Source organism: Fluviirhizobium alvei (assembly GCF_030551875.1).
Lineage (GTDB): Bacteria > Pseudomonadota > Alphaproteobacteria > Rhizobiales > Rhizobiaceae > Rhizobium_E > Rhizobium_E alvei.
The window spans coordinates 1-114,420 of sequence record NZ_JAUOZU010000002.1; the positions used below are offsets into that span (position 1 = coordinate 1).

General features: G+C 60.3%; 109 protein-coding genes and 1 riboswitch (1 of these 110 only partly in view). Of the genes, 63 read left to right on the forward strand and 46 right to left on the reverse strand.

From position 1 onward, the window contains the following. From Q4481_RS02840 to arsH, 6 genes are all read left to right on the forward strand, one after another. Positions 1-2,693: Ig-like domain-containing protein (locus Q4481_RS02840; RefSeq protein ID WP_304374770.1), on the forward strand; the 2,693-nt coding region annotated here is incomplete at its 5' end. A gap of 114 nt (positions 2,694-2,807) precedes the next feature. Next, positions 2,808-3,170, forward strand: coding sequence for an ArsR/SmtB family transcription factor (locus Q4481_RS02845; protein WP_304374771.1), 363 nt, complete (start codon positions 2,808-2,810; stop codon positions 3,168-3,170). A gap of 9 nt (positions 3,171-3,179) precedes the next feature. Next, positions 3,180-3,704: an arsenate reductase ArsC gene (locus Q4481_RS02850; protein WP_304374772.1), complete on the forward strand. Its 525-nt coding sequence runs from the start codon at positions 3,180-3,182 to the stop codon at positions 3,702-3,704. A gap of 1 nt (position 3,705) precedes the next feature. Continuing rightward, positions 3,706-4,773 (forward strand): ACR3 family arsenite efflux transporter, encoded by a 1,068-nt coding sequence (gene arsB / locus Q4481_RS02855; RefSeq protein ID WP_304374773.1) that lies wholly within the window; start codon positions 3,706-3,708, stop codon positions 4,771-4,773. A 2-nt stretch (positions 4,774-4,775) separates the two neighbouring features. Then, on the forward strand, positions 4,776-5,201 hold the full coding sequence (gene arsC / locus Q4481_RS02860) for an arsenate reductase (glutaredoxin) (RefSeq protein ID WP_304374774.1): 426 nt from the start codon (positions 4,776-4,778) through the stop codon (positions 5,199-5,201). Further along, entirely contained in the window at positions 5,176-5,901 is a 726-nt protein-coding gene (gene arsH / locus Q4481_RS02865; RefSeq protein ID WP_304374775.1) for an arsenical resistance protein ArsH, read from the forward strand. The genes arsC and arsH overlap by 26 nt, the downstream gene beginning before the upstream one ends. Before the next feature lie 16 nt (positions 5,902-5,917). On the opposite strand, the gene arsA is transcribed toward arsH, so the two are convergent. The 7 genes from arsA to Q4481_RS02900 all read right to left on the reverse strand — a co-directional run bounded on the left by arsA (position 5,918) and on the right by Q4481_RS02900 (position 12,758). Further along, positions 5,918-7,693: an arsenical pump-driving ATPase gene (arsA, locus tag Q4481_RS02870; protein WP_304374776.1), complete on the reverse strand. Its 1,776-nt coding sequence runs from the start codon at positions 7,691-7,693 to the stop codon at positions 5,918-5,920. 83 nt (positions 7,694-7,776) lie between these two features. Continuing rightward, on the reverse strand, positions 7,777-8,523 hold the full coding sequence (locus Q4481_RS02875; protein WP_304374777.1) for a sulfite exporter TauE/SafE family protein: 747 nt from the start codon (positions 8,521-8,523) through the stop codon (positions 7,777-7,779). A gap of 142 nt (positions 8,524-8,665) precedes the next feature. After that, positions 8,666-9,367: a GntR family transcriptional regulator gene (locus Q4481_RS02880; protein ID WP_304374778.1), complete on the reverse strand. Its 702-nt coding sequence runs from the start codon at positions 9,365-9,367 to the stop codon at positions 8,666-8,668. Positions 9,368-9,469: 102 nt separating this feature from the next. Beyond that, positions 9,470-10,444, reverse strand: coding sequence for a branched-chain amino acid ABC transporter permease (locus tag Q4481_RS02885; protein WP_304374779.1), 975 nt, complete (start codon positions 10,442-10,444; stop codon positions 9,470-9,472). A 2-nt stretch (positions 10,445-10,446) separates the two neighbouring features. Beyond that, a complete protein-coding gene (locus tag Q4481_RS02890) occupies positions 10,447-11,307 on the reverse strand; it encodes a branched-chain amino acid ABC transporter permease (protein ID WP_304374780.1) in 861 nt (286 codons plus the stop codon). A 4-nt stretch (positions 11,308-11,311) separates the two neighbouring features. Beyond that, complete coding sequence (locus tag Q4481_RS02895) at positions 11,312-12,016, reverse strand: ABC transporter ATP-binding protein (protein ID WP_304374781.1); 705 nt, start codon at positions 12,014-12,016, stop codon at positions 11,312-11,314. Beyond that, positions 12,009-12,758 (reverse strand): ABC transporter ATP-binding protein, encoded by a 750-nt coding sequence (locus Q4481_RS02900; RefSeq protein WP_304374782.1) that lies wholly within the window; start codon positions 12,756-12,758, stop codon positions 12,009-12,011. The genes Q4481_RS02895 and Q4481_RS02900 overlap by 8 nt, the downstream gene beginning before the upstream one ends. A gap of 131 nt (positions 12,759-12,889) precedes the next feature. Between Q4481_RS02900 and mhpA the strand changes: the two genes are divergently transcribed. The 11 genes from mhpA (at position 12,890) to Q4481_RS02955 (ending at position 24,099) form a co-directional block, all read left to right on the forward strand. Next, positions 12,890-14,518 (forward strand): bifunctional 3-(3-hydroxy-phenyl)propionate/3-hydroxycinnamic acid hydroxylase MhpA, encoded by a 1,629-nt coding sequence (mhpA, locus tag Q4481_RS02905; RefSeq protein WP_304374783.1) that lies wholly within the window; start codon positions 12,890-12,892, stop codon positions 14,516-14,518. 26 nt (positions 14,519-14,544) lie between these two features. Next, positions 14,545-15,825 (forward strand): ABC transporter substrate-binding protein, encoded by a 1,281-nt coding sequence (locus tag Q4481_RS02910; RefSeq protein ID WP_304374784.1) that lies wholly within the window; start codon positions 14,545-14,547, stop codon positions 15,823-15,825. Positions 15,826-15,997: 172 nt separating this feature from the next. Continuing rightward, positions 15,998-17,020, forward strand: coding sequence for an NADPH-dependent curcumin/dihydrocurcumin reductase (gene curA / locus Q4481_RS02915; protein ID WP_304374785.1), 1,023 nt, complete (start codon positions 15,998-16,000; stop codon positions 17,018-17,020). Between the two features lie 41 nt (positions 17,021-17,061). Next, positions 17,062-17,961, forward strand: a complete 900-nt coding sequence (locus tag Q4481_RS02920; protein ID WP_304374786.1) for a VOC family protein — start codon at positions 17,062-17,064, stop codon at positions 17,959-17,961. 38 nt (positions 17,962-17,999) lie between these two features. Continuing rightward, complete coding sequence (locus Q4481_RS02925; RefSeq protein ID WP_304374787.1) at positions 18,000-18,866, forward strand: fumarylacetoacetate hydrolase family protein; 867 nt, start codon at positions 18,000-18,002, stop codon at positions 18,864-18,866. Between the two features lie 31 nt (positions 18,867-18,897). Further along, a complete protein-coding gene (kce, locus tag Q4481_RS02930) occupies positions 18,898-19,824 on the forward strand; it encodes a 3,5-dioxohexanoate:acetyl-CoA acetone transferase (protein WP_304374788.1) in 927 nt (308 codons plus the stop codon). Positions 19,825-19,839: 15 nt separating this feature from the next. Then, the gene (locus Q4481_RS02935) at positions 19,840-20,451 is read left to right on the forward strand and encodes a glutathione S-transferase family protein (RefSeq protein ID WP_304374789.1); all 612 of its coding nucleotides are present in this window, start codon (positions 19,840-19,842) and stop codon (positions 20,449-20,451) included. Between the two features lie 86 nt (positions 20,452-20,537). Then, positions 20,538-21,053: a tRNA (N6-threonylcarbamoyladenosine(37)-N6)-methyltransferase TrmO gene (gene tsaA / locus Q4481_RS02940; RefSeq protein ID WP_304374790.1), complete on the forward strand. Its 516-nt coding sequence runs from the start codon at positions 20,538-20,540 to the stop codon at positions 21,051-21,053. Between the two features lie 119 nt (positions 21,054-21,172). Further along, positions 21,173-21,368, forward strand: a riboswitch (cobalamin riboswitch). 121 nt (positions 21,369-21,489) lie between these two features. Continuing rightward, a complete protein-coding gene (locus Q4481_RS02945; RefSeq protein WP_304374791.1) occupies positions 21,490-22,731 on the forward strand; it encodes an aromatic ring-hydroxylating oxygenase subunit alpha in 1,242 nt (413 codons plus the stop codon). A gap of 14 nt (positions 22,732-22,745) precedes the next feature. Beyond that, positions 22,746-23,861 carry an FAD-binding oxidoreductase gene (locus Q4481_RS02950; RefSeq protein WP_304374792.1) on the forward strand — a complete coding sequence of 372 codons (1,116 nt, stop codon included), beginning with the start codon at positions 22,746-22,748 and terminating at the stop codon, positions 23,859-23,861. A 19-nt stretch (positions 23,862-23,880) separates the two neighbouring features. Further along, positions 23,881-24,099 carry a hypothetical protein gene (locus Q4481_RS02955; RefSeq protein ID WP_304374793.1) on the forward strand — a complete coding sequence of 73 codons (219 nt, stop codon included), beginning with the start codon at positions 23,881-23,883 and terminating at the stop codon, positions 24,097-24,099. 22 nt (positions 24,100-24,121) lie between these two features. Here the strand turns inward: Q4481_RS02955 and Q4481_RS02960 are convergent, their stop codons facing one another. Continuing rightward, the gene (locus Q4481_RS02960) at positions 24,122-24,589 is read right to left on the reverse strand and encodes an RrF2 family transcriptional regulator (RefSeq protein WP_304374794.1); all 468 of its coding nucleotides are present in this window, start codon (positions 24,587-24,589) and stop codon (positions 24,122-24,124) included. A 137-nt stretch (positions 24,590-24,726) separates the two neighbouring features. On the opposite strand from Q4481_RS02960, the gene cydD reads away from it, so the two are divergent. The 7 genes from cydD (at position 24,727) to Q4481_RS02995 (ending at position 32,807) form a co-directional block, all read left to right on the forward strand. Beyond that, positions 24,727-26,424 (forward strand): thiol reductant ABC exporter subunit CydD, encoded by a 1,698-nt coding sequence (cydD, locus tag Q4481_RS02965; RefSeq protein ID WP_304374795.1) that lies wholly within the window; start codon positions 24,727-24,729, stop codon positions 26,422-26,424. Then, positions 26,421-28,091 carry an amino acid ABC transporter ATP-binding/permease protein gene (locus tag Q4481_RS02970; protein ID WP_304374796.1) on the forward strand — a complete coding sequence of 557 codons (1,671 nt, stop codon included), beginning with the start codon at positions 26,421-26,423 and terminating at the stop codon, positions 28,089-28,091. The genes cydD and Q4481_RS02970 overlap by 4 nt, the downstream gene beginning before the upstream one ends. Positions 28,092-28,201: 110 nt before the next feature. After that, on the forward strand, positions 28,202-29,800 hold the full coding sequence (locus Q4481_RS02975) for a cytochrome ubiquinol oxidase subunit I (RefSeq protein WP_304374915.1): 1,599 nt from the start codon (positions 28,202-28,204) through the stop codon (positions 29,798-29,800). Between the two features lie 5 nt (positions 29,801-29,805). After that, on the forward strand, positions 29,806-30,957 hold the full coding sequence (gene cydB, locus Q4481_RS02980; RefSeq protein ID WP_304374797.1) for a cytochrome d ubiquinol oxidase subunit II: 1,152 nt from the start codon (positions 29,806-29,808) through the stop codon (positions 30,955-30,957). 14 nt (positions 30,958-30,971) lie between these two features. Next, entirely contained in the window at positions 30,972-31,103 is a 132-nt protein-coding gene (cydX, locus tag Q4481_RS02985) for a cytochrome bd-I oxidase subunit CydX (protein WP_304374798.1), read from the forward strand. Between the two features lie 70 nt (positions 31,104-31,173). Further along, a complete protein-coding gene (locus Q4481_RS02990; protein WP_304374799.1) occupies positions 31,174-32,148 on the forward strand; it encodes an SLAC1 anion channel family protein in 975 nt (324 codons plus the stop codon). A gap of 44 nt (positions 32,149-32,192) precedes the next feature. After that, the gene (locus tag Q4481_RS02995; protein WP_304374800.1) at positions 32,193-32,807 is read left to right on the forward strand and encodes a DsbA family protein; all 615 of its coding nucleotides are present in this window, start codon (positions 32,193-32,195) and stop codon (positions 32,805-32,807) included. A gap of 39 nt (positions 32,808-32,846) precedes the next feature. On the opposite strand, the gene trxC is transcribed toward Q4481_RS02995, so the two are convergent. After that, complete coding sequence (trxC, locus tag Q4481_RS03000; RefSeq protein WP_304374801.1) at positions 32,847-33,275, reverse strand: thioredoxin TrxC; 429 nt, start codon at positions 33,273-33,275, stop codon at positions 32,847-32,849. A 330-nt stretch (positions 33,276-33,605) separates the two neighbouring features. Here trxC and Q4481_RS03005 point away from each other — a divergent pair, with 330 nt between their 5' ends. From Q4481_RS03005 to Q4481_RS03015, 3 genes are all read left to right on the forward strand, one after another. Further along, positions 33,606-36,167 carry a GcvT family protein gene (locus tag Q4481_RS03005; RefSeq protein ID WP_304374802.1) on the forward strand — a complete coding sequence of 854 codons (2,562 nt, stop codon included), beginning with the start codon at positions 33,606-33,608 and terminating at the stop codon, positions 36,165-36,167. Positions 36,168-36,280: 113 nt separating this feature from the next. Continuing rightward, the gene (locus tag Q4481_RS03010; protein ID WP_304374916.1) at positions 36,281-36,565 is read left to right on the forward strand and encodes a BrnT family toxin; all 285 of its coding nucleotides are present in this window, start codon (positions 36,281-36,283) and stop codon (positions 36,563-36,565) included. Next, positions 36,541-36,858 carry a BrnA antitoxin family protein gene (locus Q4481_RS03015; protein WP_304374803.1) on the forward strand — a complete coding sequence of 106 codons (318 nt, stop codon included), beginning with the start codon at positions 36,541-36,543 and terminating at the stop codon, positions 36,856-36,858. The genes Q4481_RS03010 and Q4481_RS03015 overlap by 25 nt, the downstream gene beginning before the upstream one ends. Before the next feature lie 141 nt (positions 36,859-36,999). On the opposite strand, the gene Q4481_RS03020 is transcribed toward Q4481_RS03015, so the two are convergent. From Q4481_RS03020 to Q4481_RS03030, 3 genes are all read right to left on the reverse strand, one after another. After that, positions 37,000-37,494 (reverse strand): hypothetical protein, encoded by a 495-nt coding sequence (locus Q4481_RS03020; RefSeq protein WP_304374804.1) that lies wholly within the window; start codon positions 37,492-37,494, stop codon positions 37,000-37,002. A 268-nt stretch (positions 37,495-37,762) separates the two neighbouring features. Continuing rightward, a complete protein-coding gene (locus Q4481_RS03025) occupies positions 37,763-38,617 on the reverse strand; it encodes a 3-hydroxyacyl-CoA dehydrogenase (RefSeq protein ID WP_304374805.1) in 855 nt (284 codons plus the stop codon). 58 nt (positions 38,618-38,675) lie between these two features. Then, positions 38,676-39,290 (reverse strand): TetR/AcrR family transcriptional regulator, encoded by a 615-nt coding sequence (locus Q4481_RS03030; RefSeq protein WP_304374806.1) that lies wholly within the window; start codon positions 39,288-39,290, stop codon positions 38,676-38,678. A gap of 169 nt (positions 39,291-39,459) precedes the next feature. Here Q4481_RS03030 and Q4481_RS03035 point away from each other — a divergent pair, with 169 nt between their 5' ends. From Q4481_RS03035 to Q4481_RS03040, 3 genes are all read left to right on the forward strand, one after another. Continuing rightward, positions 39,460-40,905 carry a coniferyl aldehyde dehydrogenase gene (locus tag Q4481_RS03035; RefSeq protein ID WP_304374807.1) on the forward strand — a complete coding sequence of 482 codons (1,446 nt, stop codon included), beginning with the start codon at positions 39,460-39,462 and terminating at the stop codon, positions 40,903-40,905. A gap of 92 nt (positions 40,906-40,997) precedes the next feature. Next, positions 40,998-41,090, forward strand: a complete 93-nt coding sequence (locus Q4481_RS24660; protein WP_435532496.1) for an immunity protein TriTu family protein — start codon at positions 40,998-41,000, stop codon at positions 41,088-41,090. 247 nt (positions 41,091-41,337) lie between these two features. Then, the gene (locus tag Q4481_RS03040; protein WP_304374808.1) at positions 41,338-41,778 is read left to right on the forward strand and encodes a hypothetical protein; all 441 of its coding nucleotides are present in this window, start codon (positions 41,338-41,340) and stop codon (positions 41,776-41,778) included. Positions 41,779-41,806: 28 nt separating this feature from the next. On the opposite strand, the gene Q4481_RS03045 is transcribed toward Q4481_RS03040, so the two are convergent. Beyond that, positions 41,807-42,508, reverse strand: a complete 702-nt coding sequence (locus Q4481_RS03045; protein ID WP_304374809.1) for a hypothetical protein — start codon at positions 42,506-42,508, stop codon at positions 41,807-41,809. Between the two features lie 393 nt (positions 42,509-42,901). Between Q4481_RS03045 and Q4481_RS03050 the strand changes: the two genes are divergently transcribed. Beyond that, on the forward strand, positions 42,902-43,360 hold the full coding sequence (locus Q4481_RS03050; RefSeq protein WP_304374810.1) for a hypothetical protein: 459 nt from the start codon (positions 42,902-42,904) through the stop codon (positions 43,358-43,360). Positions 43,361-43,657: 297 nt separating this feature from the next. Here Q4481_RS03050 and Q4481_RS03055 read toward each other — a convergent pair whose 3' ends face one another. The 7 genes from Q4481_RS03055 to Q4481_RS03085 all read right to left on the reverse strand — a co-directional run bounded on the left by Q4481_RS03055 (position 43,658) and on the right by Q4481_RS03085 (position 48,644). Continuing rightward, entirely contained in the window at positions 43,658-43,933 is a 276-nt protein-coding gene (locus Q4481_RS03055) for a copper-binding protein (protein ID WP_304374811.1), read from the reverse strand. Between the two features lie 22 nt (positions 43,934-43,955). After that, positions 43,956-44,435: a cupredoxin domain-containing protein gene (locus Q4481_RS03060; RefSeq protein WP_304374812.1), complete on the reverse strand. Its 480-nt coding sequence runs from the start codon at positions 44,433-44,435 to the stop codon at positions 43,956-43,958. Positions 44,436-44,446: 11 nt separating this feature from the next. Then, the gene (locus Q4481_RS03065; protein ID WP_304374813.1) at positions 44,447-45,820 is read right to left on the reverse strand and encodes a multicopper oxidase family protein; all 1,374 of its coding nucleotides are present in this window, start codon (positions 45,818-45,820) and stop codon (positions 44,447-44,449) included. 12 nt (positions 45,821-45,832) lie between these two features. Continuing rightward, complete coding sequence (locus tag Q4481_RS03070; RefSeq protein WP_377352287.1) at positions 45,833-47,287, reverse strand: TolC family protein; 1,455 nt, start codon at positions 47,285-47,287, stop codon at positions 45,833-45,835. After that, on the reverse strand, positions 47,284-47,511 hold the full coding sequence (locus Q4481_RS03075) for a putative periplasmic lipoprotein (RefSeq protein ID WP_304374814.1): 228 nt from the start codon (positions 47,509-47,511) through the stop codon (positions 47,284-47,286). The genes Q4481_RS03070 and Q4481_RS03075 overlap by 4 nt, the downstream gene beginning before the upstream one ends. A gap of 70 nt (positions 47,512-47,581) precedes the next feature. After that, positions 47,582-47,992, reverse strand: coding sequence for a hypothetical protein (locus Q4481_RS03080; RefSeq protein WP_304374815.1), 411 nt, complete (start codon positions 47,990-47,992; stop codon positions 47,582-47,584). A 244-nt stretch (positions 47,993-48,236) separates the two neighbouring features. Continuing rightward, complete coding sequence (locus Q4481_RS03085) at positions 48,237-48,644, reverse strand: hypothetical protein (protein ID WP_304374816.1); 408 nt, start codon at positions 48,642-48,644, stop codon at positions 48,237-48,239. Here Q4481_RS03085 and Q4481_RS03090 point away from each other — a divergent pair. The 3 genes from Q4481_RS03090 (at position 48,612) to Q4481_RS03100 (ending at position 51,130) form a co-directional block, all read left to right on the forward strand. Next, positions 48,612-49,055: a calcium-binding protein gene (locus tag Q4481_RS03090; protein WP_304374817.1), complete on the forward strand. Its 444-nt coding sequence runs from the start codon at positions 48,612-48,614 to the stop codon at positions 49,053-49,055. The two genes, Q4481_RS03085 and Q4481_RS03090, sit on opposite strands and share 33 nt — an antisense overlap. 150 nt (positions 49,056-49,205) lie before the next feature. Beyond that, on the forward strand, positions 49,206-50,144 hold the full coding sequence (locus tag Q4481_RS03095) for an alpha/beta hydrolase (protein ID WP_304374818.1): 939 nt from the start codon (positions 49,206-49,208) through the stop codon (positions 50,142-50,144). 44 nt (positions 50,145-50,188) lie between these two features. After that, positions 50,189-51,130, forward strand: coding sequence for an alpha/beta hydrolase (locus tag Q4481_RS03100; protein WP_304374819.1), 942 nt, complete (start codon positions 50,189-50,191; stop codon positions 51,128-51,130). A gap of 35 nt (positions 51,131-51,165) precedes the next feature. Here Q4481_RS03100 and Q4481_RS03105 read toward each other — a convergent pair whose 3' ends face one another. From Q4481_RS03105 to Q4481_RS03125, 5 genes are read right to left on the reverse strand one after another with little or no spacing between them, the layout of a single operon-like run. Continuing rightward, the gene (locus tag Q4481_RS03105) at positions 51,166-51,999 is read right to left on the reverse strand and encodes an alkaline phosphatase family protein (protein WP_304374820.1); all 834 of its coding nucleotides are present in this window, start codon (positions 51,997-51,999) and stop codon (positions 51,166-51,168) included. 6 nt (positions 52,000-52,005) lie between these two features. Further along, a complete protein-coding gene (locus Q4481_RS03110; protein WP_304374821.1) occupies positions 52,006-53,673 on the reverse strand; it encodes an ABC transporter ATP-binding protein in 1,668 nt (555 codons plus the stop codon). Continuing rightward, positions 53,666-54,493, reverse strand: a complete 828-nt coding sequence (locus Q4481_RS03115; RefSeq protein WP_304374822.1) for an ABC transporter permease — start codon at positions 54,491-54,493, stop codon at positions 53,666-53,668. Before Q4481_RS03115 ends, Q4481_RS03110 begins: the two co-directional genes overlap by 8 nt. A gap of 10 nt (positions 54,494-54,503) precedes the next feature. After that, a complete protein-coding gene (locus Q4481_RS03120; RefSeq protein WP_304374823.1) occupies positions 54,504-55,463 on the reverse strand; it encodes an ABC transporter permease in 960 nt (319 codons plus the stop codon). 13 nt (positions 55,464-55,476) lie between these two features. Further along, the gene (locus Q4481_RS03125) at positions 55,477-57,063 is read right to left on the reverse strand and encodes an ABC transporter substrate-binding protein (RefSeq protein WP_304374824.1); all 1,587 of its coding nucleotides are present in this window, start codon (positions 57,061-57,063) and stop codon (positions 55,477-55,479) included. A gap of 290 nt (positions 57,064-57,353) precedes the next feature. On the opposite strand from Q4481_RS03125, the gene Q4481_RS03130 reads away from it, so the two are divergent. Further along, positions 57,354-58,442 carry a calcium:cation antiporter gene (locus Q4481_RS03130; protein WP_304374825.1) on the forward strand — a complete coding sequence of 363 codons (1,089 nt, stop codon included), beginning with the start codon at positions 57,354-57,356 and terminating at the stop codon, positions 58,440-58,442. Between the two features lie 93 nt (positions 58,443-58,535). Here Q4481_RS03130 and Q4481_RS03135 read toward each other — a convergent pair whose 3' ends face one another. Then, a complete protein-coding gene (locus Q4481_RS03135; protein WP_304374826.1) occupies positions 58,536-58,940 on the reverse strand; it encodes a hypothetical protein in 405 nt (134 codons plus the stop codon). A 294-nt stretch (positions 58,941-59,234) separates the two neighbouring features. Between Q4481_RS03135 and Q4481_RS03140 the strand changes: the two genes are divergently transcribed. The 5 genes from Q4481_RS03140 to Q4481_RS03160 are packed head-to-tail and all read left to right on the forward strand — an operon-like array spanning position 59,235 to position 64,748. Next, positions 59,235-60,827 carry an ABC transporter substrate-binding protein gene (locus Q4481_RS03140; RefSeq protein ID WP_304374827.1) on the forward strand — a complete coding sequence of 531 codons (1,593 nt, stop codon included), beginning with the start codon at positions 59,235-59,237 and terminating at the stop codon, positions 60,825-60,827. A 54-nt stretch (positions 60,828-60,881) separates the two neighbouring features. Then, on the forward strand, positions 60,882-61,889 hold the full coding sequence (locus Q4481_RS03145) for an ABC transporter permease subunit (protein WP_304374828.1): 1,008 nt from the start codon (positions 60,882-60,884) through the stop codon (positions 61,887-61,889). Between the two features lie 3 nt (positions 61,890-61,892). Then, complete coding sequence (locus tag Q4481_RS03150) at positions 61,893-62,801, forward strand: ABC transporter permease subunit (protein WP_304374829.1); 909 nt, start codon at positions 61,893-61,895, stop codon at positions 62,799-62,801. A gap of 1 nt (position 62,802) precedes the next feature. Next, complete coding sequence (locus tag Q4481_RS03155; RefSeq protein ID WP_304374830.1) at positions 62,803-63,804, forward strand: ABC transporter ATP-binding protein; 1,002 nt, start codon at positions 62,803-62,805, stop codon at positions 63,802-63,804. Beyond that, positions 63,801-64,748 (forward strand): dipeptide ABC transporter ATP-binding protein, encoded by a 948-nt coding sequence (locus tag Q4481_RS03160; RefSeq protein ID WP_304374831.1) that lies wholly within the window; start codon positions 63,801-63,803, stop codon positions 64,746-64,748. The genes Q4481_RS03155 and Q4481_RS03160 overlap by 4 nt, the downstream gene beginning before the upstream one ends. Here the strand turns inward: Q4481_RS03160 and Q4481_RS03165 are convergent. Further along, entirely contained in the window at positions 64,736-64,921 is a 186-nt protein-coding gene (locus Q4481_RS03165; protein ID WP_304374832.1) for a hypothetical protein, read from the reverse strand. The two genes, Q4481_RS03160 and Q4481_RS03165, sit on opposite strands and share 13 nt — an antisense overlap. Between Q4481_RS03165 and Q4481_RS03170 the strand changes: the two genes are divergently transcribed. Together Q4481_RS03170 and Q4481_RS03175 are read left to right on the forward strand one after the other, a co-directional pair. Beyond that, positions 64,916-65,542 carry a calcium-binding protein gene (locus Q4481_RS03170; protein WP_304374833.1) on the forward strand — a complete coding sequence of 209 codons (627 nt, stop codon included), beginning with the start codon at positions 64,916-64,918 and terminating at the stop codon, positions 65,540-65,542. The genes Q4481_RS03165 and Q4481_RS03170 overlap by 6 nt on opposite strands. 134 nt (positions 65,543-65,676) lie before the next feature. Then, complete coding sequence (locus Q4481_RS03175; protein WP_304374834.1) at positions 65,677-66,840, forward strand: cytochrome-c peroxidase; 1,164 nt, start codon at positions 65,677-65,679, stop codon at positions 66,838-66,840. Between the two features lie 8 nt (positions 66,841-66,848). Here the strand turns inward: Q4481_RS03175 and Q4481_RS03180 are convergent, their stop codons facing one another. After that, the gene (locus tag Q4481_RS03180) at positions 66,849-67,163 is read right to left on the reverse strand and encodes a DUF2834 domain-containing protein (RefSeq protein WP_304374835.1); all 315 of its coding nucleotides are present in this window, start codon (positions 67,161-67,163) and stop codon (positions 66,849-66,851) included. A 227-nt stretch (positions 67,164-67,390) separates the two neighbouring features. Between Q4481_RS03180 and Q4481_RS03185 the strand changes: the two genes are divergently transcribed. After that, positions 67,391-67,783: a hypothetical protein gene (locus Q4481_RS03185; RefSeq protein ID WP_304374836.1), complete on the forward strand. Its 393-nt coding sequence runs from the start codon at positions 67,391-67,393 to the stop codon at positions 67,781-67,783. Positions 67,784-67,799: 16 nt separating this feature from the next. On the opposite strand, the gene Q4481_RS03190 is transcribed toward Q4481_RS03185, so the two are convergent. Next, entirely contained in the window at positions 67,800-69,002 is a 1,203-nt protein-coding gene (locus Q4481_RS03190; RefSeq protein WP_304374837.1) for an MFS transporter, read from the reverse strand. Between the two features lie 347 nt (positions 69,003-69,349). Between Q4481_RS03190 and Q4481_RS03195 the strand changes: the two genes are divergently transcribed. Further along, on the forward strand, positions 69,350-70,576 hold the full coding sequence (locus Q4481_RS03195) for a calcium-binding protein (protein ID WP_304374838.1): 1,227 nt from the start codon (positions 69,350-69,352) through the stop codon (positions 70,574-70,576). Between the two features lie 159 nt (positions 70,577-70,735). Here the strand turns inward: Q4481_RS03195 and Q4481_RS03200 are convergent, their stop codons facing one another. The 3 genes from Q4481_RS03200 to Q4481_RS03210 all read right to left on the reverse strand — a co-directional run bounded on the left by Q4481_RS03200 (position 70,736) and on the right by Q4481_RS03210 (position 76,000). Beyond that, positions 70,736-74,032 (reverse strand): tetratricopeptide repeat protein, encoded by a 3,297-nt coding sequence (locus Q4481_RS03200; protein WP_304374839.1) that lies wholly within the window; start codon positions 74,030-74,032, stop codon positions 70,736-70,738. Further along, positions 74,029-75,165, reverse strand: coding sequence for a P-loop NTPase family protein (locus tag Q4481_RS03205; RefSeq protein ID WP_304374840.1), 1,137 nt, complete (start codon positions 75,163-75,165; stop codon positions 74,029-74,031). The genes Q4481_RS03200 and Q4481_RS03205 overlap by 4 nt, the downstream gene beginning before the upstream one ends. A 97-nt stretch (positions 75,166-75,262) precedes the next feature. Then, positions 75,263-76,000, reverse strand: a complete 738-nt coding sequence (locus tag Q4481_RS03210; protein ID WP_304374841.1) for a DUF3750 domain-containing protein — start codon at positions 75,998-76,000, stop codon at positions 75,263-75,265. An 86-nt stretch (positions 76,001-76,086) separates the two neighbouring features. Between Q4481_RS03210 and Q4481_RS03215 the strand changes: the two genes are divergently transcribed. The 5 genes from Q4481_RS03215 to Q4481_RS03235 all read left to right on the forward strand — a co-directional run bounded on the left by Q4481_RS03215 (position 76,087) and on the right by Q4481_RS03235 (position 81,261). Next, a complete protein-coding gene (locus Q4481_RS03215) occupies positions 76,087-77,094 on the forward strand; it encodes an asparaginase (RefSeq protein WP_304374842.1) in 1,008 nt (335 codons plus the stop codon). A gap of 144 nt (positions 77,095-77,238) precedes the next feature. After that, positions 77,239-77,964, forward strand: coding sequence for a hypothetical protein (locus Q4481_RS03220; RefSeq protein ID WP_304374843.1), 726 nt, complete (start codon positions 77,239-77,241; stop codon positions 77,962-77,964). 394 nt (positions 77,965-78,358) lie between these two features. After that, positions 78,359-79,390 carry a TRAP transporter substrate-binding protein gene (locus tag Q4481_RS03225; RefSeq protein WP_304374844.1) on the forward strand — a complete coding sequence of 344 codons (1,032 nt, stop codon included), beginning with the start codon at positions 78,359-78,361 and terminating at the stop codon, positions 79,388-79,390. Positions 79,391-79,417: 27 nt separating this feature from the next. Further along, on the forward strand, positions 79,418-79,951 hold the full coding sequence (locus tag Q4481_RS03230; RefSeq protein ID WP_304374845.1) for a TRAP transporter small permease: 534 nt from the start codon (positions 79,418-79,420) through the stop codon (positions 79,949-79,951). Further along, the gene (locus tag Q4481_RS03235) at positions 79,951-81,261 is read left to right on the forward strand and encodes a TRAP transporter large permease (protein WP_304374846.1); all 1,311 of its coding nucleotides are present in this window, start codon (positions 79,951-79,953) and stop codon (positions 81,259-81,261) included. The genes Q4481_RS03230 and Q4481_RS03235 overlap by 1 nt, the downstream gene beginning before the upstream one ends. A gap of 86 nt (positions 81,262-81,347) precedes the next feature. Here the strand turns inward: Q4481_RS03235 and Q4481_RS03240 are convergent, their stop codons facing one another. Further along, entirely contained in the window at positions 81,348-83,789 is a 2,442-nt protein-coding gene (locus tag Q4481_RS03240) for a S8 family serine peptidase (RefSeq protein ID WP_304374847.1), read from the reverse strand. Positions 83,790-84,050: 261 nt separating this feature from the next. Beyond that, positions 84,051-84,971, reverse strand: a complete 921-nt coding sequence (locus Q4481_RS03245) for a LysR family transcriptional regulator (RefSeq protein WP_304374848.1) — start codon at positions 84,969-84,971, stop codon at positions 84,051-84,053. A gap of 109 nt (positions 84,972-85,080) precedes the next feature. Here Q4481_RS03245 and Q4481_RS03250 point away from each other — a divergent pair, with 109 nt between their 5' ends. Further along, the gene (locus Q4481_RS03250; RefSeq protein WP_304374849.1) at positions 85,081-85,389 is read left to right on the forward strand and encodes a monooxygenase; all 309 of its coding nucleotides are present in this window, start codon (positions 85,081-85,083) and stop codon (positions 85,387-85,389) included. Between the two features lie 11 nt (positions 85,390-85,400). Continuing rightward, entirely contained in the window at positions 85,401-85,688 is a 288-nt protein-coding gene (locus Q4481_RS03255) for an antibiotic biosynthesis monooxygenase family protein (protein ID WP_304374850.1), read from the forward strand. 56 nt (positions 85,689-85,744) lie between these two features. Here Q4481_RS03255 and Q4481_RS03260 read toward each other — a convergent pair whose 3' ends face one another. The 6 genes from Q4481_RS03260 to Q4481_RS03285 form a co-directional block, all read right to left on the reverse strand. After that, complete coding sequence (locus Q4481_RS03260) at positions 85,745-86,779, reverse strand: sulfate/molybdate ABC transporter ATP-binding protein (RefSeq protein ID WP_304374851.1); 1,035 nt, start codon at positions 86,777-86,779, stop codon at positions 85,745-85,747. A 10-nt stretch (positions 86,780-86,789) separates the two neighbouring features. Continuing rightward, on the reverse strand, positions 86,790-87,674 hold the full coding sequence (cysW, locus tag Q4481_RS03265) for a sulfate ABC transporter permease subunit CysW (RefSeq protein WP_304374852.1): 885 nt from the start codon (positions 87,672-87,674) through the stop codon (positions 86,790-86,792). Continuing rightward, positions 87,664-88,521, reverse strand: coding sequence for a sulfate ABC transporter permease subunit CysT (gene cysT, locus Q4481_RS03270; RefSeq protein WP_304374853.1), 858 nt, complete (start codon positions 88,519-88,521; stop codon positions 87,664-87,666). Before cysT ends, cysW begins: the two co-directional genes overlap by 11 nt. 117 nt (positions 88,522-88,638) lie before the next feature. Then, complete coding sequence (locus tag Q4481_RS03275) at positions 88,639-89,667, reverse strand: sulfate ABC transporter substrate-binding protein (RefSeq protein WP_304374854.1); 1,029 nt, start codon at positions 89,665-89,667, stop codon at positions 88,639-88,641. A gap of 380 nt (positions 89,668-90,047) precedes the next feature. After that, positions 90,048-91,022, reverse strand: a complete 975-nt coding sequence (locus tag Q4481_RS03280; protein ID WP_304374855.1) for a hypothetical protein — start codon at positions 91,020-91,022, stop codon at positions 90,048-90,050. 83 nt (positions 91,023-91,105) lie between these two features. Further along, positions 91,106-91,549 (reverse strand): RrF2 family transcriptional regulator, encoded by a 444-nt coding sequence (locus tag Q4481_RS03285; RefSeq protein ID WP_304374856.1) that lies wholly within the window; start codon positions 91,547-91,549, stop codon positions 91,106-91,108. Positions 91,550-91,840: 291 nt separating this feature from the next. Between Q4481_RS03285 and Q4481_RS03290 the strand changes: the two genes are divergently transcribed. The 4 genes from Q4481_RS03290 to Q4481_RS03305 all read left to right on the forward strand — a co-directional run bounded on the left by Q4481_RS03290 (position 91,841) and on the right by Q4481_RS03305 (position 97,548). After that, complete coding sequence (locus tag Q4481_RS03290) at positions 91,841-92,590, forward strand: phosphoadenylyl-sulfate reductase (RefSeq protein WP_304374857.1); 750 nt, start codon at positions 91,841-91,843, stop codon at positions 92,588-92,590. Positions 92,591-92,804: 214 nt separating this feature from the next. Continuing rightward, positions 92,805-93,755, forward strand: coding sequence for a sulfate adenylyltransferase subunit CysD (cysD, locus tag Q4481_RS03295; protein WP_304374918.1), 951 nt, complete (start codon positions 92,805-92,807; stop codon positions 93,753-93,755). Position 93,756: 1 nt separating this feature from the next. Continuing rightward, positions 93,757-95,232 (forward strand): sulfate adenylyltransferase subunit CysN, encoded by a 1,476-nt coding sequence (gene cysN / locus Q4481_RS03300; RefSeq protein WP_304374858.1) that lies wholly within the window; start codon positions 93,757-93,759, stop codon positions 95,230-95,232. A 207-nt stretch (positions 95,233-95,439) separates the two neighbouring features. Beyond that, positions 95,440-97,548 carry a S8 family serine peptidase gene (locus tag Q4481_RS03305; RefSeq protein WP_304374859.1) on the forward strand — a complete coding sequence of 703 codons (2,109 nt, stop codon included), beginning with the start codon at positions 95,440-95,442 and terminating at the stop codon, positions 97,546-97,548. Between the two features lie 38 nt (positions 97,549-97,586). Here the strand turns inward: Q4481_RS03305 and Q4481_RS03310 are convergent, their stop codons facing one another. The 6 genes from Q4481_RS03310 to Q4481_RS03335 form a co-directional block, all read right to left on the reverse strand. Next, entirely contained in the window at positions 97,587-97,832 is a 246-nt protein-coding gene (locus Q4481_RS03310; protein WP_304374860.1) for an SDR family oxidoreductase, read from the reverse strand. A gap of 132 nt (positions 97,833-97,964) precedes the next feature. Beyond that, positions 97,965-98,600 (reverse strand): RES family NAD+ phosphorylase, encoded by a 636-nt coding sequence (locus tag Q4481_RS03315; RefSeq protein ID WP_304374861.1) that lies wholly within the window; start codon positions 98,598-98,600, stop codon positions 97,965-97,967. A 10-nt stretch (positions 98,601-98,610) separates the two neighbouring features. After that, positions 98,611-99,450, reverse strand: coding sequence for a hypothetical protein (locus Q4481_RS03320; protein WP_304374862.1), 840 nt, complete (start codon positions 99,448-99,450; stop codon positions 98,611-98,613). A gap of 4 nt (positions 99,451-99,454) precedes the next feature. Continuing rightward, positions 99,455-100,774 (reverse strand): sensor histidine kinase, encoded by a 1,320-nt coding sequence (locus Q4481_RS03325; protein ID WP_304374863.1) that lies wholly within the window; start codon positions 100,772-100,774, stop codon positions 99,455-99,457. 89 nt (positions 100,775-100,863) lie between these two features. After that, entirely contained in the window at positions 100,864-102,177 is a 1,314-nt protein-coding gene (locus Q4481_RS03330; RefSeq protein WP_304374864.1) for an HlyD family type I secretion periplasmic adaptor subunit, read from the reverse strand. Further along, on the reverse strand, positions 102,174-104,150 hold the full coding sequence (locus tag Q4481_RS03335; RefSeq protein WP_304374865.1) for a type I secretion system permease/ATPase: 1,977 nt from the start codon (positions 104,148-104,150) through the stop codon (positions 102,174-102,176). The genes Q4481_RS03330 and Q4481_RS03335 overlap by 4 nt, the downstream gene beginning before the upstream one ends. Before the next feature lie 337 nt (positions 104,151-104,487). On the opposite strand from Q4481_RS03335, the gene Q4481_RS03340 reads away from it, so the two are divergent. From Q4481_RS03340 to Q4481_RS03375, 8 genes are all read left to right on the forward strand, one after another. Continuing rightward, positions 104,488-105,195: an ABC transporter ATP-binding protein gene (locus tag Q4481_RS03340; RefSeq protein WP_304374866.1), complete on the forward strand. Its 708-nt coding sequence runs from the start codon at positions 104,488-104,490 to the stop codon at positions 105,193-105,195. After that, positions 105,195-107,558, forward strand: coding sequence for an ABC transporter permease (locus tag Q4481_RS03345; protein ID WP_304374867.1), 2,364 nt, complete (start codon positions 105,195-105,197; stop codon positions 107,556-107,558). Before Q4481_RS03340 ends, Q4481_RS03345 begins: the two co-directional genes overlap by 1 nt. 4 nt (positions 107,559-107,562) lie before the next feature. Continuing rightward, complete coding sequence (locus tag Q4481_RS03350) at positions 107,563-108,765, forward strand: efflux RND transporter periplasmic adaptor subunit (RefSeq protein ID WP_304374868.1); 1,203 nt, start codon at positions 107,563-107,565, stop codon at positions 108,763-108,765. Positions 108,766-108,795: 30 nt separating this feature from the next. Continuing rightward, complete coding sequence (locus Q4481_RS03355) at positions 108,796-110,331, forward strand: bifunctional aminoglycoside phosphotransferase/ATP-binding protein (RefSeq protein WP_304374869.1); 1,536 nt, start codon at positions 108,796-108,798, stop codon at positions 110,329-110,331. A gap of 83 nt (positions 110,332-110,414) precedes the next feature. Beyond that, a complete protein-coding gene (locus tag Q4481_RS03360; protein WP_304374870.1) occupies positions 110,415-110,861 on the forward strand; it encodes a host attachment protein in 447 nt (148 codons plus the stop codon). A 117-nt stretch (positions 110,862-110,978) separates the two neighbouring features. Then, on the forward strand, positions 110,979-112,802 hold the full coding sequence (gene ftsH, locus Q4481_RS03365) for an ATP-dependent zinc metalloprotease FtsH (protein WP_304374871.1): 1,824 nt from the start codon (positions 110,979-110,981) through the stop codon (positions 112,800-112,802). Positions 112,803-112,818: 16 nt separating this feature from the next. After that, positions 112,819-113,889, forward strand: a complete 1,071-nt coding sequence (locus tag Q4481_RS03370) for a lysylphosphatidylglycerol synthase transmembrane domain-containing protein (RefSeq protein ID WP_304374872.1) — start codon at positions 112,819-112,821, stop codon at positions 113,887-113,889. 2 nt (positions 113,890-113,891) lie between these two features. Beyond that, positions 113,892-114,420, forward strand: partial view of a zinc-dependent alcohol dehydrogenase family protein gene (locus Q4481_RS03375; RefSeq protein ID WP_304374919.1) — the 5' portion only. Its footprint extends 455 nt past the window's final position; only the first 529 of its 984 coding nucleotides appear in the window; the start codon lies at positions 113,892-113,894; its stop codon lies off the right edge, out of view.

The window sequence follows — 114,420 nt, forward strand, 5'->3', positions numbered from 1 at the left end:
AGTCAAATGCGCGCGTGACAGCGCTCGACGATGGCGGCTGGCTGGTGACCTGGCAAAGCAAGGGGCAGGATGGTTCGAGCAATGGCATCTATCAGCAACGCTTCAGCAAGAACGGCGACAAGATTTCAGACTTCGCACCCGAGGGTGCCAATGCCACCGTCAGCCTTGACGAAGATACATCCTACAGTTTCGAGAAGGCGGATTTCGGCTTTACCGATGCCGATGGCGACAAGCTGGAATCGATCACCATCACCAGCCTGCCATCGAGCGGCACGCTTGTGCTTGATGGCGTGGCGGTGGAAAAGAATGATGTGATCGCCGCCAGCGACATCCGCAAGCTGGTCTGGACGCCGGACGCCAATGCCAATGGCAAAGGCCTCGACAGCCTGAAATTCACCGTCACCGACAGCTACGGCACCACGTCGAAATCGGCCTATACCATCACCTTCGATGTCGATGCCGTCGATGATCTGACGGTCTATGCAGAAACCCGTGTCAACAGCGCAACGGCTGGCAACCAGACAGCCGCGCAGGTGACCACGCTTTCGGATGGAAGTTATGTCGTGACCTGGCAGAGCGCCGACCAGGATGGCGATGGCAACGGCATCTACCAGCAGCATTACAGTGCCAAGGGTGTGAAGATCGGCGGCGAGGTGCAGGTCAATTCCTATACCGTTTCCGAACAGCTCGCACCGTCGATCACAGCCCTCTCCGGCGGCGGCTGGGTCGTGACCTGGCAGAGCGCCGGTCCGGACGGATCCAGCTATGGCATTGTCCAGCAGCGCTACGACGCCGATGGTAACGCAGATGCCGCCGGCGAGATCCTGGTCAACACCACTGCCACATCCGCCCAGCGCAATCCGGTCGTGACTGCGCTCGACGATGGTGGCTGGGTCGTCGCCTGGGAAAGCCTTCATGGCGGCGACATGAATATCTACCAGCAACGGTTCACCAGTGGCGGTGTCGCGAGCGATGGCGAAACCCTGGTCAATGGCTGGGTGTCGGGCAACCAGGTGGCGTCGACCATAACCGCGCTTAAGGATGGCGGCTGGGTTGTGGCCTGGGAAGGCTCTGGCGGCAACGGCAGCGAGTATGGCATCTACCAGCAGCGCTACAACAGTGCCGGCACGGCAGTGGGTTCGGAAACGCTGGTGAACTCCACCACCGCAGGCGATCAGGGCACGCCATCGATCACCGGACTTGCCGATGGTGGCTGGGTCGTGACCTGGTATGATCCCAACAAGGATGGCGACGCCTTCGGCATTTTCCAGCAGCGCTACAACAGTTCGGGCGCCACCGTCGGTTCGGAAACCCAGGTGAACACATTCGTCACCGGCATTCAGTTCGAACCGAGTGTCACGGCACTGAAGAGCGGCGGCTGGGTGGTGACCTGGTCGAGTTCCGACCACGACGGCGGCCAGTACGGCGTCTATCAGCAGCTCTATAACAAGAATGGCGCTGCTGTCGGCGACGAAACCCGCATCAACACCACCACCGATGCCGATCAGGATACGCCCTCCGTTTCGGCCTTGAACGATGGCGGCTGGGTCGTGACCTGGAGCAGTTATGGCCAGGATGGTGATGGTGAGGGCGTTTACATGCAGCGCTTCAACAGCGCTGGCAAGACCTCTTTCAGCTCCGACCCGACCGGCAAGAACAAGACCGTGACGGCCAAGGAGGATACCGATTTTTCCTTTGCGAAATCGCTCATCACCTTCAGTGACAATGATGGCGACACGCTATCCTCCATCGTCATCACCAGCCTGCCGACCAAGGGCAAGCTCACCTTCGCCGGTCAGGCCGTTCAAAAGAATGATGTCATTGCCGCGGCCGATCTCGACGAACTCGTCTGGACCCCGCCCGCCAATGCCAATGGCAAGAATGTCGCCAGTATCGGCTTCAAGGTCGAGGATTCCTCGGGCAACATGTCGTCGTCGACCTACAAGCTGACCATGGATGTCACGGCGGTCAACGATGCGCCGACCGGGGCCGACAAGACCCTCACCATTAAGGAAGACAGCGGCTACAAGATGAACAAGTCCGCTTTTGGCTTTGCCGATATCGATGGCGACAGCCTCGGCGCCGTCAAGATCAGCACGCTCGATGGCGATGGCACGCTGACCTTCAAAGGCAAGGAAGTGGCGCTCGGGGCCAGTATCGCGGCCAAGGATCTCGGCCAGTTGGTCTGGAAGCCGCTCAAGGATGCCTTCGGCACCGGCGTCGGTGACATCGGCTTCAAGGTCGTGGATGACAATGGGCTTGCTTCCAGCAAGATCAATCACCTGATCTTCAATGTCACCGATGTTGTCGACACGATCACGGGCAAGAAGGGCGCCGATACGCTCATCGGAACCGCGGGCGCCGACACCATTTCCGGTCTCGCCGGCAATGACAAGCTCGATGGCCGGGCGGGCAACGACAGTCTTGCCGGCGGCACCGGCAAGGATACGTTCATCTTCACCGGCAAGCTCAACGACGCCGACAAAATCGTGGATTTCGATGTCAACGGCGGTGATGTCATCGATCTCTCGGCGAGCAAGATCAAGAACTTCAGCGACCTGATGACCACTTACGCCCATGACAGCGGCTCCGATGTCGTCATCAGCTTCGAGGCAGGAGGCAAGGTGGTGAGTTCGTTGACGATCGAGGGCGTCAGCGTTGCCGAGCTGAAGGTCGATGATTTCCTGATCTGATCATCCGGGGTGGGGGGGGGGGGGGGGGGGGGGGGGGGCCCCCCCCCCCACCCCGGTCCCGGGATTTCTCCGAACGTGCCTTGACTCGCTCAATATATCGGTTATTCTGGATATATGGATGAGAGCAAAACGATAGCGGCACTGGCCGCCCTTGCGCAGCCGACAAGGCTGCAGACCTTCCGGCTTCTGGTCGAGCGCGAACCCGAAGGCGTGCCAGCGGGCGAATTGGCCCGGCTGATCGGCGTGCCGCAGAACACCATGTCGACGCATCTTTCGATCATGGCCAATGCTGGCATGGTGATCGGCGAACGCCAGAGCCGATCGATCATTTACAGGGCCGATCTCGAAGGTTTCCGCTCGGTCATGCTCTATCTCCTGCAGAATTGCTGCGGCGGCAACGCCGCGCTTTGCGTGCCTCTGATTGCCGATCTTACCCCCTGTTGCCCTCCCAAAGAGGGTGCCACCGACCGAACCTGAAAGACCGCCATGACCAAGATTTACAACGTGCTGTTCCTCTGCACGGGCAATTCCGCTCGTTCCATTCTCGCCGAATCCATCCTGTCGAAGGAGGGGGAGGGGCGCTTCCGTGCCTATTCGGCCGGCAGCCATCCCAAGGGTGAGGTGCATCCGCTGGCGCTCAAGACGCTCGCAGCACTCGGCTATCCGGATAACGGGTTCCGCTCCAAGAGCTGGGACGAATTCGCTGTCGAAGGTGCGCCCGCCTTCGATTTCATCTTCACGGTCTGCGACAATGCCGCCGGCGAAACCTGTCCGGTCTGGATCGGCCATCCGATGACGGCCCATTGGGGTGTCGAAGATCCCGCCGCCGTCGATGGGCCGGAATTCGAGAAGGAGCGCGCCTTCTCGCAGGCCGCCCGTTTTCTCAAGAACCGCATCATGGCCTTCGTCAGCCTGCCGATCGCCTCGATCGACAAGCTGGCGCTCGAAAGCAAGCTCCGCCAGATCGGCGCCATGGAAGGCGCGACCGGTTCCAGCGGAAAGGGCGCCTGACATGTCGACCTTCGAACGCTATCTCACGATCTGGGTCGGCCTCTGTATCATCGTCGGCATCGCACTCGGCCATTTCCTGCCCGACCTGTTCCAGGCGGTGGGTGCCATGGAAGTCGCGCGCGTCAATCTGCCGGTCGCGATGCTGATCTGGCTGATGATCATCCCGATGCTGCTCAAGATCGATTTCGCGGCTCTCGGCCAGGTCGGCCGCCACTGGCGCGGCATCGGTGTAACGCTCATCGTCAACTGGGCGGTCAAGCCCTTCTCGATGGCGCTGCTCGGCTGGCTGTTCATCGGCTGGCTTTTCCGGCCGCTGCTGCCGGAAGCGCAGATCGACAGCTACATTGCCGGCCTCATCATTCTGGCCGCCGCCCCCTGTACCGCCATGGTGTTCGTCTGGTCGAACCTGACCAAGGGCGAACCGCATTTCACGCTCTCGCAGGTGGCGCTCAACGATGCGATCATGGTCGTGGCCTTTGCGCCGATCGTCGCCCTGCTGCTCGGCCTGTCGGCGATCACCGTTCCGTGGGATACGCTGATCCTGTCGGTGGTGCTCTATATCGTCATCCCGGTCATCGTCGCGCAGGTGCTGCGCCGGTTGCTGATGGCGGATGGAAGCACTTCACGGCTCGATGCGTTGCTGTCGCGCCTGCAGCCGCTGTCGCTCCTGTCGCTCCTTGCCACGCTGGTGCTGCTGTTCGGTTTCCAGGGAGAGGCCATCATCGCCCAACCCGGCGTGATCGCGCTGCTGGCAGTGCCGATCCTCATCCAGGTCTATTTCAATTCGGGCATCGCCTATCTGCTCAATCGCTGGTCGGGTGAGGAACATTGCGTGGCCGGACCCTCGGCGCTGATCGGGGCCTCGAACTTCTTCGAGCTGGCGGTCGCCGCCGCCATTTCGCTGTTCGGCTTCCATTCCGGTGCGGCTCTTGCCACCGTCGTCGGCGTACTGATCGAAGTGCCGGTCATGCTGTCGGTGGTCTGGATCGTCAACAATACCAAGGGCTGGTACGAAAGCGCGCCTGCCGTCCGCCGCAACCTCAACCACAATCCGAGCAGGGAACATTGACCATGGACGTGACGATCTACCACAATCCCGCCTGCGGCACTTCCCGCAACACGCTGGCGCTCATCCGCCATGCCGGCCTTGAGCCCACGGTGATCGAATATCTCAAGGACCCGCCGTCCCGGGAGCAGCTGGCCACCATGATCCGCGATGCCGGGCTTACGGTGCGCCAGGCGATCCGCGAAAAGGGTACGCCCTATGAAGCGCTCGGCCTCGGCGATCCTTCGCTCGGCGACGAGCAACTGCTTGATGCGATGCTGACGGAGCCGATCCTCATCAACCGGCCGTTCGTGATCACGCCGATGGGGACGCGGCTTTGCCGCCCCTCGGAAGCCGTGCTCGATATCCTCCCGGCCGACGCGTTTTCGGCTCCCTTCGTCAAGGAGGATGGCGAGGCAGTCCTCGGTGAAGGAGGCAAGCGCCTTGTCTGATCTCCCCGCCGCCGACCTCCGCCATCTCCGGCAGCCCGATCCCGCGGCCCTGCGCCCGGTTGCCTCCACCCATCCGCCGCGCATCCTCATCCTCTACGGTTCGGTGCGCCCGGTCTCCTACAGCCGGCTGCTCGCCGAAGAGGCAGGCCGCCTGCTGACCCATTTCGGCGCCGAGGTGCGTTTCTTCAATCCGTCCGGCCTGCCTTTGCCTGATGATGCGCCGGTCAACCATCCAAAGGTCGAGGAGTTGCGGGCACTGTCGGAATGGTCCGAGGGCCAGGTCTGGGTCAGTCCGGAACGGCATGGCGCTATCACCGGCATCATGAAGGCGCAGATCGACTGGATTCCGCTGTCGATCGGCGCCATCCGCCCGACCCAGGGCAAGACGCTCGCCGTCATGCAGGTTTCGGGCGGCTCGCAGAGCTTCAATGCGGTCAATACGCTGCGGCTTCTCGGCCGCTGGATGCGGATGATCACCATCCCCAACCAGTCCTCGGTCGCCAAGGCCTGGCAGGAGTTCGACGGCGATGGCCGTATGAAACCATCCTCCTATTACGAGCGCGTTGTCGATGTCTGCGAGGAACTGATCAAGTTCACCCTTCTGACCCGCGACTGCTCGTCCTATCTCACCGACCGTTATTCCGAACGCAAGGAAGACGCGGAAAAGCTCGAAGCGCGGATGAAACTGAAATCGATCTGAGGCCGGGGCGGGAGGATCAGTCCTTCCGGTCCGGAGCGCTCGAGAGCGCCTTCAGGGCCGCGATCCCGACCGGTGGCTCGGCCTTGAAGGGCAAGAGATAGGTGCGGCGCGCGAGCTTGTCGCGAACACGGTCGATCTGTGCCCTTTCGCCGGCAATGCGCGACAGAAGCAGCGGATCGCCCGTGCCACTGGCCGACATGGCGCGGTTGATCACCCAGCCATAGGGCTCGATCTTGGCGCGCCGGAGATCCTCCTGCAGGGCGGCGGCTTCTGAGACCGGCGTCGTCTCCGGCAAGGCCACCAGAACCACCTTGGTATAGTCCGGGTTCTGCAGCCGCATCAGCGGCGTGATCATGCGGCCGGCATGGGTCGGCTCCATCTGCGCCGTCATCTGGCGATGGTAGGCCCCCGTTGCATCGAGCAGCAGCAGCGTATGCCCGGTCGGCGCCGTGTCGATGATCACGAAGGCATCGCGCGCTTCCGCCACGATGCGGGAGAAGGCGTGGAAGACTGCGACTTCCTCGGTGCAGGGCGATTCGAGATCTTCCCGCAGCAAAGCCTTGCCATCCTCATCGAGATCGCGGCCACGCGAAGCCATGATCTTTTCAATGTAGCGCTTCGTTTCCGCCGCCGGATCGATCCGGTCCACCGTCAGGTTCTGGAGCGATCCGTCGACCACGAAGGTGAGATGGGCCGCGGGATCGGTGGTGGTGAGATGCACGGCATGGCCGCGTTCGACGAGACCGATCGCGATTGCTGCGGCGACGGTCGTCTTGCCGACGCCGCCCTTGCCCATCACCATCACCAGTCCCTTGCCGCCGGCGGCGATATCGTCGACGAGCGCTGCGAAGCCCGGCAGATCCGGCCAGACACTCTCCGGAATGACAGTAACGTCGCTGGCTGTCGCCGGTGGCGCAAAGAGCGCGCGCAGGGCTGCAAGCCCGACCATGTCGAAGCCGAGCAGCGGGAACTCGTCGCGGCTCAGCCGCGCAATCTCCGCCGGCATCTCCGCAAGCGCTGCGGCCTGGCTGCGCTCAAGACCTGTAGCGATCACATCTCCCGATCCGACCGGGTGAAAACGACCATTGATCGCGAGCATCTGGTTTTCAAGCCCGAGCGCTGTCAGTTCGCGCGATGTGCGCGCGGCCTCGCGCAAGGCTCCGCGATCCGGCCGCGTCACCAGCACGATTTTCGTGCGCTGTTCATCGCCGAGGCAGGTGAGGGCAGCGCGAAACCGGTCCTCCTGCATCTTGAGCCCTGAATGGGGCCCGAGGCAGGAGGCGCCTCGATCATTGCCTTCGAGAAACCCCGTCCAGGCCTTGGGCAGGCTCAGAAGCCGCAGCGTATGGCCGGTGGGGGCCGTATCGAAAATGATATGGTCGAATTCCGGCATCGCATCGGCCAGCAGTCCGACAAAGGCGTCGAAGGCGGCAATCTCGGTGGTGCAGGCGCCGGAGAGCTGTTCCCGCACTGTCTTCTTCTCGTCCTCGGTGGCGGCAGGACCCATCTGGTCGAGAACGCGGATCCGGTAATCCTCGGCAGCGGCTTCCGGGTCGATGTTCATGGCGAACAGGCCGGGCACATTCGCAACCGCCACGGGCTCGTCGGAGAGCGGCGTCGCCAGCATCTCGTCGAGATTGGAGGCCGGATCGGTGCTGACGAGCAGCACCCGCTTGCCCTGATCGCAAAGCGCAATCGCGCTCGCACAACTGAGCGAGGTCTTGCCGACGCCGCCCTTGCCGGTGAAGAACAGGTAGCGGGTCGGTTCGGTCAGCATCTGGGTCTTGATCATGTCGGTCTCCTGTCAGACAGACCTTAGGCGGATCGGAACCAGATTCCTTGATCGAACGCAATTCGGATGCTGTTTTCGGACAATCAGAGCGTGGCTTCGTATCCGCCCTGGATGACGAGCTGGATCGAGATCAGGAACAGGAGCACCATGATCACCCGCCGGTAAATCACATCCGGCAGCACGCGCGAAATGTAGCGGCCGAGAAAGGTGCCGCCGACCGCAATCGCGCAGAGCACGAGCGCCGTCGTCACATTGAGATCATCCATCAGGCCGAGCGTGTAATAGGCCGGCAGCTTCGACAGATTGACGATCGCAAAGGTGATGGTCGTCGTACCGGCAAATACCATCTTCGGCAGTTTCTGCGGCAGCACATAGGCCTGGAAGGGTGGCGCGCCCGAATGGGCGATGAAGCTGGTGATGCCGGTCAGAACACCCATGAAAAGGCCGAAGGCAAGGTTGGGCTGTCGCGGTTCGGCGGCCTCATGGCGACCGATCCAGGCCGTGAGGCAATAGGCGATACCGATGATGCCGGTCGCAATCACGATCACCCAGGAAGGAACATGTTCGGAAAGGAGGCTCGCCACCAGAACGCCGAACAGGGCCGATGGCGCCAGGATCGCGATGTTGCGGGCCGAAAACTCGCGCCGATAGACCCAGACCCCGACTGCATCCGAAATCAGGAACACCGGCAGAAGGAGCGAGGCCGCCGTCAGCGGATCATACCAGAAGGTCAGCATCGGCACGGCGAGCGTACCGGCTGTTGCAAGGCCGCCCTTGGCCAGTCCGACAATGAGGGCAGCGAGCGCGATGATAAGAAAATGCTCCGGCACGGGATCGATCTTTCGGCTTGGGGGACCGGCTTCACCGGTGCGGATCGTTGAGGGTCAGGGGCGTTCGGTCAGGTCAGCAAGATTGATGTGGACCGACCGTTTCATAACATGAGTTTGCCCGTTCGCCAGTATCTCTCGATTGTCATGCGTCGACCGGAATGGGCTTGTCCTCGAACGGTAGCGACGATTGCAGGAGAATCGTCGTCGTACGCCGCAGATGCTCTGCCATGGCAGTGCGCGCCGTGTCGATATCGCGGGCAATGGCTGCAGCCGCAATGGCATCATGTTCGGCTGTGACATCTCGGCCGGTTTCGTCGAGAGGGCCTGACAGTCGGCGATACCGTTCCGATTGAGTGAATAACTGGCGGCGCAGCCGCAGCCACCACATGTTGCCGCAGGATGCCGTCAGTTCGTCATGGAACAGCGTATGGGCCATGTGCCATTGATCGGAAAACAGGCCGCCATCTGCCATCGAGCGCCCGGCCAGCACTTTAAGACGATGCTGAAGCGCGATGATCCGCCCCTCCCATTCGAGATCGGCGCGCCGGATCGTATCCTCGAGACAGCGACATTCGATCTCGATGCGCACTTCCGTCATGTCGAGCAGATCCTGGCGCGAGATCGGCGCCACGACGAAGCCCTTCTGCGGTTCGGCCACCACCAGCCCTTCGGCCGTGAGGCGCGACAGGGCTTCGCGCACCGCGCCCAGGCTCGCCTCCATCGTCTTGGCGATATGGTCGATCCTGAGCTTTTCGCCTGGCGCATAATGGGCGTGCACGATTGCATCGCGCAGAAGGTTATAGGTTCGCTCGGTGCGGCTCTTGTGCATGGTATCCTCGGTCATGGCTTCACTATATCCTTCCATTCCTCAGATAAATATATTTTTTCGCTTCTTTGGTCGAATGTTCACGTTTATCGCATCCGGGCCGCAACTCGTATTTGCAAATCAGCTGCGCCTTCGTCTTGTCGGCATCAACGACCAGCCGAGCTTCTGCTCCACCAATCCCCACAGTCCCGTGCGGGAAAAGGTCATGACGAGAATCGCGACCAGGCCGAGCACGATGAGATAGATCGTGCCATAATCCGAAAGAAGCTCGCGCAGGAAGAAATAGACCAGCGTGCCGACGATCGCGCCTTCCAGTCGGCCGATGCCACCGATCACCACGATGAAGACGATGATGACGGTCCAGTCGGTCATCGAAAAGGCAGCATCGGGCGAAATCCGCACTTTCTGTAGAAATATGACGGCGCCGATCGCCCCTGTCGCGGCCGAAACCGCGATATAGGTCCAGAGCCGCGTCCGCCAGATATCGACGCCGACGGAGGCCGCCGCCAACCCGTTGTCGCGCAGCGCCATCAGCGCCAGGCCTGCCTTGGAGCGGATGAGCGCATAGGTGCCAGCCAGAATGCCGAGCCCGAGGAAGACGAGCAGCAGATAGACGACGATCTCGCGGCCATCGCGGCTTGCGGCAATGCTGCGGATTGCGCTGGTCGGCAGCGACATGCCAGCGCCTGCGCCCAACGACGGGATGGCGCCGAATACCAGCGACACGGTCTCTGCCGCCACCCAGGTGCCGATGGCGAAATAGGCGCCTTCGAGCCGGAAGAGCAGCGGTGCAAACAGCCAGCCCACCAGCCCGCCGGCAATGGCTGCAATGGCGATCGAGGCTATCGGCGGCAGGCCGAGCCAGATCACGCAGATGAAAAGCGTATAGCCACCGAGACCGACGAAGGCCTGCTGGCCGGTGGAAACCAGTCCGGCATAGCCGGCGAGCAGGTTCCAAAGCACGGCCAGGGCCAGATAGCTCATGATTTCGCCGATCAGCCGCAGATCGGACCGTCCGGCCCAGAGCGGGGCGGAGGCGAGAATGGCTGCGATGACGATCAGGCCAAGGGTAACGCGCAAAGCGGGTTTCGACATGTTCAGTCCATCCGGGGAAAGAGGCCGCGGGGGCGGAAAGCCAGCACCGCGAAAAAGACGAGATGACCAGCGAGGATCTGGAAGGCAGGTGAGATCTGGGCGCCGAATGTCTGCGCCACACCGAGAACGATGCCGCCGGCGAGCGTGCCCCAGAGATTGCCAAGCCCGCCGATGATGACGGCCTCGAAGCCGAAGATGAGGCGCGCCGGCCCGGCGAAGGGATCGAAGTTCGAGCGCGCGGCCAAGAGGATGCCGGCAACTGCGATCACCGCAAAGGAGAGCGCCATCGCTAAAGCCGCGACATGACGGGTGCTGACGCCGATAGAGCGCGCGGTTTCGGGGTCATCCGACGTCGCCCGGAAAGCGCGGCCGATCGCAGTGCGGAAGAAGACCAGTTCGAGCAGGCCGATCACCACCACCGCCACCGCAAAGGTCAAAAGCGGCAGCAGGCCGACCGCGAGGCTACCGGCCGAAACGCTCATGGTTTCGATCGCACCGGCACTCAGTCGACGGGCATCGTTGGAGAAAAGCCCGAGCAGGCTGTTCTGGATGATGACGGCAAAGCCGAACGTTACGAGAATGGGCGGCAACAGGTCCGGCCCGAGCGTGCGGTTGATGACGAACCTTTGCAGCAGGTAGCCGATGCCGGCCATCACCGGTGCGACGATGATAACAGCCGCGAACGGGTGCAGGCCGGTCGCCTGAACCACGACGAGCGCGACATAGGCGGCAAGCACGATGAAATCGCCATGCGCGATGTTGACCAGCCGCATGACGCCGAAGATCAGGCTCAAACCAGCCGCGAAGAGGGCGTAGAGACCGCCAAGCAGGATCCCCTGGATCGCCGCATCGATGAGATTCATGATTTCACTCCCCAAAATAGGCGGCAATGAGCTCGGCCTTGCTGAATGCATCGGCAGGACCTGACAGCACGACCCGTCCCTCGCGCATGCAGACGAGCGACCCCGCAAGCTTGCGCACCCGGTCGACATCCTGTTCGACGAGCACGGCGGAGATGCCGCTGTCGACGATGGCCGGAAGAGCCGCATAGACATCGTTGACCACCACCGGGGCGAGCCCGAGCGAAATCTCGTCGAACAGGATCACGGCAGGATTGGCGACGAGCGCGCGTCCGATCGCCACCATCTGCTGCTGGCCGCCGGAAAGCTGCGTTGCCGCCTGGTTACGGCGCTCGCCGAGAATCGGAAACAGCTCGAAAACCCGATCGATCGTCCATTCGCCGCGGCGTCCGTGATCGGCGGCAATGCGCAGATTTTCCTCCACCGACAGCGAGCGGAACAGGCGCCGGCCTTCCGGCACCATGACGATGCCGATCTTCGGTAGGCGTTCGGGCGTGAGATCGCCGATCGGCTGGCCCCGGAACATCACCATGTCGCGCTCGCGCGGCAACAATCCGAGAATGGCCTTGAAGAGAGTGGATTTGCCGGCGCCATTGGCGCCCACGAGGCCGAGAATGGATTTCTCCGGCACCGACAGGTTGACGCCGAAAAGCGCCTGGAAATCACCGTAGCCGGACGACATGTTGTTGATAGCAAGAAGCGGCTCAGCCATGGGCTTCCTCCGTCGTATCGAGACCGAGATAGATGGCGGCAACCTGCGGGTTCTTCATGATCATGTCCGGATCGCCCTGGGCGATCAGCTGACCGAAATCGAGCACCATCACGCTGTCGACCACCGAGAGCAGGGCATGCAGCACATGCTCGATCCAGATGATGGTGACGCCGGCGGCGCGTATCTCGCGGATGAGAGCCACGAGATCGCGGCATTCCGCTTCCGTGAGGCCGCCGGCAATCTCGTCGAGCAGCAGCAGGCGCGGGCCAGTGGCAAGCGCGCGGGCCAATTCCAGCCTTTTGCGGTCGAGCAGGGTCAGGCCGCCGGCAATCACGTCCGACTTCGGCCCCAGGCCGCAGCGGTCGATCGCTTCGGCTGCGTGCGGTCTGGCGGCATGTTCGCTGACCTGACGGCCGAAGGCGGCGGCGATCAACACATTTTCATAGGCTGTCAGGCCGGAAAAAGGTTGCGGCACCTGGAAACTGCGCGCCACCCCCATATGGCAGCGGCTGCGCGCATCGATGCTTGTGATGTCCTTGCCATAGAGGCTGATCGTGCCGCTGTCGGCTTTCAAGGTGCCGGTGATCAGGTTGAAGAGTGTGGTCTTGCCTGCGCCGTTCGGGCCGATGATTCCGAGCGCATCGCCGGTGGCCACGCGGAACGAAACGTCCTGCGCCACTTTGACGGCTCCGAATGATTTGCATAGCCCGTCGGCCGAAAGTGCATAAGCGCTGTCGGTCATTGGTTCCTCCCATATTTTCAAAGCCTAACCGAGAAAAAATACATACTCAAGGAAATAATACATTTTTTCTTGTGCGACTGAAAAACATGTGCCACAGTCCCGCTCGGTCAAGAGGTTGGGAGGAGGCTTCGATGCCGCAGAATTACGATTACGATATTATTCAGATTGGTTATGGTCCGGTCAGCAAGGTGGCCGCGCTTCTGTTTGCGCGCCAGGGATGGAAGGTCGGCATCTTCGAGCGTCACCATGAAGTCTATCCGCTGCCGCGTGCCGTCTGCATCGACCATGAGGTCTACCGTATGCTGGCGGCGATCGGTCTCGAGGATTTGACCCGCAAGGTCACCGAGCCTTCACCAATTTATCGCTGGTTCAATGCTGAGTGGAAGGAATTGCTGGCGATCGACTGGACCGGCGCTTCGGTCTCCGGCACCGAGGGCGTCAAGTTCGTCCACCAGCCGAGCTTCGAGCGCGCGCTCTGTGTTGCGGTGAAGCAGACGCCGAACATCGATCTGCATTTGCGGTCGGAAGCAATTGGTCTCGAACAGGATGACGACGGCGTCACCGTTGCCATTCGTGACAGCGGAACCGGCGAGACGAAGCGATATCGCAGTCGTTATCTGCTCGGCATCGATGGTGCCAACAGCTTCGTTCGCGAAAGTCTCGGCATCACCCGCACAGACAAGGGTTTCGAGGCCGATTGGCTGGTGGTGGATTTCGCGCTTAATGACGGATTAACCGCCCGCGATCTCGGCCTGGTCGAATGTGGCCAGTATTGCAATCCCAAGCGACCGACCACGATCGTACCGGGCGGCCATGACGATGAGGGGCGTGTCTGCCGGCGCTGGGAATTCATGCGGTTGCCGCATGAAACGCGCGAGGAAATGAACGATCGCGCCAAGGTCGAGGAACTCCTGGGCGACTGGATCAAGCCGGAACAGGGCGAACTGGTCCGCCATGCCGTCTATACGTTCCGCTCGCTGGTCGCCGACGAATGGCGCCGCGGTCGTGTGCTTCTCGCCGGCGATGCCGCCCATCTCATGCCGCCCTTCATGGGACAGGGCATGTGCGCCGGCATGCGCGATATCTGGAACCTCGCCTGGAAGCTCGATCCGGTGCTGCGTGGCACCGCCGACGACACGATCCTCGACACCTACCAGTTGGAACGGCGGCCGCATGTCTCCGATGTGATCGATGCCTCGATCTTCCTGGGATCGATCATCTGCATTCCCGATGAGGCGGCGGCTGCCCAGCGCGACGAGATGTTCCTGTCCGGCAATGCGCCGCCGCCTGCCGATTTCCCGTCGCTCGTCGGCGGCATGCTCGATAAGGCCGCGGATGGAAGCCTCAAGGCACCGGCCGGCGAACTGGCACCGCACGGCGTGGTTCGCCATCGCGGTCGCACCGGCAGGCTCGATGCCCTGGTGCCGGATGGTTTCATGCTTGTCATCGATGACACGATCGATCCGAAAACATTTTCGGCTGCGACCTGGGACGTGCTCGGCGCGCTCGGTGTGAATGTCGTCAATGTGGCGGCCAAGACCGCAGCCAGCGATGAGCACTATGCCGACGTTCAGGGGCAGCTTCTGCCCTGGATGCGAGCACGCAACGTCGCGGCAATGCTGGTCCGACCGGATTTCTATGTCTTCGGTGGAGCAGGCGACAAGTCGCGACTGGAGGAGGTCGTGGCCGAACTGGGTCGCCAGGCGAGGGAGTTGGGGTTGCTCCGGGAGGGAGCCCCGAAAAAAGCCGCGGCCCAATAGGTCCCGGCACCAGAGGAGGAGAAAGCATGACACGGATACTGAATTCCACCTGGACCCGGCGACGGGTTCTCGGGACGGGGGCGGCTGCGCTTGCAGCACCCGTGATCCTGCCGCGCCGGGGCTTTGCCGGAGAAAATGAAATCCGCATCGGCTGGATCAGTCCGACCAGCGGGCCGGTGGCCGCGTTCGGCTCTGCTGACGACTATATCATGCAGGGTGTCCAGAGCATCATCGACAAGGGTCTCGATATCAACGGCACCCATTATTCGATCAAGATCATCCGGCGCGATACACAGTCGAACCCCAATCGCGCCGCCGAAGTGGCCTCGCAGCTGATCCTGAAGGACAATGTGCATCTCATGCTGTCCTCCTCGACGGCCGACACTGTGCTGCCGGTGGCCGACCAGTGCGAGACCAATGAAGTGCCGAGCATTTCCACCGATACGCCCTGGGATGCCTTCTTCTTCGCCCGTGGTGGCGATCCTGCCGTCGGCTTCAACTGGACCTACCATTTCTTTTGGGGCGCGGCGCAGATCGTCGACAGCTATTCGTCGCTCTGGAGCCAGATCGAGACCAACAAGAAGGTCGGACTGCTGCTTTCCAACGACAGCGACGGCGTCGCCCAGTCCAATCCGGAAACCGGCATGGCCGCCATGCTGCGCAAGGCGGGTTACGAGGTGGTCGATGGTGGCCTGTTCGAGCCGCTCTCGGATGATTATTCGGCCCAGATCTCGAAGATGAAGGATGCCGGCGTCGATATCCTCACCGGCGTCTTCCTGCCGCCGGACTGGACCACCTTCTGGCTGCAGGCGGCCCAGCAGGGTTTCAAGCCGAAGGCGGCAACAATCGCCAAGGCGTTGCTGTTCTCCGATGCCGTTGCGGCCCTGGGCGATCACGGTGTCGGCCTGTCGTCGGAAGTCTGGTGGTCGCCCGATCACCCGTTCCCCTCGACGCTGACCGGCCAGAGTTCGGCCGATATTGCCGGTGGTTTCGAAAAGGCAACCGGCAAGCAGTGGATCCAGCCGATGGGCTACAAGCACGCGCTTCTCGAAGTGGCGTTCGATGTGCTCAAGCGCTCGGCCGATCCCACCGATCCCGGCGCGATCATGGATGCGGTCAAGGCAACCAACATCACGACGCTCGTCGGTCCGGTGAACTGGAAGACGGGGCCGGTGCCGAATGCCTCGCAGACGCCGGTCGTCGGCGGGCAGTGGGTCAAGGGCGAGAAATGGCCGTTCGAGATCAAGGTTGCCGAAAACAAATATGCGCCAGACATCAAGGTGCAGAAGCCGTTCGCAGCACTTTGATGCGCTGAGAGCAAGCGAAGGAAAGACCGGACGGGTCCGGTCTTTCTCCGGAAATAAAATATATTTTATCTAGACAAATGGATTTTATGTTCCTAGAAAAGAAGCATCGGAGAAGCCGAAGATCGGCTTTTCCCGGGCATCTGGGATCGAGGGAAGGGGAGGATTCGTTTTTATGCTGAACCGTCAGATCCAGCTCGTTTCCCGGCCGGTCAAGGGACCGGCAGTCGACAATTTCGCGCTAAGGACGGTCGAACTCCGTGCGCCTGTTGCCGGTGAAATCCTTTTGCGCACGCTCTATCTTTCGCTTGATCCCTATATGCGAGCCCGCATGTATGATGGTGGTAATTATGCCGCCAGCGCTGCGCTCGGCGAGCCGATGGTGGGTTCCACCGTCAGCATCGTGGCAATGTCGAACCATCCCGATTTCCGGGTTGGTGATTATGTCGAAAGCGGTCATGGCTGGCAGGAGTTCGCGCTCTCCGATGGAGCCGGCTTGCGGCGGATCGATCCCGATCTGGCGCCGGTGTCCACCGCGCTCGGTATTCTCGGCATGCCGGGCCAGACCGGCTATACGGCACTGATGCGCCACGGACAGCCGCGCGCCGGCGAAACGTTGGTCGTTTCCGCGGCGTCGGGGGCCGTCGGTTCCGTGGTCGGTCAGGTGGCGGAGATCCTGGGTTGCCGGGTGGTCGGTATCGCCGGCGGTCCCGAGAAATGCCGTTTTCTCACCGATGAACTCGGCTTTGATGCGGCGGTGGATCATCGTTCGCCACAGTTTTCGGACGAACTTGCCAAAGCCTGCCCGTCCGGCATCGATATCTATTACGACAATGTCGGCGGCCGGGTGTTCGAGACCGTGCTGCCGCTCGTCAATGCCCAGGCCCGCATCCTTGTCTGCGGCACCATCGCAGTGGATCGCAACCAGCCCGGCGCCGACGGTACCGGTTCGATGCAGGCGCTTCTGTCGACGGTGCTCGTCAAGCGGCTCAGCATCCGCGGTTTCATCTACAGCGATGACGATCTGATGGCGCTGGCGCCGGAATTCCGCACGCGGGTGGGGCAATGGCTGCGCGAGGGCAGGCTGCGCTATCGCGAGCAGATCGTGCATGGACTTGAGAATGCCCCGGAGGCCTTTCTCGGCCTCTTCCGGGGAGACAATTTCGGCAAGCTTGTCGTCAAGGTCTCGGAACCCTGACGGAAGCGCTGCGGATCATTTGACTGCAATGGGAGGAACATATGCAGAAGAAGTTTGAACCGAAAGTCTTTCAGCTCGGCTATATCGCGCTGGAATCGGCGGACATCGAAAAGACGCGCCACCACTATGCCGAAACCATCGGCATGACCCAGACCGATGTCGGCCATGATGGCGAACGCTATCTGTCGATCGGCTTTGACCATCACAATATTGTGCTGCGCAAGGCCGACAAGAAGGCGCTCGCCCATCTCGGTTTTCAGCTGAAGCCCGAATTCGACGTTACCGATATCCTGAAGGATGCCCAGGCGCGGGGTTTGACCGCAAGCATCAAGACCGACAGCCAGCCCGGCATTCATAAGCTGGTTGAAGTCGAGGCGCCCGGCCACAGCATCTTCCAGTTCTATAACGAGATCGCCGCACCCGCACCGGGCTTCAAGAAGACCGGCGTTTCGCCCTTGCGCCTCGGCCATATTGCCGTGGCCTCGTCGGATGGCGAAAAGCTGATGGATTTCTATCGCGATTTCCTCGGCTTTGCCTTTACCGACACGATCGCCGGCATCGCCAACTTCCTGACCTGCAATCGCGAGCATCATGTCGTCAATGTCATGAATATTCCCGACAACCGCGTCCACCACATCGCCTTCCAGCTCAAGGGCAATGCCTCGCACGCCATGGCCTGCGATACGCTGCGCGAACACGGCGTCCCGGTGAAATGGGGCCCGGGCCGCCATACGGCTGGCCACAATCTCGCCGGCTACCACTACGATCCGGATCAGGTTCTGATCGAACTCTATACCGACATGGACGTCTATATCCCCGAGCTCGACATGTGCGAGCCGCGTCCCTGGCACGAACATTTCCCCATGCGTCCGCGCGAATGGAAGCTGACCGAGCTGAGCGCCTGGGAAACCGATTACGCCTTCAACCTCGCCATGGGTTGAGCCCATCCTATCCAGACATTCCAGAGAAGGACTCCCAAATGCATGTAGTACGTTTCTCGGTCGGCGGCGCAGCCGGCCAGGTCGGCATCCTTGCCGGCGACAAGGTCATTCCGCTTTCGGCACTGGTGAAGGATGCGCCGCAGGATATGCGTTCCGTGATCGCCGACTGGGATCGTATCGCGCCTGAACTGGCGGGCGCGACCGCCTCGACGGCATCGATTCCGCTTGCTTCCGTCCAGCTCCTTGCGCCGGTCGAAAATCCGGAAAAGATCCTGGCGATCGGCCTCAACTATGCCGACCATGTCGAGGAGGCCCGCGGCAGCGGCCTGACGATCCCCACCGAACAGGTCTGGTTCTGCAAGCAGCCGAGTTCGGTCAATGCGCCGAACGGCGATATCCAGGTCCCGAAGGCTTCCGACAAGCTCGACTACGAAGTGGAAATGGTCGCGATCATCGGGAAGGGCGGTCGTCATATTTCCCGCGAAGATGCCGCCAAGCATGTGTTCGGCTATGCGGTCGGCAATGATGTCAGCGTGCGCGACTGGCAGATGAAGACCGCCCAGTGGATGCTCGGCAAGTCGTTCGACACCCATGCGCCGTTCGGCCCGGCCATCGTCACCGCCGACGAGATCGGCGATCCGCACCGTCTCGCCATCAAGTGCTACGTCAATGGCGAGCTTCGCCAGAACTCCAACACCAAGCATCTGATCTTCAAGGTCTGGGACCAGATCGCCGAACTGTCGACGGCCATGACGCTGAAGCCGGGCGATGTCATCTATACCGGCACGCCGGGCGGTGTCGGCCTCGCCTTCAAGCCGCCGCGCTTCCTCAAGGCGGGCGATGTGGTTCGCTGCGAAATCGAGGAAATCGGCGTCATCGAAAACCGGGTCGTCGCCGAAGCCTGATCCTGCCGTTTGGCTGAAGGGAAATCACTCCATGGCTGATAAAGTCATCATCACCTGTGCCATCACGGGTAGCATTCACACGCCCTCCATGTCGCCGCATCTGCCGGTGACGGCAGACCAGATCACGGCCGCTTCCATCGAAGCGGCCGAGGCCGGGGCGGCCGTCATCCACCTGCATGCGCGTCATCCCGACACCGGCAGACCGGACCAGTCTCCGGCCCGCTTCATGGAGTTTCTGCCGCGGATCAAGCAGCAGACCAACGCCATTCTCAACATCACCACCGGCGGCGGCATGGGCATGTCGATCGACGAGCGGCTGGCGCCGGCGCTCCAGCTCGAGCCCGAAGTGGCCTCGATGAACATGGGCTCCTTCAACTTCAACATTTCCGGTGCGGCCCGCGCTCTCAAGGAGCCCAGCCAGCCCTGGGAGCGGCAATATCTCGAAGCCTCGAAGGATCTCATTCTCTCCAACACCTTCACCCAGATCGAGAAGGGCATGCGCAGCCTCGGCGACAAGGGCACGCGCTTCGAATTCGAGTGTTACGATGTCGGTCATCTCTACAACCTGGCCCATTTTGCCGATCTTGGCCTCGTCAAGCCGCCCTTCTTCGTCCAGTGCATTTTCGGCATTCTCGGCGCTATCGGGCCGGATCCGGAAAACCTGATGTTCATGAAGTCGACCGCCGATCGCCTGTTTGGCAAGGATTACCGCCTGTCGGTGCTGGGCGCCGGGCGTCATCAGTTTCCGCTCATCACCATGGGCGCTATTCTCGGCGGGAATGTCCGCGTTGGGCTTGAGGACAATCTCTATCTCGGCAAGGGCCAGCTTGCGCCATCCAATGCCGATCAGGTATCCAAGATCCGCCGGATCCTGGAAGAGCTCAGCCTCGAGATCGCAACGCCCGACGAGGCCCGCGCGATGCTGGGCACCAAGGGGCCGGATCTCGTGAAGTTCTGAGCCGGGAGAGCGTTGATGATGGAATTCTACTTTGCCCGCGGCGCCTGCTCGCTCGGCATTCATGTCCTGCTCGAGGAAGCGGGTGCCGACTATCGCGGCGTGGCGATCGATCTTCGCGCCGCCGAGCAGTTCAGCGAGCGCTTTCGTGCGGTCAATCCCAAGAGCAAGGTGCCGGCCTTGGTGCGTGAGGAGGGTGGTCTCCTGACCGAGTTCCAGACGATCGCGCTCTGGATCGCCAGGACCTATCCCGAGGCAAACCTTCTGCCCGGCGGTTTCGAAGGCGAACTTCGCGCCCTCGAACTGCTCGACTACATGGTCGGGACCGTGCATATGCGCGGTTTCACCTTCATTCTGGTGCCCGGAAAATTTGTGAGCGGCGAAGCGGCCCAGACGGAACTTCGCGCGCATGGCCGCGACGTCGTCGAAAAGGGACTTGCCCAGCTTTCCGAACAGCTCTCCGACCGGGACTGGCTGCTTGGCGACTATTCGATCGCCGATGCCGGCCTGTTCTATATGACGATGTGGGCCGACAGGATCGGCCTTGAACTCCCGGCCAACATCGCCGCTTTCCGCGAGCGCATGCTTTCGCGCCCGGCCGTTCGGCGTGCACTTGAACTGGAAGCCTGACCGAAGACGGTTGCTGTCGCCATTGATCTTGTCCTTTCCTTAAGCCGTGATATCCATTCGGATAGAACGATCGGAAGGACAGGATCATGGTGCGATTGAACGAAATCCGCGAAAATGAAGTTGCCGTCGAGGCGCCGGATCCGGTCGACGCGCATCTGACCTATATCGGCCGCATCAAGACGCCCTGGACCTCACGGATGGAAACGCCGCGCCAGGGCCGTCATGACGGACCGGTATGCGAAATCGAGATCTTTGAGCCCTGGGTGGCGGCGCTCAAGGGCGTCGAGCGCTTCGAGCGGCTGGAAATTCTCTATTGGCTTGATCAGTCCCGCCGCGATCTCGTGCTGCAAAGCCCGGCCTCGAACGGCGAGGTGCATGGAACCTTCTCGATCCGCTCGCCGGTCAGGCCCAATCCGATCGGCACCTCGATCGTTCTTCTCGACCGGATCGAGGGCAATCGCCTCTTCGTGCGTGGATTCGATTGCCTCGACGGTACGCCGCTTCTCGATCTCAAACCCGACAGGTCGCTGTTCAAACCGATCGCGCCGCCGCAACCCGGCGACTTCGAAACCGCACCGCGCGCCCATTGCGTCAAAGCGTAAGCTGCTGCTTTCAATAGGGATTTTCGAACTTTCGCAGGGAATTTGTCGCAAAAGTGATTTTTGTTGGGATACGCCATGTCGATGTCGCAAACAGGCTGGCGGTGTCGTATCGCCTGTGTTGATATCGCGATGCTTGAGGTGCCCGGCAGTTTTCGCCGGGAGAATTGGGAAGCCGGTCGAATTCCGGCGCTGCCCCCGCAACGGTAGGGGAACTCAAGGGCGACGGGAGCCACTGGGCCTAGGCCTGGGAAGGGGTCGCCTGGTCCGCAAGGACAGTTCCATAGCCCGGAAACCAGCCTCGGGAATTTGAACTCGACTGATCGCGGTGGGCGGTCAAGAGGCAGATGGCCCGTGACGTCCGGTTCCGCCGGTCCGTGCTGGCGCGTCCCCTCGATGTCCACCATGCCCAGTCCTTGGAAAACGACGAGGACCGACCATGGACATCCGTTCCGACATGCTTTCGCGGCTCAAGAACCGTAAACCCGGCTTCAGCCTGGACCAGCCCTTCTACATCGATCCGGCCTATTACCAGCTCGATCTCGAACATATATGGTACAAGGACTGGCTGTTCATCGGTCACGATTGCGAACTGCCGAATCCCGGCAGCTACATGACGGTTCAGGTCGGCGCCTATCCGGTCGTCATCGTTCGCGACAATGATGGCAAGATCAACGCGCTCCACAACTCCTGCCGCCATCGCGGCAGCCGCGTCTGCCTCGAGCACAAGGGCCAGTCGCCCAAGCTCGTCTGCCCCTATCACCAGTGGACCTACGAGCTCGATGGCAAGCTGCTCTATGCGCGCCAGATGGGTGAGAATTTCGACACATCGGGCTTCGGCATGAAGCCGGTGGCCTGTGAAACCGCCGGCGGCTACATCTTCATCTGTCTCGCCGACGAGCCGATGGATTTCGCGCCCTTCCGCGCCATGATGGAACCCTATTTCCTGCCGCACCGCCTGCGGGATGCCAAGGTCGCCTTCGAGAGCACCATCATCGAGAAGGGCAACTGGAAGCTCGTCTGGGAAAACAACCGCGAATGCTACCATTGCGCCGGCAACCATCCCGAACTCTGCAAGACCTATCCCGAAGCCCCCACGGCGACCGGCGTCAACGGTGCCGAGGATGATCCGGAAATCGCCGAGCACTGGCAGAAATGTGAGGGCATCGGCCTGCCGAGCAAGTTCGTCATCGATCCGGCCGGCCAGTTCCGCACCGCCCGCATGCCGCTCCTGCGCGATGCCGTCTCCTATACGATGTCGGGCCGTAAGGCGGTGCAGATGCGCCTGTCCGACCAGGTCAACATGGACCGCATCGGCACGCTTCTGCTGTTCCATTACCCGACCACCTGGAACCATGTGCTTTCCGACCATGCCGTGACCTTCCGCGTGCTGCCGATCAGCGCCACCGAAACCGCCGTCACCACCAAGTGGCTCGTCCACAAGGATGCGGTCGAGGGCATCGACTACCGTCTCGACGAACTCACCCATGTCTGGACCGAGACCAACGACCAGGACCGCCAGATCGTCGAGGAAAATGCCTTCGGCATCCAGTCGCCGGCCTATGAACCGGGCCCCTATTCGGAAGTGCATGAGGGCGGCGTCGCCCAGTTCGTCGAATGGTACGCCAACTTCATGGAGAAGCGGCTGACGGGCAAGCCCGCGCTGCGCTCCGTCGCCTGATCGGGGGAAACGCGATGGCCAAGGTGCAACTGATGGGCTCCGTGCCCGCCGCCCTTCATATCGATGAAATGAAGCCGTGGAACTCCGCCCGCCAGATGCTGGTCTGCACCGGCGTCGTCGATGAGGCGCCGGACGTCAAGACCTTCACCTTCGCGGTGGAGGGCGGCGGCTGGTTCCGTTATCTGCCGGGCCAGTTCATCACGGTGGAACTGCGTGCCGAAGGGGGAGATCTGCACCGCACCTACACGATCTCGTCGTCGCCATCGCGTCCCTATGCCATTGCCATAACCATCAAGGCGCAGCCCAACAGCATCGGCACCCGCTGGATGTTCGATAATATCGTGGCGGGCAGCCGCGTGCGCGCCTATGGGCCGAGCGGCCATTTCACGCTGTCGCGCAATCTGGCGAAGAAATATCTTTTCGTTTCGGCCGGGTCCGGCATCACGCCCATGATGTCGATGCTGCGCTGGCTCGCCGATTGCGCACCGGGGACTGATGTCACCTTCATCAATTCCTCGCGCCGTCCGGAAGAGATCATCTTCCGCGAAGAGCTGGAACTGCTGGCGACCCGCATGCCCAACCTCAAGCTCGGCTTCCTGCCGGAATCGCGCTCGGGCGTCACGCCCTGGGCGGGGCTGATGGGCCGCATCGATCTGCAGAAACTGACGATGTTCGCGCCCGATTTCCTCGATCGCGAGATCTTCTGCTGCGGACCCGATCCCTTCATGAAGGCGGTGAGCACCATCGTTAAGGCAGAGGGTTTCGATATGGCCCACTACCATCAGGAAAGCTTTGGTGCGACCGCGCTGACCGATGTTGCCCAGAAGCCGGCCAATGACGATGTGCTGGCCGGCGAAGAAGCTGGCAACCGCCACAAGGTCGAGTTTCTCGGCACCGGTGAGCAGGCGTTCTGCGCCGGAGACCAGACGGTTCTTGTCGCGGCCCGATCGGTTTCCGTTCGCATTCCCGCCGCCTGCGAAAGCGGCCTTTGCGGTACCTGCAAGGTCAAGAAACGTTCCGGCGAGGTCGAGATGCACCATAATGGCGGCATTTCCGATGCCGAGATCGCCGATGGCTATATCCTGGCCTGCTGCTCGCGCCCGCTCGGCACTATCGAGATCGAGGCCTGACATGGTTGCCGGGGAGGGGATGCAGCCAGAACCACGAAGCCCTGAAGATCTGTTTCTAGCCTGGCTTTGCGATCTCGATGACCGTGCCGATATTGCTGGCGAAGCGGTCAGGGAAATCGCGCGGATCGATGATCTTGGCGAGCGGTCCGACGCCATTTCGCAATTACGGGCGATGCTCATGATCGCAAGCCGCTGCCTGCCGCAACCGACCGGGCGGCGCAACCGCAGCTATCATTGACAGGAAGAGAGTGGCAGCCGATCTACGCTCTAGACCGGCTGCAGCCTGCCATCGGTCGATCCGACATCGTCAGAATGTGCGACAGATTGTCGTTGCCCACGACCAGATCCGACAGGAAAACCGCATCGAGCGAGGTGTAGAAAGCCTCGACCGCCTTCTGGATCGCCGGCCGCAGCCAGCAGGCGGAAACGAGCGGACAGGTGTTGTTTCGGCTCATGCATTCGGCAAAGGGAAGATCCTGTTCGAAGGCGCGAAAAACCGTGCCGATGTTGATTTTCTCGGGCTCGTGCGCCAATTGAAGCCCGCCGGTACGGCCCCGGGACGCATCGATCACGCCCTTGTGGGCAAGCGTACGGATCACCTGCGCGAGATGATTTTCGGACGCGTTGCAGGCTTCGGCGATATCGACTTTGCGCACCATCCTGTCCGGATTGACGGCGCAGAACATCAATGTCCGAATGGCCAGATTGGTGCGCGTCGTGATCCGCATCGCTATGGATTCCCCTCCATCATCGTCCTATGGATAGGCCCCAAAAAGCCGGTCGATATTGATCTGCATCAACATGTCTGGAGAATGATGTTGTTTTGGAGTGGCTTACCGTGCCGGCTTTGGAAACGGGCCGGGCGATGACCAGAAGAGCAGGGCGCAAGACAGATCCGGCAGCACAAAGGCTGCTCGCGATCGAGAGCGGTGAACGACCGAGGCTCCGGCTTGCGACGGCTCTGATCCTGGCCGGCGGCCTGTTGGTGCCGGTTCAGTCGGCAATTGCGGCTTACGGGCTGGGACGCGTCGCGCTCGATCCCGCGCTCGATGCCCCCATTCTCGGGCTGGTTCTCGCCTTTGCCCTTGCCGGGCTTCTGCGGATGGCGCTCGATCTTTATGGTGGACGTCTGGCCTTCCTGGCGGCGCAATCGGCCATCGACCGGCTTCGAAACCGGCGCGTCGCCACCGCGCTTCTGACGTCGCCCTTTGCTTCCGGCCAGCTTTCCTCGGCAGCGCATGCCGCACTCATCGGCGAGAAACTCGATCTCCTGGCGCCCTATTTTTCCCGCTACTGGCCGGCGCGCCGCAAGGTCATGCTGTTGCCCTTCGTCATCCTTGCCGTCACGGCCTGGTATTCCTGGGCGGTGGCGCTGATCCTCCTCGTTGCCGGGCCGCTCATCCCGCTCTTCATGGCTTTGATCGGCATTTCGGCGCGCAACCTCTCCGAAAAGCAGCTCGCCGAAACGGCCTCCATCAACGCGCTTCTGCTCGAACGTCTCAATGCGCTTGCCGATATCCGCCTGCTCGATGGCCGGGCCACCATGCTCAGCCAGTTTGCGGCCAGTGCCGAAGCGCTCCGGCTGCGCACCATGGCCGTCCTGCGCATCGCCTTTCTGTCATCGACGGTGCTTGAACTTTTCTCGGCGCTGGGTGTGGCGCTCGTCGCCGTCTATGTCGGTTTCAGCCTGCTTGGCGTCTTCTCCTTCGGCAGCTGGGGCACGCCGCTTGGCCTGTCGGAAGGCCTGCTCCTGCTGCTTTTGGCGCCGGAATTCTTCAATCCGCTGCGCGAACTGGCCGCCGGCTGGCATGATCGCGCTTCCGCACTCGCCGTCGCCGGCGAGATCGATGCCGAGGAGAAACGCGATCCGCTGCGTATTCTGGGTCGGGGTGCGGTCGCCGAATCGCTTGCCGGTCCACTCTCGCTTGAGACACGCGATCTCGTGGCCGAACTGCCGGGAACGGCCGCCATCGCCTATCCCGATTTCGTGATCCGGACCGGCGAGACGGTGGCGGTGAGCGGCCCGAGCGGCGTCGGCAAGAGCCTGCTTCTGAGCCTCCTTGCCGGCCTCATTCCGCCCCGCAGCGGCTCGATCCTCGTTCATGGCGCGCTGCTTGACGACAGCAACGCCGATCGCTGGCGGGCCGAGATTGCCTGGATCCCGCAGCGGCCGAAATTCCGCAGTGCCAGCATCCGCGCCAATCTCTGCGGTTCAGCCCAGCCGCTCGATCACGAAAGGCTGGATCGCGCCCTTGCGCTGGCTGGTCTGCAGGAGGTGATTGCGCGCCTGCCACGCGGGCTCGATACAAGGCTCGGCGAAAGCGGTAGCCAGCTTTCGGGCGGTGAGGCGCGTCGCCTGATGATCGCGCGTGCGCTCTATGCCGACGCCACGCTTATCCTTGCCGACGAACCCACCGCCGATCTCGATGCCGACAATGCCGCCCGGGTTGCGGATGCCCTGCTTGGCCTTTCGAATGGCGGCCGCACCCTCATCGTCGCCACCCACGATCAGGACCTTGTGGGGCGGATGGACCGCGTCATTGCGCTTGGAGGTCAGCCATGAAGCGGCTCTTTCGCATTGCCGTTACGGTCTGGAAGCCGCATGCCGGCAAGCTGTTGCTTGGTGCGCTGCTGTCGGTGCTGGTGCTCGCCATGGGCCTGTCGTTGCTCGGCCTGTCGGGCTGGTTCATCACCGCCTCGGGTCTAGCCGGGCTTGCCGGCCTCGGCATCGCCTTCGATGTCTTTCGCCCGAGCGCGATGATCCGTTTCCTGGCGCTCGGTCGTGCCGGCACCCGCTATGGCGAGCGGCTCTATGTCCATGATGCGACCCTGCGCGGGCTGGCCGAACTCCGGCTGCGGTTGCTCAATTCGATGAGCCATCTTCCTGTCCGCCGCATGAGCGCCCTCAATGGGTCCGAGCGGCTCAACCATCTGACCACCGACGTCGATGCGCTTGATGGCATCGCTTCACGGCTCCTCATTCCGCTGATTGCCGCCGCCATTCTCCTGCCCGCGGCCTTTGCCATCGTCTGGCGGATGGCGGGCATAGCCATGGCGCTTTCCCAGACCGCCAGCCTGCTTGTGGGCGTCATCGCCGCCTTCGCGCTGACCACAAGCCTGGGCCGCAAGCCGTCGCGACGCGCCCACCGCGCCATGCAGGCCGTGCGCCTGCGCTTCATCGATACGCTGCGGGCGCAATCGGAAACCATCATGGAAGGGGAGGCGGACCGCGCAGCGCGATCGGTTCTTGCGGCCCATGATCGCCTGCAGGCAGCGCAGAAGGACGTCGATCGCTCCGAACGTCTCGGCAGCTTCGTTCTTGCCGCCGCGGCCACCACGTCTGCATCTCTCAGCCTGCTGCTTGCGATCCTGTTGGCCCGGTCGGGCGCGCTCGAACTGCCGCTCGCCGCCGCCGGCTTCTTCGTTGCGCTGGCGCTGCCGGAAGTCACGGCACCGCTGGTGCGCGCTGCGGCCGATTATGCGCGCATGGCCGATGCCGCCCGCCGCATCGATCCGCAACTGCATCCGGAGCCGTCACCCGAACGCGCTGCAAAGACAGGTTCCGCCGTCGCCGCGTCTGCGCCGGTGCTCGCCTTCGACCATATCACTTTCCGGCAGGGTGACCGTATCATCCTCCGCGATTTCTCGCTTTCGCTGCAGGTGGGCGAAACGGTTGCGCTGGTCGGCGAAAGCGGCGTCGGCAAGAGCACCTTGCTTCTGCTCGCGGCCGGCCAGATGGAGCCGGAGGCCGGCCATATCCACCTTCATGGCCGGGCGATCGGCGACTGGGCCGAACCCGATCTCCTCCGCGCGGTGACCTATCTTCCCCAGCGCAGCGCCCTCATGAGCGGCACCATTTTCGAGGCGCTGCAACTGGCAAGGCCGGATCTGACGGTTGACGAGGCCTGGTCGGTACTCTCGGCCGTGGCGCTTGATCGCGTCATCGATGCGCGCGGCGGCCTGGCCTCCCGGCTCACCGAAGCGGGCGCCGGTCTGTCGGGCGGCGAGCAGCGGCGTCTGACGCTGGCACGCGCGCTTCTCAGGCGTCCGTCGCTTCTGCTGCTCGACGAGCCGACCGAGGGACTCGACGAGGCGACGGCAGAGACGGTGCTAAAGGGCATTCGTGCCTATCTGGAGCCGGAAACTGCCATTCTTCTCGCCTCCCACCGTGCGGCAGAACGACGCTGGGCGGATCGCAACCTGCTGGTTTCCAGGCCTTCTGGCGCTTAAGGCGCATTGGAAATACACCTTATTGATCTCAATCAAAGTGTACGGCCCCTGTTTTGGCTAGTACATATAGTGCATTTTATATGCATTTTTGACTGGAGTGAGATGAGATGATGGACATTGATGTCGTAGAGCTGTCACGCCTGCAATTTGCGATGACGGCGCTTTACCATTTCCTCTTCGTTCCCCTCACTTTGGGCCTGTCCATCCTCGTTGCGATCATGGAGACGGTCTATGTCATGACCGATCGTCCGATCTGGCGGCAGATGACCAAATTCTGGGGAACCCTGTTTGGAATCAATTTCGTTCTCGGTGTCGCCACCGGGATCACCATGGAATTCCAGTTCGGCATGAACTGGAGCTATTACAGCCATTATGTCGGCGATATTTTTGGTGCCCCGCTTGCCATCGAGGGCCTGATGGCCTTCTTCCTCGAAGCGACCTTCGTTGGCCTGTTCTTCTTCGGCTGGGACAAACTGTCGAAGGTGGCACATCTGGTCGTCGCCTGGCTGGTGGCGATCGGCTCGAACTTTTCGGCGCTGTGGATCCTGATCGCCAATGGCTGGATGCAGCATCCGGTCGGCGCCACCTTCAACCCCGTCACCATGCGCATGGAAATGACCAGCTTCTTCGAGGTCATGTTCAACGAAGTCGCGCAGGCGAAATTCGTCCATACCGTCTCGGCAGGCTATGTCACCGCCTCGGTCTTCGTGCTCGGCGTTTCGGCCTGGTATCTGCTGAAGGGCCGTCACATCGATCTCGCCCGCCGGTCGATAGCGGTGGCGGCGAGCTTCGGCCTTGCCTCGGCGCTCTCCGTCGTCGTTCTCGGCGATGAATCGGGCTATTCGGTCGGCTATTCGCAGAAGATGAAGATGGCGGCCATCGAAGGCATGTGGGAAACCCAGCCGGCACCGGCCTCCTTCACCCTTGTCGGCTTTCCCGATCAGAAGGCGCGCGAAACCCATTACGCCATCCATATTCCCTATGTGATGGGCCTGATCGGCACCCGTTCGCTGACCGAGCAAATTCCCGGCATCGACAAGCTGGTTGCCGAGGGCGAAGCCCGCATCCGTTCGGGAATCCAGGCCTATGATGCGCTGATGGCAATCCGCGCCAACAAGCATCAGGTCACTCCGGAACTCAAGAGCCGCTTCGAGGAACATGGGGCCGATCTCGGCTTTGCGCTTCTGCTCAAGCGTTATGTCGACGATCCGCGCCAGGCGACGCCGGAACAGATCACCATGGCGGCGAACGACACGGTTCCCACCGTCTGGCCCCTGTTCTGGGCCTTCCGCATCATGGTCGGCCTCGGCTTCTCCTTCATCGCGGTCATGGCCTGGTTCTTCTACATGTCGTCGTTTAGGCGCATGCAGTTCCCGCGCTTTGCGCTCTGGCTCGCCGTCATCATCATCCCGACGCCCTGGATTGCCGCCGAACTCGGCTGGTTCGTCGCCGAATTCGGTCGCCAGCCCTGGGTGGTGGATGGCGTTCTGCCCACGGTACTGGCTGCGTCCCAGCTCAGCGTGACCGATCTCCTGATCACGCTCGCCGGTTTCGTGCTCTTCTACACGGTGCTGTTCGTGGTCGAGATGGGCCTGATGATCAAATATATCCGCAAGGGTCCGCATCAGGATGTCGCTGAAACCGATGTCTGGATGGCCAGCCACAGTGGCCGGCTCGCCGGTGCCCCTGCACCCCTTCCTGCGGAGTAATGGTGATGGTTCTTTTCGAACTGATTGATTTCGATCTCCTGCGCGTCGTCTGGTGGCTGCTCCTGGGCGTCCTGCTCACCGGCTTTGCGCTCACGGATGGCTTTGATCTGGGCGTCGGCGCGCTTCTGCCCTTCGTTGCCCGCACCGATATGGAGCGCCGCATCGCGCTCAACACGATCGGCCCGGTCTGGGAAGGCAACCAGGTCTGGTTCATCCTCGGCGGCGGCGCCATCTTCGCCGCCTGGCCGCCGCTCTATGCGGTCAGCTTCTCGGGCTTTTATCTGGCGATGTTTGCCGTTCTGGCGGCCCTCATCCTGCGTCCGGTCGGCTTCAAGTACCGCTCCAAGCGCGACAGCGCCCTCTGGCGGTCGGCCTGGGACTGGGCGCTTTTCGTCGGCGGCGCGGTGCCGGCACTGATTTTCGGCGTTGCCATGGGCAATGTGCTGCAGGGCGTGCCCTTCCGCTTCAACGAGGATCTGATGATCTTCTATGAAGGCAGCTTCTTCGGCCTGCTCAATCCCTTCGCGCTGCTGGTCGGGGTCGTGTCGCTCTCCATGCTCGTCATGCATGGCGCCGCCTGGCTCAACCTCAAGACTGAAGGCACAGTCCAGGCTCGGGCCCGCAAGATCGGTGCTGCCGCTGCCCTCATAACCATCGCGACTTTCGTACTGGCCGGTGTCTGGCTGGCCTATGGCATCACCGGCTATGAAATCACCAGCGTCATCGCGCCGGGGTCGCCCTCCAATCCGCTGCTGAAGGACGCTGCGGCGAGCGGAAACTGGCTTGCGGCCTATTCGGTACGGCCGTGGATCGCAGTGGCACCGGTGCTCGGAATAATTGGTGCTACCCTGGCTTACCTCGGATTGAGGGCCGGACGCGAAGTCTCGACGCTGCTCTATTCGAAACTGGCGATCATCGGCATCATCGCAACGGCGGGGCTCACCATGTTCCCCTTCATCCTGCCGTCGTCGCTGGATCCGAAGGCATCGCTGACCGTCTGGGATGCCTCGTCCTCGCACCAGACCCTGTTCGTGATGCTTGTGGCTGCCGTCATCTTCATGCCGATCATCCTCGCCTACACCGCCTGGGTCTACAAGGTTCTGTGGGGCAAGGTCACAGCCGCCGAGATCACCGTCAAATCTGAATCCGTCTACTGAGAAAGGATCCTATCATGTGGTATTTCGCCTGGCTTCTCGGCCTTCCACTCGCCGCCCTCTTTGCCGTCGTCAATGCGATGTGGCTCGAAATGCAGGAGGACCGGAAATTGATGCAGACGGTTCCCGTTCCGACCAAGAAAGCGTAGTCTGCTTTTCAATGTTCTTGATCATGAGGCGCCTTCGGGGCGCCTCGTACTTTTCCATGGATGGGCCACCATGAACGCGCATCAGATACCGCCGGGTGACCGGTTGGAAAACTTCCCGATCACCTTCTTTGCCATTTCGATGGGGCTGATGGGACTGACGCTTGTCTTCCGGGCGGTCGGCCATGCGATCGATCTCGGCCAGGGGCCGGGCGATTTCATGCTGGGCATCGCCACCTTCGCATTTCTGGCGATCCTCGGCCTCTACGGGGCCAAGATCGTCCGGCACAGGGAGGCCGTGGTGGCCGAATGGCACCATCCGGTCCGCATCGCCTTCTTTCCGGCCGCCTCGATCTCGCTGCTGTTGCTCGCCACCGCCGCTTTCGAGAGCTTCCCCTCGCTTGCCCATGGGCTCTGGATCGCTGGCGTTGCGGCACAATCGGTGCTGACGCTCTCGGTGATTGCCGCCTGGATCGGGCATCGCCCGTTCCAGCCCATGCATTTGAGCCCGGCCTGGTTCATTCCTGCCGTCGGCAATGTCATCGTGCCGATTGCCGGCGTTCCGCTCGGTTATGGCGAAATCTCCTGGCTGTTCTTCTCCGGCGGCCTGGTCTTCTGGCTGATCCTGATGACACTCGTCTTCAACCGCATGATCTTTCACGATCCCATTCCCGGGCGGCTGACGCCGACGCTGGTGATCCTGCTGGCGCCGCCGGCGATTGCTTTCGTCGCCTATCTGCGCCTGTCGGGCGGGGTTGATGGCTTTGCCCGCATCCTCCTCAATATCGGCTATGTCTTCGCAGCCGTCGTGCTGACGCAGCTGCCCAAGTTCCGCAACCTGCCGTTTGCTCTCTCCTGGTGGGCGCTCTCCTTCCCGGTCGCAGCCCTTTCGGTTGCGTCGCTGGCCTATGCGCGCGAAACCGCCTCCTTCGCCCACCAGACGATCGGCCTCATTCTCGCGGCCCTGCTGCTCGGCATCGTGCTGACGCTGGCTGTACTCACCTTCGGTGCCATCCGCCGGCGAGAAATCTGCAAGCCGGAAGGCTGACTTTCGGGTCCGTTGCTCGGACCCTCGATTGAAAGGAATAGACCTTGCTCACACGCAGGAAAACGCTCGCCCTCTCGCTCGCGACCATCGCCACCAGCGCCATGGTCGGACGCGCTCATGCCGCCCAGCCGACGAAAAGCGAGGTCTTCTTCGACAGGGATGCGCCGGTGCTCGGCAATCCGAAAGGCGATGTCACGGTTGCCGAATATTTCGATTACCAGTGTCCCTATTGCAAGAAGAGCTATGACATGGTTCGCCGGGTGGTGGCCTCCGACGGCAATGTCCGGCTGCTGATGAAGGACTGGCCGGTCTTCGGCGAAGTCTCGGCCTATGCTGCGCAGGCCGCACTCGGGGCCGCCGAAATCGGCCGCTACGAAGCTGCGCTCGACGGTCTGATGCGCCACGATGGCAAGCTCGATCATGAAGAGGTGCAGTCGATCCTTGCCGATGCCGGTATCGGCATGCCGGCGCTCATCGAGGCGGTCAATGCCAAGTCCGGCAAGATCAACGGTCTTCTCGATCGGAACTATGCCCAGGCCATGGCCTTCAATTTCATCGGCACGCCATCCTTCGTGATCGGCAAGGATCTCTATCCGGGCGTGCTCGATGAGAAGGCGCTGACGGCGGCGATCGCCAAGGCGCGCAAGGAAAAGGCGTAAAGCGGGCAGGGCGGGTCACCCCGCTCTGCCGTTTGCCGGTTATGCCATCTGTTGCAGCCAGCGGCGCAGGTCGCTGCCGCTCATGGCGCCAGCCCGGCGGGCGATCTCGCGCCCGCCCTTGAACAGGATGAGTGTCGGGATCGACTGGATATGGTAGCGGCTGGCGATGGCCTGTTCGGCATCGGTATCGACCTTGCCGAACCGCACCTTCGGCTCGAACTCGGCCGCGGCCGCCTCGAACACCGGTGCCATGGCGCGGCAGGGACCGCACCAGGAGGCCCAGAAATCGACCACCACCGGCAGATCGTCGGACTTGATCTGACGGTCGAAGTTGGCCGCACCGAGCGCGATCGGATGGCCGGTGAAGAGCTCCGACTTGCAGGTCGGACAGCGCGCCTCGCGCGCATCCTTTCCGTCCGGAAGCCGGTTGAGCTGGCCACAATGGGGGCAGGGAACGATTCTCGACATGACTTTCCTCGATGTGCGCGAGGCACTGTTTGAATTGCGGCAGAAAACTTGCGCCGTCGCGATAGCTCCAATTTGGGCCCGCGTCGCAAATGCGGTGCCCGTTTTGGGCTCCGATGGCGGTTTCCACCCTCGTTTTTCCCCATAAATGTATGAATTCATGGTGAGAATTCAAGATGTGGCTGTGGAGGTGCCGCTTTTGCCTGCGTTATTTTTCCGACTTGCAAACCATGTCGCTGGTCGTACAGATATTTTTATATGTCGTAGACAGGCTGTGATGGCTCTGTGCTTCGCCGTAAAATCCGCGCTCAATATCAATCAGGGTCTCAGGCAATGGCAGAGTTTCCGACTAAGGCTAAGGTCGTCATCATCGGTTTGGGCGGCATCGTGGGGGCATCCATTGCCCATCACCTCATCGAACGCGGCTGGGACGACATTGTCGGCATCGACAAGTCGGGCATCCCGACCGATATCGGCTCGACCGCCCATGCCTCCGACTTCTGCTACACCACGAGCCACGATTATCTCTCGGTCTGGACCACCCAGTACTCGATCGATTTCTACGAGAAGATGGGCCACTATGCCCGCATCGGCGGTCTCGAAGTCGCTCGCACCGGCGATGACAAGTGGATGGAAGAGATCAAGCGCAAGCTGACCTCGGCCCGCGCCTTCGGCACCCGCGCGCATTACGTGTCGCCTGCCGAAATCAAGAAGCTCTTCCCGCTCATCGAGGAAGACAAGGTTCAGGGCGGCATGTTCGATCCCGATGCCGGCCTCGTCATTCCGCGGTCGCAGACGGTTGCCGGCAAGCTCGTCGATGCCGCCGAAAAGTCCGGCAAGCTTACGATGTTCGGCAATACGCCGGCTCAGTCCCTGATCGTCGAAGGTGGCCGAATCAAGGGCGTCGTCACCCATCGCGGCACCATCATGGCCGATCATGTCATCGTCTGCGCCGGCCTCTGGGGCCGCCTGATCGCCGAGATGGTGGGCGAGGACCTGCCGATCATGCCGGTCGACCATCCGCTGACCTTCTTCGGCCCGTTCAACGAATTTGCCGGCACCGGCAAGGAAATCGGCTATCCGCTTCTGCGCGACCAGGGCAATTCGGCCTATATGCGCGACACCGGCGATCCGGCCACCACCGAAGGCGGCCAGATCGAATGGGGCTATTACGAGACCGACAATCCGCGCATGTGCCACCCGCGCGACCTGCTCGAGAAGCATGAAGCACGCCTCTCGCCCTCGCAGCGCGATCTCGAGATGGAGCAGATCCTCGAGCCGCTCGAACGCGCCATCGAACTCACTCCGATTCTCGGCGAGCTCGGCTATAACGAAGGCCATTCCTTCAACGGCCTCCTGCAGGTTTCCGCCGCCGGCGGCCCCTCCTGCGGCGAAAGCCAGAAGGTGCGCGGCCTCTGGTATTGCTGCGCCATCTGGGTCAAGGACGGCCCGGGCTACGGCAAGCTGATTGCCGACTGGATGACCGACGGTCGCACCGAAATCGACCACAATTCGATCGATTATTCGCGCTTCTATCCGCACCAGCTGACGGAAAAGTTCATCGAAGGCCGCTGCTACGAAGCCGCCCAGAAGATCTATTTCCCGGCCGTGCATCCGCGCGAGCCCTATGCTTCCGGCCGCAACGTCAAGCGTTCGCCCATGTATGAGCGCGAAGTCGAGCTTGGCGGCTATTTCATGGAACTCGGCGGCTGGGAACGTGCCCATGGCTACAAGGCCAACGAGCATCTGCTCGAAAAGTACGGCGACCGCATTCCGGTGCGCGAAAACGAGTGGGACAACCGCCATTTCTGGCGCGTCTCCAATGCCGAACATCTGGCGATGAGCGAGGATTGCGGCATCGTCAATCTCAGCCACTTCCATATGGTCGATATCGAAGGCCCCGACCATGTCGAACTGTTGGAATGGCTCTGCGCCGCCAAGATCGGTGGCGATGCCAACATCGGCAAGGGCGTCTACACCCACTTCCTCGATGACGAAGGCATGGTGCGGGCCGATTTCACCGTCTTCCGCATGGAAGACCGCTGCCGCCTCGTCAACGGTGCCGATGCCGGCCCGCGCGATTTCCATTACATGAAGCGCGTCGCCGAAGATCGTGGCCTCAACGTCACCATCACGGATACGTCGGAAAAATACATCACCATCGGTATCTGGGGCCCCAATGCGCGTGCGACGCTGAAGAAGGCCGTGGCCGATCCCGCCGGGCTCGATCCGGAAAACTTCCCCTTCGCCGCCATCAAGCAGATCGAGATTGCCGGCAAAAACGTCACCGCCTTCCGCATCTCCTATGTCGGCGAGCAGGGCTGGGAACTGCACATGAAGTACGAGGATGGTCTGGCCGTCTGGGATGCGCTGCGCGCCACCGGCGTCATGGCTTTCGGCGTCGAAACCTATGCCAACTCGCGCCGCATGGAAAAGAGCCTGCGCCTGCAGAATGCCGATCTTTTGACCCAGTATAACCTGATCGAAGCCGATCTGGCCCGTCCGAAGGTCAAGGAAGCCGATTTCCGCGGCAAGGCCAAGCATCTCGAATACAAGGCCCGCGAGCATCAGCCGGCCATGCTCTGCACGCTTGTGATGAACGAGCACACCGATGCCAAGGGCGTGAAGCGCTATCCGGTCGGCTCGATGCCGGTCGTCGATCCCGACACCGGCAAGGTGCTGGTCGATGAGCTCGGCCGCATCTCCTACACGACTTCGGTCGCCTATGGCCCGACGATCGGCAAGAACATCGCGCTCGCCTATCTGCCCTGGTCCCATTGCCAGGTCGGCCGCAAGCTGAAGGTGGAATATTTCGCCGAGAGCTACGAGGTCGAAGTCGCCGGCGTCGGCTACAAGCCGCTCTACGATCCGGAAAACCTCAAGCCGCGCACATAAGAGACGGCAGCATCAACGACTTGAACCCGCCGGCGGCAACGCTGGCGGGTTTTTTGGTTGCGCGATGTCCAAGCCCGCCTTGAACTCGTCATTAAATGTAGCTACATTTAATTATTAAGATGGTTTGGGATGAGCCCAAGCGGCGCGCTAACCTGGAAAAGCACGGTTTCGATTTCGCTGATGTAAGCGAACTCGATTGGGAAAATGCCATTGTCGAAGATAGCAGGCCGGATGCGGATGGTCGGCGGAGATTGAAGGCGATCGGCTACTTCCGTGACGGTACGGCAGCCGTTGTTTTCGCCCTTCTGGGATCGGAAGCCATCTCAATCATCAGCTTTCGCCCGGCAAGCGACAGGGAAAGAAGGAGGCTTCCATGGCCACCAAAAGCAAGAGATTGAAGAGCTTCGAAACCGGACGTGGCTATGGCCGCGAGGATTGGGATGCCGTCGATTTTCCAGAGTTGAGCGACGAGGAACTGGCCGGGATGCGTCCGGCGCGGGAGGTTCTGCCATCCGATTTTTTCAAGGCGATGGAGGAAGACCGTCGTTCGCGCGGGCGTCCGGCAGTGGCGCATCCGAAAAAGCAGATCACGCTCAGGCTTGACGAAGATGTCATCGCCAAATTCCGCGAGACCGGAAAAGGATGGCAGGGTCGGCTGAACGCGGCGCTGCGCAAGGCGGTCGGGATTTGAGGCCACGCTCTGGTCGGAGGCTGAGGGGACTTGTGGCGCTGAACACCTTGGCACGTTCGCTTGGGATGTCGCGGCGCTAGCGGAGGAAACTCTCGGCGCTGCCGATCAAGCAGGAATAGGAAGGTAGCTGCCGCGGTCGCTCTATCCGAACGGATCGTCGGTCATGCCGGTGCTGTTATCCTTGACCTTGGGAAAGAAGCCGAAATAGCAATCGGACCCCACAATCCTCTCGTCATCATTGACCGTCGATAGCGTGACCTCGCAGAACTTGTCGCCGACCTCCGCACGATAGAAGCGTTTGACATAGTGTCCGGGTTCCGTTTCGAGGAAGTCGCTTGCAGGTTCGATCAACGACAGGCAGCGTCCGAATATCTGCTCCTGCTCTTTGGGGTCGAAAACATAGATGTTGGCAGGGTTTCTTGAGGGCGTGCACCAACTGGCCGGTGCGCGAATGCGCCTGAGGATAGACGCCATCTCTTCGATATGCGCATGGGCCGATTGCGGCCACTGAAGTTCAGGCCAAATCAGGGTTCTGTTGTCAGCGATTACAAGCCCCGCCGCCAATGCAGCAAAGATTGAAATGGCGGCAACTACCGGCATCCTTCTTCTGTTCCGATTTTGTGGTTTGATCTGCATCTGTCCCCCGAATGATCGGACGGCCTCATTGGAATGCCAACCCGGTTGGTGCCCCGCCTTCAAACCAACCAAGATCTGCCCCGCCAGGCAGACCGCAGCCGTATCATGGAAATAGCTGGAAACGGGCGAAAGAATGACCCCTTCTGGCCGGCGCGGTCAGAAGGGGCGGATCACCATCGGAAGATCGGAAAGCGCACGGGCAATGTCCGCATTCCGGCAGCAAAACGGGCCCGAAGGCCCGTTTCAATTCCCGCTGGTCGGCTTCGGCTTACTTGCCGTATTTGTAAAAGCCTTCACCGGTCGCGACGCCGAGCTTGCCCTTGTCGATATAGTTTTCCTTGATCAGTTGCGCGAACTTCTTCTGCTTTTCGCCGCCCATGGAGGAAATGTGGTAGGCGGTCATCAGGCCGACAATGTCATAGATCTCGAACGGACCCTTGGGCGAGCCGGTGGCGATCCGCCAGGTGTCGTCGATCGATTTCGGTTCGGCAATGCCATCGACCAAAAGTTCGCCGGCCGCCTGCAGGAAGGGCACGAGCAGCGAGTTCAGCACATAGCCGGCCTTTTCCTTGTGGATCTCGATCGGCACCATGTCGATGGCGCGGGCGAAATCCACCACCTGAGCATAGATCGCCGGATCGGTGCCGGGATGGCCCATCACCTCGGCGACATTGTGCAGCCAGATCTCGTTGGCGAAATGCAGCGCCAGAAACTTTTCCGGCCGGCCGGTGGAGGCGGCCATGGCGCTCGGCAGCAGGGTGGAGGAGTTGGAGGCGAAGATCGTATGGGCCGGTGCCACGGTGCCGAGCTCGCCATAGACCTTCTTCTTGAGGTCGAGACTTTCCGGGATTGCCTCGATCACCAGATCGGCCTCTTTGGCGGCGGTGGCGAGATCGGTGGCATAGGAAATCCGCGCCATCGCGGCATCGATCTTGGCCTGATCGGCACCCTTGAGCGTGGCGAGATAGCGGGCGGCCAGCCAGGCGAAGGTCTGCTCCGCCTTTTCGATCGCCGCGTCATCGATGTCGTAAGCGGTCACGGCAAAGCCGTGATAGGCGGTCTGAAAGGCAATCTGGGCGCCGAGCACGCCGGTGCCAAGCACGGTGACATTCCTGATGGTCATTGAAAACTCCTTCCGGGCATCACGCCCATGGTTCTGGCGGGGCAGGTTTGCCCGTCTCCTAGTCGGTTGGGTCGGGTTTGGCCGTTGCCGGCCGGATCAAAGCCTTGAAGAAGGCAAGATGGATTTCGCTGCGGGGAAGCGCATCCTCCGCCGTGCCCTCGATCACCAGTCCGGACCACAGCGCATGCAGGCCGATGGCGATCTGCAGCGCCGGCAATTTGGCAACAAGGTTGTGGCGTTCGATCAGCGTTTCGAGAAGATGGGCGAAGGCCGCATGGGTGCGGGCTTTGCTCTCGTTGTAGCGTTGGGCAAAGGCCGCATCGCGCTGGGCATGCAGTTGCAGTTCGATAGCGAGCAGCGACCATTCCGGCTGCATTGCGAGCGTTGCGAAACGTTCCGACAGTGCCGCAAGCGTTGCGTCATAGGCGGTGGTCTGGTCGATGAGGGCGCCGAGAAAGCCCACTTCCTCGGCAATCTGCGCCTCCAACAGTTCCATCAGGAGGTCGTCCTTGCTGGCGAAATTGGAATAGAAGGCGCCCTGGCTGAAGCCGGCGCCATCGCAGATGCCGCGGATCGAAGCCGCACTCATGCCGCCCGCCGCAATCATGTCCTGAGCCGATTGCAGCAATCGCTCCTTTGTCTGGCGCTGTTTGTCCTTGCGGCTGTGTGGCATCTCTCGACCTGTTTCAGATATCAAGTGATATGTGAAACCTCGGTGGCGACAAATCAACCGCCATGCCGCATTATGGCAAAGATTTTGTTGAACCTTGAACATGGAAGCCGTCGATACAATCTGATACTATGTCATATTATGCGATGGGCGAGAACTGAAGGAGCGTGCGATGGATGCGAAGGTGGAGATGGTCACAGACGAGGGCCCGATGTCGCTCAAGATCGGCATCGAGAACATGCTCTGGAAACAGAAGGCCGCCTATCTATCGGATATGAACCCGGCCATCGAAGTCCGCCGCGACCGGCTCGACCGGCTCGATCGCATGATCGTTGCCTGGCAGGACCGTTTTGCCGAAGCGATCAGCGACGATTTCGGCAACCGCTCGCCCATCGTCACCACGCTCACCGAAATCGTGCCCACGCGCGCCGCCATCCGCCATACGAAAAAGCATCTGGCCGAATGGATGCGGCCGCGCAAGCCTTCGGTTGCCTGGACCTCGCAGCCTGCTGGCGCGCTCATCATCCGCCAGCCGCTCGGCGTCATCGGCATCATCGCGCCATGGAACTATCCGCTCAACCTGATGCTGAGCCCGCTTGTGGGCGCGCTGGCCGCCGGCAACCGCGCGATGTTGAAACCGTCCGAACTGACGCCCGCCTTTTCCGAAGCGCTGCGGCAGGCCGTCGCCGAACATTTCAAGGAAGAGGAAGTCACGGTTCTCACCGGTGGCGCTGATGTCGCCGCCGCCTTCAGCGCCGCACCCTTCGATCACCTCATCTTCACCGGCTCCACCCAGGTCGGGCGGAGAGTGGCAGCAGCAGCGGCCATGAACCTGACGCCAGTGACGCTCGAACTCGGCGGCAAGTCGCCCGCCATCATCGATTCCTCGGCGGATCTGGCGCGCGCCGTGCCGCGCCTTGTCTGGGGCAAGCTCCTCAATTCCGGCCAGACCTGTGTGGCGCCCGACTATGCGCTGGTGCCGCGCGACCGGCTCGCCTCCTTCATCGAGGCGGTGAAGGCCGAAGCGAAGAAGCAATATCCGAAGCTCGAGGGCAACACGGATTATACGACCATCATCAGCGACCGCCATTTCGGTCGGCTGGCCGGGCTGATCGATGAGGCGCGCGCGAAGGGCGCCGAGATCATCGAACTGGTGCCGGGCACCGATGCTGCCCGCCGCATTCTGGCACCGGTGCTGATCACCAAGGTCGATCCGGCGATGGCGGTGATGCAGGAGGAGATCTTCGGGCCGATCCTGCCCGTCATCCCCTATGACACGCTTGAGGAGGCGCTCGCCTTCATCAACGATCGCGACCGGCCGCTGGCGCTCTACTGGTTCGGCAAGGACAAGGCGGCGGAAAAGAAGGTGCTGAACGGCACCATCGCCGGCGGTGTGACAATCAACGACACGATCCTGCATCTGGCGCAGGACAATCTGCCTTTCGGCGGCGTCGGCGCCTCCGGCTATGGCCATTATCACGGCGAGGCCGGCTTCGTGGCGATGACCAAGGAAAAGCCGGTGTTGCGCCAGGCCGCCCGCACCGGCGTTGCGATGCTCTATCCGCCCTATGGCCGCATCGCGCGGACCATGCTCAAGCTGCTGTCACGGTTCGGGTGAAGGGGCGTTGCTAGGAGCCTTTATCGAATGGTGCAGGGCGCTTGGTGGAGGGCTTGTGATCGGTGTGACCGTTTGCTGCCCGACCGACAATCGTGGACGGCGTCGATTTCGATAGCGACGCGGTTATCGGCCGCATAACATTCTGGTCCGATGGCAATTATACGGTCGAAGCGCTTGAGTGGTGACGGGCGACAGCGTCATCATGCGCCACGGCGAAATCGCGCAGGGCCAGACTTTTGATGGTGCTTTTGGGATATAATACATCGGTTTGAGGTTAAGGGGTGAAGGGTGTTTGTTTGATGGCGGCGCCAGAAATCCTTGTGAAGATAATCGATACGGCGTGTACAATGCCGACCAGTGCGCGGCTCGGAGATTTGTCAAAGGCTATTGCCCCGCTTCTTCCGTCGAACGATCAGGAACGGCGCGTACTCATTGGCATTCTTGGTTATTGCGGAATCCTTATCGATCCCCAGAAGCCAGATTTCCGCACGTCGTTTACGTCAAGCGAACACCGTGAAAACACGCGCCATGCAAAGGATGATTGGCCCTAACCGGTACGGTGGTGGGATCGACAATCATCAGCTTGAAGGCATGGAAGGAGAAAGGGAAAATTTCATGAGCACCGTACGAACCATTAAAATGCCAACCGACGAAGATTTCTTCTGGCAGCTCACGGAGCGCGAGGCCAAACAGGTCGCCAAGCTACTGGAAGGCGACGAGTTCAAATCGTTGCCGGTCGCCTTCAGGGCCCTTGTCGCAAACTTTGCCGCCAGTTTCCGAGACTCGAAGAAACGCCAGCCGAGGAATACGGGCTACGGGGCAATCAAAGTCGCCATCGAGCGAATCCGAATGACAAAGCAAGCACAAGCCTAATTGTGAACTGCGCGAATGGCTCTGCCGATTAGCCCACCTTGATCCTGCCGTCTGCGGTCATCACAAGCGCTTGTTTGGCGATCATATCCCCTATTGCTCTCTTAACATCGGCTTCGGGAATGTCCGTCAATTCCTTCATGATGTCGTCTTGTGTCGGAAGTTCGGTGCCCATCGCGTCGAGGAAACGTTCCTCCTCGTATGCTTTCCTGTCGACGATCTTTGCGGCCGAGGAGAGTTTGCAGACAGCAGTAAACACCGCTCTCTCTGTCTCGTCTTCAAGAGAAATGTAGAGCTTGCACAATTTTCTGACCAAATCGTACGACGATGCAGCGACACCGAGAGCAAGACCCCAGGTTGGGGGAGGAGCCGCCACGAGCACCGCGATGGTGGCGAAATTCAAGATGCTGTCTTTGATGGCTTCTGACACCTTGAACACGGCATAGCGACCAATCCGCTTCTCAATCTGCCAGGGATTGCTGCTCTGACCGGTATCTTCGATGGACCGGCGCTCGACGTGGGCGGCAACAGCGTCATTGAAGCCCGATATTGCACCATTCGGCCACGACAGGTCTTCCCAGTTCATCGGAAGATTGCTCCATGTCGGATCGAGACGTTGGATAGCCTGTCTCAGAAAGTCGTGAAGATCGGTGTCGAATACCCATTCGCCACTTTCAACCAACTCCTGCGCCTCGGAGGCCGAAACCACACTGCGACCAGGCTCTCGATGCATGCCATTCTCCTTCTGCAAACATCGCCTATGGTCGCTTTCAGCCTCCGGGCGTCCCTCATGATTGCAGCAATCTAAGGCCGTCGGCAAGAATGAGCCTTCCATTCATACAACGTAATCTACGGAAACACTCAGCAACACGATAATCATTGCCGCCCAGAGAGCCGGAAACAACAAACCTCTCTACACACGCATCTGCTTACCAACGCCCCAAGAACCGCTGAACCGGACCGATCTCTTCGCACGCTTCTCTCCTCCTATTTCAACCGCATCGGCCGCCAGACACTCCGCTGTCCGCATCGATTTCGACATCAGCATTCGGTCCGCTATTGAACAGAAACGTCGCCCGGCGTTAGTGATTGGAGGCAATGCAACCGGAAGAAAGGTGCCGACATCATGGGCACGACATTTGTGACGCTGGGGCGAGACAGGTCTGGGGCTCCAACATCGTCTGATCGCGAAGAGGTCGGCTTCTGGGCGAATGATGCCATGCTGGAGCTATGGCTGCGGCTTCTGGCCCTCAACATCGGAGAGCCATCCGAAGCAGGTGATGACCGACACAAGATAAGAACGCAATGGCTGCTGGCGTCCAGGGTCAATTTCGCCGGGTGCGTCCCCCACAATCTTGAGGACTTCACGGCAACGAGCGAAGGGTTCGACATCGTCAGGAAAGCTGCAAGGTCACTTTCGAAGATGATCGATCGGTTGGACCAACCAATCCAGCACCAGATCCTCAATCTGCTTGGCTTTGAAAATCTCTGGTCGAGGGACGTTGCTGCTCACGATCTTCAGCAATTCGCCCGGATGTTTGATGATTTGCTGGAAGGAAGCATGCTCACGCTCGCCAGCGACTGACCGCCTGCCTTTCCCGGAAAGCATTCTATCAGGTCATCTGCTGTGCAACGGCATGGCCCTTTCGTGAACTGGATCTGGGTTGGTCCGCAATCTTTGCCTCGCCTATCCCGTACATTCAGCCGTATCGGTCGGTTTGGCGGCCACGCCGGTCGTGGAGGCAGAGATCGCGTTTTTGCGAAGGCAGACATCACTTGCACCAGGGTCTGACAGCTCCAAGGTGCCTGGCCTCAGGTCGTTGCCCGATCTCCAATCCAGAAAAGGTGCGGCACCTGCGCATTCGCCGGTGCCGCCACCGGTTCATTTCACTTCGGTCAGGGTGATCTTGCCGTTGACGCGATCGGCGGAGAACTCGATATTCGCGCCAACCTTGAGCTTGGCCACGTCCACGCCGTCGCCGATCCGGAACACCATGGTCATGGCCGGCATGTCGAGGCTCTTGAGTTCCTCGTGGATGATCGTGACCTTTCCGGCCTTCTCGTCCAGCTTCTTGACCTTGCCCTTGGTCATCTCGGCTGCGAAGCCGGCAGTCCCGGAAAGGGCGATGGCGAGAGTGATGGCGATGAGCTTTTTCATGATCGTGCTCCTTTGTTCAGTGTCACTTTTTCGCGACGGTGACGTCGCCATGCATGCCGGCGTCATAATGGCCCGGCACCAGGCAGGCGAACTTGAAGGTACCGTCCTTCGAGAACTGCCAGATGATTTCTCCGGATTTGCCCGCTGCCAGACGGATCGCGTTCGGATCGTCATGTTCCATCTCCGGGAACTTCTCCATCAGCGCCTTGTGTTCGATGATCTCCTTGTGGCCATCGAGGACAAATTCGTGATCGAGCTCTCCGATATTGTGGATCGAAAGGCGCACGGTCTGCCCCTTGCGTACCTTGATGGCAGACGGCTCGAAGACCATTTTGCCGTCGTCGGTCTCTTTCATCGTAATCTTGATGGTTTCGGTAACCTTCGCGGCCTTTCCAGGCTTCCCGACAACCATCTCGTCATGATGCCCGCCCTGGTGGGTGCCGGATGCGAGTGCGGCGGAGGCGAACAGCGAGAGAGTAAATGCGATGATCTGTGTCTTCATGGACAGCCCTTTCAATGATGGTCTTTGTGGGAAGAATTCGTGGTCACGCCATCCTTTGGCGTCACCTTTGTCTTGGCGTCCTCGGCCTTGGCGTGGTCCGGCAGCGATCCGGTCCATTCCCAGGCCTGGGTGCCGGGTGGGTTCTCGTACCAGCCGGGGTCACTGTAATCGTCGGCGGAAATGCCCTCGCGGACCTTCACCACCGAGAACATGCCGCCCATCTCGATCGGACCGTGCGGCCCCCAACCGGTCATCATCGGCACCGTATTGTCGGGAAGTTCCATTTCCATCTCGCCCATGTCGGCCATGCCCTTGGTGCCCATCGGCATGTATTCTGGCTGGAGCTTCTTGATCTTTTCAGCGACCTTGCTCTTGTCGACACCGATGAAGGTGGGCACGTCGTGGCCCATCGCGTTCATCGTATGGTGCGATTTGTGGCAGTGGATCGCCCAGTCGCCGGGATATTTCGCGTCGAACTCGTAGGCCCGCATCGCACCGACCGGGATGTCGATCGAGACTTCCGGCCAGCGCGCCTCAGGCCGCACCCAGCCACCATCCGTGCAAGTCACCTCGAAGTCGTAGCCATGCATGTGGATCGGATGGTTGGTCATGGTGAGGTTGCCGACCCGGACACGCACGCGGTCGTTCTTGGAGACGACGAGCGGATCGATGCCGGGAAACACTCTGGAGTTCCAGGTCCAGATATTGAAGTCCGTCATCGTCATGACCTTCGGCACATAGGTGCCGGGATCGATGTCGTAGCCTGAAAGCAGGAAGACGAAGTCCCGGTCCACCGGCATGAACTTCGGGTCCTTGGGATGGATGACGAAAAAGCCCATCATGCCCATCGCCATCTGCACCATCTCGTCGGAATGCGGGTGGTACATGAAGGTGCCCGACTTCACGAGGTCGAACTCATAGACAAAGGTTTTGCCAACCGGAATGTGCGGCTGGCTGAGGCCGCCGACGCCATCCATGCCTGACGGCAGGATCATGCCGTGCCAGTGAACGGTGGTATGTTCCGGCAGCTTGTTGGTGACGAAGATGCGGACACGATCGCCCTCGACCGCCTCGATCGTCGGACCGGGCGACTGGCCGTTGTAACCCCAGAGATTGGCGGTCATGCCCTCCGCCATCTCGCGCTGGACCGGTTCGGCCACAAGGTGGAATTCCTTGACGCCGTTGTTCATCCGAAATGGCAGAGTCCAGCCGTTGAGCGTGACCACGGGTTGATAGTCGGGCCCGGACGGTGGATGAAGCGGCCCCTGTGTCGAGGCCTTGTCCATGAGGGCGGCTTCGGGCAATCCCATATTGGTCGTGGTGGCCCAGGCGGAACTGGAGACCAGTGCCGCGCCAGCGCCGAGGATTTGTCTTCTTGAGTACATCACTGATCCTTCCTAGTGTCCGCCGGGCGCGCTGGACGGCGCGGCAGATGCGATCTCGGCCGGCGCGGTACCCGCGCCACCGCCATAGATCGCCGTTGTCAGGTTTGCCGCTGCGAGCCAGAAGTCGCGCTTGGCGTTGATGGCAAGCTGCTGCGCGTTGATCTTGTCGCGGGTGTCGGCAAGCAGCTCGAATGTGTTGGTGATCATGCCGTTGTAGGTCAGCAGCGATTGCTGCTCGATCGTCGTCCTCAGTGGCACGAGGCTGTTGCGATACAGCCGGGCGATGTCATGACTCGACCGGTAGGCCTCATAGGCCGATCGACTTTCCGAGCGGACGTTGACAGCCTTCTCAGCGAGTTGGTTCGCCGCACGCATGTAGGCAAGTTCGGCCTTGCGCAGCCGTGCCTTGCCGCTGTCGAAGATCGGGATGACGAATTCCAGTTCCTTGGAATGGGTCGTTTCCTTCTTGATCTTGCCATCTTCCCTCTCGCGTTCGGTCTCGAAGCCCGCGACGATCTCGAGGTCGGTGACGAAGCGGGTTGCTTCCGTCAGACCATAGGTCCTGGCGTTCGCTTCGAGCTCCAGCTTCGCTATCTGCAGATCGACGCGGTTGGCCAGCGCCAGCGCCTCGATGACGTTGGTCGTGATGAGCTTTTTCGGCAATGAGGGAAGTCGGTTGGGAAGCTTATAGGCAACATCGTTCCCCCAGAGACCCATCATGCGTGTGAGTTCCTCCTTGGCCAACCGCTCGGCCAATCGGGCCTGTGCCGCCTGACCCGCAAGTTCGGCGTTGAAGGCATGCTCCCGCGCCTGGGAAGCCTTCGTCATCGATCCTGCCTTGCCGAGCTCCTGCGCCAGTTCGGAGGCCGCGTCCGTAGCGACCTGCGCCTGCCCCAGTTGAACGACGGACTCGCGTGCGGCGACTGCATTGATCCATGCCCGCCGCGTGCTTGCGGCCAGTTCGAGGGTCTTCAAGGCGGCGTTAAGCTGCGCCTGTTCAAAACGAACCTTTGCGGCCTTGATGGTCTTTTCCCGCGTGGCGAGCGCCAGGAGGTTGACGGCGAGTATGCCCTCGATCGCCCGGTAGGCTTCAAGGCCCGGCGTGCCGATCCCGGTCAGCCCGACAGAAACCGTCGGATTGACGAACATCGTCGACTGCCAGACGTCGGCCCCGGCGTCGCCGAGATCGGCATACGCCGCCTGCAGGCCCTTGTTGTTGAGGAGAGCGATCTGTACAGCCGTCTCGGCGTCGAGAGTCTTTGACGCGGCAAGAAGCGTCTTGACGCGCGCTTCGGTCTTTTCGGCCTGGGCGCGGCTTTGCACCCAGACGGTCTCCTTGGAGAGCACCGAAGTCTTGTCTTTGACCTTATCGAAGCCTGCATCCTTCACCGAAAACTCGGCACCGGTCGTGCAGCCGGCGAGCATGAGGAGGACGACCATCCCCCCGATCATCTGGAAACGGCTCATGACGGATCCTCCTCGCTGGAGGAAAGGTCCTCGTTCAGCTTCTTCCACGGCTCAGGCTCGACCGGCACACGTGCCGTATAGATGACCGGGCTATGGTGATGGCTTGGCCGTATCTCGGCCGACGGATCGGCAGGATCGCGGCCGGCCGTGACCTCGGGTGGCTTTGTGGCTGCGCATCCGGCCAGCAGAACTGGCAGGGCGGCCACCATTAACAGGTGTTTCATGGATGAATTCCGAACATGAACTGAGGTTCGGTCGCGAACGACCGCCTTCAGCCGCGGGAGCGGCCGTCAATCATGTAAGGAAACAGGGGGGCCGAATAAGTCCAATTGGTTCGGCGAACACCCGCTGGTCGTTCGTGAAGTCAATTGCGATGGACGTTCTCAGCACACTCAACTGGGGCGAGTCGGCGACCACGGCCATATTCAGGCACAGGTTCGAGCAGCAATCCTGGTTGGATTGGATATGTTCATGCTCTGCAGCCTGATCGCCGTGATCATGAACCGCTGCGGTCTCGTCATGCGAATGGGCGGAATCGTTCTTGGCGAAAGCCATCTGCTGGCTGTAGCTTGCAGCAACATCGCCATGCATCGCAAAGCTCACGGTTGGCAGCATGTAACCGGCCAGCGCGGCGACAAGCGCGAGCCGGAGATAGAACATAAGCCTGTTTGCCGCGATTGCGATCACGTCTTCGGGTTCCTTCAATGGCTTTATTCAGACTGATTTGATGACGATCGTCAAGCGAAAGCCCGATCGTGAACGATGCAAAGTCGTCATCCTTCCGACATTGGGAAGATCAGAATGTATCCCGAGGGGCACGGTTCGAGCCGGCCTTGTCCTATATAAGCCAAATCCAGCCCAGTTCTGCGGCCCTCTCTACACACACATCTGCTAACCAACGCCCGAAACCGGTTGAACTGGACCTGCCTCTTCTGGCGCGGCTCTCCCCCTATTTCAACCGCATTGGCCGCCAGACGATGATGCCGCGGTCGCGGTCCTTGTCGCGTTCGATGGTCGTGACTTTCGCGCCGTTGGTGCCGCATTCGCTGCAGCGGAATTTTACCGTCTGCGGCGGCTGGTTGGGGTCGGCAAAGGCCATGATGTCGCTGGCGAGAAAATTCACCACCCGTTGGCAGGATTGACATTCGACGCGCAGGAGCATGCTGCGCGCCGCCGCCTTCCGCAATGTATCGATCACCGTCACCATGATGCATAAAAAGAACAAAAAGGGAACTTGCGCAAGCATCCTTTGGTGGAAAGAAGCGTTGTAACCGGTGGTTAACCCTGTTGGTGCAACATGCCGGCGTTGGAACGGGAGCGCATCATGGTCGCAAAAACAAAGCAGGGCATCGATCATTACCAGGTCATGATCGGCGGTGCGCTCGATGATCTGATCGAGGGCATGGATGGCGACGATTTCATCTTCGGCCGCGACGGCAACGATATGCTCATCGATGGCGAGGGCAATGATTATGTCCGCGGCGGCAAGGGCGATGACTTCTTTTCCAACAGCATCGGCGACGATACGCTGCTCGGCAATGCCGGCAACGATACATTCCAGCTGTTCGACCTGTTCTGGATCGCGCCGCGCCGGGTCGAGATCGATGGCGGCAAGGGGTATGACGTCGTCAACCTGATCGCCGATCCGCAAGCGCTCGAGATCGAATTTCTCGGCAAGCGCGAGTTCCTGATCCGCTCTGAGGAATTCGATGTCGAAATCCATATCGAGCATGTCGAAAAGCTCGTTTTCAACGCCGATATCGTCTGAGCGGACCGCATTGGTCCGCACAACGAAAAAGTGTCTCATCAACTGAAAACGACATGAAGCGGACGGTTTCCGCCTTCCGGTTTCGGCGCCAGTCGCTATCATCCTGCCATTCGTTATGTCATTCTTTCCGAGCGTCAGGATTTTTCAGCCATGACCGATTACAAGAGCATCATCGATGCCGAGACCTGGGCCTTCATCGATCGCACCAACAGCTACTATCCGCCCGATGCGGTCGATTATTCGATCGAGCGCCAGCGCGAGGTCTATAATACGATGTGCCGTGAGTTCCATCACGGCTATCCGGAAGGCATTTCGGCCGAGAACAAGCTCATCCATGCCAAGGGTCGCGACATTCCGGCCCGCCGCTATCGCGCCTCGCGCTACGATGCCCATGCTGTGGTGCTCTATTTCCATGGCGGCGGCTTCGTCGTCGGCGGTCTGGAAAGCCATGATGATGTCTGCGCCGATATCTGCGCCCGCACCCATTACGAGGTGATCTCGGTCGATTACCGGCTGGCACCGGAATTCAAGCATCCCGCCGCCTTCGAAGATGCTTTGGCCGGCTTCGAATGGGTGGCGGGCGGCTATGATCTGCCGATCATCCTGGCGGGCGATTCCGCCGGCGGCAATCTCGCCGCTGCGGTTGCGCATGCCACGCGCAATCACAAGCAGGCGGCGATCGGCCAGGTGCTGATCTATCCCGGCCTCGGCGGCGGCTTCAAAACCGCCTCCTTCGTCAAGCATGCCGAAGCGCCGATGCTGACAGCGCGCGATATCGAATTCTACCAGCATATCCGCGGCGAGGTAGCCCCGGGCGATGTCACGGCCGCACCGCTGCAGGATACGGATTTTTCGCATCTGCCGCCGACTATCGTCATCACCGCCGAATGCGATCCGCTCTCGTCGGATGGCGAGATCTATGGCAAAAAGATCCGCGCTGCCGGCGGCAAGGCCTGGTGGCATGAGGAGGCCGGGCTCGTGCATGGCTATCTGCGCGCCCGCCACACCGTTGCCCGCGCCCGCGAAAGCTTCACCCGCATTGTCGAGGCGATCAAGGCGCTCGGTCACGGCGAATGGCACCATCCCTGATCCGAAGCGAACCCGGCCCTTAAACCGCAAGGGAGTGAGCGGAGATGAAGCCTGATTATGACATTTTGCTGGATGAGGAGATGCGGGCCTATATCCGCAAGTCGCTCGAATTCTATCCCGCCGATACGACCGATGGCTCGATCGCCTTCCAGCGCCGCGTGACCAATGATCTCGCGCGCGCCTTCCATACCGGCAATCCGCCGGATGTGACCTCGGAGGATAGCGTCCTTGCGCTTGCCGATCGCAATCTTCCCATCCGCACCTATCGCCGGCAGAATCCGGATCGTGCGGCGACGATCCTGTTCTTCCACGGCGGCGGTTTCATCGTCGGCGGGCTCGACAGCCATGACGATGTGTGCGCTGAACTGTGCGGACGCACCGGCTATGATCTCGTCTCGGTCGATTATCGCATGGCGCCGGAATTTGCCCATCCGGCCGCCTTCGAGGATGCGGTGGCCGCCTATGACTGGCTGGCCGACCATTTTCCGGGCCGCATCGTGCTCGCGGGCGATTCCGCCGGCGGCAATCTCGCCGCCTGCGTCGCCCATGCGCGGCGCCACCATCCGCATCCGCCGGCAGGCCAGGTGCTGATCTATCCCGGTCTCGGCGGCCCGCGTGATCGCGGCTCCTATCGCCTGCATGCCGAGGCACCGCTTCTGACCCTTGCTGATGTCGAATTCTGTGTCGGCCTCTATGCCGGTGGCGTCGATCCGGCGGATCCGACCTTCCAGCCGCTGGCCGATCAGGATTTCACCGGCCTGCCGATGACGGCGGTCTTTCCGGCCGAATGCGATCCGCTCGCTTCTGACGGCGCCGATTACCAGGCCCGCATCAAGGCGGCCGGTGGCCGCGTCCACCATCGGCTCGAACAGGGACTGGTGCATGGCCATATCCGCTCCCGTCGGTTGGTGCGGCGGGCAGGCGAAGCTTTCGATCGCATCGTCGAAGCCGTCGATGCGTTCGGCAAGGGGCATTGGCCCTATTGAAATCGGGGGCCCACTTGAGACTGGGCCCCTCTTGATCAGTTGAGGAAGCTGCCGGCCTTCATCGTTTCGGGAATGCTCACGCCGAGACGTTTCAGAATGGTCGGCGCCAGCTGCAGCTGGTCGAGCAGCAGGCCGGGATCGGCCCCTTCCGCCGGTCCGAAATAATAGAGCGCGAAATCCTGCTGGTCGGATCCGCGCCCGCCATGATGGCCGCGCAGCGACTGGCCATGGTCGGCGGTCACGATCACCTCGTAGCCTGCGGCGCGCCAGCGCGGCAGGAAGGCGGCCAGCATCGCATCCATGACAAACAGCGCCCGGTCCATCTCCGTCGATTCATGGCCGAAACGGTGGCCCATGGAATCGAGCGTGCAGGTATGCAGAATGCCGTAATCGATGCCATGGCGCTCGGTCAGCATCGTCAGCGTCGCAAACAGGTCCACATCGCTTGGTGTCATCTGGTTGTCGTGGTTGTAGCCGGTCATGGTGTGGAAGCGCCCGTGGGTGATCGGGCTTTCCGGCTCGTCATATTCCATGTCGCGCACGAGATCGAACGGGAAGCGGTTGAAGAATTCCGACCAGTAGGAATGCGTCACCGCGCCTGTCTTGCCGCCGGCCTTGCTGATCTCGGAGAAGAGATCCGGCTGGTTGACGCGGAAGCGCACATCGTTGGAGAGAATGCCATGCACCTGCGGCGGCACACCGGTATGGATCGAGGCATAGCAGGAGGCCGAGGTCGATGGCAGCACCGAGCGCATCTTCCACACCCGCGCCTCGCCGGAGCCGACCCAGCCTTCGAGATTGCCCATATAGCGGCGCCAGTTGTCATAGGGCAGACCATCGAGGATGATCAGAAGCAGTTTGGATTTCATTGCGTTTTAATTCCCTGCACTTGCCATCTTGCGGTTGCCAATCGCCTTTTCCAGCCAGCCGACTTCCATCTCGGGAACCGAGGACAGGAGCAGGCTCGTGTAATCGTCGAAGGGCGGTGTCAGCACCTCGGTCTTGGGTCCGTAGCGCACCACCTTGCCGCGATACATGACGGCGATCTGGTCGGCGATCGATTTGACGGTGGCGAGATCGTGGGTGATGAAGAGATAGGCCACATTCTCATGTTTCTGCAGGTCGAGCAGCAGCTTGAGAATGCCGTTGGCAACGAGCGGATCGAGCGCGCTCGTCACCTCGTCGCAGATGATCATCTTCGGCTTGGCCGCAAGCGCCCGCGCTATGCAGACGCGCTGCTTCTGGCCGCCGGACAGTTCTGCCGGATAGCGTCCACCATAGCCGTTGCCGAGCTCGATCATGTCGAGCAGTTCGACCACCCGCGCCTTGCGCGCCTTCTCGTCCATGCCGAAATAGAAGGAGAGGGGCCTGCCGATGATCCGCTCCACCGTGTGGCGTGGATTCATTGCCACGTCGGCCATCTGGTAGATCATCTGCAATTGCCGCAGATCTTCCTTGGACCGGTCGTCGAGCTTTTTTGAGAGGACCTTGCCGTCGAAGCGGATCTCGCCCGTCTTTGCCGGCAGAAGACCGGTGATCACGCGTGCGAGTGTCGATTTGCCGGAGCCGGATTCGCCGACCACGGCCAGTGTCTGGCCGGGATGGACCTCGACCGACACCTGGTCGAGCACCTTGACGATACCGTTGCCATAGGCGGCATCGACGCCCCGGACTTCGAGGATCGGCCTGTCGGTCGGAACTTTCTCCACATGCGCGATCTCATGCACCGAGACGAGCGCCTGCGTATAGGCCTCTTTCGGCGCATGGATGATCTGCTCGGTCGGACCCTTTTCGACCAGCTTGCCATGCCGGAGCACCATGATGTCATCCGACACCTGGGCGACGACGGCGAGATCATGGGTGATATAGAGGGCTGCGACGCCGGTATCGCGGATCGCTTCCTTGATGGCGGCGAGCACGTCGATCTGCGTCGTCACGTCGAGCGCGGTGGTCGGCTCGTCGAACACGATCAGGTCCGGTTCGGGGCAGAGCGCCATCGCGGTCATCACCCGCTGCAGCTGGCCGCCCGAGACCTGGTGTGGATAGCGCTGGCCGATCGTTTCCGGATTGGGCAGCGACAGTTTGCGGAAGAGAGCCACGGCGCGCTTTTCGGCTTCGGCGCGCGAGACGACGCCATGCTTGATGGCCGATTCCACCACCTGATCCATCAGCCGCTGGGCGGGGTTGAAGGCGGCGGCGGCCGATTGGGCCACATAGCAGACTTCACGGCCGCGCAACTTGCGCATGCCCGAACGGCCTTCCTTGAGAATGTCGCGACCGTTGAGTTTCACGGAGCCGGCGGTAATGCGCACACCGCCACGACCATAGCCCATCGAGGAGAGGCCGATCGTCGATTTGCCGGCGCCGGATTCGCCGATCAGGCCGAGAACCTTGCCGCGTTCGAGCGTCAGCGACGCACTTTCGACAATCACCAGATTGCGCGACGCTTCACCGGGCGGATGCACGGTCGCCTCAAGCCTCAGCCCTTCGATTTCGAGCACCGGCCCCTTCTTGGCGGCGGCATGAACGGGAAAATCAGCCATTGCCGCGTCCTCCCTTGAGGTCGGTGGTGCGATTGAGGATCCAGTCGGCCACCAGGTTGACGGAGATGGCGAGCATGGCGATCGCGGCGGCCGGAATGAGCGCGGCCGGAATGCCGAACACGATGCCGTCCTTGTTTTCCTTCACCATGCCGCCCCAGTCGGCATCCGGCGGCTGCACGCCGAGCCCGAGGAAGGAGAGCGCCGAAAGCAGAAGCACCGCGAAGATGAAGCGCAGGCCGAGTTCGGAGATGAGCGGCGACAGCGCATTGGGCAGGATCTCGAAGAAGATGATCCAGCGCCGGCCTTCGCCGCGCAGGCGGGCGGCTTCGACATAATCCATCACATTGATATCGACCGCCACGGCGCGCGCCAGTCGATAGACGCGGGTGGAATCGAGCAGGCCCATGACGAGGATCAGGATCGTCAGCGTCGGCGGCAGCACCGACAGCACCACGAGCCCGAAGATCAGCGTCGGCACCGCCATGATGAGATCGACGAGCCGCGACATCGTCATGTCGAGCCAGCCGCCGAACACCGCAGCGGCAAAGCCTAGAATGGTGCCGAGCCCGAAGGAAAGGGCGGTGGCCGAAAGCGCGATGAAGATGGTGGTGCGGGCGCCGAAAATCATGCGCGACAGCAGGTCGCGGCCGAGATTGTCGGTGCCGAGCACAAACTTGTCCGACATCGGCTCCCACACGCCACCGACGATCTCGCCGAGCGGATGGGGCGCAATCACGGGCGCAAAGATCGCCACCAGCAGGAAGAGGGTGGTGATGAGCAGGCCGACCGCGGCACCGAAGGGAATGGAACGGAGCTTCATCGGGCGCGCCTCACTTCGGATGCCTGAGACGGGGATTGGCGAGGATCGCCGCGATATCCGCCACCATGTTGAGCAGGATATAGACCGAGGCGAAGATCAGCCCCACCGCCTGCACCACGGGCACGTCGCGCTTGGCGACATGGTCGACCAGATACTGGCCCATGCCCGGATAGACGAAGATGACTTCCACCACCACGACACCCACCACCAGGAAGGCGAGGTTGAGCATGACGACATTGATGATCGGCGCCAGCGCATTGGGCAGCGCATGTTTCCAGATGATCTCGAACGGGCTCAGCCCCTTGAGTTCGGCCGTTTCGATATAGGCCGATTGCATGACATTGAGGATGGCGGCGCGCGTCATCCGCATCATGTGCGCCAGCACCACCAGCGTCAGAACCAGTGCCGGCAGCGCGATCGCCTTCATCTTGTCGAGGAAGGGCATGCCGTCATAGACGGTCGAAATGGCCGGGAAGATCTGGAACTGCACGGCGAGGAAATAGATCAAGAGATAGCCGATGAAGAATTCCGGCAGCGAGGTCGAGGCAAGCGCAAAACCGGAGATAAAGCGGTCGACCAGCCCGTTGCGATAGCGCACCGCAATCAACCCGAGAAGCACGGCGAGCGGAATGGAGGCGACGGCCGCCCAGAAGGCGAGGAACATCGTGTTCTTGAGGCGGGGCCAGATCGAGGAGGCAATGTCCTGGCCGCTCGAGAGCGCCGTGCCGAGGTCGCCGGTCAGCGCATGGCCGAGCCATTTGAAATAGCGGACATAGGCGGGATCGTTGAGGCCGAGCGCTTCGCGCAGGTTGGCAAGCGCCTGCGGCGTCGCCGACTGGCCGAGAATGGATTGGGCCACATCGCCGGGCAGGATCTGCGTGCCGACGAAGATCATGATCGAGACGAAGAACAGGAGAAGGAGGCTGAGCGCGATACGCTCAGCCACCATTTTCAGGATCGGGGAGGACATCTCTCCCGAAGCCTCAGGCGCTCACCCAGCAACGCGACAGCGCGTAGCCGCCGGACAGTTCGAAGTTGGGATCGTCCACCCAGCCTTCGACATTCGGGCCGGTCGCGTCGAGATAGTCGTTGAACATCGGGCAGATAAGGCCGCCTTCGTCGCGCACGATCAGCGCCATGTCGCGATAGATCGCCTTGCGCTTGGCCTGGTCGAGTTCCGAACGGGCCTCGATCAGCATCTTGTCGAACTTCTCGTTGAAGAAGCGGGTGTCGTTCCAGTCCGACTTCGAATAATAGGCGGTCGAATACATCTGGTCCTGGGTCGGACGGCCGCCCCAATAGGAGGTCGAGAAGGGCTGCTTGTTCCACACTTCCGACCAGTAGCCGTCACCCGGCTCGCGCTTGATGTCGAGCGTGATGCCGGCCTTGGCGCAGGACTGCTGGTAAAGCTGGGCCGCATCGACGGCGCCGGGGAAGGCGACATCCGAGGTCCGCAGCAGCACAGAACCGGAATGACCGGACTTCTTGTAATGGAAGGCGGCCTTGTCGGGATCGAAGGCGCGCTGTTCGATATCGTCGGAGAACAGCGGATAGGCCTTGTTGATCGGAATGTCGTTGCCGACCGAACCGTAGCCCATCAGGATCTTCTGCACCATTTCCTCGCGGTCCATCGCATATTTCAGCGCCAGACGCAGGTCGTTGTTGTCGAAGGGCGCCGTGTTGCAATGGGCGATGAACACATAGTGACCGCGGCCGGAAGCCGAGCGGATCGTCACGCCCGGCAGGCGCTTGACCAGATCAACGATCTTCGGCTCGACGCGGTTGATCATGTTGACCTGGCCGCTCTGCAGCGCCGCCATGCGGGCCGTTGCGTCATTGATGACGAGGATCTCGATCGTGCCGGCAAAGCCGAAATCCGGGTTCCAGTAGCCGTCATATTTCTCGCCGACCAGACGCACGCCCGGCTCGTTGGTGACCACCTTGTAGGGGCCGCAACCGATGCCTTCGGTCGGGTTGTCCTTGCCGCCGTTCGGCTGGATCATCAGGTGATAGTCGGCCATCAGGTAGGGCAGGTCGGCATTGCCTTCCTTGAGCGTGATCACCACGTCGCCGCCATCGGCCTTCACGCTTTCGATCGAACCCATCAGGCCGAGCGCGCCTGATTTGGAATTGGCATCCGAATGGCGTTCCATCGTCGCCACCACGTCGGCCGGGGTCACGTCCTTGCCATTGTGGAAGGTCACGCCCTTGCGGATCTTGAAGGTCCAGACCTTGGCATCCTTGGAGGCATTGACCTCTTCGGCGACCTTGGGAACGATATCGCCGGTCGGACCGACGGTGACGAGACCTTCGCCCCACTGCCAGCCGAACGTCGCCGGAACCTGGCTCTGCCAGGTGGCGGGATCGAGGCTGTCGGTGGAAGCGCCGCCCTGCATGCCGGCCTTCAGCGTGCCGCCGCGAACCGGGCCGGCTGCGCGCACGGCGCTTGCGATCAGGCCGTTGGCGAAAGTGGAGGCAACGCCCAGTGCAGCGGCACGGCCGAGGAAATCGCGGCGGCTGAGTTTACCGAGTGCGACACGATGGCTGAGGTAGGAGAGTTCATCCGACATTGCTGTTCCCTGTTCTTGAAGAAATTAATTAGCCATGAATAGCCACATAATGTGGCTGGTATTTTTGTCCGCATGGCTCGCCTGCGTCAAGCGCTGTTCTGAATGCGAAATAGACACATTTTTGCCGCAAAGGCTTCCGGCCGGTAAAATCGTGCAGCCGCTTGAGAAAATTTGGAAACGAAATCGGCAAAGAATTCCCTGTGTCGATCCCGTTCCATGGGTTGAGCGCGGCCTGTCCTTGGGGCAAGATCAGGGTTCAAACGCCTGCATGCCAGCCTGAAAGGATCATAATGTCGAAGCTCTTGGCGGAACGGGTCCTGCTCATACCCATCGTCGCCGGTCTTTTGGTGTGGTTGTTCGAGCATGAGGTGCTTGCGGCCGGCCAGAGCCTGTCGCTTCTCGTCGCCTTCCTGCTGGTGGCAGCCATCGTCATGACCTCGATCCGGGTCGCCCATCATGCCGAAGTGCTCGCCCACCGGGTCGGCGATCCCTACGGCACCATGATCCTCACGCTCTCGGCCGTGCTCGTCGAGGTGATCATGCTGGTGATCATGATGAGCAACGAGGCCTCCCCGACGCTCGTGCGCGATACGATCTATTCGGCCGTCATGCTCGATATCAACGGCATTCTCGGGCTTGCGGCCCTGCTCGGTGGTCTGAGGCACGGCGAGCAGCCCTACAATGACGATTCCGGCAAGACCTACGGCGTGATGATTCTCACAGCCATGGGCATTTCCATGGTGGTGCCGGAATTCATTCCGGTTGCCAAATGGCATTACTATTCGATCTTCACCATCGGGGCGATGGCGCTGCTCTACACGCTCTTCCTGCGCATGCAGGTGGGCAAGCACAGCTATTTCTTCGCCTATAGCTACGAGACGATCGAGGGCAAGCCCAGCAGGGCGCCCGGTCATGGTGAGGAAGACAGCATCGCCTGGTCGATCGGCGCCATCCTTTTCGGCGTCGTGCTGATCGGCGTTCTGGCCGAATTCATGTCGGTACTGCTCAATGCGGGCCTTGAAGGAACCGGCGCTCCGCCGGCGCTGATGGCCATCGTGGTCGCCTCGATTTCGGCAGCGCCCGAAATCCTCACTGCGCTCAAGGCCGCACTGCGCAATCGCATGCAGGCGGTCGTCAACATCGCCATGGGCGCGTCGCTCTCGACGGTCATTCTCACAGTGCCGCTGGTGGAAGCGCTCGCACTCTATAACGGTCAGCCACTGACGATGGCGATGACGCCTGTGCAGACGGTGATGGTGGCGATTACCCTGATTGCCGCAGCGATCAACCTCAATGACGGCGAGACCAATGCAATCGAGGGCATGACGCATTTCGTGCTTTTTGCCACCTTCGTCATGTTGACCATTATCGGCCTCTGACAAAGGAGCAGTTTGCCGGACGAACCGGATCGGCGGCACGAAAAAGCCGGCCCGTGATCGGGGCCGGCTTTACAATCCGGGAATCTGTAGGGATCAGCCGGCGGCGTCGAGGAATTCCTCGCACCAGGTCGGTCCGCCCTTGACGCCGGCCTTGTCGGTGATGCGGGTGATCGAGGTGATCGTGTAGTTGCTGTCGACCGTCAATTTGACATGGCAGACAAGGTAGTCGGTGCGGGCACGCGCGACAAGCTTGCGTGCCTTGCCTTCACCTTCATACTGGGCCGGCGTGCGACGGGTCTTGTAGCCACCCTTCCAGTTGTAGGTGGAGGAGGAGCCGCTTTCCGTATCGGCGATCGGCGGGCCATAGGCGGCGAAGAATTTTCCGGCTTCCTTGCCGACCCAGCGCTTGGAGAGCGCATCTGTGGACAAGGCACCGGTGGTGGAGCAGCCGGCGAGGAGGAGGGACAGACCGGCCAGGGTCACTATGCTCAGTTTCATGCTTGCGGGCTTCCTTCAAGAGAGCCGGAAATTCCGGCGCCGATGCGAATTTTCAAGTCCGTTTCGCCATAGCGTGCGTTGCGAAAAAGGGGAATCGAAAAATCACGATTCCGACACATTTTTTGGGATGGGAATGTCCGAATTGTTACAGATCCACTGCGAGTTTATTCACAGATTTTGACCCTTTGGAAAAAATATTACAGGCCCATATTGCATTTGGCGGGTAAATACGGTCCATTCTCTGCAACCTTGCCGTAAATGAGCAGGCAAGGAAATTACCAAGGGGAAGGACTCATGAAAAAGATCGCGACGCTCCTGGCGGCAACCGCCATTACTTCCGTTCTCGCTTTTTCCGCTTCGGCCAAGACGCTTGTCTATTGCTCCGAAGCCTCGCCGGCGAACTTCGATCCCGCCATCACCACGGGCGGCAACGACTTCGACGCTTCGTCCCGGACGATCTACAGCCGCCTTGTCGAATTCAAGCACGGTTCGACCGAAATCGAGCCGGGTCTGGCCGAAAGCTGGACGATTTCCGACGACGGTTTGGTCTATACCTTCAAGCTCCGCGCGGGCGTGAAGTTCCACACCACCTCCTATTTCACGCCGACGCGTGACCTTAACGCCGATGACGTGATCTGGTCGTTCGAGCGCCAGTGGAAGGCCGACAACAAGTGGCAGACCTACATGCCCAACATCACCTGGGATTATTTCCAGGGCATGGACATGCCGAAATATCTCAAGTCGATCGAAAAGGTCGATGACCTGACGGTCAAGATCACGCTCACCGAGCCGAATGCGCCGATGCTGGCCAACCTCGGCATGGACTTCGCGTCGATCGGCTCGAAGGAATATGGCGACAAGCTGATGGAAGCCGGCACGCCGGAGAAATATGCCAGCGAGCCAATCGGCACCGGTCCGTTCCAGTTCGTCGACTATCAGCTCGACAGCGTCATCCGCTACGCAGCCTTCCCGGATTATTTCAAGGGCAAGGAAAAGATCGACGACCTGATCTTCGCGATCACCCCGGATGCAAGCGCCCGCATGCAGAAGGTTCTCGCTGGCGAATGCGATGTGATGCCCTATCCGAACCCGGCCGACGTCGAGGCTCTCAAGGCCAATGGCGATGTAACCGTGCTCGAACAGGCTGGCCTCAATATCGGCTACATGTCCTACAACACCACGCTGCCGCCCTTCGACAAGCCCGAAGTGCGCAAGGCGCTGAACATGGCCATCAACAAGCAGGCGATCATCGATTCCCTGTTCGGCAAGGGCGGTGCCACCCCGGCAACCAACCTCATTCCGCCGACCATGTGGTCCTACAACAAGGACGTCAAGGACGACGCCTATGATCCGGAAGCTGCCAAGAAGGTGCTTGCCGACAATGGCGTTACCGAGATCGAACTCTGGGCTTCGGACCGTTTCCGTCCGTACAACCCGAGCTTCCAGCGTGCGGCCGAACTGATCCAGCAGGATTGGGCAGCGGTGGGCGTGAAAGCGACGATCAAGACGCTTGAATGGACCAAGTATCGCGAAGAAGGCAAGAAGAAGGACCGCCCGGGTGCGTTCCAGATCGGCTGGACCGGCGACAACGGCGATCCGGACAACTTCTTTGCCACCCTGTTCTCCTGCTCGGCCATCGGCGTTTCGAACTATTCGAGCTGGTGCAACAAGGAGTTCGAAGACCTGATCCAGAAGGCGAAGATCACCAGCGATCTCGCCGAGCGCACCAAGCTCTATGAGCAGGCGCAGGTCATCTTCAAGCAGGAAGCTCCGGCCTTCACGCTTGCCCATTCGCAGGTCTATTCGGTCATCCGCAAGAATGTCAGCGGTTACATGATGGACCCGCTCGGCATCCACCGCTTCGACGGTGTCGACAAGGCCGAGTAATCGTCAATAAGGACGGCGGCCGGAGGCGGCCGCCGTCCCTTCAGGTTTTTGCCCATGCTCCGTTTTCTCGTCAGCAAACTCCTGCTCTTCATTCCGACACTGATCGGGATCACGATCTGCGCCTTCGCGTTCGTGCGGCTTTTGCCGGGAGACCCCATTCTCGCCATGGCGGGCGAGCATGGCGTGACACCCGAACGCTACGAAATTCTCAAGGAACAATTCGGCTACAATCTTCCGATCTGGGAACAATATCTGCGCTATGTCGGACAGGTGCTGACCGGTGATTTCGGCGTGGCCATTTCCACAAAACGACCGGTGATCGACGAGTTTGCGGTCCTGTTTCCCGCCACTGTCGAATTGTCGATCGTCGCTCTGATCTTCTCGGTCGCCATCGGCATTCCCGCTGGCGTCTATGCCGCTGTCCGTCGCGGATCCTGGCCCGACCAGTTGATCATGGGCACGGCTCTGGTTGGCTATTCGATGCCGATCTTCTGGTGGGGCCTGCTGCTGATCATCTTCTTCTCCGGCTATCTCGGCTGGACTCCGGTCTCGGGCCGCATCGGGCTGCAATTCTTCTTCAAGCCGATCACCGGTTTCATGCTTATCGACACGCTGCTGCTCGGCAAGCCGGATGCCTTCCTGTCAGCGCTCAAGCATATCATCCTGCCGATGATCGTGCTCGGCACCATTCCGCTGGCCGTGGTGGCGCGACAGACCCGCTCTGCCATGCTGGAAGTGCTGGGCGAGGACTATATCCGCACCGCCCGTGCCAAGGGCCTGTCGCCATTCCGCGTCATTGCCATCCATACGCTGCGCAATGCCATGATCCCGGTCGTCACCACCATCGGCCTGCAGGTCGGCGTCATGCTGGCCGGCGCCATCCTGACGGAGACGATCTTCTCCTGGCCCGGTATCGGCAAATGGATGGTCGATTCCATCTTCAAGCGCGACTATGTCGTCGTGCAGAGCGGTCTGTTGCTGATCGCGCTCATCGTGATGGTGGTCAATCTCATCGTCGATATTCTCTATGCGGTGATCAATCCGCGCATGCGGGCGAGGTAAGCCATGACCACGACCCAGACCAGTTCCGTATCACCGGTGGAGGCCAAGCGGTTTCCGCGCCTCGCCGAATTCTGGTATTATTTCTCGCAGAGCCGTGGTGCCGTCATTGGCCTCGTGGTTTTCTCTCTCATGGTGCTGGCCGCCCTTCTGGCGCCAGTGCTGGCACCGCATGCACCCGACATGCAGTACCGCGATGCCTTCCTCGCACCGCCGGTCTGGCAGGAGGGCGGCAGCTGGAAGTTCATCCTCGGAACCGATCCGGTCGGACGTGATATCCTGTCACGGCTGATGTATGGCGCCCGGTTCTCGCTGCTTATCGGTGCCGTCGTCGTCACGCTTTCGGTCATCGGCGGCATCACGCTCGGCCTGCTGGCCGGCTATTTCCGTGGCTGGGTCGATGTGGTGATCAGCCGCGTGATGGACCTGATCCTTGCCTTTCCGTCGCTCCTGCTCGCGCTCGTCATGGTCACGATCCTGGGGCCGAGCCTCTTCAATGCCATGCTGGCGATCGCGCTCGTGCTGCAGCCGCACTTCGCCCGTCTGGTGCGCGCCGCCGTCATGGCGGAGAAGAACCGGGAATATGTGGTCGCTTCGCGTGTTGCCGGTGCCGGCCACCTGCGGCAGATGTTCGTCACCATCCTGCCGAACTGTCTCGGGCCGCTGATCGTGCAGGCCACGCTCTCCTTCTCGAACGCGATCCTCGAAGCGGCAGCGCTCGGTTTCCTCGGCCTCGGCGCCCAGCCGCCGACACCCGAATGGGGCACCATGCTCGCCAATGCGCGCGAATTCATCCTGCGTGCGCCCTGGGTCGTCACCTTTCCGGGCCTGGCCATCCTCATCACCGTGCTCGCCATCAACCTGATGGGTGATGGTCTGCGCGATGCGCTCGACCCCAAGCTCAAGAGGTCGTAACATGGCTCTTCTTGAAATCCAGAATCTGACGGTGGAATTCCGCACCACCACGGGCCTGTTCCGCGCCGTCGACAATGTGTCGCTGAAATGCGACCAGGGCGAAATCCTCGCCATCGTCGGTGAATCCGGCTCGGGCAAATCGGTCGCCATGCTGGCCGTGATGGGCCTGTTGCCCTGGACGGCGAAGATCACCGCCGATGTCATGACTTTCGCCGGCCGCGATCTTCTGACCATGTCGTCGCATGACCGGCGCAAGATCATCGGCAAGGACATGGCGATGATCTTCCAGGAGCCGATGAGCTCGCTCAATCCCTGCTTCACGGTCGGTTTCCAGATCGAGGAAGCGATCAAGACCCATCTCGGTCTCGGCAAGGCCGAGCGCCGTGCCCGCGCGATCGAGCTTCTGAAGAAGGTCGGTATTCCGGCACCCGAAAGCCGGCTCAAGAACTTCCCGCACCAGCTGTCGGGCGGCATGAGCCAGCGCGTCATGATCGCCATGGCGCTCGCCTGCAATCCGAAACTGCTGATCGCCGACGAACCGACGACAGCGCTCGATGTCACCATTCAGGCGCAGATCCTCGATCTGCTTGTGCGGCTGCAGGAAGAGGAGGGCATGGCGCTCGTCCTCATCACCCACGATATGGGCGTGGTGGCCGAAACGGCCCAGCGCGTTCAGGTCCAGTATGCCGGCCAGAAGGTGGAGGAACAGGGCGTGGTGGATCTCTTCACCGATCCGCACCATCCCTATACCGCAGCGCTTCTTGCAGCGCTGCCGGAACGCGCCGTGGCCGGTGGGCGCCTGCCTTCGATCGCCGGTGTCGTGCCCGGTCATAGCGACCGTCCCGAGGGCTGCCTCTTCTCGCCGCGCTGCGCCTTTGTCACCGATTACTGTCGTGCCGGTGCCAGCCGCCAGGGCCCGGCCTATGGCAATGCGCTGTGCAATTATCCGCTCGTCAAGGGCAAGCCGCTCAATCATCCGGCGCCGGAAGGAGCGCTCGCATGAACGCCATCGTCGAAGGTCGCAACCTCAAGCGTTTCTATGAAGTCGGCGGCGGCATGTTCTCCAAACCCGCCACCGTCAAGGCGCTCAATGGGCTGAGTTTTGCGCTCGAAGCCGGCAAGACGCTCGCCGTGGTGGGCGAATCCGGCTGCGGCAAGTCCACGCTCGCCCGCCTTGTGACGATGATCGAGGAGCCGAGCGAAGGCGAGCTCTTGATCGAGGGCCGCACCGCCGATCCGTCCGTCAAGGCGACGCGCTCTTCGGTGCAGATCGTGTTCCAGAACCCCTACGGCTCGCTCAATCCGCGCCAGAAGATCGGCGCCATTCTGGAAGAGCCGCTCAAGATCAACACCCATGACGATGCCGAGACCCGCCGCCGCAAGGCGCTCGACATGATGCAGAAGGTCGGTCTGAGGCCGGAACATTACGATCGCTACCCGCATATGTTTTCCGGTGGCCAGCGCCAGCGCATCGCCATTGCCCGTGCCCTGATGCTTGATCCAAAGATCCTCGTGCTCGATGAGCCGGTTTCGGCGCTCGACCTCTCGATCCAGGCGCAGGTGCTCAATCTCCTGATGGACCTGCAGAAGGAAATGGGGCTCGCCTATCTCTTCATTTCGCACGGCCTGTCGGTGGTGCGCCACATTGCCGATGAAGTGCTCGTCATGTATCTCGGACGCCCGGTCGAGCGCGGCCCTGTGGCAGAGGTCTTCGCCCATCCGCGCCATCCCTATACGGCGGCACTGCTTTCGGCGACGCCGGTGGCCGATCCGACCCGCAAGAAGCACCGCATCGAACTGAAGGGCGAACTGCCGTCGCCACTCAACCCGCCGCCGGGCTGTCCGTTCAATCCGCGCTGCGCCAATGCGACCGATCTCTGCCGCCAGACCATGCCGGACGAGAGCGGCGAGGGTGCTCACCGCTTCTTCTGTCATCACCCGATGTAAAGAGCGCGCTTCGCCTCAATATTTTCTGGTTGCGAAAAAGATGATTCTCCTTTTTCCTCATCAACTGCGGTGATGAGCAGAGGGAGTGCGAAGAATTGGCGAAGATCAATTATACGAAGCATATTTCGGGTTTTGACGTCGATGATTTTTTCTTTGGCGGAAGTGCCATGCACCTGACCCTCGAAACACGCCGCAGCGCAACGTTTGACGATGTGAGTGGCGTATCGGTCAAGATTGCCGGGAATGGGCTGCAGGCCAAGGGCAACAACTTCACCGACGGCACGATTTCAGCGATGACGCTTCTTGATGAAAAAGACCATGTCCTGGTCGAGATCTCGGGCTTGCGGCTGAATGCCAGCCATTTCTCGAAGATTATCGATGGCGCATCCGATCTGACAGACTATCTTTACGGAGGATTGGAGTCCGGCAATGACGTGATCACGGGATCGGCTGCCGATGACTTCCTGTTCGATACAAGCCTCGGCAATGACATCGTCCGTGGTTTTGCCGGTAAGGACATCATCGGTAGCGCCTATGGCAACGATACGCTGTACGGCGGTGATGACAGTGATATATTCCTCTTCACCAGCAAGTTCGACCGTGACTCGATCATGGATTTCGATCCCACCGGTCGCGACCAGGATTTAATCCGGCTCGGCAAGATCAATTTCGCCAAGCTCGACATCGAACAGGCGGGCAGGGATGTCCGGATTGATCTCGGCGCAGGCGATGTGCTGACATTGAAGAATACCGATGTCGATCTCATCAGTCGCGATGATTTCCTGTTGTATTGAGCGCTGGGTGGGGTTTTTATTGATGACACTCGCAATCAACTTTTCTGCCCGAGATTGATAAGCGTCAAGGACCGTGCGATAGGACAGCGCTAGAAGCGGCCATCCATGTGGGACAACCGCAAAGACACAGATCCATGCGCACATTCATCAATTTCGGCGGCTTTCTTGCCGCATCCCTGCTTCTGGTTTCGGGCCTTGCTCAGGCCGGCGAACGCACCTATCCGAACCGGGCCAAACTCGGCGAAGCGCTGTTCAACGATGTCAATCTGTCGAAGAACCGCAGCCAGGCCTGCGCCACCTGCCATATGCCGGATATGGGTTTTACCGATCATCGCGAAACGAAGGCCGGGCTTGCCGTGTCGCTCGGCGATGACGGAAAATCGCTCGGTGACCGTTCGGCGCCAACGGCCGCCTATGCCGCCTTCAGCCCGACCTTCGGCAAGAATGCCAAGGGCGATTATGTCGGCGGCCAGTTCTGGGATGGGCGTGCGGCAACGCTTGAAGATCAGGCGGGTGGACCGCCCCTGAACCCGATCGAAATGGGCATGCCGGACGAAAAGACGGTGGCCGAACGCATTGCCGAAAATCCGGATTATGTCGCTGCCTTCAAGGCCGAGTTCGGCGAGGATGTGCTTTCCGATCCGGCCAAGACCTATCAGGCGCTGCGTCAGGCCGTGGCCGAATTCGAACGGACGCCGGAATTCTCGCCCTTCGATTCCAAATATGACCGGTATCTGCGCGGCGAGGAAAAGCTGACCGAACAGGAAGAGCTTGGCCGTACCCTGTTCTTCTCCACCCAGTTCACCAACTGCAATCTCTGCCATGACATCAAGGGCACCGACGGCCGGTTCGAGACTTCGACCTTCTCCTCGCACAAATATTTCAACATCGGCGTGCCGGTGAATGAAGCCGCGCGCAAGGTCAATGGTGTGGCCGCCGATCATGTCGATCTCGGGCTTGCCGCCAATCCGGCCGCCAAGGATGATCCAACGGCGCGCGGCCGTTTCAAGACGCCGACCCTGCGCAACATCGCCGTCACCGGTCCTTACATGCACAATGGCGTGTTCAAGGATCTGCGCACGGTCATCCTCTTCTATAACAAGTACAATTCGAAGCGGAAAAGCCGCCAGATCAATCCCGAGACCGGCAAGGTCTGGGCGGCACCGGAAGTGGCCGATAATCTGGCCAAGACCGAACTCGAAACCGGTCCGGGCCTTGATGACCAGCGCATCGATGCTCTCGTCGCCTTCCTGAAGACGCTGACCGACAAGCGCTACGAGCCCCTGCTGGAAAAGTGAGGGGGGACTCAGTCCCTTTCATCAATGCGCAGATAGAGATAGAGCGGCAGCGCCAGCGACAGGCCGACGGTGAAGCTTGCAGGCAGCACCAGCCACCAACGCCTGGTGCCGGTGCGCGCCGCATCGACGAACGACCAGACCCAGAAAACCGAAATCGACAAAAGCACATCGATGGAAAAGCCGCCGGCGGCACCATTGGCAAACAGGCTGGTGATGAAGGCGGCAAGATCGAAGCCGTTGGCCGAGAAGAACGACCCGAAGAAGAACCAGGGCAAAAGGGTGCCGGCAATGGCCATGATGAGATAGAAGGTCTTGAGGGACATGGATCTCTTTCGGGTCTCGTAGAACAGGCCCCATCATAACAGGTCTCTCGTCAAGGGTCAGGCACAGTCGGAGCCTTTGCCGGGTGCAAAGGGTCGCAGGCCGCTCTCCGACAAAAACTGTTGTGGAGCAACGGTTCGTAAAAGAATAATCTGGCGGCTCTGTTCGTTGCTCTTCGGGTGCTCGCAATCGCCCGCACCGAACCCGTTGCATCCTGCCGGAGACTGTCATGAAAACCCTGCTCGCCCTCCTTCTTTCCGCCACCACCGTTGCGCCGGCATTGGCCGATGAACGCACCGAGACGGTGAAATTTGCCGCCGGCGCCAGTTCGGTCACGCTCAAGAGTTCACTCAAGGGCTATGACGGGATCAATTACAAGATCGGTGCCCGGGCGGGGCAGGTGATGGCGATCAGCTTCAAGCCGAGCCATGGTTCCTGCTATTATATCGTGCGCGAGCCCGGCAAGGATGAAAACCTTTTCGACGGCACCATGGATGGCTATGACTATTCGGGAACCTTGGCGGCCGATGGCGACTATACGGTCATGGTGTTCCAGATGCGCAACGCCGCCCGCCGCAACGAGACCTGCAAGTTCGCGCTCACGGTTGCGATCGGCGGCTGATTTCAGGCTCTGGCAGTCATGGTCGCTTTCCTTTCGAACGATGGTCGAGCGCGAACAGTCCTGCAATGCCAAGGATTACCATGACGACGCCGATCCAGTTGCTGCCCGAATAGCCGAGCGTTGCCGCGCCGATCGAAAACGCCAGGGCACTCATGCCTGTGGAAACGAAAGAGGTGATCTGGTTGAGCGACGTCCCAAACCCGGGCCTCTCGGGCGAAAGTTCATGATAGTAGGACAACGGCAGCGACAGGATCGCCGAGACCCCGCAGGCATTCGGGATCGTCAGCAGATAGATCTCGATCGGCGTCGAAGCCTGGCTGATCAGTGCGAGGAAAACTGCATAGATTACAGTGCCGATACCCAGTACCTGCAGGACGGTCAGTCTCTGCAGACACATGCCCCACATCAGCATGAAGGGAATTTCCAGCCCGGCCGTGAAGCCGGCAACGAACCCGACATCGGTGATCTTCCCGCCAGCAAGGCCAGTCATGATCAGCGGTTGGATCACCGATAGCAGCCGCGGCGCCGCTGTAATTAGCGACATGGACACAACAAGGCCGATCATGTTGGCGGCGGTCAGTTCACGCAGCGAGGCGAAGAAGGGTGAACGCGGCGCATCCTGCGATCGTTCGAGCGAGGGCATCAGAAGCCAGACGATTGTGAAGCTCGCAAGACAAGCGACAGCGGAAAAGCCCCAGGCTGGTAAGAGGCTGTTCGAGTTTGCGAGCCAGAGCGCGATCAGTCCCGGCACCAGAATCCAGGATCCGGAATAGAGTGCACGCACGACCTGTGTCACTGCGCTGGCTTCACGGTTGCCGAGGGGGGAGCTGAATGCGCGGATCGAGGAGAACAAAAGCGCGAAACTGGCATTGGACAGCGGCACCAGCAGCACGGCGGCGAACACAAAGACAGCCATGTGTGGCAAAAGATAAACAAGGCCAAAACCGATGATGCCAGCAAGATTGACAAACAGAATCATGGGCTTGACATTGCGTATGGCATCGGAAACCAGCGCGATGCTGACGCCATAGACCAGATTGGCGAGGGCAATGACGAACAGCAACAGCGACAGCATGACGTTGCTCATGCCGAATTCCTTGATCGCTACGATCGAAAGATAGGGTAGAGTTGCGCCGTAGGTCAGGCCGGTTGAAAAGAGTGCGATCGTCGCGACCCGGATGGCGGGATTGTGCAGGATGATCCTTATGGCGGCAAGCATCGGCAAGCGTTCCTTTCGCATCCTCCATCGGCAATTCGGATGGCGATCTCAAGTCAATTGAATTGATGTGAAACATCGGTGCGGGTGAAGAATACCGTTGAGGTCGCCGCCGAATTGTCCGCCTTTGCGGCTGCGAAGAGGGCTTATACCTAGCGTCGATGATAGGAATCGATTGCGCCTGCCAGACCAGCGCATGGCTCAACCTTCGATCCTTGTTTCGAAGCGAGCAGCGGCAAGTCGTGCCGAAGCCGTTCCTGAAACAATTGAAACAAGATTGCCGTCTGCAAGAAGAAGGACTGAAACAATAGGCCTTAAATGTGGTCCCAACAAACCGAGGGATTTCCACAATGGCAAAGACATTCATTCCGGGCGGCGAAGCCGTCTTCATCGCTGACAAGGCAGATACGACCTACATCCTGAAGGCCGGCACGTCGCTGTCGGTCATGGCAGATTCTGCCATCGATGCACACGATGCCGCCGCCAACCGCACGTTCCTGCTCAACGGCAGCATTTCGGGTTCCAATATCGGCATTGTCGCCGGTAGCTATTTTTCCCAGCCGGAAAATCTCGATGTCCGGGTCGGAGCCAATGCCTATATCAGCGCGCTCAACGCGGGCGTTACCGTCTATTCCAAGCATGGCAGCATTGCCAACGCCGGCACAATTTCCGCAACCGCCAACGAGAGCAAGGCGATCTACTTTGAAGGCTCGGACGGCACGATCGAAAACAGCGGTTCGCTTTCTGCCTATTACGGAGTGAGCGTCACCGGCGACGATAACAGCGTCGTCAACAGCGGCACGATCAACACCACCTATAAGGGCGTATTCTTCAATACATCCTCAGGCGACGAGAACAGCCTGAACAACAGTGGTGTCATCAAGGCCGTTCATCCCGGCTTTGCAACTTTTGGCGTTTCTGGCGACGGCGGAAATGAGCATATCACCAATTCCGGCCGCATCGTCGGTGATATCTTTTTGCAAGGCGGCAACGACACCTTCACGTCGAAGGGCGGCACGGTAAAGGGCGAGATCATCGGCGGAGAAGGCAGCGATACATACCGTATTGACAGCAGTGCCTTTGTGATCACCGAGGAAGCCGACCAGTCCGGCATCGACCGGGTCTATACATCCGCAAGCTACACGGTCGCCACGGGTATCGAACAGACAACGCTCACCGGCAAGGCCGACATCAATCTCACTGGAACGATTGTTTCGGATGTTCTCAACGGCAACCGGGGTGACAATAGAATCGTCGGCGGTGTCGGCCTCGATTATATTACAGGTGGGGCCGGTAATGATCGTCTGACCGGCGGTCCGGGCGGCGGCGTTTTGGATACCGTCGATATCTTCTTTTTCAAGGCGCATTCGGGCCACGATGTGGTGAACGATTTCCAGGATGGCATCGATCGGCTCAATCTCGCCAACTACAAAGGCATCGAGGGGTTTGACGATCTCGATGGTCACATCAAGCAGGTCAATGACGAAACCGTCGTGATCTCGCTTCTGGACGGCGACACGATCCGCCTCAAGAATATGGATCTCGCCGATATCACCGCGGCGGACTTCCAGTTCTGACAGACCATGGCCGACGGGCCGTGACAGGCAAGACGAATCCTGAAAGCCTGGGCAGCAATGCTCCGGCTTTCGCCTTTTGCTGCGACTTTTGCCGGATATGTTTGAATTGAGGCCGACGTGTCCGATCAAATCCGTTCGGTTGTTGCACGAGCGTTCCGATTACCTCTTTCGCGGACGACCGCGCGAGGCATTTCGCTTCTTCGGGGCCGCATTTTCGTGTCGGCGAGACAAAGTCAAACGATCATAAATTGTTTGTGCCGGGCGGCGAACTTCGGGATTGGAGTCGAGCAAATACTGTTCGCCTCTTATGTATGCGGAAAATGCGGCATAGATAGGCGCGACCCGGTCCGCAAAGCCGGTTTCTTCCATCCAGATGAGCAAACGCTCACCAAATCCTTTGCGTTCCGCGAGCTTCAGCAAACGCTCAAAGTCATCTGCGAAATCCCATCCTTCCTGGACAAGATCTTTCTCGAGGACCGCCGCAAGGTGCGTTGTCGCAGACCCGAAATTCTCTTGCGCCAGTTCCAGGCCCGCATCCAGCAGACCAGCCCCCCCGGAAGGCAATTCCCGCAGGTTTTCGCGGATGGCGCTGGCTTCAGACAGACGGTTGTTTAGAATATAAAGCCAAGCGAGATTGGCATTCGCGAGAAGGGGGATTCGTGTCGAGGCCGCCTTGTAAAGAGCCTCAGCGCGCGCGATATCTTGGCCGAGATCCAGCAACAAATTGGCAAGACGGACCTGGATTGATTGAACAAGTTCCGTATCTAGCCCTTTTTCTCCTGAAATCCGATCGAGCGCTCGCTCATAGGCCGCAATTGCGCCTGTTGTGTCGCCGTTAAAGCCAAGGACAAAAGCCTTGTTGAATAGAACTCCTGCAACCAGTTCCCGCAATTCTGGTCGGTCGTCATCACAATAACGAGCAATGAGCTCGTCATAGGCGGCAATCTCGGCAACCGTTTCGCCGTTCTGGCCATAGGCGACTCCCTTGTAGGCCAGCGCCTTGGCAACCAGTTCCCGCAACTCAGGTCGTTCGTCGTCATGATAGTTGGCGATAAGCTCGTCACAAGTGGCTATCGCGCCTGCCAAGTCGCCATTCTGGCGAAGAGCATAGCCTTTGTTGAATAGCGCTTCGGCAACTTGTACGCGCACTTCCGGTTGATCATCCTTGCCATAGCGAGCGACAAGCTCGTCGTAAGCCGCGACTTCGGCCGTCGTATCTCCAATTCGGCTAAGCGCATCTCCCTTGTTTCGCAGCGCCTTGGCCACCAGTTCACGCAATTTAGGCTGTTCGTCCTCACCATAGCGGCTGATGAGCTCGTCATAGATACCTATCTCGTTCACCGTTTCGCCGTTCTGGCCATAGGCAATTCCCTTGTTGGTCAGCGCCTTGGCGACCTGCTCCCGCAACTCTGATCGTTCTTCATTAACATAGCGGGCGATGAGCTCGTCATAGGTGGCAATCGCGCCTGCCATTTGGCCGTTTTGGCGAAGAGCAACGCCCTTGCTAAGCAGCGCTTTGGCAACCTGTTCCTGCAATTCGGCTCGTTCGTCTTCGCGATAGCGTTCGATGAGCTCGTCATAGGCAGCAATCGCTGCTGTCTTTTCGCCTTTCTGGGAAAGTGCAATGCCCTTGTTTCGCAGTGCCTTTGCGACGTCTTCCCACAATTCGGGCCGTTCGTCCTTGCCATAGCGAGCGATAAGCTCGTCATAAGTCGCAATTTCGGCCGTCGTATCGCCAATGAGGCCAAGGGCAACACCCTTGTTTCGCAGCGCCTTGGCAACCAGTTTTTGAAATTCAGAACGCTGGTCTACACCATAGCGCGCGATGAATTCGTCATATGCAGTGATCGCAGCCACTGTGTTCCCATTCAGGCGAAGGGAAACGCCCTTGATGAGCAGCGCAAACGCAGCCTGTATTTGTAGCTCGATCCGTTCGTCATTGCCATAGTGGGCACCAACTTCATCAAAGGCAGCGATTGCCGACACTATGTCGCCGTTCTGGCCAAACGCAATGCCTCGCTGGATCAAGTTAACAGCGTCAGAAAAGTCCTCGTCGTCAATGGTTCGAGCCGTATCGGTAGTTTCCACCCCATCAGGCCCAAGCCCTAGGCGCGGAGATGTTCTTGCATGTTGTTCATCCTCGTGTATCGGCAGCGCGCAACTACGAATCGCTTCATTCAGGGCAAATTCGAAATCCGGTGATAATCTTTCCGTGTAACCTGAAGAAACTGTACGGTTGGCTAATTTGTTGAGATCACTCGACGAGTAGAAATTGGTCAGAAAGCTGACCAGCCAGCGCATTTTCTGTTTCGTCCGTCTGGTACCATGCCGCATCAGGTACCAGATATTCAAAAAACGCTCGACAATCTGGTGCCCCGCATAGGAGCCGGATGTTTGCGTCTGTTCGATAAAGCCATCCTTGCGCAATCTTGCGAGCAGCGGCGATAATGTTGTGGATGCGATCCGTGTCTTTTTGGAGAGTTCGCCGGTGGTGACAGGATCCCAATGAAGCGCAATCGCATCAATAACAGCGCGCTGTTGCGGCGTTTGATACTCTTCCACGCGCGATTTGTAATAGGGGGTCACCTGGTCAAGCAGAACTTCAAGATCAGCCATGGCCGCCTCGGTCTCATTAACCTCCAGGAGACGGTAAATCAGCGTGAGAATACGGGGATTCCCCCCCGTCAAAACATGAAGCGTCTTCAGTCGCTCCGGTTGGGTATCGAGCACTTCCAAAACGTGAAGACCATGTGGGCCGCGTCGCGCCGCAAGCGAGCGCATGCAGTACTCAGTTTCATGTTCATTCAGGGGTTCAAGATGATGAGGTTGAAAAAACTCGTAAAATGCCGCGTCTCTGTCCGCGTTGTCCTCTAAATAATGCGCAGCAGCTCCGATGATTATGGGGCCATTGTTGGCTTGCAGAAACCGCCGGAGTGCCCATTTGTCCTCACTTGGTAAGGCATTGAGGATGAGATCGAGATTGTCGACCAACAACACGGCCCGCCGATTCAGCTGCTGCATTTCCTTTCTGAACTGTTCACCAGCGCGTAGCCCGTTGGCCCACGTTTCATTTGCCAGCTCTCGGTCTAAGCGGTCTGCGAGATCGTTTTTTGCATTCGCCTCGCCCCATTCAGCCAGAGCTTCCCCACAGTTGCGCCAAAAATCATCGAGGGTAAGGACGTTGTATTGCTCCTCGCGGAATCCCAAGGGAATGTAGCGCGATGACAGGTCCGGCGTTTCCGTGATCGCGATGGCAAGTCGCCGCAAAAGCGTTGTCTTGCCCATGCCTCGCGGGCCGATCAGAATGTTATGGTGCCCCAAACCACTTTCATCTGCCACTTTCAGTCTTCGAATGAGCGCATCCAGCATATCCCGGCGCGCCGTAAAATTCGCCACGAAATCAGCGTCATTGAGGCTGGAGTGATTGTAGAGAGCCGTCGCGGGTGGTTTTGTCATTCTGCTTCATACTCAAGCCAGTATTTACGGACCAGACCGGAACGAAAAACGTAGCGCTCACCATTCTTCATGATCAGGCCATCATTGCAAAGCATTGATAATATGTCCATTGTCTGTCGTGAGCTGAGGTGCCCCTGCGTTTGAGACAGATGGGCATTTATGGTGTCCCGGCGCTCACCTTCTACAGTCCGCGACAAAAGGCCAAGGATTTGTTTTGCGATATCTCTGTCGATTGCTGGCAAGTTTTTATCGACATGCTCGCGCCAAACGGCAAACTCGGAGCGCCTGTTAGGTTGAAGCAGTTTGGCGAAGGCGGCGTCTATGTCGCGCATGGTTGCCAATGGAAGAGCATGGTCCGGAATCGTGTCGGATGGTCGAACCTCGTTGGCGACCATTTTCAGGTAGTAAGGAGCAAGCCACCCCAACTCCGAGAACATATAGTCGAAATCCTCGTCGCGCGCATCGAACAGGTGAGTAATCTGCTGCTGAATCTTGGCGTCACGAATGAATGAGCGCGCCTCATCCGGCTTGAAGGGTTCGAGAACAAAAGTTTCGAAATCCACGAAGGCGCCTTCCAAGCCGTAACGTCTGGCAATTGTGTCAAGGCCGATGGAACCCGTAATGAGCCATCGGACATTTTTGTACTGCTGCTGCATGGCGCGCAGCTTGTAGGCAAATGCGTTCGCATCGCGTGGGTCTTTTTCTGCGAGAGCCAGGAAAAAATAGGCTACTTCATCAACAATAATCGCCGTCTTTGGATGCGTATCATTCAGCGATGCTATCAGTATGGCTGAAAACTCGATTGGGTCCACTTTGCCAAGGGCTTCCATCGGCTTGTCGCCCCACTGGCCGGCCAAAACCGCACCAATTCGTTGACGCGCATGTGCAAAGAAGCGCTCCTTTGCGGTATTTAGCCCTTCAATTCGCGAGCACAATTCTCGGGCAAATTCGCTCGGCGTCCGAATTCCTTCCACATCGACTTCGACAGCATGCCATCCGTCATCGCGAAGGTCCTGGGCAAGCCGATTTATAAGCCATGTTTTGCCAATGCGCCTGGGTGCTGGCATGTGAATGCTTAACCCGGCTTCCAGCTTGCGCTTGAGTAGGTTGCGCTCAGTCGTGCGGTTATGCATTTATCGCTCCATGAAATTATTCAAAAATGAATATATTCAAAATAGAATAAATGTCAACATCCTGTCTCGCCGCCATTTATCAGGCGACCCCTATTGCTCACATCAGCGCCAGCCGTCCAACGGCCGGGATCTTGAGGGCGGGGCGGGAGATGTCGAAGCCCGCCACCAGCCCAAGCAGATGCACCTCGAAGCCGCTCTTGGAGCCGGCCGACAGGCCAACCAATCCATAGAGGGTCAGGTTGAGATTGCCGCTCCGGTCATAGAAGGCGAAGTCGCTCGGGCCGAGAAAATCGCGGCCCACGGCATTGGGTGGCAGCACGGCATCGATCTCCGGCACCGCCCGCATGATGGTCGCGACGAACGTGTTCGAATTCGGCCCCGGCCAGAGCGTGTAGCTGCCTTTCTGATTGTAGCGATATTCGGCAATTGCCTTGCGAATGTCGGGGATGAGGGCTGCAGCCTTGTCCCCCTCCGCCTGCCAGATGATTTCGGGCCGGTTGGAATACCAGCGCCCATCGGGCTCGTATCCGTTCTGGCGCACCGGTTTGCCCCAGCCCACCACGTCGAAACGGTCATAGTTGCTGGCACCGGCATCCTTGATCACGATCCAGCTATGGACGGCAAAGGCTCCCTTGAAGCCGCCGGTGCGGGCCGCGAGAATAGAGATGCGCGCCCTTTTGTCCTTCGCCGGGTCCGGCAGCAGCCTGGCCGAACTCCAGTCGGCGGCGCGCCAGTTGGCGGGATGCGTTTGGCTGGCCCAGTAGGCCGCAGCCGCCAGGCTCGGGACCAGATAGACGAGCCCGATCAGAAGGGTGAGACGCTTGAAGAGCCGCATGTCGATTGATTTCTCCCCTGATTTTTGTCATCCCCGGAGGCAGAAGCAGTTTTCACCGGCCATTCGGGCGGTTTGAGGGAGAGATCATGGCAAATCCGGTACTGGTCGAGGTCACACGCGGCAACCTCGTCGAAAGCCGCCATCGCGGCATGGTGGCGATCGTGGATGGCGATGGCACACTCGTTACCTCGCTCGGCGATATCGATCTGCCGGTCTTTCCGCGTTCGGCATGCAAGGCCATGCAGGCGCTGCCGCTGGTCGAAAGCGGTGCGGCGGATGCCTTTGGTTTCGGCAATCGCGAACTGGCACTGTCGGCCTCGTCGCATTCGGGCGAGCCGGAACATGTGGCGGTTGCTACCGCGATGCTGAAGGCGGCCGGTCGCGATGAGAGTGTGCTTGAATGCGGTGCCCACTGGTCGTTCGAACAGCCGGTGCTGATCAGGCAGGCTCGCAGCCTCGATCATCCCACGGCGCTGCACAACAATTGCTCGGGCAAGCATGCCGGCTTCGTCTGCGCGGCCTGCCATGTCGGGCAGGACCCGAAAGGTTATGTCACCTATGATCATCCGCTGCAGGCCGAGATCCGTGATGTGATGGCCGATCTGACCGGTTCACCGCTCGGTCATGACAATTGCGGCACCGATGGCTGCTCCATTCCCACCTATGCGGTGCCGCTGCGGACGCTGGCTTCCGGCTTTGCAAAGATGGCGACCGGCATCGGCCTCGGCACCGAGCGGGGCAGGGCGGCGCGCCGCATCATCGAGGCTTGCATGGCCGAACCCTTCTATGTTGCCGGAACCAGACGCGCCTGCACGCGGCTGATGAAGGTTGCCCCCGGTCGCATCTTCGCCAAGACCGGCGCCGAAGGTGTCTTCTGCGCCGCCATTCCGGAACAGGGGATTGCCATCGCCCTCAAATGCGAGGATGGCACCACCCGCGCTGCCGAAAGCATGGTGGCTGGTCTTTTGGCCCGCCGGTTCCGGGACGAGCCGGAGATCGCCGATCAGCTGATGGGGATCGCCAATCACACGATGCGCAACTGGAATGGTATTGCCGTTGGCGATGTTCGTGTCACGGATGCGCTCTTTGCCTGATCCTGTTCCGGTTTGATACGCAGGCGCTTTCGATCGGTCGCCTTTGTCAGAAGCCGGAAACCCAGATGCAAGACTTTCCGCACAAGGCGGGTGGAATCGCTATTCTATCGTCTCTTCCTGATGCAGCCTTTGCCGGAGGAGACGATGTACGCAGGCCGATATCTCTGGTGGAACATGATGGCCGCAATCGGCTATCTCTTCTTCGCGATCTATTTCTACTATCTGGAATGGGTCGTGATGCGGCTGTCGAACTGCGCTTCGGTCGCCGGCTCCTGCGGCGCCCTCGATGCCAAGCTCAACGGCCTCCTCAGGCCCTATGGCCTGCTCGCGATGGGCATCGTCGTACTCACAGCTGCGGTCTTGCGCATCTGGTATCTGCGCATCAGCCCGATCTGGGGGCTTGCCCTCTTCATCTGGTTCGGGGCTTCGGCCGAATTCTTCTTCAATTTCGGCTCGCTCTGGTTTGCCCGCATCGATATGGTCACTATTCTCTCGGATATGCCGGTCGAGGTGCTGTTCCTCGCAGCTCTGATCGCATTCCTCTCCTTTCCGCTCGAACTCTATCCCCGCACTCCCGAGGGCGGATTGCGCGTCATCTATTATGTCGCGGGCTTCACCGCTTCTTATTCCTTCACGCTGTCGCTTGCCAATTCCGCCGAGGCGCTCGAACTGGTGCGGCGGGTGACGCGGTCCGAAACCATCGCCGCATCCTTCGAGGTCTTCCAGCAGCAGACCCGCTTCCTGCTTGGGATGGGCGCGTTCGGGCCGATGCCGCTGGTCGTCGCCCTTGGCATATTCATCAGTGCGCTCACCTATCTTCTGGCCATGCGTCGCACCCCTGGCGGATTGTCGGCACCCATGCCGGCCTGAAACATCCTCCGATTCCGAAGGGTTTGACGAACCTTCACTCTGGTGGCACTTTGTCGGCGGGGAAGGATTGCTGATCGATTCAGATTAATGCAATCAGGGATTGTTATTTGAGCTGCGATCGGTCGAGCTGTTGCCGGTCGCATGTCACGGCAGGGTTAAACTCGCAACATCTCGCCGGCTATTTTGTCGCGCGATCGACTTGAATGCAGCGCGTTGAGGCTGACTGCACGCCCCTTCATGTTCGTGTCATATTGTTCGCAATTATAATAGTAATACAACTGAACGATTTTGTTTGAACTTTTTGTCGGTTTTTGAAATGATGGCACCGTTCGGCTCCGCAAGCGAAGGAGGTGTCGCTGCGGACTGGCTGCCGAACCCAACTGGGAGAGAAATAATGTTGAGAAAAGTTCTTCTGGCGGGTCTGTCCGCCGCATCCATTCTTATGGCGGGTACGGCAGCCTTTGCAGCCGATGTGACGCTGAAACTGCATCAGATGCTGCCGCCGCAGGCAACGATCCCGTCGAAAGTGCTCGCCCCCTGGGCCGAGAAGGTGAAGGCAGAGTCCGGTGGTCGTATCGAAGTCGAGCTCTATCCTGCGATGCAGCTGGGCGGCAAGCCGGCCGACCTCGTCGACCAGGCCCGCGATGGTGTCGTGGACGTTATCTGGACCGTCATCGGTTATACGCCGGGCCGCTTCCCGAAGACCGAAGCCTTCGAGCTTCCCTTCATCATGACCAATGCCGAAAAGACCTCGGTTGCCTTCTATGAATATTACGAGAAGAACCTGAAGGACGAATTCGCCGATTATCACGTGCTGGCCGTGCACACCCATGGTCCGGGTCTCCTGCACACCATTCCGAGCAAGCAGATCAAGAGTGTCGAGGATATGGCCGGCATGAAGCTGCGTGGTACCTCGAAGGTGGTCAACGCGATGCTGGAAGCCATGGGCGCCTCGCCGGTCGGCATGCCGGTGACGGCGGTTCCGGAATCCATCTCCAAGAGCGTCATCGAAGGCACCGTGGTTCCCTGGGAAGTCACGCCCTCGATCAAGATCGCGGAACTTGCGCCCAACCATACCGAGTTTGCCGGTGACCGCGGTCTCTACACCGCCACCTTCCTGTTTGCTATGAACAAGGATGCCTACGAGGCGCTGCCGGACGATCTGAAGAAGGTCATCGACAACAATTCCGGTATCGAACTGGCCCGCACCTTCGGCAAGGCCATGGATGCAGGCGACGCGCGCGGCCGCAAGATCGCCGAGGAAGCCGGCAACACCATCATCAAGCTCGATGAGGCTGAAACCGAAAAGTGGAAGCAGCTTGCTCAGGGCGTGACCAATGCCTGGATCGAAGAGATGAACGGCAAGGGTCTGGACGGCACGACGCTCTATAACGACGCCGTTGGCCTGATCGACAAGCAGAACTGATCCGACCAGCAGGCTCCGGAGACGAACATGCAAGACAAGAACACATCCGGAGCAGCCGGACGGTTTGTTCATGCCCTCGCGGAAGGGGTGGCGATTTTCGGCGGCCTTTGCCTGGTCGCCGCCTCCATTCTCACGGGCATCTCGATCGTCGGCGCGCAGGTTTATAAACCGCTGCCGGGGGAAATCGAACTGGTCGAGATTCTTTGTGGTCTCGCCGTTTTCGCCTTCCTGCCCTTCTGCCAGCTCAAGAAAGGCCATGTCGGCGTTGATCTTCTGATCAACGCCCTTGGCTCCGGCGCCATCCGCTGGACCCAGCTGATCGGCGATATCATCATCACCGTGCTTCTGGCCCTCATCGCCTGGCGGCACTGGCTCGGCACGGTCGACAAGTTCCACAATGGCGAGTTCACCCCGATCCTCTTCGTGCCGCTCTGGTGGGGCTATGCCGCCTCGATGGTGCTGTTGGTCGTGGCGGTCATCGTCGGTGTCTGGTGCATCTTCTCCGACATTCGCGACATCCGCCGTGGTGCGCAGATCGAAATTCCGCTGGGAGTCCACTGATGAGCAACGTCGAAATCGGGCTCTGGTCCTTCCCCGTCCTGATCCTGCTGGTCTTTCTGCGCGTACCGATCGCGGCCGCCATGTTGGGAACCGGCATCATCGGCACCTGGCTGGTCACCGGCAAATGGATCGTCATCCTCAACCAGCTGAAGGCGGTGGCCTGGAACACCAATGCCAATTATTCGCTGTCGATCATTCCGCTCTTCCTGCTGATGGGGCAGTTCGCCGCCCGTGGCGGTCTTAGCCAGGCGCTGTTCAACGCAGCGGCCGCCTTCCTCGGTCATCGCAAGGGCGGCGTCGCCATGGCGGCGGTCGGCGCCTGTGCGGGTTTCGGCTCGATCTGCGGTTCGTCGCTGGCAACCGCGGCAACCATGGCTCAGGTGGCATTGCCGGAATTGCGCCGCAACGGCTATGCCGGTGGCCTCGCCACGGCCACGCTTGCGGCTGGCGGCACGCTCGGCATCCTCATTCCGCCATCGGTCGTGCTGGTGCTTTATGCCATTCTGACCGAACAGAACATTGCCAAGCTGTTTCTGGCAGCCTTCGTGCCCGGCATCATCGCGGCGCTTTCCTATCTCACAGTCATCGCCATCTATGTCCGGCTGAAGCCCGAAAGCGCCGGCACCGTTGCCCGGCTTCCGTGGGCGAACCGCATTCCGGCGCTGATCGCTGTCTGGCCGGTTCTGCTAATCTTCTTCCTTGTCGTCGGCGGTATCTATCTCGGCTGGTTCACGCCCACCCAGGCGGCAGCCGTCGGTGCGGTCGGTACCGGTCTCATTGCCTGGTGGCGCGGCGGGCTTGGGCAGGGTGCTCTTTTCCAATGCCTGCGCGAGACGGCGGTCTCATCCGGCATGATCTTCTTCATCGTGCTCGGTGCCTCGGTATTCAATTCCTTCCTCGCCTTCTCGCGGCTGCCGCAGGTGGGCGCGGAATGGGTGACGGCACAGGGCTTTACCCCGATGACGGTGATGATCATCATCCTGGTGCTCTACATCATCTTCGGCTGCGTGATGGACTCGCTCTCGATGATCGTGCTGACGGTGCCGATCTTTTTCCCGATCGTGACTGCGATGGATTATGGGCTGTCGCCGGAACAGTTCGCCATCTGGTTCGGCATTCTGGTGCTGATGGTGGCTGAAATCGGCATGATAACACCACCTGTGGGGCTCAATCTCTTCATCATCGCGGCCATGGCCAAAGAGGTGCCGATCCGCGAGACCTACAAGGCGATCATCTGGTTCGTCGGTGCCGATCTGTTGCGCATCGTCATTCTCACAGCCTTCCCGATCATCAGTGTCTTCCTGATTTGAGAAAGGCCGGAGGTCGTCGGACCTCCGGCCTTCGTATCATGATAAACCCTGTCGCGCCCGGATGAACCGTCCGGGCGCGATTGACGTCAGAGAATGAAGTCGCCGCCGCGCAGCACGATGGAATCGTCGAGCCGGATGATCATGTCGGCATTGCCGTCGCCATTCATGTCGCCATAGATGAAAGTGTCGCCACCGGACCGGTCCGTCCTCAGTTCGCCGGCGACATTGTGGAAATTCCGGTCGCCAATGAAGGTGAAGGCATTGTTGCCGCTCGCACCCTGTTTGGCATCGATCAGATGAAGGTCGATCTTGTCGGACTGGCTGCGCGAAAAGTCCATGATGATGTCGGCGCTGGCCTTGGTCTTGCCGGTTTCGTGACTGCCGAACTGGAACGTATCCGTGTTGGCACCGCCGAGCAGAGTGTCGACGCCATCTCCTCCAACAATCAGGTCGTTGCCATTGCCGCCGGAGATACGGTTATCATTCGTATCGCCGAACAGCTTGTCGCCAAAGGCTGAACCGGTCAGGTTCTCGATCAGGTTGAAAGTATCGCCGGTCGATTCGCCCTGGTTGGAGCCGGTGTTATCGAGATGGACGACAACCATGGCGCCGGCATCCGCATAGGTCGCCGTATCGGTGCCACCACCGCCGTTGATCTTGTCGGCTCCCACGCCACCGCGGATCGTGTCAAAGCCGATGCCGCCCTGAATTTCGTCATTGCCGCCGCCGCCCGTAATCTCATCGGCGCCGCGCATGCCGAAGAGCTTGTTGACACCGGCACTGCCGACAATAGTGTCCTTGCCATCACCACCGACGGCATTTTCGATATTGGTGAAGATGGTCGAAACGCCGTCGATGCGCCCGGCATTGCCGTTGAGTCGAATGACGCTGGCCGTCGTTACCGCCGATGCATTGACCACATCCGACGAACCGCCATTGCTGTCGACGACATTGCGAACATGGCCGCTCACACCGTCATAGTCGGAATAGTTGTCGGTATAGATATAGCGGTCATCCGTCGCGTCGTCGCCCCAGGTCCTGATGACGAGATCGGTGATAGTGAGCGTATCGCCGCCCGTATCATCCACCACTTTGACGGACCAGTTGCCAAAGGAGCGTTCGCCGCGGAAAGCCTGGCTTTCGAAGGTCCAGGTGCCATTGAAATCGCCGCCGCTCGCCTGGTCGGCGATCAACTGGCTCGTCGTTCCATCAGGTGAAGTCAGATAGACCTCCATATCGGCAAGGAATGTCGTGCTGAAGGTCATGGTCACCGTCACGCGTTCGACGATATCATTGAAGCTGGTCGTACCGGAAAAAGTGGATCCGACGCTGTTGCCATCTGGGATCAACTGGGACGAATTGACCAAGTCCATGAAGGTCGCGACTTGGTTGGCGCTCTTCTGCGCATCGTTCGTTCCATACAACCAGGTTTCAGACATACGTACGGCTGCCAGGGCATCGACCAGGCCATAGCCATAGTCGTTGGAAAAGTGCATGCCACCGCCGTTCCAAGTACTTGCGCTGTTCCAGCCCCAATCGAAAAATTCGGAACCGGAGTGGACCGAGCCGATCGTGCTGCCGACATGGCGGGCGGAACTCGCCAGAATGTTCTGCACATCGCGCCAGCCGAGATCGTCATTGGCATCCAGCATCAGCGCGACAACGCCCGAGACCATCGGCGCCGCGGAGGACGTGCCGTTGAACGTCGTTGTGAAGTTGCCGTTGGTATAGCCGGCGGAGCCGCGCCGGTCGGTTGTTACCACTTCGCCCGGGGTTCCGAAACCGGAAACGAGTACGGCAGCGCCATAACTCGAATAGGAGGAGACAAATCCATCCTGATCGACGGCGGCCACCACCACCTGGCGGGTGTCGTTGGTCCAGTCATCGGCATTGACGTCATAATCGTCGGTGGCGCCAATGGAGGCGCCGCGCGAATTGCCGGCCGATTTGACGATGACCGTGCCGAGACCGCCACGCCCGCCATCGACGGCCGATCCGATCGCCGTTTCGATATCTGTGAACATGGCAGCATTGTAACCGTTGCGGAATTCGCTGCTGAGGTCGTTGGCGATCCCCTGGCTGATGTTGATCACATCGCCGCCTGCCGCAGAGGCCGCAGCACTTGTGATGGCGTCTCCGATATGATCAAGCCAGGTGTTGGTGATGAAGCCGTCGACACGATAGCCGACGAGGGTCGCGCCGTAGGCGACGCCCACGGCACCCGTGCCATTGGCGGCAGCGCCGATGATCCCGGTGACAGCGGTGCCATGAGCGTCTGTCGAGAGCCCGAATGGGTCTGTTGTGGCATCGGCGTAGTCGAAGTCGAGATCTGTACGATAGTTCGGAGACAGATCGGAATGGAGATAGTCGAACCCGTCGTCAATCACGAAGACTCGAATACCTGCGCCGGTATAGCCAGGACCTTCACCGGGGTTCCAGACCTTGCGCACATTGAGATCAAGAAGCCCGGCCACGGAATTCCCGAGGTGCCATTGCTGGCTGAGAAGCGGATCAGATGGTAGCGCCATTTTCGGTCTCCTTCTTGGAAAGTACCGAACTTCTACAATGGGAATATATGTAGAACACAGATCTATATTGAAGGCGAGTCAAAACAATTGTGAAAAGGCGCCATAATAAGAAGTTTAAATTGATGCTGCGATGGATAAAATCCTTGATTTTAAATTGCGCGTGGGAAATACTTTAGATTGTGTTGATCGCATGCATAACTTCGGATGGCGTGGCCGGCATCAACGGACGCCGGCATGGCTGGCGGCGATTAACAGGGTTCGTCAGCCGCCGCTCTTGCACCAGGGGTCGCGGTCGGGGTCCGAGCCCAGTGTTTCGACAAGGTAGTCGACGAACAGCCGCGTTCGTGCCGGCAGGAAGCGTTTGTGCGGGTAAAGCACATGCAGGTTCAGGGCGCCTGCGTCGTGGTTCGGCAACAGGGTCACCAACCGTCCGGCCGCAATGTCGCCGCCGCAGACGAAGGTCGGCAGCACGGCTATGCCGCTGCCATTGAGCGCCAGACGGTTGAGAGTTTCGGCACTTGTGGACAGAATGCGCGGTTGCAGGCGGATCTCCACGCGATTGCCATCGCACTCGAAGGCGAGATTCACCCACGGCGAGGGCACGCTGAAGGCGAGGAAGACATGGCGGGTGAGATCCTCAGGCGTTTCGGGTTCGCCATGACGTTCGATATAGTCGGGACCGGCAACGACCCGGAAATGCGAGCGGGCCAGCCGACGCCCGATCAGGCTTCCATCGAGTGTGCGCGCCACCCGAAGCGCAAGGTCGAAGCCGTCCTGCACCAGGTCCACCTGCCGATTGGAGAACTCAAGAAACATATCGACATCCGGATGCAGGTCGAGGAAGCGCGAAATCAGCCGCGACAGATGCGTGTCCCCGAATTCGGCTGGAGCTGTGATCCGCAGCGTTCCCCGCGCACTCTGTGTCACCTTGCCGGCCTCGGCTTCGGCATCGTCGATTGCGGCAAGGATCGACAGGCACCGTTCAAAATAACTCTGGCCGGCGGCGGTGGTCGACAGATGCCGGGTGGTGCGGTTCAGAAGCCGTGCGCCTACCTTGTCCTCGAGTTGCGAGACATGCCGCGTCACCATGGCGGGCGACAGGCGCAACTGGCGGGCAGCGGCTGAAAAGCTGCCGAGTTCCACCACCTTCACATAGGCTTGCATGCTGGCGAACCGGTCCATGGGCGATCCATTGTTTACCTGGAGTAAAAACAATCTTTGATGGAGGAGGTATTATCGTCTCTTTGATCAACAATTACAATCCAGGCATCAACAACGGATGGAGCCTTGAATGTCCAATACGCTATTGCAGATCGATTTCCCCTATGCTGGCCCGATGGGCGCCGAAATGACCACAGCCATGGATGGGCTCGCGCACGATATCGCCACGGAGGCCGGCTTCCTCTGGAAGATCTGGACCGAGAATGCCGAAACCGGCCGGGCTGGCGGCATCTATCTGTTCGCGGATCGCGACAATGCCGCCCGCTATCTGGCCAAGCACACTGCCCGGCTTGCCGGCTTCGGCATCACCGGCATTGAAGCCAAGACCTTCGATGTCAATGTGCCCCTCTCTGCGATCACCAAGGCGAGCTTCGTCTGACGGAGAAAGACATGTTCACAACACTCGCCGAATTGCAGGTGCAGGATCTTGCGGGATTTCTCGCAGTTTTTGCGACGGGTGGAGCCGGATTGCGCCAACGTCACGGCGCCAAGCGTGCTGATGTGTTTGCCTATCCGGAAGATCCGAACCGTGCCTTCGTGATCATCGACTGGCCGGATGCGGCGGCATTCGCCGCCTTTCGCGCCGATCCGGATGTCCCGTCGATGATGAAATCCGGCGGGCTTATGGCGCCGCCGGAGTTCCGTATTGTCAACCGGATCGCACAATTGCCAGCTTGATCGGCAACATGGTCCACTTATACCGGGGCGCGACCAGTTGCGCCCCGATATCCTGATCAGGCGGCGAACACCTTTTCGCGCAGCGGCCGGAACTTCACCACCGAGCCGCGCTCGGCTGTCGCATCGAGGGGCACTTCGATTTCGATCGGACGCGCATTCGCCTTGTCGCCGACATCGAGTTCGATGATGCGGGCGCCGGCGAGACGGCGCGCGGAGGTCACGCGGCCGCTGATGCCATCGCCTTCCGAAACGAGTTCGGCATCGCGCGGGCGGAAGAACAGCTTGCCTTCGCCTTCATGATCATGCCGGAGACCGGTCGGTGCGCCCAGATACTGCACCTGGCCGCCGGAAACGGTGACTGGCAGTTCGACACTGTCGCCGATGAAGGAGAAGACGAAGGGCGAGTTCGGCCGGTCATAGACATCGTCCGACGAGCCGACCTGTTCGATCTTGCCCTGGCTCATGACGACGACACGGTCGGCGAGTTCGAGCGCCTCTTCCTGGTCGTGGGTGACAAAGATGGTCGTATGGCCGGTGCGGTCATGGAACTCGCGCAGCCATTTGCGCAGTTCCTTGCGCACCTTGGCGTCGAGCGCGCCGAACGGCTCGTCAAGCAGCAGCACGCGCGGTTCGATCGCCATGGCGCGGGCAAGGGCCACACGCTGGCGCTGGCCGCCCGAAAGCTGGTTCGGATAGCGCTTCTCAAGTCCGGTCAACTGCACCATGTCGAGCAGTTCCAGCGCCCGGCGGCGGATTTCCTGCTTCGGCGGCCTTGTGGCGCGCGGCCGCACCGTCAGGCCGAAGGCGATGTTGTCGAGGATCGTCATATGGCGGAAGAGCGCATAATGCTGGAACACGAAGCCGACATTGCGCTCCTGCACCGGCTTCCAGCTTGCATCTTCCTGGCCGAAGAAGATGCGGCCGGTCGTGGGCCGTTCGAGGCCGGCGACCAGACGCAGAAGCGTCGTCTTGCCTGAGCCGGACGGGCCGAGGAGCGCGATCAGTTCGCCCGAGCGGATCGAGAGCGAGACATCGTGCAGGGCGGGGAAACGGTCGAATTCCTTGCGGATCTTGTCGATACGGATTTCCATGAGAGAGACCTCAATGCGAATTGTTGCCGGAAAGACCATGCGAGTAGAAGATCTCGAGCAGGGTCCGGACGGTAAGGGTGATCAGCGCGAGCAGCGCCAGGAGCGAGGCGACGGCAAAAGCGGCAGCGAGATTGTATTCGTTATAGAGAATCTCGACATGCAGCGGCATGGTGGTCGTCAGGCCACGGATATGGCCGGAGACGACCGAAACCGCGCCGAATTCGCCCATCGCACGTGCGTTGCAGAGCAGCACGCCATAGAGCAGGCCCCACTTGATGTTGGGCAGCGTCACCCTGAAGAAGGTTTGCCAGCCATTGGCGCCGAGCGTGATCGCGGCCTCTTCCTCGGCCGTTCCCTGTTCCTGCATGAGCGGGATCAGTTCGCGGGCGACGAAGGGGAAGGTCACGAACACGGTGGCGAGCACGATGCCCGGAACAGCAAACAGGATCTCGATCCCATGGCTCTTGAGCCAGGGGCCAAGCAGGCTGTGCGAACCGAACAGCAGCACATAGACCAGCCCCGAAATGACCGGCGAGACCGAGAAGGGCAGGTCGATGAGCGTGATCAGGAACGCCTTGCCCTTGAATTCGAACTTGGCAATCGCCCAGGCGGCGGCAACCCCGAAGACGAGATTGAGCGGCACGGCAATGCCGGCAACCAAGAGCGTCAGCCGGATCGCGGCCAGCGCATCGGGTTCGGCCAGCGCTTCGAGATAGGTCGACACGCCATTGCGAAAGGCTTCCACCAGCACCGAGATCAGCGGCAGGATGATGATGAGCGTCAGGAATAGGAAGGCGGCGCCAAGCAGCAGAATCTCGACGAGGGCCGGTTCGGAGGTGGGCGAACGCCAGCCTCTGCGGGGGGCGGCGGTTTCGGCGCGGGTTTCAGCTTGCATTGACGTATCTCCGGGTCCAGGCCTGGATGAGGTTGATGACGAACAGCATCAGGAAGGAAACAGCCAGCATCACGGTCGCGATTGCGGTCGCACCGGCATAGTTGAACTCCTCAAGCTTGATGATGATCAAGAGCGGCGCGATTTCCGACACATAGGGAATATTGCCGGCGATGAAGATCACCGAACCATATTCGCCGGCACCGCGGGCGAAGGCGAGCGCGAACCCGGTCAGGATCGCCGGCGTCAGTGAAGGCAGGATCACACGGGTGATCGATTGCAGGCGGCTGGCGCCGAGCGTCGCCGCGGCCTCCTCGACTTCGCGGTCGATCTCCTCGATCACCGGCTGCACGGTGCGCACGACGAAGGGCAGGCCGATGAAGATCAGCGCCACGACGATGCCGGCCGGCGAAAAGGCGATCTTGATGCCGAACCATTGGAAGAACTGCCCCACCCAGCCGTTCTTGGCATAAAGGGCTGCGAGCGAAATGCCGGCCACTGCCGTCGGCAGCGCGAACGGCAGGTCGACGATCGCATCCACCAGCCGCTTGCCGGGAAAACGATAGCGCACCAGCACCCAGGCGATGGTGACGCCGAAGACAACATTGATGAGCGCGGCGACAAGCGCGGTGCCGAAGGAGATCTTCAGCGCATTCAGCGTCCGTTCGTCGGTCAGAAGCTCGCCATAGCCGGAAAAGCCGATCGAGGCCGAATGCAGCACAAGCCCGGCCAGCGGAATGAGGATGATAAGGGTCAGCCAGGTGACAGTAACGCCGAAACTGAGCCCGAAGCCCGGTATGACGCTGTGTCGCCTGAAGCCGATCGCCTCTGTAAGAGGTTTCGACGACATGGTATTCCCCGTTTCGTTTCAAGTCAGGAAAACTTTGTTTTCCAATGATTTATTATGTTTTGTTTCCCCTCCCCAACCCCTCCCCCTTGTAGGGAGGGGCTGGGGAGGGGGCTTTCCTCAGTTCGCCGGCTTGTAGATCTGGTCGAAGATGCCGCCATCGCCGAAATGTTCGGGCTGCGCCTTCTTCCAGCCGCCGAATTGCGGGTCGTCGATGGTCACGAGATTGAGAGCGGGCAGCTGCGCGGTGCCTGCCGGCAGCAGATCCGGCAGCGACGGCCGGTAATGATGCTTGGCGGCAAGCGTCTGGCCTTCGGCGGAATAGAGATATTTCAGATAGGCTTCAGCGACCTTGCGGGTGCCCTTGGCATCGACATTGCCATCGACCACGGTCACTGGCGGCTGCGCGAGGATCGACAGCGACGGCGTGACGATCTCGAAACCTTCGTCCTTGAATTCGTCGAGCGCCAGATAGGCTTCGTTTTCCCAGGCGAGCAGCACATCGCCGATTTCGCGCTGGGCAAACGAGGTCAGGGCGCCACGGGCACCGGTATCGAGAACCGGGGCGCGTCTGTAGAGGTCGGCGATATAGGCCTTCACCTTGTCCTGGTCGCCGCCGAATTCCTTGTTGGCCCAGGCCCAGGCTGCGAGATAGTTCCAGCGGGCGCCACCCGAGGTCTTGGGGTTCGGTGTCACGATCTGCACGTCACCCTTGACGAGATCGCCCCAGTCCTTGATGCCCTTGGGATTGCCCTGACGCACCAGGAAGACGATCGTCGAGGTGTAGGGCGAAGAGTCGTGGTCGAGACGCTTCTTCCAGTCGGCCGGGATCTTGCCGGTCTTGGTGGCGATCGCATCGATATCGCCCTCGAGCGCCAGCGTCACGACATCGGCATCCAGGCCGTCGATCACGGCGCGCGCCTGCTTGCCCGAACCGCCATGCGACTGCTGGACGGCGACATCCTCGCCGGTTTCCTTCTTCCAGTGCGCGGCAAAGGCTTCGTTGAATTCCTTGTAGAACTCGCGGGTCGGATCATAGGAAACGTTGAGAAGCGTGGTCTGCGCAAAGGTCGGCAGCGCCGTGGTCAGAGCCAGGCTGAGGCCGAGCGCCAGGCCGGCGACGCGCTTGAATGTGGACTTCCGAGACATTGTGTCCTCCAGACATTGAATGCGTCTTAACTCTATCTAGTAGGTAGAGTATGTCAACAAGGTCTATTAAGTAAGCAATGAACCTGCGGGAATTGTCCTCGGATTGGAAAAGCAATGGTGTCAGGGGATGGGTGGCGAAATGAAGCCCGTGGATAGGACGGGCTGCAGAGAATAAAATTTCGCCGCAAAACGCCCGGTTTCGGAGCGTTCTTGCATTTTTTCAAGGGAAAAACGGAGAGTTTGCCGCAGTCGGGCGTGCCGATTCCTCAACCCGACAGCATCAGCACGGTGGTCGGGAAGGGCGTAGAAACGCATCGCCTGCCGATACCAAGCGTCGATGATAAGAACCGCTTGGTATTGCAGGCGACGCGTGTCAGGTTTTAAAAAATGAAGTTCTTGGCGGTTAGCGCCGCATCGTTGAGTATTTCGATTGTGAGAATGTCGCCGGCACCAAAGTCTATGACTGTTTCGTGGCCATCGGTTACTGTGAACTCGGCCAGTTCGCTGAAGTTCGAAAACCCGAGATTGTCCTTGATGGCGATTCTGTCATTGGCCACATCGAAGTCAGCGAAATAGTCGTGGTCAGAACCGAGACCGAACTGCAGGATTTGTCTGCCCGTACCTCCGGAAATGCTGTCGTCGCCCGCCCCGCAATCGAATCTGCTTTTGCCTTCGCCGCCGAACACGCTGTCATCGCCCGCACCCGTGTTGAAAAAGATCGTGTCCTGGTCGCCGCATTCGAAAATGTCGGAAAAACGGCTGCCAATGATCTTGTCGATATGCGCGAAGGAGTTCAAGGTTGCACTATAAATACCAAACTCGCCAAATTCCAGACCTACATAGAGTGATCGGTGATCTCCCGACTGATCGAGGCCCGGATTGAAGCGCGAAAAATCGAGAATGTCCCTGCCCAGTCCGCCATCCACCAGGCTGCCCGTTTCGAAAGACCGCAAAATGATCCGGTCATTGCCGGCGAGCGCATAAAGGCTGCTATCGTCCATCGTGGACTGGAAGAATATCTGATCGTTGCCGATGGTTCCGATCGTGCTGTCGGCACTCCTGATGAGCTGTTTCGCCAATCCACCGAGAGACTTTAAGTTCGGAATGTCATCGATATCGGTCAGCTTTGCCAGTTCGCGGCCTTGATCATCGGTCAGAACAAGGCTTGTCAATTCTACTGCCCTTGCTCCCGTGAAGCCTGTAACGAGAAAGTCGCCTTTCATCGTTAGTTGATATCCATCGGCATTCGACAGGCGGACCTCATGCATCGATACGTCTTCGACCGTCAGGCCTTTGAAAAGATTTACCCAAAAGTCATTTTTCGTCCCGAGGGACGTATATTGAAGTTCGCTCACGATCGCCTCCTGATTGCATAATGCAGTCTAGGATTGCTCGCTTGCGTCGGGCTTGCAAATGATGGCTGTGGTGACTTGACGGTTCAACCCGACAGCATCACCACGGCGGGGTGGCGGTCGGAAAGCGTATCGGCGATCGTGGCCGAAAACAGCACGTCGCGGGTCGCTTCGGCAACGCGGGCGAAGACGTGGCGGATCTCGCATTCCTCTTCGGAGAGGCAGTCATCGCATTTGCGATAGGCGGTCTGCGACAGGCAGGGCAGGGGCGCGATCGGCCCGTCGATCATGCGCAGAACTTCGCCGAAGGTGATCTCCTCGGGCGACTTTAAAAGCAGATAGCCGCCATCGCGGCCGCGGCGCGACATCACCAGTCCGCGATGTTTGAGATCGAGCAGAATCTGTTCGAGAAACTTCTTCGGGATCTTCTGCTGCTCGGCAATCTCGCCGATCAGCATGGGTGTCCCGCCCTCGGCCCTTGCGAGTGCTGCCAGCGCCCTCAGCGCATATTTGGCCTTCTGCGAAATCATCGATCTTTCCCGTCTCTTTGACCGTCACTAATACATAGGTCGGCGGTTGCAAAGCGCGAACGCTCGGAATCGATGCAATTTCCCGCACTTCCGGTCGCTTTTGCCTGCCGCGCTTCAATAGAGGGGCAAGGCCTCGCCAATGACCGCATGAGGCTGCTTTTTTCCGGAATCCGGCTGGGGGAGTGATATTTGCTCCGCACCGGCCAAAGCTCGCAACGGCCTTTCTGTCTGTCGGCACGGCAAAGAGCGATAATGCGTCAACCTTGAAACCGCCTGCTGGACGCAATTGAAATGACGCTGATCAATCTCTCCGCCGAAGCCCAATCCCTCAATGAACGGCTCGCCAGCCTCGATCTCGCCGGTCGACTTGCGCTCGCCGCTTCCCTTGGCGGCCGGGTGGTGTTCACCACCTCGCTCGGCATCGAGGATCAGGTCATCACGCATGTGATCGGCCAGAACCGGTTCGATATCGATGTGGTGACGCTCGAAACCGGCCGGCTGTTTCCCGAAACCGTGGCGCTGATCAGCGAGACCGAAAACCGCTACGGCATCGAGATCAAGCGCTATTTCCCGCTCAAGGAAGATATCGAAGCCTATGCCGCCCAATATGGCCTGAACGGTTTCTATGACAGCGTCGAAGCCCGCCATGCCTGCTGCGGCGTCCGCAAGGTCAAGCCGCTCGCCCGCGCTCTCTCGGGCGCTGCGATCTGGATCACCGGCCTGCGTCGCGGCCAGTCCGGCAACCGTGCCGACACGCCCTTTGCCGAATATGATGCCGAGCGCAACCTCATCAAGATCAACCCGCTCGCCGATTGGGACATCGAGAAGATCAACTGTCTTGTGACGGATGAGGCGGTGCCGATCAACCCGCTGCATGCGCGCGGCTATCCCTCGATCGGCTGCGAGCCTTGCACGCGCGCCATCAAGCCGGGCGAATCCGAACGGGCCGGCCGCTGGTGGTGGGAGAATGACGAGAAGCGCGAATGCGGCCTGCATGTTCCCGATGCAGCGCTGCCCTCGCTGGAATCGAGCGAGCTATAATCGGCCTTCGTCCAGCCCCTCATCCGGCCCTTCGGGCCACCTTCTCCCCGCTGGGGAGAAGAGGCAACCAGAGGATAGGCCGGCAATCAAAAGCAACGCCGCATTCGCTGCGATCCGGAAATCGCAGAGAGCGCGGCGCACTCCCTCTTCTCCCCAGCGGGGAGAAGGTGGCCCGAAGGGCCGGATGAGGGGGTGCCACATGAAAGGAAAGACGATGCACATTTCCGAATTCGACCTGCATACCAAGGACGCACCGGCGCGCCAGCCGCTCGATCCGCATCTGAAGGCGCTGGAAAACGAAGCGATCCACATTTTCCGCGAGGTTGCGGGCGAGTTCGAGCGTCCCGTGATGCTCTATTCGATCGGCAAGGATTCGTCGGTGCTGCTGCACCTGGCCCGCAAGGCCTTCTATCCCGGCCGCGTGCCGTTTCCGCTCCTGCATATCGATACCGGCTGGAAGTTCCCCGAAATGATCGCCTTCCGCGATGAAATGGCGGAAAAGTTCGATCTCGATCTGGTCGTCTATACCAATCCGCGTGGTGCTTCCGAAGGCATTTCGCCCTTCAGCCACGGTTCGGCCTATCATACCGATGTGATGAAGACCGAAGCGCTGCGCCAGGCGCTCGATGCCGGCAAATATGATGCCGCTTTCGGTGGCGCCCGCCGCGACGAGGAAGCCAGCCGCGCCAAGGAACGCATCTATTCCTTCCGCACGCCCGATCACAAATGGGACCCGCGCAACCAGCGCCCGGAACTGTGGAACATCTATAACGGCATGATCCGCCGCGGCGAGAGCGTGCGCGCCTTTCCGCTGTCGAACTGGACCGAAGTCGATATCTGGCGCTACATCCAGGCCGAGAACATTCCGTTGCCGCCACTCTATTTCGCCAAGAACCGCAAATATGTCGAGCGCGATGGCATGCTGATGTGGGCCGAAGATCCGCGCTTTGAGGCGCTGCCGGGCGAACAGGTGCAGGAAGGCATGCTGCGCTTCCGCACGCTCGGCTGCTGGCCGCTCACCGGCGGCATCCGCTCGACGGCCACCACGCTCGACGATGTGATCGCCGAACTCGAAATCGCCACGGTCTCCGAACGTCAGGGCCGCGCCATCGACCGCGACCAGGCCGGTTCCATGGAAAAGAAGAAGCGCGAAGGATATTTCTGATATGAGCACGCCCACCCATCTCGCCGCCGAGACCATTCCCGCGCTTGAAACCGCTCCCGCCGCCCGCGACACCCGCCCGCTGCGCCTCATCACCTGCGGCTCCGTCGATGACGGCAAGTCGACGCTGATCGGCCGTCTGCTCTGGGATACCAAGGCAGTCAAGGAAGACCAGGCTGCGGCGCTGAACCGCGATTCCGGCAAGCAGAACGATCTCGGCCTGCCCGATTTCGCCCTGCTGCTCGATGGTCTGCAGGCCGAACGCGAACAGGGCATCACCATCGATGTCGCCTATCGCTATTTCGCCACCGATCGCCGCTCCTTCATCGTTGCTGACACGCCCGGCCATGAGCAATATACCCGCAACATGGCCACCGGCGCCTCGACCGCCGATCTCGCCGTGCTGCTCGTCGATGCGCGCGCCGGCCTGCTCGAGCAGACCCGCCGCCATGCGACGATTGCAACCTTGATGGGTATTCGCCAGTTCGTGCTGGCGATCAACAAGATCGACCTCATTGGCTATGATCAGGCCCGCTTCAACGAGATCGCCCAGGAATTCCGTGAACTGGCCCTGTCGCTCGGCGTCCGTCAGGTCACCGCCATTCCGGTCTCGGCGCTCAAGGGTGAAAATGTCGTCTATGACGGTCGCGCCTCGATGCCCTGGTACGAGGGGCCGACCATTGTCGAGACGCTTGAAAAGGCCACCGTGCGTTCGAACCAGACTGTCGGCTTCCGCATGAGCGTGCAGCGCGTGTCGCGTCCGGGCGAAAGCTTCCGCGGCTATCAGGGCACCGTTTCCGGCGGCGCCGTCAAGCCGGGCGATTCCATCACCGTGCTGCCCTCGGGCATGGTGGCGAATGTCTCCAAGATCGTCACCTTCGATCTCGTCCGCAATGCCGCCGTTGCTGGCGATGCCGTCACGCTCGTGCTCGATCGCCAGGTCGATATCGCGCGCGGCGATCTCATCGCCTCGGTCGACAGCCTGCCGATGATCGGCCTTGCCTTCGACGCCCAGATCGTGGCGCTACAGCCCGATGGCATCGAGCCCGGCAAGCGTTACTGGCTGAAAAGCGGCTCGCGCCGCCAGCGCGTTCTCGTCGAGCCGGTCAGCCAGCTCGATCTCAAGAGCGGCAAGTGGAACGATGCCGAGCGCCTGCCGATGAACGCGATCGGCAAGGTACATCTTGCCTTCGACGAGCAGGCCGTGTTCGACACCTACGAGCAGAACCGCTCGACCGGTGCCTTTATCCTCATCGATCCGGACACCAACAATACGGTGGCTGGTGGCATGATCACCGCCAAGCGCTCGACGCTCGCCTCGATCCATGGCGACGATGCCCGCGTGGTCCTGTCGCTGCCGGCCGATCTCGCCGACCAGCTGATGAGCGGCGAGGCTTTCGCCGCCCGCCGTGACGAGGTGGAAATCCGCCGCACCACGGCAGCCCGCGCGCTCAAGGCCATCGAAGGGCTGGACGACTGAGAGTTGGGAGGGAAGGGGCCGCAAGGCTCCTTTCCTCTGTCCTGTTTTTGATACACATCAATAGTATTATTTGACACATATCCTTTCTGATTTGGCATCAGTACTGCTGTTTCGAACAAAATATAATTTTAAAAGAGCATTTACCCATATTTAATGTTCGTAAAAAAGCGTTTACTGCTTTCTCATTGCATCATGAGGGAGCCAGGCATGAGCACGCCGACAGATCCGCTTTTTTCCAATCAATGGTATTTGAGTAACCCCTACGCAAACGAATATGACCTGAATGTTCTGGCTGCCTGGAAGGACTATACCGGCGCCGGCGTCAAGGTCATGGTCATGGATAACGGGTTTGACTATACCCATCCCGACCTTTCAGCCAATTACGATACCGATCAGGACTATGACTACGGTGCGGGCGATGACGATGCCGCACCCGTAACGGATGATGACAATCACGGCACCGCGGTTGCCGGCATTATCGGGGCTGCACTCAACGGTACCGGCGTGGTCGGTGTCGCCTATGGTTCGACCCTTTATGGTGCCCGGATCGATTTCGCCGTCTCCGCTGATGTCTGGCGGACCGAGTACGTTACGGCGCTTGCCGATGCCGTGACCAAGGATGTCGGCGTCATCAACATGAGTTTCGGTGCCACCAGCGCTTTCAGCGGCTATGACGGTCTGACCAATCTGGCGCTGCAGAAGGCGGCGCTTGCCGATGCGGTCGCCTCCGGTCGCGATGGTCTCGGCATTGTTCTCGTCAAGTCGGCCGGCAATTCGCGCGGCGACTACACGGAAGTCAACCATGATGCCATGGATGCCGATACGCGTCAGGTCGTGGTGGGCGCTCTCGATCGCAGCGGCTATGTGACGGAATATTCGACGCCGGGTTCGCCCATTCTGGTATCCGCCTTCGGTTCGCCCTATGTCGGCCAGATCTACAGCACCGACCGGCAGGGCACTGCCGGTTACAATGATGATGTGGATGGCGATTACACATCCTCCTTCAACGGAACCTCTGCCGCCGCGCCGATGGTGTCCGGCGTCGTGGCCCTGATGCTCGAAGCCAATGCCGATCTCGGCTGGCGCGATGTGCAATCGATCCTCGCCTATTCGGCCCGCCATGTCGGTTCCAATATCAATGGCGAGAGCCTGTCGGGTTCCGAGCGCAATCTCTGGGGCTGGAATGGTGCGGCCAACTGGAATGGCGGCGGCCTGCATTTTTCCGCCGACTATGGTTATGGCCTCGTCGATGCGCTTGCCGCGGTCCGGCTTGCCGAAAGCTGGACCGACCAGTCCACGAGCGCGAACGAACAGTCGGCATCGCTGGACATGACCGACGCCCTGACCGCGCTCGACGCCAGTGAAATTGCCTTCACGAAAACGATGTCCGACGCAATCGTTGTCGAACGCGTCGTCGTCAGTCTCGATTTTTCAAGCACTTATGTCGGTGATCTCGAACTCTATCTGACAGGGCCGGATGGAACGGAACATCGCCTGATCGCCGATCAGGGCGGCAATGGAGATTTTGATGGTCTATACACTTTCGAAAGCCAGGCCTTCCGTGGCAGCCTGAGCACCGGCGACTGGACGGTTCGGGTTGTCGATGATGAGGCGCCAGATGCGGTCACCGTGCGCGATGCCTTCATCACCGTCTATGGCGCAGCACCCGACGTCGATGACAGCTACATCTACACCAACGAATTTTCCGATTTCACCGACACCCATTCGAAGGCTCTGACGGATGCCGATGGCGGCATCGATCTTCTCAATGCGGCAGCTGTGACCGCAGCGATGACGGTCAATCTCGGCAAGGGAACCGGCAAGATCGATGGCGTGGCGATCACCATTTCCGGCATCGAGAATATCTATGCCGGCGATGGCGCCGACACGCTTTTGGGCAATGCGAGCGTCAATGACATCAACGGCGCCCGCGGCAATGACAAGATCACCGGCAACACGGGCGCCGATATCCTGACCGGCGGCGTCGGTAGCGACGATTTCTTCTACCTGCTGGCGGCGGATTCGACGGTCGGTGCTGGGCGCGACGAGATCACCGATTTCAGGCGCAAGACCGACGATATCGATCTCTCGGCCATCGATGCCCAGACCGGCAGCGGCAATCAGGCCTTTGCCTTCATCGGCGACGATGCCTTCGGCCGCAAGGCCGGGCAGCTGCATTTCATCCAGAAGGACAATGCCGGCACCGATAACGATTTCACCCTCGTCGAGGGCGATATCGATGGCAACGGCAAGGCCGATTTCCAGATCGAGCTCGCGGGCCTCATCAATCTGGCCAAGGGCGATTTCATTCTGTGACGGACAAAGGGCGGCCCGGGTGAAAGCCCGGGCTGCTTTCACCCGTTGCGCAGGATGCGCGCGGCAAGTCTCGGCGACAGCCGGTTGATCAGTCGCAACAGGTGCGTGTTGCCGACCCAGATCTCGTTTTGGCCCCTCTCGATCCCTTCGACGACGTCGCGCGCCGCGCGGGCGGGCGCAAGCTTGCGGCCATCGCGTCCCTCGGTCATCGCCGTGTCGGTATAGGCCATGATCGCCTCGATGACGCGAATGGTCGGCGCGGCATCCTCGCCGGCCAATTGCATGCGTTAAATAGCAGATCGACACAATATTAAAAGCTACGGCGGAAAAAGAGTAAAATAGGGGAAGTTACCGCTAATTGCAGCGGATTAAATAAGACGATTTTAAATTAAGTAAATCTCATCGGCGAGAAATCACTAATTTTTGGAAAATAGGCTGAAAACGTCATCTATAACGAGATCACAACGTGTACTATTGGAGATGTACTTTATGACGCCTCCGTCTCCAAGTAAAAAAGAGCCAGCGGCGCACGATCCTATTTCAAAAACAGCCGTCTTACGGAAAAGATTCACATTGACGCCTCCTTTTCGCCTTGCAGAAGGTGCAAATAAAAAGTCAATATTCTTTTCTCTAGCTTCCTTTGCTACCCTCCAACAATAACTATAATCTGTTGGGTGTACCAATTCTGGCTTGTCCGCGACCGCGTTAACTAATGATAATCCGACGCCCTCAAAAGTTACTTGGTACTCTATGCACTCAACTTCAGTAGGGCGCGCACTCTTCGAAAAAATGGATGTATATACCCAGTATCCTTTCTCTGAGACAGCGGTATCAACTGATGTTGCTGTGTAGAGAACTGGCCACTCTCCGTTAGAGTACCGAGAAGCGCTTTTACTCCCACCAAGAACATATTCAGCGTTTGAAAATGCGGCGGTCATTAAATCTACTGATCCTCCAGCTTGGCTGGAGCCGGGAAGTCCATAGGATGAGAGCGCATTAACCGGCATAGGGGCTAAGGCAATCCTAACGGTGGTCTCTCTGGAAGCTGCCATTATAATCTCTTCAGTCAACGATACGACGCATCAATCCTGCAACAGAAGCAAGCCTATGTTGATGTCCTGAGAAAATCCCATCCCAGGGTGTTCCATCATCACCGAGGCCGCTATCAGATTCCCGTAACCACGCTATCTCAGTGGTTGGGTCGTTTCTACGAAATATTCTTACGAGAGATTCTTTTATAAAGATAATTAACTTCACTCTATCGCGCGCATCGATCGAAGCGTCGGCTTCAATTTTTCTGAATTGCGCCTGCCAGTCCGCCACTTCACCATCATAGCCGAACGCGCGAGCCACTAGCTTAACATCATAGCCCGCCCATTCTTGGACAATCATTTCGGCGGCTCTAACATCACGCCTCCAGTTAACGAGAAACAACTTCTCCGCCTTCGAGCGAACAAATTGTTCGAAATCTACAATATTGTCCTTATGTATGTATCCAACATCTGAGCCCTGGGCTCTTGATCGCCGTAGCTGTTCTTCGGCATGCTCGGAGAGTTTGAAGCCAGTTAAAAGTGCCGGATGAATGTCTGATCTATCGAGACGAGGAAGCCAGCCGCGGATGATTGCAAGTCCAACATTCTCGCAATTATCAGTTCTTGAGCCAGGCAATCCAAGCTCGCGGAGATCATAGACATCGGCAATATGTTGGTCAAGAAAAAGTATAAGATCTGTCGTCTTGGAAATTACGTCTGCCAGCTCAGATAGATCAGAAACAATAATTGTTCGCGCGCCAATTTCACTCAATATTATTTGGTGTTTTTCTATTGATGCTGGTTGATCGTCAAATATAACGACAGAACAAGATGACATTCGGCTCCCCAAGTTTTTATTCAATGATGGCATTTGCTCAAGACTCCCACCTTACAATTGTATGTGGAAAAGCAAGTGTGAAGTTAGACCATATTATGCTGCTTTCTGGTCGCATCGATTCATCGTATGTGTACCGTATATGATACTCTTCGCAGATGTCGCGCACTACTGTAAGCCCTATTCCTTCACCGGGTGCCGAAGATTCGCGTGCACGAATTCCGCGGTAGTTTCGTGTCCATATTTTTTTTTGCTCCGCTGCGGATAGGCCATAACTAGTATTGGAAATCTGGACTATAGCATTCGAGGTTCCTTTTTCGCGGCTGACGGTCGCTCGGACAGTTCCTTCTGGGATGGAATACTTAATTGCATTTGAAATGAGATTTTCTATTATCTCTCTGAAGTGAATTTCCGCCATAACAAGATCGAAGCGCCCATCTAGGTAGCGTGTAGGACTTAGAGAAATACGATGGAGCGGCTGCTGCCTTATTAGCGGCTGCGCTACAGAATTGAATTCATCCTGAAAGTTTATAGAAGTTGCCTTGCGGCGCATTTCCCGAATGGCATCAAGATACTTGTCGCTCTTTGCTGTTTCCAGCACTGTGGTTAAGGCTTTGCGTAGATCCGCAATACTACGCTGAAGAATTATATCATAATTCTCGTGGCTCCGTAGCCGTCGTTCGATCGCGTCAACAGATCCTTTGATGCTGGTAGTGGCATGGCGAATTTCGTGGCCCATTAGGCGACGCTCTCCTCGCACCAGTCTTACTTCGCTCCATAACAGTTGAAATAATGCGGACAAGTGAATTAACAGTGGCGGCAATCGAGCTTTGAGGCGACTTATATCCGGAGGGTGGGTGAAATATAATGAAATAAATGCGAAAGGCTCGCCACGGTCATCAAACATTGGGGAAAGGCTAATGTAAGATATGCTTTGGGAAGTTAACTCACAAGTATATCTTTTCGATAGCCATTTGTCATCGAATGGCGCGTCGCCAATCTTTCCGATTACGGTTGTTCGGGATTCGAATGCCCTACTTGCAACTACGTGTGGATCTTCCAAGGAAACATAGACGCGTTTCTGCGCTATTTGTTCGGCAAGATCGGGTCGATTGTATACTGCGTGAGGCCAGAATTCATCTTGAGTTTGTTCGTCGCGAATCCATAGAATAGAAGAAGATGCTTTGAAAAAATTCGCCACCATAGTTAGAATATAGTCGGGAGTTTTCCAGCTTGTCGTGCAAGCCGCAAGCAGATTTGACAGGGTGTCTTTCGAAGTTCGCTTTCGACGCCGAGAACGACGTACCTGTCCATCTGCCTTATTCGCAGATGTTGCTGTGGTGTGATTTTGATCGGTCACTAAAGGTCGTAATTTCCCATCCATCAGCTTACAATAGTACTGAAAGCTAACAACGAGCAAGAGGCATCACCACATACAACGAAGCTTTCTCAGCGTTCCAGCATTGCCTTGCCGAAATAGCTCGTCAGCGGCCGCACGAGATAGTCGTAAGGGGTGCGTTCGGTGGTGCGGATGAAGGCTTCCACCGGCATGCCGGGCTTCAGCATCTGGTTTTTGAAATAGTGCAACTCGTCGGGATTGATCTCGACTGTGGCGGTATAATAGCTCTGGCCGGTCCGTTCGTTGGTCACGATATCGGCGGATACGAAGGTCACCTTGCCCTTGACGTCAGGCGTATGGCGGCGGTCGAACGCATCGACGCGCACGATCGATTCCTGGCCCATCCGCACCTGATCGATCTGCGAAGGCGGCAACTGCACCCTCACCACCAGCTTCACATTGTCGGGCACAATTTCGAGGATCGGTTCGGCGGCGCGCACCACGGCGCGCAACGCATGCACCTGCATGTTGAAGACGCGCCCCTCGGTCGGTGCCTTGATTTCCACGCGCGACAGCGTTTCGAGAATGGAGTTGCGGCGCTCGCGCAGTTCGGCGATGCGGGCATCGTTTTCGCCGAGCGTCTTGATCGCCTCTTCGCGCATCTGGGCGGCGACATTGATGCTGCTGAGTTCGACTTCGGCAATCCGTGCCTTGGCCTCGGCAATCGAGGCGCGCGTCTGTTCGGCTTCGCCATGCGCCTGGGCAAGATCGCGCTCGAGCGCAATCACGCGGCTCTTCTGGGTCAGGCCCTGCGCCAGCAGCTTCTTCTGGCCGGAAAGATCGTCTTCGATGAATCTCGCCTGCTTTTCGAGCGCCGCCTCGCGGGCAATCAGACCGTCGATCTGTTCCTGCACCTGCGATTGCCGTTCCTTGAGCTGGTCCATCTGCTGGTCGCGCGTCAGACGCCGGGCAATCAGAAGGTCGGACTGGCTGCGGATGATTTCCTGCGCCCATGGATCGGTCTTGGCGCGCTCCACCAGTTCGGGGTCGAAAACCGGCTTCGGCGCCTCATCCTGTTCGGCAATCAGGCGGGCACGCGTGCCGAGCAGCGGAAAGAGCTGGCTTTCCACAACGCCGAGTTCGGCCTTGTCGAACGTGTCGTCGAGCACCAGAAGCGTTTGTCCGGCCTTCACCGTGTCGCCATCCTTGACGAGCAGTTTGCCAACCACGCCGCCGGTCGCATGCTGCACCACCTGGCGCTTGCTTTCCACTTCCACCACGCCCATGCCGACGACGGCGCCGGCAAGCGTCGTCTGGGTCGCCCAGGCACCAAGCCCGAATACGAGAATGCCAACGGTGATGAAGCCGATGATCAGGTATCGCTTCATGCTCCAGGCGGAAGATGAGGAAGTGATGTCGCTCACGCCTTGCTCTCCCCGTTGCTGTCATCCTTCGGCTTGTCGGTCGCATCCTTGTCGGGCGTGCCGCCCGGACCCGGATTGCCGCCGGGCGGATTGTTGGGGGCTCGACCGACACCGGGAATGAGGCCGGTGCCGAGCAGGCCGGGCAGCGGCGGCAGCATGCCGCCGGGTGCAGACCCACCCGGTGCGGGACCATTGGGTGCAGGCCCGCGCGGACCTGCGGCCGGCGGCTGGGCGCCGCCATTGGCGGCCGGCGGCTGGCCGGGTGGCGTAATTTGCTGGTAATTGCGCAGATGCTGCTTGAGAACCTCATCGCGCGGACCGAAGGCAACGCGGTTGCCGCCCTCGAGGATGAGGATCAGGTCGCATTCCTCGATCGCGGCCGGGCGATGCGCCATGATGACGACCGAACGGCCTTCCTTCTTGGCATTGCGGATGGCGATGTTGAGCGCCATCGACCCTTCGGCGTCGAGATTGGCATTCGGCTCGTCGAGCACCAGCAGAACCGGGTCGCCATAGAGCGCCCGCGCCAGACCGATGCGCTGCTTCTGGCCGCCCGAAAGCCGCTGGCCGGTGGCCGGCAGTCTGGTGTCGTAACCGCCCGGCAGTTTCAGAACGAGATCATGGGCCGCCGCCTTCTGGGCCGCATCCACCACCTTTTCCGAATCCGGCTCCAGCTGCAGGCGGGCGATGTTTTCGGCGATCGTGCCTTCGAACAGCGCCACCTCCTGCGGCAGATAGCCGACATAGTTGGCGAGATCGTCTATGCCGTACTGGTCGATGGCCGCGCCATCAAGACGCACCTTGCCGGCCTGGATCGGCCAGACACCGGTAAGCACGCGCGCGAGCGTCGACTTGCCTGAGCCCGACTGGCCGATGACGCCGAGCGCCTGGCCGGGCCGGAGCTCGAAGGACAGGTTGCGCAAGGTCGGCATCCGTTCGCCGGGCGGCACGACGGAAATATTCTGCACGTCGAGAATGGCACGCGGACGCGGCAGCGCCGTGCGGGAGGATTCTGGCGGAACCTTGGTCAGAACATCACGCAGGCCCTTGGCACCCTGCCAGGCGCGCTGGATCAGCGCCCATTGCGCGATCAGCGTTTCGATCGGCGCCAGCGCGCGACCGATGATGATCGAGCTCGCCAGCATCGCACCCGAGGTGATGTGGCCCTGAATGGCAAGCCAGGCACCCATGCCGAGAATGGCCGATTGCAGGAAAATGCGGAAGGTCTTCGAGGTGGTGGCGTAAAAGCCGTTATTGTCGGAATAGTGAATGTTGGCCTCAAGCGCACCGGAGCGCAGCGTCCGCCAGCGTTCGGCGGTCGAGCCGCGCATGCCGAGCGCACGGACCGTATCGGCCTCGCGCTGCATGGTCGCCGTCATTTCTTCCGAAAGACGCGAGGCATTCATCGCCTTTTCCTGGTCCTGCTTGGTGCCGTTCTGGTTGAGCCAGGTGAGCGTGATCAGGATAAGGCCACCGACAACGCCGACGATGCCCATCAGCGGATGGAAGAGGAAGATGATGATGACGAAGACGGGTGTCCACGGCACGTCGAAAACCGAGAAGACGGCCGGCGAGGACAAGGTGCGCTGGACCGAATCGAGGTCGCGCATCGCCGTCGTCGTGTTGATGCCCTGCGATGCCAGCATCGTCCGGTCGATGACGATTCGGTAGACACGCATTTCGAGATTGGACTGGAAGCGGGCACCGATTCGGGCAGCGAGTCGCCCGCGCATGTGGTCGAGCACGCCCATGATCGCGTAAAGCACAATCAGAAGCAGCGTCAGCACCACGAGCGTCGGCTCCGAACGGCTGGTCAGCACGCGGTCATACACCTGCAGACTGTAGATGGAACCCGTCAGAACGAGGATGTTGACGAAGAAGGAGAAAATCCCGATCGCCAGGAATGCCGACCTGCAGTCGGCCAATGCGGCGCGCAGTTCGTCCGCTCCGTTCTTGAAAGGGGCAGTGCTCAAATCGGCCTCGCTCGGAAAAACATGACTTTTCTACACAGGATTTACAAAATCGGGAGCTCGAGCACCAGACATGATTTTCTCGTACCGCCAAGCCATAGCACGGGCAACCGGCATTAACTCTGTTTACCAACAACAATCAACAGAAAAAGCCTTTTGTTAACCAGTGCAAATGTGCCGCCGCGAAGAATTATGAAAGGTGAAACTGTAAAGCCATACCGGGTGCCGATTGCGGCGATGCTGGACGTCCGAATTGACCGAGGTCAAGGCTTTGCCGGTCCGGCTTGATAGACGTTAGGTTGTGCGCAAGACCTCGGCTGGCAAAGGAGCGGGATCGATCATGGCCGAAATCGTATTGTCCGCCCGCAATGTCACGAAATCCTACCAGACCGGCGAGGTCGAGGTGAAGGCGCTTGCGGGTGTCGATCTGGCGTTGCAGGAGGCGGAAGTCGCCGTCCTGCTCGGCCCGTCCGGCTCGGGAAAATCGACGCTTCTCAACATCATGGGCGGGCTCGACACTGCCACGTCCGGCGAGGTCTTCTTCCGCGATCATGATCTGACACATTCGTCGGAACGGCAGCTGACGCGCTACCGGCGCGACCATGTCGGTTTCGTCTTCCAGTTCTACAATCTCATTCCCTCGCTCACCGCCTGGGAGAATGTCGCGCTCGTGACCGAGATTTCCCGCCATCCGATGAAACCCGAAGAGGCGCTGTCCATGGTGGGGCTGAAGTCGCGGCTCGATCATTTTCCGGCCCAGCTTTCCGGCGGCGAACAGCAGCGGGTGGCGATTGCGCGCGCCATCGCCAAGCGGCCGGACCTTCTTCTCTGTGACGAGCCGACCGGCGCGCTGGATTCGAAGACCGGTGTCCTGGTGCTCGAGGCGCTGCTGCGCATCAATGCCGAACTCGGCACCACCATCGCCATCATCACCCACAATGCCGGCATCCGCCAGATCGCCCATCGCGTCTTCAGCTTCCGCGACGGCCGCATTGCCGACCAGACCGTCAACGATCATCGCATCACGCCCGCCGAGGTCAGCTGGTAATGGCCGTTCTCGATCGGAAACTGATGCGGGATCTCTGGCGCATGCGGGTGCAGGTGCTGGCGATCGCGCTTGTCATGGCCTGCGGCGTCGCCACTATCGTCACCGCGCTCGGCGCCCATCGTTCGCTGCTCGAAACCCGGTCTGCCTTTTACGACCGCTACCGTTTCGCCAATGTCTTTGCCACCGTCACTAGGGCGCCCGATGAAATCGGTGATCGGCTGGCGGCCGTCTCGGGCGTCGGCGGCATGGAACTGCGCATCGTAAAGGCGGCGATCCTCGATATCGAAGGCATGGCGGAACCGGCGGCCGGCGTTGCCGTCTCCATCCCCGATCGCGGCGAACCCGCAGTCAACCGCCTCTATCTCAGGGCCGGCCGTTTGCCGGATGCGTCCCGCGAGGGCGAGATCGCGGTGGTGGAGAATTTCGCCAAGGCGCACCGGATGGAGATCGGCAGCCGGTTCCGTGCCATCATGAACGGCCGCAAGCGGCTCCTGACGGTCACCGGCATCGTGCTGTCGCCGGAATATATCTATTCGATCGGCCCTGGCGACATGGTGCCCGACCAGCGCCGTTTCGGCGTCTTCTTCATGCCGAAATCCGCGCTCGCCGGCATCTTCGACATGCAGGGCGCCTTCAATGACGTCGCCTTAAGAGTACTGCGCGGCGCCTCCGTTCAGACCGTCATCGACCAGCTCGATGCGATCCTCAAACCCTATGGCGGCACCGGTGCCTATGAGCGTACCGATCAGGTCTCGCATTCCTTTCTCGATAACGAACTGGTGCAGCTCAGGGCCATGGCCACGGTCATCCCGCCGGTGTTCCTGTTCGTCGCCGCCTTCCTGGTCAACATGATCCTGTCGCGCCTGATCGCGCTCGAACGCGAGCAGATCGGGCTTTTGAAGGCGGTCGGCTATTCCGACCTGATGATCGCCTGGCACTATGTGAAATTCACCATCGTCATCGCGCTCGTCGGCCTGCTCATCGGTTCGGTGGCCGGCAACTGGCTGGGCCGCGCCATGACGCGGCTCTATACGGAATTCTTTGCCTTTCCATTTCTGATCTTCCTGCAGAGCGCCGATCTTTATCTGATTGCCGCTGGCGTGACGGTCGCAGCGGCCATCGCCGGCGCCTTGCGGTCGATCCTTTCGGTGGTGGCCTTGCCGGCTGCCGTTGCCATGAAACCGCCGGCGCCGACGCGCTTCCGCAGCCTGTTCGGCGGTCGGGGCCTGGCGCTCAGAATGTTCTCGCAGCTGACGATCATGGCCGCCCGCAACATGATCCGCTGGCCCTTGCGCACCGTCACCACCATTTTCGGCACCTCGCTTTCGGTGGCGCTGCTGGTGACGGCCCTGTTCTCCTTCGATTCCATTGCCTACATGATCGATACGGTCTTCTTCCGCGCCGAGCGGCAGGATGCGATCCTGAGCTTTGCCACCGCCCGCACGCCGGATGCACTCGATGCGCTCAAGCGGCTGCCCGGCGTCATGAAGGCAGAGCCCTATAGGGCCGTCTCCGTCATCATGCGCCGCGGCCAGCACGAGCGGCGGCTGGCGATCAGCGCAATCGCCGAGGGCGGCGATCTTGCCCAGATCCTCGATACCGATCTGCGCGCCGTCACTCCGCCATCGACCGGGCTGATGGTGTCCGAACGGGTCGCCGCGATCTTCGAGCTCGGCATCGGCGACCCTGTCGAGATCACGGTGCCGGAGCTCGGCAATCGCCGCTTCAGCGTACCGGTCACGGCTGTGGTGCAGAGTTTCGTGGGGCTCAGCGTCTATATGGATGGGAACGCCCTTTCAGCCCTTCTGGGCGAGGGGCCGCGCATTTCAGGTGCGCGTATTTCCATCGACAGGCAAAAGCTTCCCGATCTCTATGCTGCGGTCAAGAACACGCCGGCCATCGCCAGCATCGCGCTTCTCGGCATCTCGCGCGAACGTTTCCGCGAGACGATCTCGCAGAACATCACCATGATGACGACGGTCTATAGCGTGCTGGCGATCATCATCACCTTCGGCGTTATCTATAATTCCGCCCGCATTACGCTCTCGGAACAGGCGCGCGAACTCGCAAGCCTCCGCGTGCTCGGTTTCACCCGCATGGAAGTGTCGAGCGTGCTTCTGGTCGAGCTCTTCACCATCGTTCTGGTGGCGCAGCCGGCCGGCTGGCTCATCGGCTCGCTCTTTGCCCGCGCCATGGTCAAGGGCTTCGAAAGCGATCTCTTCCGCATCCCGTTCATCATCAACAATTCGACCTATGCGATCGCCAGCGCGATCGTGCTGACGGCCGGTCTTTTTTCGGCGCTGATTGTCCGCCGCCGCATCGACCGGCTCGATCTGGTCTCCGTTCTCAAGACGAGGGAGTGACATCATGGACGCCACCTGGATCAAGCGCATCGGCCTCGCCGCACTCGGCCTCGGCGTTGTCGGCGCCATTGCCTGGACCATGCGGCCGCAGCCGGCGCTCGTCGATATCGGCGCGGTCGTCAAGGCGCCGATGCGGGTGACGATCACCCAGGAGGGGCGCACCCGTGTGCGCGAGATCTACACGATCTCGACGCCCATCACCGGCCATCTGTCGCGCACCATTCTCGATGTGGGCGATCCGGTCGAAGCGAACAAGACCGTCATTGCCGCGATCCACCCACTGGAGCCGCCGCTGATCGACAATCGCACCGAGACCGAACTGATCGCCGCGCGTGAGGCTGCCCGAGCGGCCGTCGTCATCGCCGAGACCGATTATGCCCGCGTGATGGCCAGCCTCGATCTCGCGGTCAAGGCGATGGAACGCGCAAGCCGCCTTTCGGCGACCGGCGTGATTGCCGAAAGCACCATGCAGAAGGCCGCCGGCGAAGTCTCCGTCCTGAGGGCGCAGGTGCAATCGGCCCTGTCTTCCATCAATCTCAGGCGGGCGGAGCTGGAAAGCGCCGAGGCGCGCCTTCGTCAACCCGACCGCAAGGACATGAACTCAGGCGACAAATGCTGTGTTGAACTCACCGCGCCGGCGAGCGGAACCGTGCTCGAAGTCTATGCCAAGAGCGAACAGCCCGTAGCCGTCGGCGCCAAGATCGCCGATATCGGCAATCCGCGTGATCTCGAAGTGGTGGTCGATCTCGTTTCCGCCGATGCCGTCCGCGTCAAGCCGGGCGATCAGGCGTCGATCGTCGACTGGGGCGGCGACCGTCCGTTGAAAGCCACGCTCCGCCGCATCGATCCGGCCGCCTTCACCAAGGTCTCGGCGCTCGGCATCGAGGAACAACGCGTCAATGCCGTCTTCGATCTCGGCGAGAGCGATCCGCGCCTTGGCCATGGTTTCCGCATCTATGCCGAAATTGCCGTCTGGCAGGGCGAGAATATCGTGCAGGTGCCCTTGAGCGCGCTCTTTCGCACCGGCAACGACTGGACTGTGTTCGTGCTCAAGGATGGGGTGCTCGCACGCCGCACGGTTCGCATCGACCATATGAACGATCAGGCGGCGGAGGTGCTCGAAGGGCTTGCACCCGACGAGAAGGTCGTGCTCCATCCGGGCGATACGCTTGCCGATGGCATGGCGGCCGAGATTCGCAGCCAGTAAGCCAGACGGGAGCCCAACGGAAGGAAGCGAATGTTCACAGAAGACCAGTCCGCCACCGTTGCCTTCCTCGCCGACCCGGAGACCCATGGTCTTGACCGGCCCGTCAGGACCATGGAGACGCATATTTCCCGCATCTTCCTGACGGGTGGTCGCGTCTATAAGCTCAAGCGGGCGGTCAAACTGCCCTATGTCGATTTCTCGACGCCGGAAATCCGGCTCAATGCCTGTGAACGCGAGGTGGAATTCAACAGTCCCGGTGCGCCGGGCCTCTATTGCGGGGTTCGCCGCATCACCCGCGAGCCGGACGGCACGCTCGTCTTCGATGGCACCGGCACACTCGTCGATGCGGTCGTCGAGATGGTCGAATTCGCTCAGGAGCAGCTGTTCGACCGCATGGCCGATCGCGGCGAACTGGATGCGCCGCTGATGGCCGACGTCGCCGAAATGATCGCCGATTATCATGGACGGGCGCCTGCGGTTCATACAGGTTCCGGATCGGCCAATGTCGCCGGCGTGCTCGCGATCAACGAGGCGGGTTTTGCCACCTCACATCTCTTCGAACCTTCGGCGGTTGCGCGCCTCAACGCCACCTTCCGGGCGGGACTGGCCCAGCATGCCGATCTCCTCGACCGGCGGGAGGCTGCCGGCCATGTCCGGCGTTGCCATGGCGATCTGCATCTGCGCAACATCTGCCGCATCGGCGATCGACCCTGCCTGTTCGACTGTATCGAATTCAACGACCAGATCGCCATCTGCGATACGCTCTATGATCTCGCCTTCCTGCTGATGGATCTCTGGCATCGCGGCATGCCCGATCTCGCCAACCGCGTCGCCAACCGCTATCTCGACCGGACCGGCGATGATGACGGTTTCGTTCTGCTCACCTATTTCATGGCCATGCGGTCGGCTGTCCGCGCTCATGTCACCGCCACCCAGATCGAGGAGGGCAGCCCGAACGCGGCGCTCGCCGCCGAGGCGAAAAGCTATTTCGCGCTCGCCGAAAGCCTGCTCTCGCCCGCCCATTCGCGCGCCATCGTTATCGGCGGTCTGAGCGGCAGTGGAAAATCCACCATCGCTGATCATCTGGCGCCGGAACTTTCCCCGCCGCCGGGTGCCCGCATCATCGAGAGCGACCGGCTGCGCAAGCGCCATTTCGGCGCGACGCCGGAAACACCGTTGCCGCCCGAAGCCTATCGCCCCGAAGTCTCGGTCGTGATCTATCATCAGATGATCGAGCGGCTGCTTCTGATTGCCGGCGCTGGCGGCAGTGTCATCGTTGATGCCGTCTATGACCGGCCGGAGACCCGTGCCGCGATCGCCGAAGCCGCGCGCGCTGCCAGCCTTGCGCCGCTCCTCGTCTGGCTCGATGCCGATCCGGAACGCCTCAGGGATCGTGTCCGCGCCCGCACTCGCGAGAGCACGGCATCGGATGCCGATACCGCCATTCTCGATCGCCAGCTCGATCATGATCCCGGAACGATCGACTGGCTCAGGATCGATGCGGCACAGCCGATCGCCGAGATTGTCGAAGAGCTCAAGAACCGCCTTCGCGCGCCGAAAGCTTGACGGAGGTCAAGGCGCGTTTCTCCGATCCTGCAATGATCAGGCGCGACGACAGGTCCTGCCGTCGATCAACCGAGGAGGGTGCCATGGAAGGAATGCTTCTGCCGCGCAATGCCTGGCTTCTGGTCTGTGATGGAGCCACGGCACGGATTTTTGCCAATGAGGGCAATGCCGACAAGCCTCGGCTTGGCCTGCATTTCGCCTTTGATGAAAAGCATGACTCTGCCCACGAGCTGGGGACCGATCGTCCCGGACGGCTTGTCGCACCGGGCGGCGGGCCGATCAGCGCCACCGAAGAAACCGACTGGCATGCAAAGGCAGAGGAAACCTTCCTCAAAAAGGTCGCCGCCGCGCTGGAAGATGCCATCAAGGGCGAGGAGGCGCGCGCGGTTCTGGTCATCGCTCCGCCGAAAGCTCTCGGTTTTCTTAGGGATTGTTATGGCGACAGGACCCGCAAGGCGCTTGCCGGCGAATGGGACAAGGATCTGACGGCACTTTCACCCGAGGCGCTTGCCGCACGCTTTGCCGGCTAGTCGAGACAGGATCGGCGGACTGCTTTCCGGTTGCCCGCCGGATGAACGTGAATACCGGCGTTGCTTTCCCGTGCCGATTGAACGAGCATGGCGGCAACGCCGTGAAAGGTTTCGAGAATGGACAACAAGCATAAATTCAACATCGGCTATTTTCTTTTTGCATTTCTGCTGCTCACCGGCTTCCAGCTCTGGTTCGCCTATCGCGATGTCGCCATCCTCTCCTATTCGGAACTGATGACCTATGCCGAGGAGGGCAAGATCGCCACCGTCACCATCACCGAAACCACGGTGGATGGCACCTTCAAGGCACCCGAGAACGGCAAGAACCACTTTCTCGCCAACCGTGTCGATCCGCAGATGGCGGATATCTTCGACAAAGCCGGCGTCAAGGTCACCGGTGCCACCGACAGCAACTGGCTGAGCACGGTCCTGTCCTGGGTGGTGCCGATCCTGATCTTCTTCGGCCTATGGGCCTTCCTGTTTCGCGGCATTGCCGAAAAGCAGGGCATGGGCGGGCTCGTCAATATCGGCAAGTCCAAGGCCAAGGTCTTCATGGAACGCAAGACCGGTGTCACCTTCGATGATGTCGCCGGCGTCGAGGAGGCGAAGACCGAACTCAAGGAAATCGTCTCCTTCCTCAAGGACAAGGACAAGTTCGGCCGGCTGGGCGCGCGCATCCCCAAGGGCATCCTGCTTGTGGGCCCGCCCGGCACCGGCAAGACGCTGATGGCGCGCGCGGTGGCCGGCGAGGCAGGCGTTCCCTTCTTCTCGATCTCCGGCTCCGAATTCGTTGAAATGTTCGTCGGCGTCGGTGCCGCCCGCGTCCGCGATCTCTTCCAGCAGGCCCGCGCCGCTGCCCCCTGCATCATCTTCATCGATGAACTCGATGCGCTCGGCCGCGCCCGCTCGCCCTTCGGCGGCTATGGCGGCAACGACGAGAAGGAACAGACGCTCAACCAGCTTCTGTCCGAACTCGACGGATTCGATCCGCGGGTCGGCATCGTGCTGCTCGGCGCCACCAACCGGCCGGAAGTGCTCGACCCGGCGCTCTTGCGCGCCGGCCGCTTCGACCGTCAGGTGGTGCTCGACCGTCCCGACAAATCCGGCCGCGAAGCCATCCTCAAGGTCCATCTCGCCAAGGTTGAGGTCGCCAAGACGGTCCGCACCGAGGAGATTGCGGCGATCACGCCCGGCTTTTCCGGCGCCGATCTTGCCAACCTTGTCAACGAGGCGGCAATCTTTGCCACCCGCCGTGGCGGCAACGATGTGACGATGGAGGATTTCACCCAGGCGGTCGAACGCATCGTCGCCGGGTCCGAGCGCCGCAGCCGGCTTCTGAAGCCGGAGGAGCGCAACCGCGTCGCCTATCACGAAATGGGCCATGCGCTGGTGGCCGCCGCGCTGAAGAGCGCCGATCCGGTCCACAAGATCTCGATTATCCCGCGCTCGATCGGTGCGCTCGGCTATACGATGCAGCGGCCGACCGAGGACCGTTTCCTCATCACCCGTGACGAGCTCAAGGATCGCATGGTGGTGCTGCTCGGCGGTCGTGCCGCCGAGGACGTGGTGTTCGGCGAAATTTCCACCGGCGCTTCCGACGATCTCGTGAAAGTCACCGACATTGCCCGCCAGTTGGTGACCCGCTTCGGCATGAGCGAGGTTCTGGGTCAGGCGGTGCTCGAACAGCAGGTCCAGCAATATCTCGGCGATGGTGTCGGCATGCCGCCGCGCAAGGATTATTCCGAAGCCACGGCCCGCGAGGTTGATCTTGCCGTCCGCGGACTGATCGACGAGGCCTATCAGCGCGCCAAGACCATGCTGTCCGCCCGCCGCGACGATCTCGATGCCGGTGCCAAAATCCTGCTCGAGAAGGAAACCATCACACCGGACGATTTCCCGTTGCTCAACGGCGTCCATGGTCCGGAAAAAGGTGCCGGCTGACCGATCAGGGGAAGCAATGTCCGCCAGCACAAACACAGAGCCGGGACCGGGCGGGCAGGGAAGCACACCGCTTCTCGATCCGGTCTCCGGCGCGCCGATCGACGGCACGCTTCCGAAAACGTCCAGCCGCCAGCTGCTGGTCGGCTGGGGGCTGGCGCTGCTGGCGGTCGCGGCCGTCGCCTCGCTCTTCCTGCATGTCGGCGATCTGCGGCTCTTCGCCGAACATCTGCGTTCCGCCAATCCCTTGTGGATCGCGGCGGCCTTTCTCTGCCAGGCGCTCACCTATCTCTGTGCCGCACTCGTCTGGCGCGGAACGCTCGACAAAGCCGGCGAGCCGCAACCGCTCGCAAGCCTCTTCAATCTGGCGCTTCTCGAACTCTTCGCCAATCAGGCGCTGCCCACCGGCGGCCTGTCGGGCTCGATTCTCGTTGTGCATGGGCTGGTGCGGCGCGGTGCGGATGCCGCCATTGCCACCACAGCACTTCTGGTCGCCTATATTTCCTATTATGCCGCCTATCTGCTGGTCGGTCTCGCAGCCTTCTTCCTGCTCTGGCATCTCGGCGATCTCGAGGGTCCCTGGCTGGTGCTGTTGTGGCTCTTCCTCGGCGTCGTGATCCTGCTTGCGCTCGGTCTCCTGGCAATCGCCTTCGATCGCGGTCGTTTTGTGCCGCGCGCCGTGCTCGGTTGGTCGCCCATTGCCCGCTTCGTGCGCATTCTCGCCCGTGTCCGCACCGAACTCCTTGTCGATCGCTCGGTGCTCGGTCAGGCCATTGTCTGGCAGGCGGCGATCTTTCTGCTCGATGCCGCAACGCTCTGGTGCGCCGCTGAAGCGGTGGGCGGCGACGGACCGCTGTCGATCCTGTTGCCTGCCACCTTCATCGCCTTCATGCTGGCCTCGATCACCGCCACGCTGACGCCGGTGCCGATGGGGCTCGGCACCTTCGAGGGTGTGGCGGCCGCCATGCTGCATTTTCTCGGCATGGGGCTTGAGGCAGCACTTGCCGCGACGCTGATCTTTCGCGGCCTCACACTCTGGCTGCCGATGCTGCCGGGATTGATCCTGATGCGCAGGGAGACAAGGGGATGATGATGAAAGCCATGGCGCTCTTTGCCACCGGCGAGCCGCTCAAGCCCGTCGAGCGACCCTTGCCAGAGCCGGCAGCGGGCGAGATCCGGGTCCGGGTCGAAGCCTGCGCCGTCTGTCGCACCGATCTGCATGTGGTGGATGGCGACCTGCCGGACATGCAGTTCCCGATCATTCCCGGCCACGAGATCGTCGGTCGCGTCGAGGCGGTCGGGGCGGGCGTGGATGCCGCCAGGATCGGAAAACGCGTCGGCATTCCCTGGCTCGGCCATACCTGCGGCCATTGTTCGCATTGCCTGCATGGCCGCGAAAATCTCTGCGATGCGCCGCTTTTCACCGGCTATACCCGCGATGGCGGCTTCGCCACCCATGTCGTGGCCGACAGCGACTTCGCCTTCGATCTCGACGAGGCCGCCGACCCGGTGGCGATCGCGCCGCTGCTCTGTGCCGGTCTTATCGGCTGGCGTTCGCTGCGCAAGGCCGGCGAGGGCCGTTCGATAGGTCTTTACGGCTTCGGCGCTGCCGCCCATATCA

Coding starts and splice junctions, on each gene's coding strand:
- Q4481_RS03100 (WP_304374819.1), top strand. CDS start 50,189: ATGAAGCCTGATTATGACATTTTGCTGGATGAGGAGATGCGGGCCTAT.
- Q4481_RS03310 (WP_304374860.1), bottom strand. CDS start 97,832: ATGCAATTGGCCGGCGAGGATGCCGCGCCGACCATTCGCGTCATCGAG.
- Q4481_RS03315 (WP_304374861.1), bottom strand. CDS start 98,600: ATGGCAGCTTCCAGAGAGACCACCGTTAGGATTGCCTTAGCCCCTATG.
- Q4481_RS02880 (WP_304374778.1), bottom strand. CDS start 9,367: ATGACCGAGGATACCATGCACAAGAGCCGCACCGAGCGAACCTATAAC.
- Q4481_RS02910 (WP_304374784.1), top strand. CDS start 14,545: ATGACACGGATACTGAATTCCACCTGGACCCGGCGACGGGTTCTCGGG.
- Q4481_RS03180 (WP_304374835.1), bottom strand. CDS start 67,163: ATGTCCCTCAAGACCTTCTATCTCATCATGGCCATTGCCGGCACCCTT.
- Q4481_RS02975 (WP_304374915.1), top strand. CDS start 28,202: ATGGACATTGATGTCGTAGAGCTGTCACGCCTGCAATTTGCGATGACG.
- Q4481_RS02895 (WP_304374781.1), bottom strand. CDS start 12,016: ATGGCTGAGCCGCTTCTTGCTATCAACAACATGTCGTCCGGCTACGGT.
- mhpA (WP_304374783.1), top strand. CDS start 12,890: ATGCCGCAGAATTACGATTACGATATTATTCAGATTGGTTATGGTCCG.
- Q4481_RS03075 (WP_304374814.1), bottom strand. CDS start 47,511: ATGAAACACCTGTTAATGGTGGCCGCCCTGCCAGTTCTGCTGGCCGGA.
- Q4481_RS03320 (WP_304374862.1), bottom strand. CDS start 99,450: ATGCCATCATTGAATAAAAACTTGGGGAGCCGAATGTCATCTTGTTCT.
- cysW (WP_304374852.1), bottom strand. CDS start 87,674: ATGCAAGCTGAAACCCGCGCCGAAACCGCCGCCCCCCGCAGAGGCTGG.
- Q4481_RS03135 (WP_304374826.1), bottom strand. CDS start 58,940: ATGAAACTGAGCATAGTGACCCTGGCCGGTCTGTCCCTCCTCCTCGCC.
- Q4481_RS03205 (WP_304374840.1), bottom strand. CDS start 75,165: ATGCATAACCGCACGACTGAGCGCAACCTACTCAAGCGCAAGCTGGAA.
- Q4481_RS03225 (WP_304374844.1), top strand. CDS start 78,359: ATGTTGAGAAAAGTTCTTCTGGCGGGTCTGTCCGCCGCATCCATTCTT.
- Q4481_RS03065 (WP_304374813.1), bottom strand. CDS start 45,820: ATGTACTCAAGAAGACAAATCCTCGGCGCTGGCGCGGCACTGGTCTCC.
- kce (WP_304374788.1), top strand. CDS start 18,898: ATGGCTGATAAAGTCATCATCACCTGTGCCATCACGGGTAGCATTCAC.
- Q4481_RS03035 (WP_304374807.1), top strand. CDS start 39,460: ATGGATGCGAAGGTGGAGATGGTCACAGACGAGGGCCCGATGTCGCTC.
- Q4481_RS03150 (WP_304374829.1), top strand. CDS start 61,893: ATGACCACGACCCAGACCAGTTCCGTATCACCGGTGGAGGCCAAGCGG.
- cydB (WP_304374797.1), top strand. CDS start 29,806: ATGGTTCTTTTCGAACTGATTGATTTCGATCTCCTGCGCGTCGTCTGG.
- Q4481_RS03025 (WP_304374805.1), bottom strand. CDS start 38,617: ATGACCATCAGGAATGTCACCGTGCTTGGCACCGGCGTGCTCGGCGCC.
- Q4481_RS03055 (WP_304374811.1), bottom strand. CDS start 43,933: ATGAAAAAGCTCATCGCCATCACTCTCGCCATCGCCCTTTCCGGGACT.
- Q4481_RS03045 (WP_304374809.1), bottom strand. CDS start 42,508: ATGCATCGAGAGCCTGGTCGCAGTGTGGTTTCGGCCTCCGAGGCGCAG.
- Q4481_RS03250 (WP_304374849.1), top strand. CDS start 85,081: ATGTCCAATACGCTATTGCAGATCGATTTCCCCTATGCTGGCCCGATG.
- Q4481_RS02885 (WP_304374779.1), bottom strand. CDS start 10,444: ATGTCGAAACCCGCTTTGCGCGTTACCCTTGGCCTGATCGTCATCGCA.
- Q4481_RS03050 (WP_304374810.1), top strand. CDS start 42,902: ATGGGCACGACATTTGTGACGCTGGGGCGAGACAGGTCTGGGGCTCCA.
- Q4481_RS03370 (WP_304374872.1), top strand. CDS start 112,819: ATGTCCGCCAGCACAAACACAGAGCCGGGACCGGGCGGGCAGGGAAGC.
- Q4481_RS03285 (WP_304374856.1), bottom strand. CDS start 91,549: ATGATTTCGCAGAAGGCCAAATATGCGCTGAGGGCGCTGGCAGCACTC.
- Q4481_RS03090 (WP_304374817.1), top strand. CDS start 48,612: ATGGTCGCAAAAACAAAGCAGGGCATCGATCATTACCAGGTCATGATC.
- Q4481_RS03070 (WP_377352287.1), bottom strand. CDS start 47,287: ATGAGCCGTTTCCAGATGATCGGGGGGATGGTCGTCCTCCTCATGCTC.
- cysD (WP_304374918.1), top strand. CDS start 92,805: ATGCACATTTCCGAATTCGACCTGCATACCAAGGACGCACCGGCGCGC.
- Q4481_RS03350 (WP_304374868.1), top strand. CDS start 107,563: ATGGACGCCACCTGGATCAAGCGCATCGGCCTCGCCGCACTCGGCCTC.
- Q4481_RS03095 (WP_304374818.1), top strand. CDS start 49,206: ATGACCGATTACAAGAGCATCATCGATGCCGAGACCTGGGCCTTCATC.
- Q4481_RS03020 (WP_304374804.1), bottom strand. CDS start 37,494: ATGCAGATCAAACCACAAAATCGGAACAGAAGAAGGATGCCGGTAGTT.
- Q4481_RS03290 (WP_304374857.1), top strand. CDS start 91,841: ATGACGCTGATCAATCTCTCCGCCGAAGCCCAATCCCTCAATGAACGG.
- Q4481_RS03060 (WP_304374812.1), bottom strand. CDS start 44,435: ATGAAGACACAGATCATCGCATTTACTCTCTCGCTGTTCGCCTCCGCC.
- Q4481_RS02890 (WP_304374780.1), bottom strand. CDS start 11,307: ATGAATCTCATCGATGCGGCGATCCAGGGGATCCTGCTTGGCGGTCTC.
- trxC (WP_304374801.1), bottom strand. CDS start 33,275: ATGTCGAGAATCGTTCCCTGCCCCCATTGTGGCCAGCTCAACCGGCTT.
- Q4481_RS03190 (WP_304374837.1), bottom strand. CDS start 69,002: ATGCTTGCCGCCATAAGGATCATCCTGCACAATCCCGCCATCCGGGTC.
- Q4481_RS02935 (WP_304374789.1), top strand. CDS start 19,840: ATGATGGAATTCTACTTTGCCCGCGGCGCCTGCTCGCTCGGCATTCAT.
- Q4481_RS02990 (WP_304374799.1), top strand. CDS start 31,174: ATGAACGCGCATCAGATACCGCCGGGTGACCGGTTGGAAAACTTCCCG.
- ftsH (WP_304374871.1), top strand. CDS start 110,979: ATGGACAACAAGCATAAATTCAACATCGGCTATTTTCTTTTTGCATTT.
- Q4481_RS03105 (WP_304374820.1), bottom strand. CDS start 51,999: ATGAAATCCAAACTGCTTCTGATCATCCTCGATGGTCTGCCCTATGAC.
- Q4481_RS02845 (WP_304374771.1), top strand. CDS start 2,808: ATGGATGAGAGCAAAACGATAGCGGCACTGGCCGCCCTTGCGCAGCCG.
- Q4481_RS03235 (WP_304374846.1), top strand. CDS start 79,951: ATGAGCAACGTCGAAATCGGGCTCTGGTCCTTCCCCGTCCTGATCCTG.
- Q4481_RS03345 (WP_304374867.1), top strand. CDS start 105,195: ATGGCCGTTCTCGATCGGAAACTGATGCGGGATCTCTGGCGCATGCGG.
- Q4481_RS02955 (WP_304374793.1), top strand. CDS start 23,881: ATGCAGCCAGAACCACGAAGCCCTGAAGATCTGTTTCTAGCCTGGCTT.
- arsB (WP_304374773.1), top strand. CDS start 3,706: ATGTCGACCTTCGAACGCTATCTCACGATCTGGGTCGGCCTCTGTATC.
- arsA (WP_304374776.1), bottom strand. CDS start 7,693: ATGATCAAGACCCAGATGCTGACCGAACCGACCCGCTACCTGTTCTTC.
- cydX (WP_304374798.1), top strand. CDS start 30,972: ATGTGGTATTTCGCCTGGCTTCTCGGCCTTCCACTCGCCGCCCTCTTT.
- Q4481_RS03340 (WP_304374866.1), top strand. CDS start 104,488: ATGGCCGAAATCGTATTGTCCGCCCGCAATGTCACGAAATCCTACCAG.
- cydD (WP_304374795.1), top strand. CDS start 24,727: ATGACCAGAAGAGCAGGGCGCAAGACAGATCCGGCAGCACAAAGGCTG.
- Q4481_RS03210 (WP_304374841.1), bottom strand. CDS start 76,000: ATGCGGCTCTTCAAGCGTCTCACCCTTCTGATCGGGCTCGTCTATCTG.
- cysT (WP_304374853.1), bottom strand. CDS start 88,521: ATGTCGTCGAAACCTCTTACAGAGGCGATCGGCTTCAGGCGACACAGC.
- Q4481_RS03115 (WP_304374822.1), bottom strand. CDS start 54,493: ATGAAGCTCCGTTCCATTCCCTTCGGTGCCGCGGTCGGCCTGCTCATC.
- Q4481_RS03085 (WP_304374816.1), bottom strand. CDS start 48,644: ATGATCGATGCCCTGCTTTGTTTTTGCGACCATGATGCGCTCCCGTTC.
- Q4481_RS03185 (WP_304374836.1), top strand. CDS start 67,391: ATGAAAACCCTGCTCGCCCTCCTTCTTTCCGCCACCACCGTTGCGCCG.
- Q4481_RS02925 (WP_304374787.1), top strand. CDS start 18,000: ATGCATGTAGTACGTTTCTCGGTCGGCGGCGCAGCCGGCCAGGTCGGC.
- Q4481_RS02850 (WP_304374772.1), top strand. CDS start 3,180: ATGACCAAGATTTACAACGTGCTGTTCCTCTGCACGGGCAATTCCGCT.
- Q4481_RS03110 (WP_304374821.1), bottom strand. CDS start 53,673: ATGGCTGATTTTCCCGTTCATGCCGCCGCCAAGAAGGGGCCGGTGCTC.
- Q4481_RS03355 (WP_304374869.1), top strand. CDS start 108,796: ATGTTCACAGAAGACCAGTCCGCCACCGTTGCCTTCCTCGCCGACCCG.
- Q4481_RS03255 (WP_304374850.1), top strand. CDS start 85,401: ATGTTCACAACACTCGCCGAATTGCAGGTGCAGGATCTTGCGGGATTT.
- Q4481_RS03200 (WP_304374839.1), bottom strand. CDS start 74,032: ATGACAAAACCACCCGCGACGGCTCTCTACAATCACTCCAGCCTCAAT.
- Q4481_RS03160 (WP_304374831.1), top strand. CDS start 63,801: ATGAACGCCATCGTCGAAGGTCGCAACCTCAAGCGTTTCTATGAAGTC.
- Q4481_RS03140 (WP_304374827.1), top strand. CDS start 59,235: ATGAAAAAGATCGCGACGCTCCTGGCGGCAACCGCCATTACTTCCGTT.
- Q4481_RS02920 (WP_304374786.1), top strand. CDS start 17,062: ATGCAGAAGAAGTTTGAACCGAAAGTCTTTCAGCTCGGCTATATCGCG.
- cysN (WP_304374858.1), top strand. CDS start 93,757: ATGAGCACGCCCACCCATCTCGCCGCCGAGACCATTCCCGCGCTTGAA.
- Q4481_RS03260 (WP_304374851.1), bottom strand. CDS start 86,779: ATGGAAATCCGTATCGACAAGATCCGCAAGGAATTCGACCGTTTCCCC.
- Q4481_RS03305 (WP_304374859.1), top strand. CDS start 95,440: ATGAGCACGCCGACAGATCCGCTTTTTTCCAATCAATGGTATTTGAGT.
- Q4481_RS03145 (WP_304374828.1), top strand. CDS start 60,882: ATGCTCCGTTTTCTCGTCAGCAAACTCCTGCTCTTCATTCCGACACTG.
- arsC (WP_304374774.1), top strand. CDS start 4,776: ATGGACGTGACGATCTACCACAATCCCGCCTGCGGCACTTCCCGCAAC.
- Q4481_RS03220 (WP_304374843.1), top strand. CDS start 77,239: ATGTACGCAGGCCGATATCTCTGGTGGAACATGATGGCCGCAATCGGC.
- Q4481_RS03175 (WP_304374834.1), top strand. CDS start 65,677: ATGCGCACATTCATCAATTTCGGCGGCTTTCTTGCCGCATCCCTGCTT.
- Q4481_RS03125 (WP_304374824.1), bottom strand. CDS start 57,063: ATGTCGGATGAACTCTCCTACCTCAGCCATCGTGTCGCACTCGGTAAA.
- Q4481_RS03120 (WP_304374823.1), bottom strand. CDS start 55,463: ATGTCCTCCCCGATCCTGAAAATGGTGGCTGAGCGTATCGCGCTCAGC.
- Q4481_RS03155 (WP_304374830.1), top strand. CDS start 62,803: ATGGCTCTTCTTGAAATCCAGAATCTGACGGTGGAATTCCGCACCACC.
- Q4481_RS03275 (WP_304374854.1), bottom strand. CDS start 89,667: ATGTCTCGGAAGTCCACATTCAAGCGCGTCGCCGGCCTGGCGCTCGGC.
- Q4481_RS03130 (WP_304374825.1), top strand. CDS start 57,354: ATGTCGAAGCTCTTGGCGGAACGGGTCCTGCTCATACCCATCGTCGCC.
- Q4481_RS03245 (WP_304374848.1), bottom strand. CDS start 84,971: ATGGACCGGTTCGCCAGCATGCAAGCCTATGTGAAGGTGGTGGAACTC.
- Q4481_RS02970 (WP_304374796.1), top strand. CDS start 26,421: ATGAAGCGGCTCTTTCGCATTGCCGTTACGGTCTGGAAGCCGCATGCC.
- tsaA (WP_304374790.1), top strand. CDS start 20,538: ATGGTGCGATTGAACGAAATCCGCGAAAATGAAGTTGCCGTCGAGGCG.
- Q4481_RS03230 (WP_304374845.1), top strand. CDS start 79,418: ATGCAAGACAAGAACACATCCGGAGCAGCCGGACGGTTTGTTCATGCC.
- Q4481_RS03170 (WP_304374833.1), top strand. CDS start 64,916: ATGCACCTGACCCTCGAAACACGCCGCAGCGCAACGTTTGACGATGTG.
- Q4481_RS03015 (WP_304374803.1), top strand. CDS start 36,541: ATGGCCACCAAAAGCAAGAGATTGAAGAGCTTCGAAACCGGACGTGGC.
- Q4481_RS02960 (WP_304374794.1), bottom strand. CDS start 24,589: ATGCGGATCACGACGCGCACCAATCTGGCCATTCGGACATTGATGTTC.
- Q4481_RS03195 (WP_304374838.1), top strand. CDS start 69,350: ATGGCAAAGACATTCATTCCGGGCGGCGAAGCCGTCTTCATCGCTGAC.
- Q4481_RS03215 (WP_304374842.1), top strand. CDS start 76,087: ATGGCAAATCCGGTACTGGTCGAGGTCACACGCGGCAACCTCGTCGAA.
- Q4481_RS03005 (WP_304374802.1), top strand. CDS start 33,606: ATGGCAGAGTTTCCGACTAAGGCTAAGGTCGTCATCATCGGTTTGGGC.
- Q4481_RS03360 (WP_304374870.1), top strand. CDS start 110,415: ATGGAAGGAATGCTTCTGCCGCGCAATGCCTGGCTTCTGGTCTGTGAT.
- Q4481_RS02900 (WP_304374782.1), bottom strand. CDS start 12,758: ATGACCGACAGCGCTTATGCACTTTCGGCCGACGGGCTATGCAAATCA.
- curA (WP_304374785.1), top strand. CDS start 15,998: ATGCTGAACCGTCAGATCCAGCTCGTTTCCCGGCCGGTCAAGGGACCG.
- Q4481_RS03240 (WP_304374847.1), bottom strand. CDS start 83,789: ATGGCGCTACCATCTGATCCGCTTCTCAGCCAGCAATGGCACCTCGGG.
- Q4481_RS03030 (WP_304374806.1), bottom strand. CDS start 39,290: ATGCCACACAGCCGCAAGGACAAACAGCGCCAGACAAAGGAGCGATTG.
- Q4481_RS02945 (WP_304374791.1), top strand. CDS start 21,490: ATGGACATCCGTTCCGACATGCTTTCGCGGCTCAAGAACCGTAAACCC.
- Q4481_RS02950 (WP_304374792.1), top strand. CDS start 22,746: ATGGCCAAGGTGCAACTGATGGGCTCCGTGCCCGCCGCCCTTCATATC.